Raw genomic sequence first — 111,571 nt, 5'->3', positions numbered from 1 at the left:
GCACGACGGGCAAGGTGGTCCTGATTCCGTAGGCCTGCGAACGGCGAGGCGGGCCAGGCGGGCGGCGAGGTGCGCCTGACCCCGTGGACCCACGCGGTGGACCCACGCATGGGGAACGGCGGCGACGGAGACCTACGAGTCGAGAACCGCGGCGACACCCTCGATCTCGACGAGCTGATCGTGGTAACCGAGCACCGTGACCCCCATCAGCGTGCTGGGCACGTCGTGGTCACCGAAGGCGTCCCGCACGACCTCCCAGGCGGTCACCAGATCCTCCTGCCGCGAGGACGCCACAAGGACCCGCGTACTGATGACGTCGTCCAACGACGCCCCGGCGGCGGCGAGGGCCACCCGCATGTTCTCGACGGCCTTCGCCGCCTGCCCCGCGTAGTCGCCGACCGCCGCCGTCGACCCGTCCTCGTTCAACGGACAGGCCCCGGCGAGAAACACGAGCCGGGCCTCGGCGGGCGCGGTCGCCGCGTACGCGTACTCGGCGACATCGGACAGGACACTGGAGCGGATCAAGGTAATGGCACGGCCCACGGTCGTCACGTTCCCCTCTGACCTTCCGACCTTCTGGTCGTCACGGAAAGCGACCATCCTGCCAGCGCCCCCGAGGCCCTCGCCTCCCCTTATTCACCGCCGCTGCTCACTGCGGCCGTTCACCCCCGCCGTTCACCGCCGCCGTTCACCGCCGCCGTTCACCCCCGCGCACCCAGCTCCGCCAGCGCCTCGTCCGTCAGCCGGTACACCGTCCACTCGTCCTGCGGCCTCGCCCCCAGCGACTCGTAGAAGTCGATCGACGGGGTGTTCCAGTTCAGGACCGACCACTCCAGGCGCTCGTACCCCCGCTCCACACAGATCCGCGCCAACTCCCGCAGCAGCGCCTTCCCGTGCCCGCCGCCCCGGCTCGTCGGCCGCACGTACAGGTCCTCCAGGTAGATCCCGTGCACCCCGCGCCACGTCGAGAAGTTCAGGAACCACAGCGCGAAGCCCACCACCTCGCCCTCGTCCGTCTCCGCGATGTGAGCGAACGCCGCCGGGCGTTCCCCGAACAACGCCTCGCGCAGCTGCTCCTCCGTCGCGCGGGCCTCCTCCAGCGCCTTCTCGTACGCGGCGAGCTCACGGACCATCGCGTGGATCACAGGGACATCGGCAGGTGTGGCGGTACGAATCATGCGCCCAGCCTGCACCGGATCAGCCCGCGCGGGCCAGCAGCGTCCGAGCGATGAGCACCTGCTCCTCGTCCAGCGAGGGCTCCCCGTCCTCCACGTCCCACAACCCGTTCTGCAGCACCCGCCCGAACGTCCACGCCGCCGCCCGGCCCCGGTCGAGACCCAGCACCTCCGTCAGCAGATCGAAACGCCACAGCGTCTCCGCCGGATCCGGATCGAACGCGCTCGTCAACGCCGGCAGCAGATCGAACCCCGGATCCCCCGCCAACGGCTTCGGATCGATCGCCAGCCACGGCTCCCGCTCCCCCGCCAGGATGTTGTCGACGTGCAGATCCCAGTGGAGCAGCCGATCCCCCGGCTCCCCCGCCACCTCCCGCACCGCCGCCGCACAGTCCCGCAGCAGCCGCGCGTCCGACTCCCCAAGCTGCCCCGCCGCCTCCGGTACGGCCTCCAGCATCGCTGCCGCGATGTCCCCCAGCCCCCGCAGCCCCTCCGGCGCCGGGGCCGCCACGAGCTGCGCCAGCAGATCCGCCAGGATCCGCGTCGCCTCCCGCGTGTCCTCCAGCGCCGACAGATGCCGGCCCTCGTCCAGTCGCTCAAGCAACAGCGTCCCCGTCGCGGGATCATCCGCCAGCAGACGTACGGATCCCCTGCCGTCCCACACTCGCAGCCCGACCGCCTCGCCCGCACTCTCCTCGTCCAGGAGCTGCATCTTCAGCGCCGCGCGCACACCGTCCGCGCCCCGCGTCACGGGCAGCACGAGCGACGCCATCCCGTACATCGAAGGCCCGGTCACCCGCAGCCCCCACCGGTCCAGAAACTCCTCCGCCCGCGCAGGCAGAGCCGCGACGAACGCCTGCCCCGCCGCGCCGTTGAACTTCGTCTGCGACGCCACCAACTCCGCCGGAATCTCGATCACATGGCGACGCTATACACCCACCACCCGCCGCACACCTGAAAAAACGGCCGCCTCACATCCCCGCCGGCGCCTCACGCACCCTCTGGCGGAACTCCGTGAACCTCCCCGCCTCCACCGAGGCCCGCAACGCGTTCGCCGACCGGACCGAAGCCGTCCCACCGTTCCGCGCGCCCAGGAACGACGCGACGACATACTCGATCCGCACCTTCCCCGCGGCCGCCGCCTCCATCAGCGCCACGCCCCCGCTCGTCTCGAACCTGGCGCAGTAGCCACAGCGCGGATCCAGATACACCATCGCCGTGTGCGGTGCCTTCGCGTCGCCGACGACGATCTCCGGGCCTTCCACCACCGTCATGAGCCGGGAAGCCGCAGGTGGGATCGGCGCCGACGAAGACTCCACCGGCGACGAACAACCCGCCCCCGCAAGCCCCACGACACCGACCGCCGGCAACGCCACGACAGCACGAACAGACCTGCGTACCGGCATGGAAAAAGCCCTTTCGGAACAACGAAATCCGCACCTCCGGACCCAGGCCGCACCCCCACCCCGACCAGCCCGCCGAAAGACCCGGATCCGAAGGCCGAAGGCCCCCGCCCATCCAGTACCCTCCCGCCCATGGTCAGCAGGAGCAGCACGGTCAACGGCGGCATCTCGTTCTGGTACGCCCAAGAAGGCACCCCCGCCCCCCGCGAGCCTCTGCCCGGGGACGCCACCGCCGACGTCTGCATCGTCGGCGGCGGATACACCGGCCTGTGGACGGCGTACTACCTCAAGAAGGCCGTCCCCTTCCTCAACATCACCGTCCTCGAAGCCAAGTTCTGCGGCTACGGAGCATCCGGACGCAACGGCGGCTGGCTCTACAACGGCATCGCGGGCCGTGACCGCTATGCCAAGATCCACGGCCACGAAGCAGCCGTCCGCCTCCAGCAGGCCATGAACGCCACCGTCGACGAAGTCATCGGCGTCTGCGAAACCGAGAAGATCGACGCCGACGTCCACCGCGGCGGCGTCCTCGAAGTCGCCCACTCCCCTGCCCAGCTCGCGCGCCTCAAGGACTTCCACTCCGTCGAACTCGCCTTCGGCGAGACGGACCGCGAGCTCTACGGCGCCCGCGAAACCGCCGACCGCATCCGCGTCACCGGCGCCGTCGGCTCGAGTTGGACCCCCCACGGAGCCCGCCTCCACCCGGTGAAGCTGGTCAAGGGCCTCGCGGCAGCCGTCGAAGCACTCGGCGTCACGATCCACGAATCGACCCCTGTCACCGAGATCAAGCCGAAGCACGCCACCACTCCGTACGGCACCGTCCGTGCGCCGTACATCCTCCGGTGCACCGAAGGGTTCACCGCCTCCCTCACCGGCCAGCGCCGCACCTGGCTCCCTATGAACTCGTCCATGATCGCCACCGAGCCCCTCACCGACGCCCAATGGGAAAGCATCGGCTGGAACGGCCTCGAAACCCTCGGCGACATGGCCCACGCCTACATGTACGCCCAACGCACCGCCGACGGCCGCATCGCCCTCGGCGGCCGCGGCGTCCCCTACCGCTACGGCTCCAAGACCGACAACGACGGCCGCACCCAGCCCCAGACGATCGAGGCCCTCCGCGAGATCCTCATCCGCTTCTTCCCCTCCCTGGCCGGCCTCGGCATCGCCCACGCCTGGTCCGGTGTCCTCGGCGTCCCCCGCGACTGGTGCGCCACCGTCACCCTCGACCGCTCCACCGGCCTCGGCTGGGCCGGCGGCTACGTCGGCTCAGGCGTCACCACGACGAACCTCGCCGCCCGCACCCTCCGCGACCTGATCCAACAGGACTCCGGCCAGTCCGGCCCCACGGACCTGACGACCCTCCCCTGGGTCAACCACAAGGTCCGCAAATGGGAACCGGAACCCCTCCGCTGGCTCGGCGTCCAGGCGATGTACGCGGCCTACCGAACGGCCGACCACCAGGAATCCACGACCCACACAGCGGACACGTCCCGCATCGCGACGATCGCCGACCGCCTCTCCGGCCGCTGAGCCCGACCACTACGAAGGACCCCGGGCACGCCCGGGGTCCTTCCGCTCTGGAGCCCCCTGTCGGGTTCGAACCGACGACCCTGCTTCACAAGTCCTGGCAGGGGCAGGACGGGTGGTGCCGGACGGTGTTGATCCGTCCGGCACCGCCTGATCAGACGGGCCGAGCAAGGCCGCCCGATCCGAACGGAACCGGACCGTGCCGGACCGTCCGCTCACGCATCGCTCACGCATCGCTCACGCACGAACGGCAGTTCAACCGACTCGTCGCCCACGCCCCCGCCGAGAACAGCGGTCAGTGAACGGAATTGCGTCCCCGTCGTTTGGCTGACGGCAGATCACGTGACTTCGCCGAGGAACCCATCGAGTACGTGCCGTAGGACGTCCGGCCGATCCAGATGAACGTCGTGTCCCGTCCCCGGGACGCTCAGGGCCACTGCCTCCGGCCGTCGCCGGAGCATCTCGTCGATCTCCCCAGGCGAGATGATGCCGGACTGGCCGAGGATGGCCAGGGTCGGACAGGTCACGTTCGACCACTCGTTCCAGAAGGACCGCTGGGCGATCTCCGCGAGCGACTCGACCATCACATCGCGGTCGAAGCGGGGCCACCAGCCGCCGTCGCGTTCCATCAGGCCGGCCGCCCAGCCCTCGCCGACCGGACCGCCGCCGAGGAATTCGACGGCGGCTTCCCGTGACGTGAACGGTCTGGGCCAGGAATCGAGCCATCCCGAGATCTCTGCCTGCACGTCACGGTTCGGCCCGCCCGGCCCAGCCTCCACCAGGACCAGCGCTCGGAAGAGCCCAGAGTGCGCGGCAGCGGCGAGCATGGCCGTGTGGCCGCCCAGCGACTGGCCCACCAGGACGGGTTGCCGGAGGCCGAGCTGTTCGAGTACGGCAACGACATCCGCGACGTACGCCGCCCGGGACACGTCCTGCGGGCGGCGCTCCCCGGCGCCATGGCCGCGCTGGTCGACGGCGATGACCCGGTAGCGGGGGCTCAGGTCTCGGGCGACGGTGTCCCATTCGCCCGCGTGGCCGGCCAGTCCGTGCAGCAGGACGACAGGTGGTCCTGATCCGCCCCAGTCACGGCAGGAAATGCGGACGCCTTCACGGACGACGGTGCGCTCTGACCAGGTCATACAAGGTCCTTCAGGCGGTGGGTCGGGCCGGGGGCGTGTCGCGTCCGGGGCGATACGCGCGGGCAGGCCGAACAGCGGGAACAGGCGCTCGGTGTCGCGGAAGGCGTTGATACCGGTGATGTGGTGACCGGAGAACTCGATGACCTGGAGTGCCCAGGGTTCGTAGCCCGTCCCGTCGGGGCTGGGCCGGTACTGGCCGAAGGCGGGGGTGCCATTCGCCGTGGTCGGGATCAGGCGGGAACCGCGGCAGCCGACTGCGGGTCCGGTCAGCCACGCCTGGATGTCGGGGATCCCGCGCATCCACTTCGCGTACGGGGGCAGGCACAGCGTGGCGTCGACGTGGAGCAGCATGTTCAGCTCCTCCATGTCGTAGCGGGAGAAAGCCATGGCATACCGCTCCGCCAGCATCCGGCGGACGGCGTCCACCGGCCGGGTACCAGGGTCGTCGAAGGGGCCGCGATGTGCGGCGAGCGTGGTACGGGCCCGCTGCAGAGCGCTGTTGACGGAGGCGACGGTCGAGCCGTGCAGCTCGGCGACTTCGCGGGCCGAGAAGCTCAGCACGTCCCGGAGGATCAGCGTGGCTCGCTGCTTGGGCGGCAGGTGCTGGAGCGCGGCGACGAACGCCAGCCGTACCGATTCGCCCGCCGTCGCCGTCTCCTCGGGGTTTCCGCCGGGGCAGGGCCCGACCCATACGGTGTCGTCCTCCGGGGCTCCTGGGGAGGAGGCTCCGGACGAAGGCGCCGAGAGGTCCATTGGCAGAGCCCGCCGCCTGCCTGCGGCCAGGGCGTCAAGACACACGTTGGTGGCGATGCGGTAGACCCACGACCGCAACGACGAACGCCCCGCGAACCGCTCGACGTTCCGCCAGGCCCGGATCATCGTCTCCTGCACGGCGTCCTCGGCCTCGGCGTGTGCGCCGAGCATCCGGTAGCAGTACCCGGTCAGTTCTCCCCGATACTCCTCAAGCCGGTCCGTCGCCCCTGGCGCCACGGTGTCCTGCATGCTGCCCCCCTCTGGCCTCGTGAGGTCGACTCCCTCGCCAAGGCTGCGGTAACGATACGCACGACGAAGGAGCAGATCACCGACCTCGCCCTCCGCTCACAGGCGGATGGCACCCCGGCTTCGTTCACGAGCGGATGACGGGAATCGAACCCGCGCTACAGCTTGGGAATCACCCGGTACTTGGGTCTGCTTGGCACGCCCATCTCAGCGATCCTCGGCAAGGGGAAGCCCCGAGGGGTGTGTGATCCGGCGCACATCGCCGGGAGCGATGACTTCGCTTCGCATCGCCGGTCATAAGGGCGACACCAGCCAAACGACAAAGGCTCCGCCATGACCGACATGCTCACCGCTCCCCGCCAGGCCGTCTCCGCCGCGCCCGCGACGCGATCGGCGGCGCGGTGGTCCGTGGCCGGTGGCGTGGCGGCGGGGCCGCTGTTCCTTGCGGCCGGGCTCGCCCAGGGATTCGCACGGGTCGGCTTCGACTTCACGCGGAATGCGATCAGTCAGCTCGCCCTCGGTGAGACGGGCTGGATCCAGATGGCGAGCTTCGTGCTCACCGGCGCCCTGCTGGTCGCCGGCGCGGTCGGCCTGCGGCGGGCGCTGCGCGGGACGTGGGGCCCGGCCCTGGTCGGGGTCTTCGGGTTCTCCTTCTGGATCGCGGGCGCCTTGCCGGCCGATGCCGGTGCGGGTTTCCCGGCCGGAGCACCCGAGACGACGGTGATGAGCGGGCACGGCGCCGTCCACATGTTCGGCGGGATGGTCGGCTACCTCGCCCTGTGCGCCGCGTTTCTCGTCCTGGCCCGTCCGCTGGCCGCCCGGGGCCTGCGGGGCTGGGCCGTCGCTTCCCGCGTCGTCCCCGTGGTCGTCCTCGCCGGTTTCATGGCCTCGGCCGCCTCGGTCCTGGCGTTCACCGCCGGCGCGGGCCTCGGTCTGCTGTGGCTGAGCGCGGTGACGGCCCGCCTGGCCGGCGCCCCGGCCGACCGCTAGCCGATCGCCGAGTGGAAGGACCTCATCCACGCACATGGAGCCGGTGAACTGGCTCAAGTCCGAGCACGGTCTCGGCCACGACCACGCCCTCGTCGCCCATACCCTCGCCGAGGAGCGGCGTCGCACCCCGTGTCGTGATGGAGATCCTCGGGGACATCCAGATCAGGCTGACCATGGACGTCTACACACACGTAGTCCAGGACTCACAGCGCGAGGCCATCAGCCACATGGACCGGCTACTCACCCGAAAGCGGCCCGACCGTCCTTAACCACCGCCGTTGATGTCACCCGTAGATGTCTAACCACCGCCGTTGATGTCACCCGTAGATGTCAAAGACCCCCAACCATGATCGGTTGGGGGTCTTCGCCCATGAGCCCCCTGTCGGGTTCGAACCGACGACCCCCGCTTTACAAGAGCGGTGCTCTGGCCAGCTGAGCTAAGGAGGCAGCGAGTGCAGTGTAACCAACCCCCGACCCGCCCAGGTCGGAAATCTCACCGGCTCGGGAGTACTGACAGATCCGAAATCGCCAGGTAGCGTCACCCGGAGTTCACTCCGGTGGACTAGACCCATCCTTCCTTCCACTCGGATCGTCCGGCACGTTCCTGCCGGTGAAGGGATACATCACCATGGCTTCTGTCACTTTCGACAAGGCGACCCGGCTCTACCCGGGGTCCGACAAGCCCGCCGTCGACCAGCTCGAGATCGAGATCGAGGACGGCGAGTTCCTCGTTCTCGTCGGCCCGTCCGGCTGCGGCAAGTCCACCTCCCTCCGGATGCTCGCCGGTCTCGAGGACGTCAACGGCGGTTCCATCCGGATCGGTGACCGTGACGTCACGCACCTGCCGCCGAAGGACCGGGACATCGCGATGGTGTTCCAGAACTACGCGCTGTACCCGCACATGACCGTCGCCGACAACATGGGCTTCGCGCTCAAGATCGCCGGGGTCAACAAGAGCGAGATCCGCGCCAAGGTCGAAGAGGCCGCGAAGATCCTCGACCTCACGCCGTACCTGGACCGGAAGCCGAAGGCGCTCTCCGGTGGTCAGCGGCAGCGTGTCGCGATGGGGCGCGCGATCGTGCGTGAGCCGCAGGTGTTCCTCATGGACGAGCCGCTGTCGAACCTCGACGCCAAGCTCCGCGTCTCCACCCGTACGCAGATCGCCAGCCTGCAGCGCCGGCTCGGCATCACCACGGTGTACGTCACCCACGACCAGGTCGAGGCCCTCACCATGGGCGACCGGGTCGCCGTGCTGAAGGACGGTCTGCTCCAGCAGGTCGACTCGCCGCGGAACATGTACGACCGTCCCGCCAACCTCTTCGTCGCCGGCTTCATCGGCTCCCCGGCCATGAACCTGGTCGAGGTGCCGATCACCGAGGGCGGTGTGAAGTTCGGCAACAGCGTCGTCCCGGTCTCCCGTGACGCGCTCTCCGCCGCCTCCGCCAACGGCGACACGACCGTCACGGTCGGCATCCGCCCCGAGCACTTCGATGTCTCGGGTGCCACCAGCAAGGAGGGCCTGGCCGTCTCCGTGAACGTCGTCGAGGAGCTCGGCGCCGACGGTTACGTCTACGGCTCCGCCCGCGTCGGCAGCGAGGACAAGGACCTGGTCGTCCGCGTCGGCGGCCGTGCCGTGCCGGAGAAGGGCTCCACGCTGCACGTCGTGCCGCGCCCGGACGAGCTGCACGTGTTCTCCACCTCGACGGGTGAGCGCCTCTCCGGCTGATCCGGTCTCTCCGGCTGATCCGGTCTCTCCGGCTGATCCGGTCTCTCCGGCTGATCCGGTCTCTCCGGCTGATCCGGTCTCTCGAGCTGATCCAGCCGGTCCGACTCGTCCAGCCGGTCCTCGTCCGTGCCGTTCGGCCCTGTTCCCGCTTGCGGGGCAGGGCCGTTCGCGTACAGGACCGGCGGGTCACGGCGTGTCGACAAATACCCCGGCAGACCCGTCAATTCGGGCACTGGCGTCAACACGGAATTCGAAAAGGCGCGTCGAACCATCCCTCGCGAGAGTGACTAAATGTCGCCATATCACTACCGGCCGCTACGCTCGCCTCCGTGACGCACACTGCCCGCCGTATCGGCCGCTCTCTCGCTCTCGTCCTGCCCGTCGTCCTGGTGCTCTCCGGGACGCTCGCGGTGTCCGCCGTTCCGTGGGCCGGTCAGGCCTCCGGGACCCAGATGCTCACCGCGTCCTCCGAGGACGTCTCCGTCCCCGCCAAGTCCCGTGCTCCGCAGGATATTCTGCGCGACCGCCTGCTCGCAGAGCTTCAGGAGAAGGACCCCGGCACGGCGTTGACGCACCTCCAGCGCGAGGTCGAGAACAGCCCGTCCCTCGCCAAGCACTGCATGTCCATCGCCCGCGCCCTCGGGAAGGCGGCCGTGCGGTACTACGGCCCCACCCGCGCCCAGTCCTACTCCCGCCCGGTCTGCGACACCTCGTTCGCGACCGGCGTGATGTACGCGAGCTGAGTCGCGAACCCACCCCGCGACGCTGAACGGCTGCCTCACGAGGTGCGCATATCGTTCCCGGTATGAACACCTCTCCGACGCAGGCCGTGGTTCTGGCGGGCGGCCAGGGCTCGCGCCTGCGCCCCTACACCGACGACCGCCCCAAGCCGATGGTCGAGATCCCGGGCACCGGGACCCCGATCATCGGCCATCAGCTGTCCTGGCTCGCCGCCGAGGGCGTGACGGATGCCGTCGTGTCCTGCGGCCATCTCGCCGAGGTGCTCCAGGAGTGGCTGGAGAGCGCCGATCTGCCGCTCCGTGTGACGACCGTCGTCGAGACGGAGCCGCTGGGCCGTGGCGGCGGCCTCAAGTACGCCGCCGCGCATCTGCCTGAGCCCGGACAGCCCTGGTACGCCACGAACGGCGACATCTGGACCCGCTTCTCCCTGCGCGAGATGGCCGAGTTCCACGCTGAGCGGGACGCCACCGCCACGCTCGCCCTCGCCCGCCCCCGGATCCCGTGGGGGGCCGTGGAGACGGACACGTTCGGGCACATCACCGACTTCATCGAGTCGCCGCCGTCGCCGTTCCTCATCAACGCCGGCGTGTACGTCTTCTCCCCCGAGTTCACGGGGCTGCTCCCCGATCGGGGCGACCACGAGCGCACCACGTTCCCCCGGCTGGCCCGTGAGCGCCGCCTGGCGGGCTTCCCGCTGCCCCAGGGGGCCTACTGGCGGGCGATCGACACCGCGAAGGACCTGACCGAGGCGGCGAAGGAGCTGGCGGCTCAGGGGGTGTGACAGCGGTTCCGTACGTACGGGATACGGACGGGATACGGACGGGATACGGGCGGGATGCGTACGGGAAGGGCGGCACCACTCGGAAGTGGTGCCGCCCTTGTCGTGGTCGGGTAGGTCGGTACGGAGCCGGGTCGAGCCGAGTCGAGCGGGGGCGTCAGCCCAGGAGGCCGCCGATCGGGTTCCGATTGCCGCCCGAGGTGGAGCCGCTCGTGGGGTCGGTGGTGCCGGTGCCGCCGCCGCTGCCCGTGCCGCCCGAGCTGCTCGGGCCCGAGCTGGTGGACGGCGGGGCCGCGGGCCTGGACTGGCTCGGGGTGCTGTCGGTGCCGCGGGTGGCGGTCGGGCGGCTCTCCGAGATCCGGCCGGTCTCCCGTACGGTCTCGCTCGGCTCGGCCTTCTCCTCCTCCTCGCTCTCGCCGCTCGCGCCGGCCGTCGCGGACGGCTTGGGGCGGGTGGAGGCGGACTGGGAGGGGCTGCGCTCGCCGGACTCCTGCGGGAGGGACCGGCCGGGGAGGTGGTTGATCGGGTCGTCGTTGGGGCCGGGCACGGTGACCATCTCGGTGGACCGTACGGCGCCGCCGAGCATGGAGCCGAGGAGGAGCGTGAGGCCGACGACGACGGAGGCGACGAGGGCGCCGCGGCGCAGGACACGACGGCGGAGGTCCCAGAGTTCGGAGCGGGGTCCGAGGGTGCGCCAGGCTTCGCCTGCGAGGCGTCCGTCGATGGAGTAAACAGGGGCGCCGGCGATGATCAGCGGGGACCAGGCGGCGAGGAAGATGATGTCGGCGGAGTCGTAGACGGGGACGCTCTTCCAGCTGACGGTGAGGAGGAGCGCGGCGGAGAGCATGGCGCCGATGACGGCGGCGACGCGCTGCCAGAGTCCGAAGACGGTGAGGACACCGACGACGACCTGGAGGAAGGCGACGGTGAGTCCGGCGCCGACGGGGTGCTGGAGGGCGAAGTCGCGGAGGGGTTCGGCGAGGGCCCACGGGTTGAGCGAGTTGAGCCACTTGACCATGGAGCCGCGTTCGCCGCCGTCGAAGTAGACGGGGTCGCAGAGCTTGCCCATGCCGGCGTAGATGGAGATGAAGCCGAGGAAGACACGGAGCGGGAGGAGTACGACGCCGAGGTTCATCCGACGCCCGGGGTAGTAGGCGTGGCGGACCGGGTCCGCGCCGTGGCGGTGCGGGCGGTTGCGGTACTCGTCGTCGGCGTCCCGGTCGTCCCGGTCGTCCCCGTAGGCCACCTCGTACGGACCGTCGTGCGGCCCGTCGTGCGGCCCGTCGTGCGAGGTGCCGCCGTACGCCCCGTCGTAGGCGCCTTCGGCGCGCCGCATGGGCGGCAGGAGCGGGGCGGACTCGGCGGGGACGACAGGGGTGGGCATGGTGTCGTCGATGCGCGGGATGGCCTGCGTGATGCCCGCGTCGAGGGGTCCCGGGGGCTCCAGCGTGGAGACCGAGGACTCCCGTACGGCCTGGAGCAGTCCGGTGGCGCCGGGGTCGCCGGGCGCGGACTTTCCGGTCCACACGACGGGCCGCCGGCGCCCGGCGGCCGCGCCCGCACTCGCTCCGGCGAGGGCCGAACCGCGGAAGGCGGCGGCGAACTTCGGCTGCTGGGCCGGCGCGAGCCGCACACGGAAGCTGGCGTGGTTCACGATGACCTGCGCGGGGTCGGAATCCACTTTGACCATGCTCAGCGCGGGCTGATCGTCGAACCCCGGCCGGGGCGTTCTGGTGTCCACACTCATCTAACCGAGTGACGCGGGATTAGGACACTGCCTTGACGGGCGGGAAATGTCCGAGGCCCGTCAAGATCAACGGTGCCCACGGGACATCCGGGGCGCCTGATCGGCGGCCGGGGCGCGACTTCGGCATGAGTGTGCGGCTCAATCCGTCACGCGCGGTGCGCCCGCGCATGAGCCAGGCAACTCTCGTACGACGGCAGCGCATTGTCGGCCGTGAGCTGTGCCAGGCTCGGTGCCTGACTGTCCCGCGGTGACAGCTCGGGGGCCAGGTGGGCCGGCCATTCGATTCCCACTGCGGAGTCGAAGGGGTCGAGGGTGTGCTCTTTGTGGGGTGCGTAGGCCTCAGAGCACATGTACATAACGGTTGCTTCATCCGTCAAAGCGATGAACGCGTGCCCCATCCCCTCGGAGAGATACAGCGAGCGGTTGTTCCGGGCACTCAGCTCGTGTGCCGTCCACGAGCCGAACGTCGGCGATCCCACGCGCAGGTCGACTGCCACGTCGAGGATCGCGCCGTTCGGGCACGAGACGAACTTGGCCTGCCCCGGTGGCACGTCGGCGAAGTGGACGCCGCGGAGCGCCCCGCGCCGGGAGACGGAGACGTTGGCCTGGGCGAGGCGGAGGGGATGTCCCACAGCCGCGGTGAACGTGTCCTGCCTGAAGGCTTCATGGAACGTTCCTCGGCTGTCCGATCGCACGTCGGGTGTGCACAACCAGACTCCGTCAATGGAGGTTCGCCGCATCGGGTCATCTTCCGTCTAGAGGCCCAGTGTGGGCCAGGCCGCGTGAAGAGCCGCCCGCCAGTGCCGCATCGGCGGCAGCCCCGCCTGCACCCACCGGCCGTGGCCGAGTGTGGACCGCGCAGGACGGAGTGCCGCCCGTCCGAGCTCCGTTGAGCTGATGGGCCGTACGTGTTCGGGATCGCGTCCGAGGAGAGCGACGACTTCCCGTGCGAGGCCGTACCAGGTGGTCTCACCACGGTTCGTCGCATGAAGCACACCCGGGACGGCAGGGCGGTCGAGGAGCGCGGCGATGCGTACGGCCACGTCCCATGTCCAGGTGGGCTGTCCGAACTGGTCGCTGACGACTTCGATCGTCGACGGGCGGCGACCGGTTTCGCGGGCGTGGACGAGCCGGGCGATCGTGGCCGCGAAGTGGGCGCCGCCGGAGCCGTACAGCCAGGCGGTGCGTACGACCGTGCCCGTGTCCGGGAGAAGCTCCAATACGGCTCTCTCACCGGCCAGTTTGGTCCTGCCGTAGGCGGTGCGCGGAGCAGCCGGGGCGTCCTCCGAGTACGGAGTGTCGCTGTCCCCCGCGAAGACGTAGTCGGTGGAGACGTGCATCAGGCGGGCGCCGCTCTCGGCGCATGCGGCGGCGAGGTGACGGGCGCCGTCGCCGTTGATCCGCAGGGCTCTCGCCTCATCCGTCTCTGCCGCATCGACGTCCACAAAGGCGGCGCAGTTGACGACCGCGTCCGGTGCGTGGGTCCGGAATGCCTCGTTCACAGCATCGCGGCGGGTGATGTCGAGCCGACCGCGGTTCAAAGGGACGGCTCGGTGCCCGGCGGCCTTCAGTGCTGTCGTGACGTCCTGCCCGAGCATTCCACTCGCGCCGGTGACCAGCACGTTCCTCATCGTCGGCGGGGCATCCACCACGACTCGTTCTCTTGGTACCAGCGCACTGTCTCGGTGAGCCCCTTCTGCAGGTCCCCGAGCGGCACGTATCCCAGCTCGTCGCGGGCCCGCGACCAGTCCACCGAATACCGGGCGTCATGGCCCTTGCGGTCCGCGACGCGACGTACCCGATCCGACGGCGCCGCGCATGCCTCCAGCAGCAGGGCGGTCAACTCCCTGTTGGTCAGCTCGACCCCGCTGCCGAGGTTGTACACACGGCCGGCGCGCCCCCGTGTCCGAACGAGTTCGATGCCCCGGCAGTGGTCGTCGACGTGGAGCCACTCGCGGACCTGGCTGCCGTCTCCGTACAGCGGCACGGTCAGCCCGTTCAGGAGACGGGTGATAAAGAGTGGGACGATCTTCTCGGGGAACTGGCGCGGCCCGTAGTTGTTGGAGCAGCGGGTGATCCGGACGTCGAGACCGTGGGTGCGGTGGTGGGCGAGCGCCAGAAGGTCCGAGGACGCCTTGGAGGCGGAGTACGGCGTCGTGGGGGCTAGGGGGGCCTCTTCCGTCCAGCATCCGGAGCCGATGGAACCGTAGACCTCGTCGGTGGAGACATGGACGAAGGTCTCGACGCCGTGCTGGACCGCTGTCTCCAGCAGGGTCTGAGTGCCGAGGACGTTCGTGGTGACGAACGGGGTGCCGGACCGGTTGGAGCGATCCACATGGGACTCGGCCGCGAAGTGGACGATCTCGTCGTGCCGGGCGGCCAGCGACCCCATCAGCTTGGCGTCGCAGACGTCGCCTCGCACGAACGTGAGGCGGGGATCATTGCCCAGTGCGGCCAGGTTCTGCCGGTTCCCGGCATACGTGAGGCTGTCCACGACGGTGATCTCGATGCCTCTGGGCCCGTCGGGGCCGAGAAGCATCCGGGTGTACGTCGATCCGATGAACCCGGCACCGCCGGTGATCAGTATCCGTGTGCCCATGCCGCCCCCGCTGGAATCTAGGCGTGCACGCTACACCCATCGCCGGTCCGCCGCGACGGGATGTCACGGCGAACCGGCGAGGGGAGCGGGACGATCGGGGCCAGCCCTGGTCCAGCGAGGTTCAGCCCTGGCGGCGGCGGGCGACCTCGTAGAGGACGATGCCCGCGGCGACGCCCGCGTTCAGGGATTCGGCGCCGCCCGGCATCGAGATGCGGACGCGGTAGTCGCAGGTCTCGCCGACGAGGCGGCCGAGGCCCTTGCCCTCGCTGCCGATGACGATGACGACCGGGCCGTCGAGCGCCTCCAGGTCCTCGACCGTGTGCTCGCCGTCGGCGGCGAGGCCGACGACCGTGAGGCCCTCCTTCTGGAAGCCCTCCAGCGCCCGGGTCAGGTTGGTGACGCGGGAGACCGGGGTACGGGCGGCGGTGCCGGCCGAGGACTTCCAGGCGCCGGCGGTCATGCCGGCCGCGCGGCGCTCGGGGACGACGACGCCGTGGCCGCCGAAGGCGGAGACGGAGCGGACGATCGCGCCGAGGTTGCGGGGGTCGGTGACGCCGTCGAGGGCGACGATCAGCGGGTCCTCGTGGGCGTCGTAGGCGGCCGCGGTGAGGTCCTCGGGGTGCGCGTACTCGTAGGGCGGGACCTGGAGGACGAGGCCCTGGTGGTTCAGGCCGTTCGTCATCCGGTCGAGCTCCTGGCGCGGGGCCTCCATCAGGTTGATGTTGCCGCGGTCGCCGGCGAGCTTGAGGACGTCGCGGACGCGCTCGTCGTTGTCGATGAACTGCTGGACGTAGAGCGTGGTCGCGGGGACGCCGTCGCGCAGCGCCTCGAAGACCGGGTTACGGCCGACGACCATCTCCGAGGTGCCCTTGGGGCCGCCGCGGCGCGGGGCGGGCCGGCGGGCGGCGGCGTGCTTGGCCTGGGCGTTGGCGATGCGGTTCTTCTTGTGACCCTTGCGGGCGGAGGCGGGCGGCGTGGGGCCCTTGCCCTCGAGGCCCTTGCGCCGCTGGCCACCGCTGCCGACCGTCGCGCCCTTCTTGTTGGACGTGCGGCGGTTTCTGCGCTGGCTGTTCCCGGCCATGACTACCTAATCCTCGGTGTTGCGTACATAGGTCTGTAGGTGAAGTGTGCCGCCCGACTCCCCGAGCGGCACATCATCAGCGGTTGCCCAGCGTCCAGCGGGGGCCGTCGGGGCTGTCCTCGATGGCGAGGCCGGACTGACCGAGCTGGTCGCGGATCGCGTCCGCGGTCGCCCAGTCCTTGCGCTCGCGGGCCGACTCGCGCTGCTGGAGAACGAGCCGTACGAGGGTGTCGACGACGCCGTGGAGCTCCTCGCCGCGGTCGGTCTCCTCGGCCCAGTGCGGGTCGAGGGGGTCCAGACCGAGGACTCCGAGCATGGCCCGGACCTCGGCCAGGCGGGCGATGGCCTCGTCCTTGTCATCGGCCGCGAGGGCGCTGTTGCCCTGGCGGACGGTGGTGTGGATGATCGCGAGCGCCTGCGGGACGCCCAGGTCGTCGTCCATGGCCTCGGCGAAGGCGAGCGGCACCTCGGGGGCGGGCGGGACGGTCTTGCCCGCCTTCTCGGTGACGCGCTGGACGAAGCCCTCGATCCGCGCGAACGCGGACTCGGCCTCGCGCAGGGACTCCTCGCTGTACTCGATCATCGAACGGTAGTGCGGGGTGCCCAGGTAGTAGCGCAGGACGATCGGGCGCCAGTTCTTGACCATCTCGGAGACGAGCACCGAGTTGCCGAGCGACTTGGACATCTTCTCGCCGCTCATGGTGACCCAGGCGTTGTGCACCCAGTACGAGGCGAAGTCGTCTCCGAAGGCCTTGGCCTGGGCGATCTCGTTCTCGTGGTGGGGGAAGATCAGGTCGAGCCCGCCGCCGTGGATGTCGAAGGCGGAGCCGAGGTACTTGTGGGCCATGGCCGAGCACTCCAGGTGCCAGCCGGGCCGGCCGCGGCCCCACGGGGTCTCCCAGTCCGGCTCGCCGGGCTTGGTGGCCTTCCACATGGCGAAGTCGCGCGGGTCGCGCTTGCCGGTGATGCCTTCCTCGGTGGGCTGGCGCAGGTCGTCGATGTCCTGGTTGGACAGGGCGAGGTAGCCGGGGAAGGAGCGGACGTCGAAGTAGACGCTGCCGTCGGCCTCGTAGGCGTGTCCGCGCTCGATGAGTCCGCGCATCATCTCGACCATCTCGGTGACGTGGCCGGTGGCGCGGGGCTCGTACGTGGGCGGGAGGCAACCGAGCGCGTCGTAACCGGAGTTGAAGGCGCGCTCGTTCTCATAGCCGATGGACCACCAGGGGCGCCCCTGGTCGGCGGCCTTGGCGATGATCTTGTCGTCGATGTCGGTGACGTTGCGGATGAACGTGACGTCGTAGCCGCGGTACTCGAACCAGCGGCGCATGATGTCGAAGTTCAGCCCCGAACGGATGTGGCCGATGTGCGGGGCGGCCTGGACGGTGGCGCCACAGAGGTAGATCGAGACGCAGCCCGGTGTGAGCGGGGTGAAGTCACGGATCTGCCGGGCGCTGGTGTCGTACAGGCGAATAGTCACCACTCCAGGGTAGTGGGCGTGTGGTAGTGCCCCGCGACCGATCGCGGGTCGCGGAGCGGGATTTTTCCGGCGGTGCGTCAGGCGGGGCGGCACGGCGGCCCGATCCGGTGGGCCGGGCGGCGCGGTGCGGCGGGCCGGGGCGGTGGGCCGGGTTGGTGCCGGGCTGGGCGGCCGGGGCGGCGCGGTGCGGCAGGTCGGTGCGGTGGGCCGGGTTGGTGCGGGGCGACGGGCCGGGCGGTCTGCGGCCGGGGCGACGCGGTACGGCGGGTTGGTGCGGGGCGACGGGCGGGGCGGTACGGCAGGTCGGTGCGGGGCGACGGGCGGGGCGGTACGGCAGGTCGGTGCGGGGCGACGGGCGGGGCGGTACGGCAGGTCGGTGCGGTGCGTCGGGCTGCGCGGTCGGGTGCGATGGGGCGGGCGGTGCGCCGGGCAGCACAGGCCGCCCGGCAGCGCGGGCCGACGGGCAAGCGGCATCGCGGCGCCGTCCGGTGCGCCAGGAGGCGCGGCGCCGTCCCGTACGGCCTGACGTACGGCACCCGCGGCGCCGGCCGGCGCGTCAGGCCGGGCGGTAGACCAGCGCGGTCGCGAGTGCCGCCAGGCCTTCGGCGCGGCCGGTGAGGCCGAGGCCGTCCGTCGTCGTGCCGGAGACGGAGACGGGGGCGCCCACCGCCTCGCTCAGCGCCTTCTGCGCCTCGTCGCGCCGCTTGCCGACCTTGGGGCGGACGCCGATGACCTGGACGGCGACGTTGCCGATCTCGTACCCCTCGGCGCGGACGATGCGGGCGGCCTCGGCGAGGAGAGTGACGCCGGCAGCGCCGGACCACTCGGGGCGGGAGGTGCCGAAGTGGGCGCCGAGGTCGCCGATGCCGGCGGCGGAGAACAGCGCGTCGCAGGCGGCGTGGGCGGCGACGTCTCCGTCGGAGTGCCCGGCGAGCCCGTACTCCTCGTCCTCCCAGAGGAGGCCCGCGCACCACAGCTCGCGACCCTTCTCGAATGCGTGGACGTCGGTGCCGATACCGGTCCGGGGGATCAGGGGGAGGCTGCTAGAAGCCATCGTTGGCCCTCCTGCGGGCGAGTACGGCCTCGGCCAGTACGAGATCGAGCGGACGGGTCACCTTGAACGCCTCCTCGTGACCGGGGACGACCACGACGGGCGCGCCGAGCCGCTCGACCATGCCGGCGTCGTCGGTGGCACCGTCACCGGTGAGGGCGACTGTCGCGTGCGCGTTGACGAGGGTCTCGTAGTCGAAGCCCTGCGGGGTCTGGACGGCGCGGAGCCGGGAGCGTTCGGGGGTGGCGACGACGCTCTCGGGGTCGCCCTTGGTCTCCGCGGGTTCGACCTCCTTGACCGTGTCGGCGACCGGGAGCGCGGGGACGACGGCGACGGCCCCGTCCCGTACGGCCTCGATGACCGCGTCGACGGTGTCGACGGGGACGAGCGGGCGGGCCGCGTCGTGGACGAGGACCGTGGAGATGCCCTCGGGCAGCGCTTCGAGGCCGAGGCGTACGGATTCCTGGCGGGTGTCACCGCCGGGGACGACGAGGTAGTCGGTCCGCTCGGGCAGGGCGTGCGCGTCGAGGAGGTTCTTGACCTCGGCCGCGCCGTCGGAGGGGGCGACCACGACGACGAGGGAGACGGCGCGTGAGGCGGCCATCGCCCGGACGGCGTGGATGAGCATGGGGGTGCCGTTCAGCGCGCGGAGCGCCTTGGGGGCGCCCGGGCCGAGCCGTACGCCCCGGCCCGCCGCGGGGATCACAGCGGCGGTGCGCACGGGACGCGTTTCGTCTGTCATCGGTTGCACTCCGGCAGGTTTGTTTCCTCGGCCGACATGGGTATGGCCTTGGGGGTCCCCCCGGACGAAGTCTGGGGGAGTGCTGGACGCGACGCCTTGACCGGGCCCTTTCCGTGACGACGGTCGGGGCGTACCGCGCGGCACAGGGGATGTGGCACAGGAGGACGCGAGGGGGGCGGTTGTAGCAGCGCCGTGGACGGCCGGATCGCGAGGCGACGGACGTCGGGCGATGGAATGTCGGTACGGCGGTGATCATCGAGCGACCGGATGTCGGTGCTGCGGCGATCGTCGGTACGGCGGCCATGGACGCGGTGAACGGTTCGCAAGGACGCGAACATGCCGCAGCGCCCGGCGACAGTGCTGTGAGTTTCACAGCACGTCAACGGGCACCGCGGCATCGCTTCATTCAGGACGCGAGGACCTCGTCGAGGAGAGCCTCGGCCTTGTCCTCGTTCGTGTTCTCCGCGAGGGCCAGCTCGCTCACCAGGATCTGCCGAGCCTTGGCGAGCATGCGCTTCTCACCTGCGGACAGCCCGCGCTCGCGCTCCCGGCGCCACAGGTCGCGAACTACTTCGGCGACCTTGATGACATCGCCGGAGGCGAGCTTCTCGAGATTTGCCTTGTAGCGGCGCGACCAGTTGGTCGGCTCTTCGGCGTACGGCGCACGCAGCACCTCGAAGACCCGGTCCAGCCCGTCCTGACCGACCACATCGCGAACACCGACGAACTCCGCATTGTCCGCCGGCACACGAACCGTCAGGTCGCCCTGGGCGACCTTGAGCACCAAGTAGGTCTTGTCCACGCCTTTGATCTGGCGAGTTTCGATGGCCTCGATCAGCGCGGCCCCGTGATGGGGATAGACCACGGTGTCGCCAACCTTGAACGTCATGTGACAGGTACCCCTTCCGTGGCTATCCAGGGTAACACGGATACGGCTTCTTCTGAATGGCGTTTTCGCAGGTCAGGGCATATCTCGGGGCTTGACAACAGCGACGCGAACGTGCTGCGGAGGGCTTGCGGAAGGCGGTATTCGCAGGTCGGAGCGGCTGCACGGACGGAGAGAAACGCGCACGTTACACCCGCCCGGAGGGCTCCGAAGGGGGAACGATGTCCTGTTTTGACCGGTTCGCGTCGCCCCTCTCCATGTACTCCGTTCGAGGATCGGTCACCCGTACGGATGCTTCCGGCTTCGAATCCCGAATTGATCACCCGGGCACCGCGGCGGGGTTTTTCCGCGAGGCGGGCGGAGGAATGCGCGGACTCCCGTCGAATTGATCAAGGCGGTTATGTGAACGGCGCGCCAATGGGTCGCGATCCGGCCATCACGGAGGGCTCGTGCATGGCACACGGAGCGCACCCGGAGGGCCCGGGGACGCGAAGGGGGCGGGTCGGGTGCGGGACGGAGAGTGCGGCTCGGTAACCTAAGCGCGCTGACGCACCTTTAGCTCTTCCTTAGCCGGTTGATCCTGCTCGACCCCAGCCGGCCGCCCTTAGCCCGTCCGTACGTCCTAGGAGATGCCGCCGCCGTGAGCCGCAGCCTTCGACGCGGCGCCCTCGCCGCCACCGCCATCGTGATCTCGATCGCCTCGCTGTCCGCCTGTGGCGCCGGCAACAACGCACAGACGCTCGGAGTCAAGCCGGACAACGCCGCCGTCACCGTGGACGACGTCAAGATCCAGAACGCGCTCGTCATCACCCAGCCCGACGCCACCGTGCAGGGCCCCGCCGTCGTCTCGGCCACGGTCTTCAACAACGGCAGCACCCAGCAGACCCTCGACGCGATCACCCTGCCGGGCACGCGCGCCACGGTGGTCCTGAAGCCCGCCGAGGGCTCCGGCCCGGTCACCGTCCCCGCGGGCGGCTCGGTCGTCATCGGCGGCAAGGGCAACGCCACCGCCACGATCGAGGACGGCCGACTGGCCGCGAAGAACGGCGACGCGCAGGAGGTCGTCTTCAAGCTCAGCAAGACCGGCGACGTGGGCCTGGAGGCGTTCGTCGTCCCGGCGACCAGCTACTTCAAGGACTTCGGCCCGACCGAGATCCCGAAGCCGCCGGCCGCCTCGCCGACGGCGACCCCGACCGCGACCTCGACGGCGGGCCACGGCGCCGAGGACGGCTCCACGGCCACCCCGTCGGGCGAGGCGAGCCACTCGTCTGCCAGCCACTGACGTACGGCGCACGGCTCACAGCTCAGCGCACGAAAGGGGCGCCCCACCGGATCACTCCGGCGGGGCGCCCCTTCGTCCGCGTACGACCGTCGCCGTAAGGCCCTGGGCATACGGCCTTATGGGCACTGCTCCATGCCGTACGGGCTCTGCGCGCACGGTTCACGACCTGCGGCTCACGGACTCTGCGCGCACGGTTTACGCCCTGCGGCTCACGGACTCTGTCGCAGGCTTACGGCCCGCGCCTCACGGGTTCTGCGCGCACGGCTTACGGCCTACGGCTCGAACTTGTAGCCCAGGCCCCGGACCGTCACCAGGTAGCGCGGCGCGCCCGGGTCGGGTTCGATCTTCGCCCGGAGTCGCTTGACGTGGACGTCGAGGGTCTTGGTGTCGCCGACGTAGTCCGCGCCCCAGACCCGGTCGATCAGCTGCATACGGGTCAGGACACGGCCCGCGTTGCGCAGCAGCATCTCCAGGAGGTCGAACTCCTTCAGCGGGAGGTCGACCTTGCCGCCGGAGACCGTGACGACGTGGCGGTCCACGTCCATGCGGACCGGGCCGGCCTCCAGGGCGGCGGGGGTGACCTCCTCCGGCTCGCCGCGGCGGCGCAGGACCGCGCGGATGCGGGCGACCAGCTCCCGCGAGGAGAAGGGCTTCGTCACATAGTCGTCGGCTCCTATCTCCAGGCCGACGACCTTGTCGATCTCGCTGTCCTTGGCGGTCACCATGATGACCGGGACGTTCGAGCGGCCGCGCAGCTGGCGGCACACCTCGGTGCCGGGCAGCCCGGGCAGCATCAGGTCGAGGAGGACGAGATCCGCTCCGTTGCGCTCGAACTCGTCGAGACCGTCGGGCCCGGTCGCGGCGACCGCGACCTCGAAGCCTTCCTTGCGGAGCATGTACGACAGGGCGTCGCTGAAGGATTCCTCATCCTCGACGACGAGCACTCGGGTCACGGAAGGACCTCCGGGGCAGGGAGCGGTTCGGTCATGAGATCGGGGGTGGTGGAGGCGGGCGGGCGGCGGTCCCGAACGGCGCCCGCCTCGGGCAGCCGCAGGGTGAAGGTGGAGCCCTGGCCTTCGGTGCTCCAGACGGTGACCTCCCCGCCGTGCGAGGCGGCCACGTGCTTGACGATGGCCAGGCCGAGCCCCGTACCTCCGGTGGCGCGGGAGCGGGCCGGGTCGACGCGGTAGAAGCGTTCGAAGACCCGCTCGCGGTCCTTCTCGGAGATGCCGATGCCCTGGTCGGTCACCGCTATCTCGATGAGGTCGCCGCCGGGGGCCGCCACGCGGCGGGCGGCGATGCCCACCCGCGTACGGGCCGGGGAGTAGTTGACCGCGTTCTCGACGAGATTGCCGAGGGCCGCGGCGAGCTGGCCGCGGCTGCCCCAGACGTGCAGGTCGGCGGTGCCTCCGGAGACCATGGTGATCTGCTTGGTGGAGGCGGTGTGCCGGGAGCGGTCGATGGCCTCGGCGACCAGCTCGTCCACCCGTACGGGCTCGGAGTCCTCCAGCGGGTCGTCGTTCTGCACCCGCGAGAGGTCGATGAGTTCCTGTACGAGATTGGTGAGCCGGGTCGCCTCTATCTGCATACGGCCGGCGAAGCGGGTGACCGCCTCGGGGTCGTCCGAGGCGTCCATGACGGCCTCGGAGAGCAGCGAGAGCGCACCTGTCGGAGTCTTGAGCTCATGACTCACGTTGGCGACGAAGTCGCGCCGTACCGCTTCGATACGGCGGGCCTCCGTCAGGTCCTCGACCAGGAGCAGCACCAGGCGGGAGCCGAGCGGTGCAACGCGGGCGGAGACGGCGAGGGCCTCGCCGCGTCCGGTGCCGCGCCGGGGCAGGTCGAGCTCGACCTGCCGTATCTCTCCGTCACGGCGGGTGTCGCGGGCCATGTTGAGCATGGGCTCGACGGCCAGTTTTCCGCCGCGGACCAGGCCGAGGGCGTACGCCGCCGAGCTGGCCTTCACCACGGAGTCGCTCTCGTCGAGAACGACCGCGGAGGAGCGCAGCACCGACAGCACGGTGTCGACGCCGGGCGGGAGCACGGCGTCCGTGTGCAGGGAGGTCCGGGTGGGTCGCGCCTGGTCGCGCTCGCTCCAGCGGAACGCCAGCATGGCGATCACGCCGGTGCACACCCCGGCGATCGCAGCCAATGCGGCGACCGCCGCGTTCACGTCCATGGCATCCAGGTTATGCGGGGTCGCGGACACTCTCCCAGCCGTCCGAGTGGCTGCTCGAACAGTCGTCGCCCAGAGTTCACCGAGGGGACGGTGCCGGTTCATTTGAACCGTTGAGGACGGTGGCCTGCGTCGCCCAGAGTTCACCGAGGAGAAAGAGGTCATTCACTTGAGGTGGACGCTCCTGACTTGTCGGGGGCCGAACGTGGGAGCGTGGGGGTCCGAAGCCCCACCCGGACCCCGGACGCTTGTGAGAGAGGGACATCGATGCGTGACGCGTACCACGAGGAACTTGACTCGATCGGCGAGGGCCTGGTCGAGATGGCCCGCCTTGTCGGGTCGGCGATCGGGCGCGCCACGACGGCGATGCTCGACGCGGATCTGAAGCTCGCGGAGAGCGTGATCGCGGCGGACCAGAAGGTCGACGACCTTCAGCACGACCTGGAGGCCCGGGCGATAGCGCTGCTCGCGCGGCAGCAGCCGGTGGCGACGGACCTGCGGATCGTGGTGACCTCGCTGCGGATGAGCGCGGACCTGGAGCGGTCGGGCGACCTGGCGCAGCACGTGGCGAAGCTGGCGCGGCTACGCTTCCCCGCCACGGCGGTGCCGCGTGATCTGCACGCGACGATCCTGGAGATGGGTCAGCTGGCGCAGCGCCTGATGGCGAAGGCGGCGGAGGTCATCATCACGAAGGACGTCGACCTGGCGCTCCAGCTGGAGCAGGACGACGACGAGATGGACCTGCTGCACCGGACGCTGTTCCAGCACCTGATGGACGACCGCTGGAAGCACGGCATCGAGACGGCGGTCGACGTGACGCTGCTGGGCCGTTACTACGAGCGGTTCGCGGACCACGCGGTGTCGGTGGCGAAGCGCGTGGTCTACCTGGTGACGGGCGAGCACGCGGACGAACTCCAGCAGTCGGACGCCCCGGTCGAGGGCGCGTAGCCCTCGGGCGGGCGGCGGATCGGGTGTGGGTGCGTAGCCCTCGGGCGGGCGGCGGATCGGGTGTGGGTGCGTAGCCCTCGGGCGGGCGGCGGATCGGGTGTGGGTGCGGCTTCGGCGTCGGGCCGGGGCCGGCCGCTGGGCCGGGGCCGCCGCTCGCTGCTCGGCGCGCGGAGGCGGATCGGGGCCGACCGCTGGGCCGTAGCCGCCGCCTGTACTCGGTCGGCGCCGCCCGCTGCTCGGCGGGCGGGCGCTTCTTCGGCGGCCTCGGGTCGGGGCCGGCCGCTTGGCCGTGGACGCCGCTCGCTGCTCGGCGCGCGGAGGCGGATCGGGGCCGACCGCTGGGCCGTAGCCGCCGCCTGTACTCGGCTGGCGCCGCCCGCTGCTCGGCGGGCGGGCGTTGCTTCGGCGGGGGCGCCCTCGGGTCGGGGTCGGCCGCTGGACCGTGGACGCCGCCCGCTGCTCGGCGGGCGGAGGCGGATCGGGGCGGCGACGCCCTGCTCTCGGCGGCAGCCGACCCTGGACGGGCGGTACCCGCCGGCGGGTACTGACTGGCGACTTGCGCTGCTCGACGGCAGCCCGCCGGGGCCAAGCGCGCCTCGGCGGCGAGGCGGTGGGCATGGGCGCTGGGTGGAGTGGGGGGCGTCGGGGCGTGGGCCGCGCCGGGGAGGCGCTCGCACTCCTGTGCGCCGTTGATGCGCCCGGTGACGTGGGCATGGAATGAGGGGAGGCGACGTACGCCTTCGAGGAGGGACGCTATGCCTGAATCCGCCACCACCGACCCCCAGCAGGAGACGCCGCGCGACACGGTCTTCCTGCCCGTCCTCGGCGCCTGCGGGTGCGGCTCGGGCTGCGGCTGCGGCTGCCAGTCCGGTGGGCCGTGCCAGTGCGGGGGCTGCTCCGGCTAGGGCACGCGTACGACGAGACGGTCCCGCCCGGTCCTCCGGGCGGGACTTCGTCGTACGGGCCCGGGCGTCACACGTCGAGGACACCCACGGTCTGGCCCCCGGTGGTCTCGCCGGTCGTACGGAAGCCCTGCTTGAGGTAGAAGTCCCCTGGCCCGTCCTCGCCCGGCTCCCACGACACGTACATCAGGCTGCCGCCGCGCCGCCGTATCTCCTCGCGGACGGCCTCGACGGCGAAGCGCCCGTACCCCTTGCCCTGGTGGTCGGCGGCGATGTTGAGCCGCCAGAGTCCGCTGCGGTAGTCGTCGGGGTCCTTCTTGGGTGCCCACTGGATGTCCAGGAAGGCCATCAGAAACCCGACGAGCTCGTCCCCGTCGAAGATCAGCCGCGGCCAGGCGGGCTCACCGAAGGCGTACGCCTCCGCCAGCGAGGTCGCGACCGGCGCGACGTTCTTCTCCTGGTGCGGATGGACGCGCAGCGCGAGGGCGGCGTCGATGTTCTCGGGAGTGATCTTCTCGAGGCGGAGCGATGAAGGCATGGCCCGGAGGCTACCGACCGTCCGTGAGCCCCGCCCACGCATTTCTCCCGAGCTCCCGAGCTCCGACCACCGCCCCCGCGACGGCCTCTCCTGAGGCCGCTGCTCACCCGCTCCGACCGCACCCCCGACGAGGCCCTCCGGACAGCCACTGCCCCTGCCTGCCGAGAGACGGCAGGCAGGGGCGGCACCCTGAGGCACGTCAGCTGCGACGCTTGCCCGCCTTCCCGTCCCGCTCGGATTCCTTGCGCCTCTGGACGGTGTAGGAGGACCAGTCGCCCCGATGCCGATCACACCTCGACGCGCCGATCATGGCGAGTCGCCGGCATCGGGTGCCCTTCTGCGTCGTCGCTCCACACTTGGACTGCGTACGCGCCACGATTCCCACCCCCGGTCTCGACGAACGTGCGGACGAGCCCAGCGTCGCCATGCGCCCGCCCCGCAGGGAAGGCGCGCGCGCTTGCGAACGGGTGCACGGTGGCTTCCCGTGGATGCGTCGGGGCGCACGCCGCCGGTGCGCGGGCGGCACGTGCGGCAGCGGCCGTACCCGACAGCGCCCCACGGGCGGCCCCGGGGCAACGACAAACCCCCTACCCGCTGAGAACCAGCAGGTAGGGGGTTCCTTCGTACCTCAGGGTTACTTCTTGCCCTGGGTCTGGCGGGCCCGTCTTCCGCCCCTGGTCAGAGAAGTGCGCACCTCGACTGACCTGCGGTCGAGCGGTCGTTGTTGGTCGATGCTGGTGGTCAGTGGTCGTCGCCGGAGGGCCCAGAGAGGGCCCAGCGCAGGGCTCTCCGTTCCACTAGCGATAGCGGTACGGCCCGCTAACGTTAGCGACCCCGCTAGCAGGCCAACTCGTCCGTGAGCAGCGCGTTAGCGGTTAGCGCCCGGGCCCGTCGGCACCTCGTAACGGGCGTACGGCCGGGGATGGTCCCCGGCCGGCGGGCCGCTATCGCCTGTCAGAACGAGAGCGTCCCTCGTCCAGCCGGAGCCGGAGCCAGCGCGAAGGCGTGGAGGTCGTCACGGCTCCGGTTGCGCCCGATCGGGTAGGCGGGGCCGATCGCCTCGGTGTGCTTGCGGCTGTCCATCCAGCTTCCGGCTACGTTCGCGGGGGGCGGAGGCCAGAGGAGGCTGCGATGACTGATCATCCGAACATTGGGGTGTTTCGGCGGACCTTTGCCGCGTTCACGGCGGGCGACATGGTGGCGCTGGCGGAGCTGTTCCACCCCGATGTGGTGTGGCATACCCCCGGTCAGGGCCCGCTGGCCGGCGAGTATCACGGTCGTGAGGCGACGTTCGATGCGTTCCAAAAAGAATTCCAGCTCTCAGGGGGCACGTACCGCCCACAACTCCATGATGTGCTCGCCAACGACATGCACACGGTCGCCCTGCTCCACGCCACGGCCTCGCGTGAAGGCAAGGAGCTCGACATGGATTACGTGATCGTCTTCCACATCCGAGACGGAAGGATCACCGAGGGCTGGGACCTCTGGTCCGATCAGCAGGCATACGACGAGTTCTGGTCGTAGCGACACCCAACCCGTCACTCAACGTGCGGCTCCACAGCAGCTGAGCCAGAACCCATCTGCGGCACTTCTACGCCTCGGTGCTGCTGGACGCCGGAGAGAGCATCAAGGCTGTCAGCGAGTACCTGGGCCACTCCGACCCGGGGCTCACGCTGAAGGTCTACGCCCACCTGATGCCGAGCAGTCGGGACCGCGCACGGCAAGCGCTCGGCAGGGCCCTGAGGCCGGACGACTCCCCGCGCTGAGGGCCCAGCGTGGGCCCAGAGAGAGAAAATGCCCCTGCCCTGCACCGTACGCGCAGGTCAGGGGCATGATCACTAGTCTTACTTCTTCTTGCCCTGGTTCTTCACGGCCTCGATCGCCGCCGCCGCCGCGTCCGGGTCCAGGTACGTGCCGCCCGGCTTCAGGGGCTTGAAGTTCTCGTCGAGCTCGTACGCCAGCGGGATGCCCGTCGGGATGTTCAGGCCCGCGATGGCCTCGTCCGAGATGCCGTCCAGGTGCTTGACCAGCGCGCGCAGGCTGTTGCCGTGGGCCGCGATCAGGACCGTCTTGCCGTCCAGGAGGTCCGGGACGATGCCGTCGTACCAGTACGGCAGCATCCGGTCGACGACGTCCTTCAGGCACTCCGTCCGCGGGCGCAGCTCCGGGGGGATCGTCGCGTAGCGCGGGTCGTCGGACTGCGAGAACTCCGTGCCGTCCTCGAGCGGCGGCGGCGGGGTGTCGTACGAGCGGCGCCAGAGCATGAACTGCTCCTCGCCGAACTCCGCGAGCGTCTGCGCCTTGTCCTTGCCCTGGAGCGCACCGTAGTGGCGCTCGTTCAGGCGCCAGGAGCGGTGGACCGGGATCCAGTGGCGGTCGGCGGACTCCAGCGCCAGCTGCGCCGTGCGGATGGCGCGCTTCTGGAGGGAGGTGTGCAGTACGTCGGGCAGCAGGCCGGCGTCCTTCAGCAGCTCACCGCCGCGGACCGCCTCCTTCTCGCCCTTCTCGGTGAGGTTGACGTCCACCCAGCCGGTGAACAGATTCTTCGCGTTCCACTCGCTCTCGCCGTGGCGGAGGAGGATCAGCTTGTACGGTGCGTCGGCCATGCGCCCGAGCCTAATAGACGCCCGACGATTGACGCGCACCGTCAATTCGCTGGCGTCCGGCACATGAGATGCGTAAGTTACGAGGGCCGCTAGAGGGACTTACACACACGGGGGCCGGCCACACATGTCCATCGACTCGCTCAGACGATCAGCTCGCGCGACCGTCTCCGGTCTTCCCGGCGGCTTCTGGTGGCTCTGGCTCTCCACACTGGTCAATCGCACCGGCGCCTTCGTCCTCACCTTCCTGTCGCTGTACCTGACCCAGGAGCTGGGGCACTCGGCCTGGTTCGCCGGCCTCGTCGTCGCCCTCCACGGTCTCGGCGGTGTCGCCGGATCCCCGCTCGGCGGGACGCTCGCCGACAAGTGGGGCCGCCGTCCGACCATGGTCACCATGCACCTGGTGACGGCCTCCTGCGCCGCCGCCCTCTCCCTGGTCACCACCGCCTGGGGCGTCGCCGCCGTCGTGCTGCTGATGGGCGTCTCGATGCAGGCCGTGCGCCCCTCCATCCAGGCCACCATCGCCGACATGGTCCCCGAGCACGACCGCCGCCGGGCCTTCGCCCTCAACTACTGGGCTCTCAACCTCGGCTTCGCCGTCGCCGCCTTCGGTGGTGGCGCCGCGATCTTCCTCGGCTACCGCACTCTCTTCCTCGTCGAGGCCGTGGCCACCACCCTCTGCGCCCTGATCGTCTTCCTGCGGCTGCCCGAGACCCGCCCGGAGGCCCGCCGCGACCCCGCCGGCGAGGTCGTGGAGAAGGACCGCGTCAGCGTCCTCGACGTCCTGCGCGACGCACCCTTCCGCACCCTCGTCCTCCTCAACCTCCTCGTCTGCCTCGTCTTCACCGCCCCCTGGGTCGGTCTGCCCCTCACGGTGGCGGAAGCCGGCCTGAACCCCGGCGCGTACGGCCTGGTCATCGCCACCAACGGCGTCGTGATCGTCGGCTTCCAGCTGCTGGTCAACAGGGTCACCGACAAGCGCTCGCCGGCGATGCTGCTCACCGTCTCCTCGCTGCTCTTCGCGCTCGGCACGGGCGCGACCGCGCTGGCCGGCACACCGCTGGTGTTCGCCGCCACCGTGGTCGTGTGGACCATCGGCGAGATGGTCCACGTCCCCACCAACGCCGCCGCCACCGCCAAGCTCGCCCCCGAGCACGCGCGGGGCCGCTACCAGGGCGTCATGGGCATGTCCTGGGCCCTGTCCGGCTTCCTCGCCCCGATCCTCGCGGGCTGGGTCGTGGACGGCCCGGGCACCGACACCCTGTGGGTGGCCTGCGGCGTCATCGGCTGCATCGCCGCCATCGGCTACGCCACGCGGCTCCGCAAGGCCCTGGACGAGGAGCCCGCACCCGCCCCGGTGAAGGCCGAGACGACGACGAGGACCGACGAGCTCGGCGCCCTCGCCAAGGCCGACGAGCCCGTCGCCCTCGCCAAGGCCGACGAGCCCGTCGCCCCCACCAAGGCCGACCAGTCCGAGTCACTCGCCCTCGCGGAGAAGACCGACAGCGGCGCCCTCAACGCCTGAGCATCCGCTGCGCCTCGTACAGGTTCCGGGGGCGGACCGCCCCCGGAGCCCCGTACGCCTCCACGCGCGCGTGGAGCTCGCCCGCGAAGTCCGGTACGTCGATCTGGTCGAACTCGCGCACTTCGCTGATACCGACCGTCGCGCTGTACGGGGCGATCGTGTCGATCTTGACGAGGCCCGCCCGACCGTTCGTCACGGTCACGTTCCAGTGGGTGAAGCGGGCGCCGTACAGCGGCCCGGCCGAGGCGTCCCCGCCGTGCCGGCCGTTGTTCTCGACCGTGATCTCCGTCCGTACGTTGGCGAACGGCATCCCCCGGTGGGTGTCGAAGGTGCCCATCTCCATCACCCCGCGCGACCAGACGTTGTAGCTGGACAGCCCCTCCACGTTGATGCCGTGGAGCTGGGTGCCCGCCGGGGCGGGGACCGTACGGGCCGCGATACGGAAGTCCTCGACGAGGTTGTCGTGGGCCCCTTCCCGGCAGAAGTACGGGTGATGGGAGCCCCGCCCCTCGACCCGGGTGCGCCGCAGTGTGCAGGCGGAGGCGGCGACCAGCCCGAAGCCGTTGTCGACATGGCGTACGACGACGTCTTCGGCCCAGCAGTCGTACGCGCACTGGAAGGTGACGCCGTTGTAGCCCTTGTCGAGGAGGTGCGGGGACTGCGGGGTCTCGACGGCTTCCAGGGTCAGCCCCTCGACGCCCGCGTCGGTGAGCGGCTCGGCGAGGGTGGTCAGCCGCGGGTCCCACTCCGGGCGGACGTCCAGCGGGAGGGGGCGTTCCAGCGTCGCCTTCCGGCCCTGTACGGACATCACCCGGACCGGCCACTCGTACGGCACGTACGAGGTCAGTTTGGTCTTGTCGTCCCAGGAGTACGCCTCGGGGCCCGCGCCCCCGCCCGCCATGTGCTCCAGGAGCGTGTGGCCCGCGTCGTCGGCGAGGCGGAGCAGAACCAGCTGTCCCCGCCGGAGGACTGACGGGTCGTCGACGGTCACGGACCAGTCGCCGCGCCGGGCGGGGCGGACGGTGGTCAGGGTCCGCCACTCGTCGCGCTGGTTGCCGGTCCAGCCCTCGAAGGGCCAGGCCCGGGCGCGGATCGCGGCGACGAGGGAGGCGTGCCGGGCGTGCGGGGCGAGCCAGATGAGGCCGCCGGCCCAGGACCAGGAGGACTTGTCGCCGCCGTAGCGCGAGCCGTAGGGGCCGACGAGTTCGGTGAGGTGCTTCGTCGCGAGGAGTTTCGTACGGGCGGATCCGGCGCCGCGCAGCACCACACCGCTGTGGGCCACGCGGATGAAGTCGTCGATGCGGTACGTGCCGGGCGGGACGAGCACCGTGCCACCGCCGCGCTCCCCCGCCTCGGCGAGGGCCCGGTTGATGGCGGCCGCGGAATCGGTGGAGCCGTCGGGGGTGGCGCCGTAGGAGAGGACGTCGGCGACGACCGGCGGCCGGGTGGCGCCGCGGCGGGCGCCGGCGCGGCCGACGTAGGGGATCTGGGGGTGGGTGTACGGGGAGCGCGCGTACTCCTCCCAGAGGGGGGAGGTTCCCGTCGGCCGGAAGCCGGTCGTGGCGGCCACTCCCACCGCCACCGCACCGCCCACGAACTGCCTTCTGTTGATTCCCATGAGCCCCGCCTTTCACGGATGTGAACGACATTCAGATGTGCGACGGCGGCGAGCATGGCACGGCCAGGGCAGGGTGCGGAAGGGGTCGTGCGCCTACGGGCGTGCGCCGATGGGCACACCGAGGGAACAGCCGTCAGTTCGAGGGCTTCTGGGTCAGATTCGTGAACGCGTCGAGGTTCCGGGTCGACTCGCCGCGCGAGACCCGCCACTCGTACTCGCGCCGGATCGCGCTCGCGAAACCCAGCTCCAGAAGGGTGTTGAAGGAGCCGTCCGCCGCTTCGAGGACGGAGCCGAGGAGCCGGTCCAGCTCGTCCGGCGTGACGGCGGCGAGCGGGAGCTTGCCGGCCAGGTAGATGTCGCCGAGGCCGTCGACCGCGTAACTCACGCCGTACAGCTTGAGATTGCGCTCCAGGAGCCAGCGGTGCACGCCCGCCTCGTTCTCGTCGGGGTGGCGGATGACGAAGGCGTTCAGCGAGAGGGAGTGGCGGCCGACACGCAGCGAGAGCGTCGTGAACAACTTGCGCGTACCGGGGAGCTTCACCACGTACGAGCCCGGCTCGGGTGACTCCCACTCCAGTTCGGCGTCCTTGAAGGTGTCCTCGATGACCCGCCGCACGTCCTCAGCCATGGTGCGAGCGTACGCGACGGCGATGATCGTGCATCGCCGCCGTGTACACGTCCGCCGTTCCGGAGGCCGCCGTGTCCCAGCCGAAGGACCCCGCGTGCCGGGCCGCCGCCGCGCCCATCCGGGCGGACAGTGCCGGGTCGGCCACGAACCGGCCGAGCGCCCGGGCGTAGTCGGCCGGGTCGTGCCCCGGGACGAGGAAGCCGGTGACGCCGTCCCTTACCGCCACCGGGAGCCCGCCGACCGCGGCCGCGACGACCGGAGTACCGGCCGCCTGCGCCTCTATGGCGACGAGCCCGAAGGACTCGCTGTACGAGGGCATGACCAGCACCGACGCCGCCCGGAACCAGTCCGCGAGGCGGTCCTGGCCGACCGGCGGGTGGAAGCGGACGACGTCCGCGATGCCCAGACGCGCGGCGAGCTTCTGCAGCCCCTCCGGCTTGGCGAGACCGCTGCCGCTCGGCCCGCCGACGACCGGCACGAGCATCCGCGAACGCAGCGACGGGTCCTCCTCCAGGAGCCGGGCCGCCGCCCGCAGCAGGATGTCGGGCGCCTTCAGCGGCTGGATGCGGCCCGCGAAGACGGGGATGAAGGCGTCGGCGGGCAGCCCGAGGCGGGCCCGCGCGGCCGCCCGGCCGTCGGCCGGGCGGAAGTGGTCGAGGTTGACCCCCGGATGCACGACCGCGACCTTCCCCGGCTCCGCCTCGTAGAAGCGGACGAGCTCGTCGGCCTCCTCCGCGGTGTTGGCGATCAGCCGGTCGGCGGCGCGGACGATCTGGGTCTCGCCGATCACCCGGGCCGCGGGCTCGGGGGTGTCGCCCGCGGCGAGGGCCGCGTTCTTGACCTTGGCCATGGTGTGCATCGCGTGCACGAGCGGGACGCCCCACCGCTCGGCGGCCAGCCAACCGACGTGGCCGGAGAGCCAGTAGTGGGAGTGGACCAGGTCGTAGTGGCCGGGGCGGTGGCCCGCCCACGCCTGCATCACACCGTGCGTGAAGGCGCAGAGCTGGGCCGGGAGCTCCTCCTTGGCCAGCCCCTCGTACGGACCGGCGTCCACGTGCCGGACCAGGACGCCCGGCGCGAGCTCGACGACCGGGGCGAGACCGCCGGTCGTGGCCCTGGTGAAGATCTCGACCTCGATGTTGATCGCGGCCAGCCGCTTGGCCAGCTCCACGATGTAGACGTTCATGCCGCCGGCGTCGCCGGTACCCGGCTGGTGGAGGGGCGAGGTGTGGACGCTGAGCATGGCCACCCGGCGCGGGGTCCGGGGGCGTCCGGGGAGCCGGAGCCGGGGCGGCGTCGCCAGGGAGCCGGCGAGCCGGGACACGTACTGGCTCACGTCGACGGTCCTTCCGCTGAGTGGGGGCGTAGCGGGCACTGCGGGGGATTGCGGGAACTGCGGGGTACTGCGGGGTACTGCGGGGTACTGCGGGAGTACGGGACTGCGGGACTGCGGGGACTGCGGGGACTGCGGGCACGGCGAAACGGACGGCGCACAGCGCCCTCCAAGCCGCACAACACCGGAATGGCACCATCCATTTCCGTTTTGCCAATTCATTGCCGTGACGGCACGGCGTGGCGCACCGCTTACGCTCGTTCCATGCCCCCGCGCACGACCCGCCCCCAGAGCTCCGCCTGGGGACACCCCCATGTCGCCTCGCCCGCCCCGGCCCGTCCCGTCGGCACGGCGACCCGCGGGACCACCAACCCCAACCGGCTGCGCCGCATGGACCGCTGGATCGCCGCCGTCCACGGACCCGCCCTGCGCCGGTCCGCCGAGCCGCCCGTCGCCGTCGACCTGGGCTACGGGGCCGCCCCCTGGACCGCCGTCGAGCTGCTCACCCGCCTGCGCACCGCCGACCCGCGCACCGAGGTCGTCGGAATCGAGATCGAGCCGGCCAGGGTCGCCGCCGCCGAGCCCTACGAGCGCGAGGGCCTCACCTTCGTGCACGGCGGCTTCGAGGTCCCGGTGCCGGGCGAGGTCGCGCTGATCCGGGCCGCGAACGTGCTGCGCCAGTACGACGAGGGCGAGGTCGCCGCGGTGTGGGCGCGGCTGTGCGCCCGGCTCGCCCCCGGGGGGCTGCTGGTGGAGGGGACCTGCGACGAGATCGGGCGGCGCCATGTGTGGGTGGCGCTCGACCGGAGCGGGCCGCTGACGGTGACCTTCGCGACCCGGCTCGGCTCGCTGGAGCGGCCCTCCGACCTCGCGGAGCGGCTGCCGAAGGCACTCATCCACCGCAATGTGCCGGGCGAGCCGGTCCACGCGTTCCTCCGGGACTTCGACCGGGCGTGGGCTGCGGCCGCTCCGTACGCCTCGCTCGGCGCGCGGCAGCGCTGGATCCGGACCGTACGCGATCTGGCGGCGGACTGGCCGCTGACGGACGGACACCGGCGGTGGCGGCAGGGCGAGGTGACCGTGCGCTGGGAGGCGCTGGCGCCTCGCTGAGAGACCGTCTTCGCCCTGCGCCCCGGGACGGCGCGCGCATCGCAACCCAGGGGCAGCCCCGCGCATCGCAACCCAGGGCAGCCCCGCGCATCGCAGCCCCGGGACGGCCCGCGCGCGTACCGAGGACCGTCCCTGCACTCCCGGCATCACCCCCGGGACCACCCGCGCACCGCCCCTGGGACCGTCCCTGCACCACCCCGGGGACGACCCGCACACCAACTGCCGGTGAATTCACGGGACGTCGGGAACGCAACTCCCACATCACTCGTCCCCTGTGGGGGACAGTGACCCGACAGGGACCGGTATCCCCTGTTGCTTTCACGTTTCGCATGGCACCATCGCCAAGGTCACTGCGAAGTTACTGACGGTAAATCAGATCCGGGACACATCAGGACCGTCCGAGGGGGAGCTTGTGAACCGACGCCGCTGCGCCACCGCCGCGATCACCGTGGTCTGTGCCCTGACGGTGCTGGCCTCTCCCGCGCTGACCCTTCAGGCCTCCGCCGCCCCGCGACCGCCCGCGGCACCCTCGGCGCCGCTGCCACCCGCGCCGCCGAAGAAGACCCTCGAAGAGGTACGCAAGGAGATCGACGGTCTGTACCGGCAGGCCGCCGCCGCCACCGACGCGTACAACCTCGCCGAGGAGAAGGCCAAGGAGCAGTCCGCCGAGATCGTGGAACTGGCCAAGATGATCGTGGCCGGCCGCGAGAAGATCGACGCGCTCAAGGCGCAGGCGGGTGCGGCGGCCCGCGCCCAGTACCGCAACGGCGGACTGCCGGAGGGCGCCCAGTTCGTCCTGACCGACGATCCGCAGCTCTTCCTCGACAACGCGGGCCGGCTCCAGCAGGGCCAGAAGGCCACCAAGGACCTGCTCGGCGAAATGACCAGGACACAGGCCCAGTTGGATGTCTACGCCAAGGAGGCGGGCATCAACTGGACCAAGCTCGAGGCCAACCGCGTGAAGCAGGCCGAGGCGAAGAAGGACATCGACGACAAGATCGCCGCGGCCAAGAAGCTGGAGTCCGAGCTGGCCGCCGAGGAGCGGGCGCGACTGCTGCGGCTCGAGGAGCAGGAGCAGTACAAGGCGCAGACCGCCTGGTTGAGCACCGGCGTCCTCAAGGGCCTGAGCGCCAAGGCGACTCCGCAGGGCAAGCAGGCGGTGGAGTACGCGACGGCGCAGATCGGCAAGCCGTACGTCTGGGGTGCGGAGGGCCCGGGTTCGTTCGACTGCTCGGGGCTGACCCAGCGGGCCTGGGGGGTGGCCGGCCGGGCCATCCCGCGCACCTCGCAGGAGCAGTGGCGGCTGCTGCCGCGCGTGGACATCAAGGACATGCGGCCCGGCGACCTGATCGTCTACTACAAGGACGCGAGCCACATCGGGATGTACGTCGGCAACGGCGCGATCGTGCACGCCCCGAGGCCGGGGCGGAACGTGACGCTCGCGGGGGCGGGCTCGATGGAGATCCTGGGAGTCGTCCGCCCGGAGTGAGCTGTACCGGAGCAGATCCGCCGCCCGGAGCGAGACGTTCCCGAGCAGATCCGCCGCCCGGAGCGAGACGTTCCCGAGCGGATCCGCCGCCCGGAGTGGGACGTTCCGGAGCAGATCCGCCGCCCGGAGTGGGACGTTCCGAAGGAAGCCCGCCGCCCGGAGTGGGACGTTCCGGAGCGAGACCACCCGTAATGCGGTGTTCCGAAGCGGGACCGCCCGGAGTGAGACGTTCCGCACCCTCGACGGGCGCGGTCCCACCCTCCCCGGGCGTGATGTTCATCATGGCCTCGAAGGCAACAACCTCCCCATGCGCGGCATATGCCAAGGGCTTGTCGGTCCTCGTGGCGTGATCGCCATTCCGCTGCCCGCCGGGGTACCGCTATGGTCCCGGTCAGGCGGGACGTCGTTCGTCGCCCTGCCGCCCTCGGGGGGAGGGAAGGATTCAAGACCGATGCCCGTACCCGTACCGCGACAGAGAAACGACTCTGCTGCGGCAGGCGCTGTCACCGCTGCCGCGGCCGCCCCGGCCGCCACGGCCGCGACCGGCACCGATCTCACCCTCCTGGTCGTCGAGGACGACCCGGCGGGTGCCCTTGCCGTACCCGAACTGCTCGACGCCGACGGGACCCGCGTCCGTATCCGCACCGCCCGCAACCTCACCGAGGCCGAGCGGCTGCTCACCGACGACGTGCACTGCGTCCTGGTCGACCTGGCCCTGCCCGGCCCCCGCGCGGCCGGTGACGACCCCCTGGCGCCCCTGCGGCACGTCCTGCGGCTCGCGCCGCGCCACGCCGTCCTGGCCCTCGCGGCCTCGGCCGACGCGGCGCTGGCGGCGGAGGCCGTACGGGTCGGGGCCCAGGACCACCTCTTCCGCGAGGAGCTCGACGGCCGGCTGCTGAGCCGGGCCATCCGGTACGCGGTCGAGCGCAAGCGGGCCGACGCGGTGCAGGTGAAGCTGACCGAGTCGCGGCTGCGGGCCCAGGAGAACGCACGCCTTGAGCGCGGGCTGCTCCCCACCCCTCTCCTGGAGGGCTCCGAGCTGCGCTTCGCGGCCCGCTACCGGCCCGGTCGCTCGCGCGCCCTGCTCGGCGGGGACTTCTACGACACCGTCCGGACCCCCGACGGCACGGTCCACGCCATGATCGGCGACGTCTGCGGGCACGGCCCGGACGAGGCCGCGCTCGGCGTGGAGCTGCGTATCGCGTGGCGGGCGCTGACCTTCGCCGGCCTGTGCGGGGACGAGCTGCTCTCGACGATGCAGCAGGTCCTGGAGCACGAGCGGGAGAGCGAGGAGATCTTCGCGACGCTCTGCACGGTCGACATCGCCCCGGACGGGCGCCGCGCGGGCCTGTGCCTGGCCGGACACCCCTCCCCGCTGATCGCCCGGCAGGGCAAGGCGGCACGGCTGCTGCCGTACGAGGACGGCGGCCCGGCCCTCGGACTGCTGCCGCGCGCCCGCTGGCCGCGGCGCCAGGTGGAGCTGGGTGGGGCGTGGAGCCTGCTGATGTACACCGACGGCCTGATCGAGGGCCGCTCGGCGGGCCCGGGTTCGCCGCGGCTCGGCCAGGACGGGATGGTCGAGATGATCAACCGGCAGCTGGCGGAGGGCCTGCGGGGCGAGGAGCTCCTGGAGGCGGCGGTGACCGAGGTGCGCGCGCTGAACGGCGGGGAGCTGACGGACGACGTCGCGGTCCTGGCACTGGAGAGGGCCCGGGGATGACCCCCGGGCCCTTGGGTCCGCTCGCGCGTCCTCCAGCTCCACCGGCCTGTGCCGCCACGGGCCGCCCCGCGGCTCCACCGGGCCCGTGTCTCCACCAGCCTGTGGCTCCTACCGGCCTGTGTCTCTACCGGCCTGTGACTCCTACCGGCCTGTGTCTCTACCGGCCGCCGTTGTAGGGCCCGTACGGCCCGTCGCTGCTGGAGCCGCCGCGCCGGCCGCCTCCACCTCCGCCGGAGATCTGCTTGATCGCGGGCCGGACGTCGACCATGAAGACGATGGCGGCGATGAGGCCTGCGATCTGCAGGAAGAGCATGCCCAGAACCAGGTTCAGGACGAGGTTGATGCTGAGGATGATCAGCCAGAACTTCTTGGTCTGCTTGTCGGCCGCGCGATACGCGTCCTCGCGTGCCATGGCGGCGAAGACGAACGAGACGAGGGCGAAGCCGAGGAAGACCAGGTCGGTCACCAGTGAGAGACCGAGGTCGAATCCGTCGCGCAACATGTCTAACCGCCTAGTCGGTGAAGTGAGCGCCTCGCGGCCAAGGTACCCGGTACAACGCACCGGGCACCCTGATTGGTGCCCCGCCCCGCCCCGCCTTACTTCTCGGCGGCGACGGTCTTCTTGGCGACCGGCTTGCGGGCGGTGGTCTTGCGGGTGGACTTGGGCGCCTCGGCCTTGGCAGCAGGCTCCTCCGCCTTGGTCTCGGCCTTGGCCGCCGGCTTGGCCTCCGGCTCGGGCTCGACGACGACAGCGATCTCGGTGATCTCCTCGGCCATCTCACCGCGCCACGCCCTCACGGCCTCCTCGCCGTGCGCGGCGACCTCCTCGTACTTCTCGCGCGCCTTGACCGCGTACTCGGCGGCGACGCCGACGCCCCGAAGGGCCAGGTCCTGGGCGGTCTCGCCGAGCTTCTTCAGGTCGGTGTCGAGGCTGCCGACGACCTCGGCGAACTTCGACTGCACGGTGGCCTGGGCCTCCTTGGCCCGGTCGGCCACCTTGTCCTGCACGGCCTTGGGGTCGGTCTTGCGCACGGCGTCGATCCGCGCGGGCGCCTCGGCGGCGATCTGCTCGATCAGCCCCGGGACCTTCTTGGCCTGCTGGACGGCGAGGTCGGCGGTGCCGGCGGCGAAGTAGAGGGGGGTACGCAGTTCTTCGATGATGGCCATGGGTGTGGTCCTCCCGGATGTGTACGTACTAGCTCACGGTTCGTTCGGCATCGGGAGCGGCGTCGTCACCGTCGACGGTCTCGGCGGCGCTCTCAGCAGCGTTCTCGGCGGCGTTCTCCTTGCGGAAGGAGTCGTAGATCTGGAGCAGTACCTGCTTCTGCCGCTCGTTGATCGAGGGATCGGCGAGGATGACGGCGCGCGTCTCCAGCTCGTCCCGTTCCTTCTCGTCGAGAATCCCGGCCCGCACGTAGAGAGTCTCGGCGGAGATCCGCAGCGCCTTGGCGACCTGCTGGAGCACCTCGGCACTGGGCTTGCGCAGTCCCCGCTCGATCTGACTCAGATACGGATTGGACACCCCGGCGGCCTCCGCGAGCTGCCGCAACGAGAGCTGCGCGGTGCGCCGCTGCTCGCGGAGGTACTCGCCAAGATTGCCGACGTTGAGTGATGCCATGCCCCGACGATGCCATCGCCTGCTAACTATTGCAAGCACCTGCTTGCAAGAGTGTCGCGGCTCACCGGCGTCACGGACACAGCCGCCCCAGGAGCCCCGGGACGCGTTCGACGCATGGGTCGCCGCCTTCCGGCCCGAGGCGGGCGGGGGAGCCCCGCCGCCCTGATCCACCGCTCGCGGGCTGTCGGCCGCAGGTGGGCCGCCTACGGGAGGATCGAGTCCACGTACCCGCCGTCCACCCGCAACGCACCACCGGTGGTGGCGGAAGCCTGGTCGGAGGCGAGGTAGACCACCATGTTGGCGATCTCCTCAGGTTCGATCAGGCGCTGGATCAGCGACTGCGGGCGGTACTCGCGCATGAACGCGCGCTGCGCCGCGTCCCACGGCAGGTCGCGGTCGACCAGCTCGTACACGAACTCCTCCACGCCACCGGTGTGGGTGGGCCCGGCGATCACCGAGTTGACCGTGACCCCGGTGCCGGCCGCCTGCTTGGCGAAGCCGCGCGTGACGGACAGCAGCGCCGTCTTGGACATGCCGTAGTGGATCATCTCGGCCGGGACGACCACCGCCGAGTCGCTGGCGATGTTCTGGATCCGGCCCCATCCGCGCTCGCTCATACCGGGCAGGTACTGACGGATCAGCCGCACCGCGGCCAGCACGTTCACCTCGAAGTAGCGGCGCCATTCGTCGTCGCTGATCTCCAGCGGGTCGGCGGGGCCGAAGATGCCGAGGCTGTTCACCAGGATGTCCACCTGGGGCAGCGCGTCGGCCGCGTGGCGCGCGCCCTCCTCGGTGGTGATGTCGGCGACGACCGCGACGGGCTCCGCGCCGGGCGCGTCACGACGGATGTCGGCGACGGTCCTCTCCACCCGTTCCTCCGTCCGGCCGTTGACTCCGACCCGCGCCCCGGCCCGGGCCAGGCCGGTGGCGATGGCGGCGCCGATGCCCTGGGTGGAGCCGGTGACCAGCGCGGTACGTCCTGTCAGATCGATGCGCATGAGCAGACCTGTCCTTACAGCTCTCGTGCGGGTGTGCGGGGGTCGTGATCAGTTCCCCTACCCGGTCCGCGCCCGCCGCAACGGGACTTCCCCCCTCCCGCCCTTCGGACGGCCCCGGAAAACGGACGCCTCCGGAAGACGTGCGACGATCAAGGCGTGGAGCGGTGGCCGCCGCCGAACTTCCCGAGAATGGGCCCGATGGACGACGACGAGGTACGCGCGCGTTTCGACGGTCGTGCCCGCGTCGAGTTGATCCTGGGCGATGTCACGGCCTCGAGAAGGCGCCGGATCGAGGAGATCGCCCACGCGCTCGGCTACCGGCCGCTCGCCGTCCACAACCTCGGCTACGGCCGCGTCCGACTCGACCACGCACGTGACGAGGACCCGCGCGCACGCCGCCGCGCCGAACTGACCGTCGCCCGGCTGCGCGCCGGCGGTCCGCTGCTGCCGGCGGTCGAGCCGCCTCCGCCCCCGCCATGTGCCACGCCTCCCCCGCCGCCCTCGGCGCCCTCGCAGACCCGGCCCCGGCAGCCCGGCCGCCCCTGGTCGGCGCCGCCCCCGCCACCGCCCGTCGCGGCTCCGCCCGGACCGCGGATTCCACCCCCGCCGCCCTTCCCGCCGCCTCCGCCGCCCGCGCCTCCGGCCAACTGACGGTCCTTCGCGGAGACATGGGCCCACGCGGCCACGCCGGCTCCTCCTCGAACCCCTGCCGCCACGACGGGGCGAAGGCGACGGCGAAGGCCAAGGCGATGGCCGGATGTGACAGAGAGCCGTCATTGCGGTCATCGGGCGGCCTCGCCACGATGGACGCATGTCCCCCGCATCCCCCGCACACCGCGTCGTCATCGCGGTCTTCCCCGACGTCGACCTGCTCGACGTCACCGGCCCGGCCGAGGTCTTCGCCCTGGCCAACCGGGAGACCGGCGGCCGGGCGGGTTACGCGGTCCGGCTGGCGGGTCCCGGCGCCGAACCGGTCGTCACCTCGGCCGGGGTGCGCCTGGTGCCGGACCTGACCTTCGCCGAGGTGGGGGCCGCGGTGGACACGCTGCTGGTGCCCGGTGCGGTGGACCTGGGCCCGGACGGTCCGGTGGCCCGGGTCGACGACACCGTCGTGGAGTGGGTGAAGGCCACCGCTCCGCACGCACGGCGCATCGCCTCGGTGTGCGTGGGTGCGCATCTGCTCGCGGCCGCCGGGCTGCTCGACGGGCGGCGGGCGACCACGCACTGGTCGACCGCGGCACAACTCGCCGCCGAGCACCCGCGGGTGAGGGTCGACGCCGATCCGATCTTCGTCCGCTCCGGCCGGGTGTGGACCGGGGCGGGCATCAGCACCTGCATGGACCTGGCGCTCGCCCTGGTCGCCGAGGACCACGGCGAGGAGTTGGCGCTGGCCGTGGCCCGACAGCTGGTGATGTACCTCAGGCGGCAGGGCGGCCAGAGCCAGTTCAGCGTGCCGCTGAGCCGACCGGTGGCGGCCCGCAGGGACATCGACGAGCTGCGCGTGTTCATCACTGAGCACCTCGACGGCGATCTGTCGGCGCCCGCACTGGCCGAGCGCATGTGCCTGAGCGAGCGTCACTTCGCCCGCGTCTTCCGCCAGGAGACGGGCACCAGCCCTGCCTCCTACGTGGAAGCGGCCCGGGTCGAGGCGGCCCGGCGCCTGCTGGAGACCACCGACCAGCAGCTGGAACAGATCGCGTCGGCGGTCGGGATGGGCTCGGTGGAGACGCTGCATCGCGCGTTCCGCAAGCAGATCAGCACCACCCCGGCCGCCTACCGCCGCCGCTTCCGCACCACTGCCTGACCCGCACCACTTCCCGACCCGCGCCGCCGCCGCTTCCGCACCACTTCCCGACCCGCACCACCGCCGCTTCCGCACCACTTCCCGACCCGCACCACCGCCGCTTCCGCACCACTTCCCGACCCGCACCACTTCCGGACCGCACCACTGCCTGACCCGCACCACCGCCGCTTCCGCACCACTTCCCGACCCGCACCACTTCCGGACCGCACCGCTCCCCGACCCGCACCACCTCCTGACCCACACCACTTCCCGACCCAAACCTCTTCCGAACCGGCGAGCCGCCGCGACCGCGGCCTCGCCATGCCGCCACGCCTGATTCCCTCCCGAAAGGAACCTCTCCTCCATGAACGCCTCCGCGACCCTCCGCAGCGTGATCGGCCTCGACAACACGCTGCCCCGCCTCGGCGACACCACCCTGATCATGATCGACTTCCAGAACACCTACCGCTCCGGCGTCATGGCCCTCGAAGGCGCCGAGCCCGCCCTGGCCGCAGGGGCCCGCCTGCTCGCCGCCGCCCGCTCGGCGGGCACGCCGGTGGTCCACGTCGTCAACGACGGCGGCGAGGGCACCCCGTACGACATCCGTGCCGAGATCGGCGCGATCAGCCCCGAGGTGGCGCCGGCCGAGGGCGAGGCCGTCGTCGTCAAGCAGGTCCCCAACGCCTTCCACGCCACCGACCTGGAGAAGACGCTGCGTGACCTGGGCGCCGGACCCGACCTGGTCCTCGCCGGGTTCATGACCCACATGTGCGTCACCTTCACCGCACAGGGCGCCTTCAACCTCGGCTACCGGCCCACCGTCGTCGCCGAGGCGACCGCCACCCGCTCCCTGCCCGCGCCCGACGGCGGCACGGTGCCCGCCGCCACGCTCCAGACGAGCAGCCTGACCACCATCGCCGACCTCTTCGGCCTCGTGGCACCCACCGTCGACCACCTCACCGGCGCAGCGTGACGCGGAGCGCAGCAGGGAGCACCTCCACGGAGCGCGCACTCGCCTCGACGCGAGGGTCGTCCCTTTTCCGATAATCCGCTACGGATCGACCTTCGCTACCCTGGCGACCATGACCGCCATGGCGCCCACCCGCACCGAACCCGACCTCTCCTTCCTCCTCGACCACACCAGCCACGTCCTGCGTACGCAGATGAGCGCGGAGCTCGGGGAGATCGGGCTTACCCCCCGGATGCACTGCGTCCTCGTCCACGCCCTCGAGGAGGAGCGGACACAGGCGCAGCTCGCCGAGATCGGCGACATGGACAAGACCACGATGGTGGTGACCGTCGACGCGCTGGAGAAGGCCGGGCTGGCCGAGCGCAGGCCGTCCAGCACCGACCGGCGGGCACGGATCATCGCGGTGACCGAGGAAGGGGCGAAAGTCGCCGCGAAGAGTCAGAAGATCGTCGACGGGGTGCACGAGAGCGCCCTCACCTCCCTGCCCGACGACGAGCGCGAGGTGCTACTACGAGCACTGAACCGCCTGGTCACAGGGCATCTGGCAACACCCGCCGAGAGCTCCAGGCCGGCCCGTCGGGCGCGCCAGAAGGGGTAGCGGACACCAGCCGGAACAGCGACCACCCGACTCTCGATCCGTAGAAGATAGTCTGCAACAAAACTATCTGCTACGGTCTCTCCTGTTGGACCCGACGACAGGAGAGACCGCCATGCCTGCCACCTCAGCCCCCGCGGCGACAGCCGTCCCCTCGCGCTCCCGCTGGCTCGCCCTCGGCGTCCTGGCCACGGGGATGCTGATGACGATCCTCGACGGCAGCATCGTCACCGTCGCCATGCCGGCCATCCAGAGCGACCTCGGCTTCACCCCGGTCGGACTCAGCTGGGTCGTCAACGCCTACCTCATCGCCTTCGGCTCGCTGCTCCTGCTCGCCGGCCGCCTGGGCGACCTGATCGGCCGCAAGCGGATGTTCCTCGCGGGTACGGGACTGTTCACCGCCGCCTCACTCCTCGCCGGCGTCGCCACCTCCCCCGGCGTCCTCATCGCAGCCCGTTTCCTCCAGGGCGTCGGCAGCGCGATGGCCTCCGCCGTCAGCCTCGGCATCCTCGTCACGCTCTTCACCGCGCCGCGCGAACGGGCCAAGGCCATCGCCGTGTTCAGCTTCACCGGCGCGGCGGGAGCCTCGATCGGCCAGGTCCTCGGCGGCGTCCTCACCGAGGCGCTCACCTGGAACTGGATCTTCTTCATCAACCTCCCCATCGGCATCGCGGCGCTTCTCGTCGCCCTCCCCGCGCTACCGGGCGACCGCGGGCCCGGCGTGAAGGCCGGAAGCGGCGCGGACGTCCCCGGCGCGCTGCTCGTCACCACCGGCCTGATGCTCGGGATCTACGCGGTCGTCAAGATCGAGGAGTACGGCGCCGCTTCGGCCCACACCCTCGGCCTGGGTGCCTTCTCCCTCGCCCTCCTCGGCGGCTTCCTCGTCCGCCAGACCAGGACCGCGAACCCCCTGCTGCCACTGCGGATCTTCCGCTCACGCAGCGTCTCGGGCGCCAACCTGGTCCAGATGCTGATGGTCGCCGCGCTCTTCTCCTTCCAGATCCTCGTCGCGCTCTACATGCAGAAGGTCCTCGGTTACGGCGCGGCCAAGACCGGTCTCGCGATGCTGCCGGCCGCGGCCGTCATCGGCGCCGTGTCCCTCGGCGTCTCCGCCCGGCTGATCGCCCGCTTCGGCGAGCGCACCATCCTGCTCACCGGCCTCGCCCTCCTCGTCGGCGTCCTCGGACTGCTGACCCGGGTGCCCGTGAACGCCTCGTACGTCACCGACCTGCTGCCCGTGATGCTGCTGGCCGCCGGCTTCGGCCTCGCGTTCCCCGCCCTCACCTCGCTCGGCATGTCGGGCGCGAAGGAGGAGGACGCGGGCCTCGCCTCCGGCCTGTTCAACACCACCCAGCAGATCGGCATGGCGCTCGGCATCGCGGTGCTCTCCACCCTGGCCGCCTCCCGCACCGAGTCCCTCACCGCGGCGGGCCGCCCCGCCGCCGAGGCCCTGACCAGCGGCTACCACCTGGCCTTCGGGGTCGGTGCCGCCCTCGTCCTCGCCGCCTTCGCGGTCGCGCTCACCGTCCTGCGGCAGCCGAACCGCGGAGAGACGAAGAGCCGGGAGACGCGGGCCCAGGAACCGGAGACGCGGGAGCCGAAGACGCGGGAGCGTGAGACGCGGGAGCCGGAGACGCAGGAGCCGAAGACGCAGGAGCCGAAGACGCAGGAGCCGAAGACGCAGGAGCCGAAGACGCGGGAGCGGGAGACGCGGGAGCGGGAGACGCGGGAGCGGGAGACGCGGGAGCGGGAGACGCGGGAGCGGGTCGCAGAGCCCGCCTCGTGAGGGCCACCCCCGCCAGCACGACCGCCATCCCGGCCACCACCCGTACCGTCAGCGGTTCGTCGAGCACGAGGGCCCCGAGCGTCACCGACACCACCGGCAGCAGATAGCCGACGGTCGCGGCGCTCGTCGGGCCCTCGTCCGCGATCATCCGGTAGTTGAGGTGGAAGGTGAGACCGGTGGCGAAGATCCCCAGGACGACGACCGCGAGCACCCCCGTCCACGTCAACCGGGCCTCGCCACCGGAGGCCAGGGCGGGCACGCTCAACGCCGTCGCCGTCAGCAGCTGCGCGGCGGAGAGCGCCAGCGGCGCGGTGCCCCGGTCGGTGAGCCGGCGGGCCATGTACGCGAAGGCCACCGCGTAACTCGCCGAGGCCGCGAGCAGGGCGAGCGCGCCGAGGCTCATCAGACCGCCGTCGCCGCTCCACGGGGCGAAGATCAGCAGCACACCGCCGAAGCCGAGGACCAGACCGCAGACCCGCGCCGCGGACAGCGGGCGCTCCGTACCGAGAGCCAGGCCGATGAGCAGGGACCACAGTGGGGTGGTGGCGTTGAGGACGCCCGCGGTACCGCTGTCCACGGTCTGCTCGCCCACGCCGAACAGGAAGAACGGCAGGGCGTTGCAGAAGAAGGCCGCGACGACAAGCCGCCCCCAGGTCCCCCGGTCCCGGGGCAGCCGCTGCCGCGCCGCGTACGCGAGGGCGAGGAGCACGCCCGCGCCGAGCAGACACCGTACGAAGGTGATCCACCCCGGGGTGAGGCCGTGGTCGAGGGCCAGTTTGATCCACAGGAAGCCGGAGCCCCAGAGCAGGGCCAGGACTGCCATCCGTATCGCCGATGTCATGGCCTCCACGGTCCTCGCCACGACTCGACAGGACAAGCGAAGAATCATGCATCCAGCGTTAAGCTGTGCTACATGCTGGATGTGAGACGTATGCAGGTGCTTCGGGCGGTGGTGTCCAGCGGTTCCGTCACCGCCGCCGCGGCGAACCTCGGCTACACCCCCTCCGCCGTGAGCCAGCAGATCGCGGTCCTGGAGAAGGAGGCCGGCATCGCCCTGCTCGAACGCTTCGGCCGGGGAGTCCGCCCGACCGCGGCGGGGCGGCTGCTCACCGAGCACGCGGCCGTGATCGGCCGGCAGGTCGCGGAGGCGGAGACGGCCCTCGCCGATCTGCGGGCAGGCCGCACCGGGCAGATCGTGGTGCGCTACTTCGCCACGGCGGGCGCCGATCTCGTCGCCCCCGCCCTGGCCCGGTTCCGGGACGAACACCCGGGTGTGCGGGTCGACTTGCGGCTGGTCGGCGAGTCCGCGACGGACGAGGAGGAGCAGGCGGACCTCACCCTCGCCGTACGGCCCCGGGGCACGGCCGGCGAGGGGGTCGGGCTCGTCCATCTCCTCGACGATCCGTACCGCGTCGTGCTGCCCAAGGGCCACCCGCTCGCCGACCGCCGGACCGTCGAGCTGGCGGAGCTCGCCGACGAGCCCTGGGTCGGCAGCGAGCGGCCGGGCCCGTGCCTCGACGCCGTCCTGGCGGCGTGCGCGGCGGCCGGGTTCACCCCGGACATCGCGGTGGAGTGCGAGGAGTACGCCACCGCGCAGGGCTTCGTCGCGGCCGGTCTCGGCATCAGCCTGGTGCCCCTGCTGGGCCTGGGCAGCCGCCATCCGCAGGTGGTCGTCCGCCGGGTGCGCGGCCCGGAGCCGGTCCGCTCGATCCACGCGGCGGTACGGGAATCCTCCCTGGCCCTGCCTGCGGTACGCGATCTCCTGGCAGCGCTTCGGAGCGACCGACCCGGCCGGTGACGGCGCTCCGGAGCGACTCACCGGCCCGACGACGGCGCTCCGAAGCGACCGATCGACCGACGGCAGCACTCCCCGAGCGACCGATCCACCCAACCGCAGCACCCCCCGAGCGACCGATCGGCCCGGTGACGGCCCCCCGAGCGACCGATCGACCCAACCGCAGCACTCCCCAAGCGACCGATCGGCCCGGTGACGGCCCCCCGAGCGACCGATCCACCCAACCGCAGCACCCCCCGAGCGACCGATCGGCCCGATGACGCCCTCCCGAGCGACCGATCGACCCAACCGCAGCACTCCCCAAGCGACCGATCGGCCCGATGACGCCCTCCCGAGCGACCGATCGACCCCACCGCAGCACTCCCCGAGCGACCGATCGGCCCGGTGACGGCCCTTCAGGAGACGTGACCGCCCGGTCACCGCACCTCAGAGAGCCTGAGCCCCCGCCAGGCAGGCGGGCAGCGGCTCGCCGTGGACGATGTCCAGCCGGGAGACGGCCCGGGTGAGCACGACATAGAGCCGGTGCAGGCCCCGCTCCTCGGCCGCCACGATCGCGGCGGGCTCGGCGACGACGACGTGGTCGTACTCGAGCCCCTTCGCCGTCGTCGCCGGCAGCACGGACAGCCGCGAGCCCCCGGCCCCCTCCAGCACCCCCTCCAACGCCCGCGCCAGCGGCCCGACCTGGTCCTCCGCCGCGATCACGCCCACCGAGCCCTCCTTCGCCAGCGCCGCGCGGACCGCGCCGACGACGCCCGCGGCCACGTCCGCGACCCGGGCGACCGTCACCTCCCCGTCCGCGCGCAGCGACCGCCCGGCCGGCACGTCCGTCCCCAACTCCGGCAGCAGCCGGTTGGCGAGCTCGACGATCGCGGCCGGGACCCGATAGCCGGTGGTCAGCGGCACGATCTCGGCCTCCGGCTTGCCCAGATGGGCCAGTTGCTCGCGCCAGTCGCGCGCCGCCCACGGGGTGGTCCCCTGAGCCAGGTCGCCGAGCACGGTCAGCGAACCGAAGACCGCGCGGCGGGCGACCGCCCGACACTGCATCGGGGACAGGTCCTGGGCCTCGTCGACGACGACATGGCCGTAGCCCTCGGGGCGGGCGATCAGCCCGGCCACTTCGTCGAGCAGGACGAGGTCGGCGGCGCTCCACTTCGCCGAGCGGGGGGAGCGGGGCGGTTTCGTCCAGCGGATCGCGTCCCGTTCGGGCTCGGACAGCGCCTCGTCGCGCGGATCGGTCAGGACCTCGGTGAGCACCTCCTGGGGTGTCGTCCTCGGCCAGCAGGCGTCCACGAACGCCGAGACCGGCCGGGCCCGTTCGATCCTCCTCACCCAGGTATTGCCCAGGGGGCCGGCGCGCCGTTCCGCCGCGAGCTGGAGGACGCGCACGACCCGGGCGCGGACGCGTTCGCGGCCGGTGGCGTAGGGCGGGGCCTCCTCCCGTACCGCCGTGACGATCTCCGCGAGCTCCTCCGGCCCGATGCGCAGCCGGAGCGGGCCGTCGGCGAGGGTCAGCTCCCCTTCGGGGACGGCCACGCGCGCGTACAGGGCCCGGCGCAGCACCCCGGCCATGCGGAGGTCGTGCTTGACCCGCGCCGCCGTCTCGCCGTCCGTCGCACGCACTTCGTGGAGGGCGATCTCCTCGTCGACGGTCGACTGCCGGATCCCGGTCTCGCCGAGGGCGGGCAGCACCTCGGAGATGTAGGAGAGGAACGTGCGGTTGGGGCCGAGGACGAGGAGGCCGGAGCGGCGGACGCGCTGTGGGTGGGTGTAGAGGAGGTACGCGGCCCGGTGCAGGCCGACGGCGGTCTTGCCGGTGCCCGGCGCGCCCTGCACGCACACGGAGGCGGTGGGCTCGGACCGTACGAGATCGTCCTGTTCGGGCTGGATGGTGGCGGCGATGTCCCGCATCGGACCGACGCGGGGCCGCTCGATCTCCCCGGACACCAGGGGGCTGAGTCCCGGATCCTCGCCGGCGGCGAGGTACTCGTCCTCCAGGCCGGTCAGATCGGCCGAGTCGCCCAGGCTGTACGGGGCCCAGCCGAACCGGCGCCTCCGGACCAGGCCCTGCGGGTCGTGGGATCCGGCCTGGTAGTAGGCGCGGGAGACGGGGGCGCGCCAGTCGACGACGAGCGGCGGGGCGGCCGGGTGCTCGGCGATCCGGCGGCGGCCGATGTGGTGGGTCTGGCCGTCCTCGCGGTCGAGGCGGCCGAAGAAGAGGGGGCCGGGCGGCTGCTCGCCGAACTCCTTGGCCTGGGTGCGCAGGTGGTAGCCGAGCGCCTCGGCGTCGGCGCCGGAGGCGGCGGCGTTCTCGCCGATGACGACCTGTTCGGCCACGTCCTCGGCCATCCGGGCCAGGGCTGCGTGGCAGGCGTCGTGGTGGGTCCGTTCCTGGAGGAGTTCATGGTCGAGAGACGTCATGCGCCCACCCTAGGCGAATAACGTTACCGAGTTAAATTTCTTATCGAGTCACAGGTAGCAGGGTCACCCGTACGCGAGACCGTCCCGCAGCGCACGGAAGGCCCCTTCGGCAGCCGCCACCGCATCCGGATGCACGGCGTCCGCGCTCTCCCCCGCCGCGATCCGGCGCACGTTGTCCTCCGCCAGGATCCGCAGGACGGCCACGATCTGACCGGCCGCGAGCCGCGCCTCCAGGCCGGGACCACCGCCGCCGGGACCACCGCCGTCGAGCGCTTCCGCGAGGGCCGCCTCCGACCGGCTCTGGTACGCGTGGAGCCGCGCGACCAGCGCCGGAGTGCCGTACAGCAGGCGCTGGAAGGCGAGGACGGCCGGGTGGTCACAGAGCCCGGTCACCGGCTCGTGCCGCTCCAGACCGGCGAGGACGTGCGCCCGCAGCGCGTCGAGCGGCGCGACCCCCTCGCCACGCCCGGCCACCACCCGGGCCGCCTCGTCCTCGTGGTCCGCGAACCGGTAGAGCGCGAGGTCCTCCTTGCTCGGGAAGTACCGGAAGAGCGTCGGCTTGGAGACCTCGGCCGCGGCCGCGACCTCGGCGACCGAGACGGCGTCGAAGCCCTTCTCCAGGAAGAGCGTGATGGCGGCCTCCGAGATGGCCTGCCGGGTCCGCTCCTTCTTCCGCTCCCGAAGCCCGGTCACTTCCCGCCCTCCCTCTCCACCAGCAGCGCGACCCCGTCGAGGATCCGCTCCAGACCGAAGCGGAACTCGTAGTCCGGCTCGTCGGGCTCGTCCATCACGCCCGAGTCGAGCATCCGCGCCACCGCCGGATAGCGGGCCGGATCGGCGAGGCGCCGAAGGGTGTGGCCGTAACGGGCGAGCACCTCCTCGGGACCCTGCCCGCTCGCGCTGATGACGGCGGCGAGGTCGGCCATCATCAGTGCCTCGTTGCGCACGAATCCGCCGACCAGCATGATCACCGAGATCTTGGCGCCCTCGTCGAGGCCGGTGCCCTCCAGGGCCTCCATCGCCCGTTCCCACCAGGCGACCGTGTTCGGCGTGGCCGGCGGGCCGGAGAGCGGGACGCGGAGCATCCAGAGGTTGCGGTGGTAGACCTCGCGGATCGCCCAGGACCAGTGCTCGATCCCCTCACGCCAGCCGGTGCCGGCCGGAAGGGGCTCGGGCGGGGCACCCGTGGCCACGTCCTGCATCAGGACGTACAGCTCGCTCTTGGCGCCGACGTACCGGTAGAGGGACATGGTCGAGACGCCGAGCTCCTTGGCGATCCGCCCCATGGAGACCGCGTCGAGCCCTTCCGCCGCGGCGATGCCGGTGGCCGTGGCCACGATCCGGTCGAGGGTGAGCCCGGGCTTGGGGCCCTTGGAGGGGCGCTCACGCAGCCCCCAGGCGGCCTCGATGCTCGCGGGCAGGAAGCCCCCGCCGCCCTCGCCCTTGTCGTCCGCCACCACAGCCGCCCTTCATCCGCTTGACGACCATCCTAGTAATGCGTAACCCTTACACAGTAACGCGTAAGGCATACGCAGTACTGATCGGGGCCTGCGCCCCACCGATCCCAGGGGGAACCGCCATGCCATCCGCCATCGAAGCCACCGGCCTGCGCAAGGCCTACGGAGACCTCACGGTCCTCGACTCCCTCGACCTCGATGTCGAACAGGGCACCGTCTTCGCCCTGCTCGGCCCCAACGGCGCCGGGAAGACCACCACCGTGCGCATCCTCGCCACCCTCACCGCACCCGACGCCGGGCACGCGCGCGTGGCGGGGCACGACATCGTCACCGGACGCTCCCGGGTCCGCCGCGCCATCAGCCTCACCGGCCAGTTCGCCGCTGTCGACGAGACCCAGACCGGTGCCGAGAACCTGCGCATGATGGCCCGCCTCTCGGGCCTCTCCCGCGCGGCCGCCGACCGGCGCGCCGCCGAACTCCTGGAGCGCTTCGGCCTCACCGCCGCCGGCGGGCGCCTCGCCCGGACGTACTCGGGAGGCATGCGGCGCCGCCTCGACCTCGCGGCCGGGCTCGTCCGCGACTCCGAGGACACCGCGGTGATCTTCCTCGACGAACCGACCACCGGCCTCGACCCGCGCAGCCGCAAGGAGCTCTGGCAGGTGGTCCGGGAGCTCTCCGACAGCGGGACCACCGTCTTCCTCACCACCCAGTACCTGGAGGAGGCCGACCGGCTCGCCGACCGCATCGCCGTCATGGACTCCGGCCGGATCGTCGCCGAGGGCAGCGCCGACGTACTCAAGTCACGCGTCGCCGGCCACCGCCTCGACCTCGTCCTGCGCGACCACGACACCTACCTCCGGCTCGCGGACCTGGCGAGCCGCCACTCCCCCGACGCGCCCGCCCCCAGCCACCACTCCCCCGACACGCTCACCCTGGCCCTCCCGACCGACGGCAGCGCCGCCCAGGTACGGACCCTCCTCGACGCGCTCGACCCGGACCGCACGGACATCGTCCGCTTCTCGCTCCACACCGCGACCCTCGACGACGTCTTCCTCGCCCTGACCGACAAGGAGCCCGCCCATGTCTGACGTCCTCACGGTGACCGGCACCCTGACCGGCCGGGGCATCCGCATCAGCCGCCGCAACATCGACGCCGTCATCACCTCGATGATGCTGCCGATCATGCTGATGCTGATCTTCGTCTACTTCTTCGGCGGAGCCATCGACACCGGAACCCAGTACGTGACGTACGTCGTGCCCGGCGTCCTCATCCTCTGCTCCGGCTTCGGTTCCGCCGGCACCGCCGTGGCCGTCAGCGAGGACATGAAGGGCGGCATCATCGACCGGTTCCGCTCGCTCGACATCGGCGGTACGCCGATCCTCGCCGGCCATGTCGGCGCCAGCGTGGCCCGCAACCTCATCGCCACCGCGCTCGTCCTCGGCGCCGCCTTCGCCATCGGCTTCCGCCCCTCGGCCACACCACTCGGCTGGCTCGCCGCGATCGGCCTGCTCGTCGCCTTCATCACGGCGATCTCCTGGCTGTCCGCGGCCGTCGGGCTGCTCACCCGCACCCCCGAGGCGGCGGGCGGAGTCACCTTCTTCATGATGTTCCTGCCCTACCCGAGCAGCGCGTTCGTCCCGATCGAGACCATGCCCGGCTGGTTGCACGGCTTCGCCGAACACCAGCCGGTGACCCCGGTCATCGAGTCGCTGCGCGGACTGCTGCTCGACCAGCCGGTCGGCAACACCCCGTGGATCGCGCTGGGTTGGTGCGCCGCCCTGCTCGCCTTCGCGGTCGCCGCGTCCGGAGCGCTCTTCCGACGCCGGACGGCATGACCGCCGCCCGGCCGGAGACCGACGGTCAGAAGATGTCCGGGCACCAGGGCCGGCGGGAGGTCCGCAACAGGGCGTCCGCGCGGGCCGCTGCCCCCGGCGTGACCTCCTCGACCCGGCCGAGAGCGGCGAGCCGTACCACCGACTCGTCACCGAGCGACAGCGTGCCCAACTCGGCGATGTCGAGGGCGAGATCGGCCGAGGCGGTGGACGGCGCGCATGTGGCGCCCTCCGGGGAGGCGTCCAGACGGTAGCGGCCGCCCGCCAGACCGGCCGCGTCCCGCAGCTCGAGGACCAGACTGCCGGAGGCTCCGTACGTACGGCCCTCCAGGACCTTCGCCACATCCAGCACCCGGACCCAGAGCATGTCGGCCTGCGTGGTGATGTGGGCGGCCCGCGGGTCGGGCAGCAGCAGCGGGAGGAGGTCGTCGGGGGCGCGGTGGCCGGACTTGACCGTGGTGACCCAGTCGATCGAGCAGAGATAGCGCCACAGCGCCCGCTCGGCCGCCGGTGTGACGGCGATCAGGTCCTTGACCTTGGCCGTGTTGAGGGGCTGCTTGGCATCGCCCCAGGTGTCGTCGCAGGTGTAGGCGGCGAAGCCCTGGGGCTCACCGTCCTCGTCACGGAAGACGACGTAGAACGGCTCGGTCCAGGGAGAGTTGTGGAACGCGAGACCCGTCTCCACGTCCCAGCGCCGGCTGTCGCGCTCGACCATCCCGGCCCGGACGCCGGCCAGCCGGCGGTGCAGCCCGGGGCCGATCTTGCGGATCTCCTCGCCGTCGGCGAACTCGATCCGTCCACCGCCCTCGGGCCGCCCGGTGCGGCGCGGGTCGAGACCGGCGCGGCGGACGTCCACGGTCCACTCGGCCGTCCAGGTCGCCGGACCGAAGCCGTACCGGCCGTAGATCGGGTACTCGGCGGCGATGAGCGTGGCGACGGCGTCGCCCCGCTCCTTCGCGGCGGCGAGATCGACCGTCATCATCCGGCTGAGCAGCCCCTGCCGGCGATGCGTCGCGGAGACGGTGACACCGCTGACGGCGTCGGCGACGAGCGAGCCGCCGCCGACGGCGCTCAACTCCTGTGTGAACGAACGGAAGGTGGCGACCACGCGGCCGCCGTCGAAGACGCCGAGGACCCGGGAGAGATCGGAGTGCGGCAGCCGGTCGGCGACCTCCTCGTCCGTCACCACCGGCGGCCGGAGAAATCCGGTGTTGACGGCCCGGAGCCAGTCGGGGTACTCGGACTCGACGACAGGACGCGCCTCAAGGGTCATCCTCCGAGGCTATGCCGGTCCCACCGTCACCCGCACCCGGGTTTTCCGGCGGCCACGGCACGTGCGCCCCGGGGTTCCCGACGCCCACCACCGGACGCCTCCGCCCCGGGATCCCGGACGCCCACCACCGGACACCCGCATTCGGGATCCCCGACGACCACCACCGCACGCGCGCCCTCGGGATCACCGACGACCGCCACCGGACACCCGCACTCGGCGACCCCCGACAACCACCACCGCACGCCCGCCCTCGGGATCCCCGACGACCGCCACCGCACGCCCACACTCGGGATCCCCGACGACCACCACCGGACACCCGCCCTCGGCGACCGCGCACACACCGGGGATCTACCGACGGGCCCGTCCCGCGCCGCGGCCACCGTCCGCCCGCACCGCCTCAGATGAGCAGGTCGTCCACCTGCGCCTCGCCCTCGCGGTAGCGGCGGGCGATCTCCGCGCTGCAGTCGTCGGCCGTCCGCTGCAGCTGCTGCCGCTGCCGCGAGACCTGCTGCTCGTACCCCGCGAGCCGTCCCATCGCCGTGTGCAGCTCGTCGTCCGTCCGGGCGCCGAGGTCCGACAGCTCGACCTCCGAGAGCATCTCCGTCGCGAGCCGCCGGTACTCCTCGCTGCGGGGCGTCGACAGCGTCACATGCCGCGCCGAGGTCCGCAGCCGCGACGGCGCGTCCGCCAGGATCTCCGAGAGCCGGTCCAGGATCGGCGCCTCCGGATCCGTGCGCCGGGCCAGCTCGGCCCGCAGGATGTCGATCCGGCCCTGCAGCATCCGCCGTACATAGCTGAGATCGGCCTCGTCCCCCTGGGCGTCACGGCGCAGGGTGCGCAGCTCCGGCAGCCGTAGGGCGGTGAGATCGGGTGTCGGCTGTTCCGGCAGGGCGGGCTCGGCCCTCCGCTGCACGGGTGGTCGTACGGCCGCGCCGACCCGGGTCAGTTGTACGGGACCGGAAGGCGTCTGCCCGGCGCCAGGTGCACTCATGTGAATCGTCCCCTCGACCGGTGCGGAGCCGCACCGCCTGACACGCATGGTGCCACTCCCGCACGTGTGTGTGCAGGCGCTCTGCACCCGTTCAGCCCCAGATGCGTCGGTCTGTAGGTTGGTCCGTATGCGAGCAGTGGTACAGAGAGTCGACGGCGCGAGCGTCGTCGTCGCAGGGGAGACCGTCGGCGAGATCGTCGGCGAAGGACTGTGTGTGCTGGTGGGAGTCACCCATGAGGACACCCCGGAGAAGGCGGCCCAGCTCGCCAGAAAGCTGTGGTCCGTCCGGATGCTGGAGGGAGAGAAATCCTGTTCGGACGTGAATGCGCCCTTGTTGGTGATTTCTCAGTTCACCCTCTACGGGGACGCCCGCAAGGGCCGCCGGCCCACCTGGAATGCCGCGGCCCCCGGGCACGTCGCCGAGCCCCTCGTCGACGAGGTGGTGGCGCATCTGCGCGCACTGGGCGCGCGCGTGGAAACGGGCCGGTTCGGAGCGGCGATGCGCGTCTCGCTCACGAATCACGGCCCGTTCACGGTGCTCGTGGAGGTGTAGGGGGCTACGGCTCGACGACGGTCTCCTGCGCGGCGGCCGTGTCACCGGCCATCAGCTCCGCGTCCACCGGCACGTTCCGCTTCACCATCGCCAGCGCGATCGGCCCCAGCTCGTGGTGGCGGGCGGAAGTGGTGATGAAGCCGAGCTGCCGGCCCTCCCCGCCGTCCGCCGCGAGGCGGATCGGGGTGCCGTGGCCCGGCAGGTGGACCTCGCTGCCGTCCAGGTGCAGGAAGACCAGCCGCCGCGGCGGCTTCCCCAGGTTGTGGACACGGGCGACGGTCTCCTGCCCGCGGTAGCAGCCCTTCTGCAGATGCACCGCGCTGCCGATCCAGCCCAGCTCGTGCGGAATGGTCCGGTGGTCGGTCTCGAAGCCGAGCCGCGGCCGGTGCGCCTCGATCCGCAGCGCCTCGTACGCGAGGATGCCGGCCGCCGGCCCGTGGGAGGCCGCGAAGGACTCCAGTTCGGCGCGGGGCAGGAACACATCGCGGCCGTGCGCGGTCTCCTGTACGACCGCACCGTCCGGCACCTCGGCGATGGAGCCGGCCGGCAGGTGGACGACGGCGAACTCGCCCGTACGGTCGACCACCTCGACGCGGTAGAAGAACTTCATCGACTCCAGATAGGCGATGAGCTCGTCCTGGGTGCCGGGCTCGACATGCGCCCAGACCGTCTCGCCGTCGTCGACGAGGTAGAGGGCGTGCTCGATGTGGCCGTTGGCGGAGAGGATCAGCGCCTCGGTGGCCCGGCCCGCCGGCAGCTCGCTGACGTGCTGGGTGAGCAGCAGGTGGAGCCAGCTCAAGCGGTCGTCGCCGGTGACCGTGACGACACCGCGGTGCGAGAGATCGACGAAGCCGTCGCCCGCGGCGAGGGCGCGCTGCTCACGGAACAGATCCCCGTAGTGTGCGGCGACGCCTTCGTCACGGCCTTCGGCGGGGACGGCGCCGGGCAGGGACAGCAGAGGGCTCTTCATGGGGAAAAGCCTACGACTCGGCGGCGGCGTCCTTCTCGGCGCAGTCCTGACACCGGCCGAAGATCGCGAAATGCTTCATGTCCGTCTCGAAGCCGAAGGTCTCGCGCAGCTTCCGGGTGAACTCCGCCGCCACGTCGACGTCCGCCTCGATGACGTTCGTACAGTCCCGGCAGACCAGGTGCAGATGGTGATGGCGATCGGCGAGGTGGTAGGTCGGTGCCCCGTGCCCGAGATGGGCGTGGGAGACGAGCCCGAGCTCCTCCAGGAGCTCGAGGGTCCGGTACACGGTGGAGATGTTCACACCGGACGCGGTCTTGCGGACCTCACCGAGGATGTCGTCGGGGGTCGCGTGCTCCAGCGTGTCCACGGCCTCCAGGACAAGCTGGCGCTGGGGCGTCAGCCGATAGCCGCGCTGCCGCAGGTCGCTTTTCCAGTCGGTGCTCACCACGCCCCCAGTTTGGCATCCTCCTCCCTTGAACGGGGAGGTCCTTCTCAGGCCGCGTGCGGCCTAGTCGGTGGTTGACGCTTCACAGACCGGGTGTCCCCGAGGTCTCCACGTCCTGACACCGCCTGCCCGGCGGCGTGATCGATGTTGCGCCCCGCGTGGTGTCCGCGTTGGCCTCGAACCCGCAGTCAGGGTTCTTGCAGACGAAGCGGGCCTGGTTCTCCCGGCTTCCAGGGGTGATGAAGCCGCAGGCGGAGCAGCGTCGGGAGGTGTTCGGGGCGGGGACCCTGACCACGAGGCCGCCACGGTCGGCGGTCTTGTACTCCAGCATGGTCACGGTCCTGCCCCACGCTTGCTCGGTGATCGCCCGGTTCAGCCCGGCCTTCTGCCGGACATTCCGCCCGGGGGCTTCCGCAGTTCTTCTGGCGGACTTGACCATGCTGGTGATGGCCAGGTCCTCCACCCCGACGCGCGAGAACGTCTCGGCGATGTCGGTGGTGGTCTTGTGCTGCCAGTCGACCGCTCGGCGCTTGGCTGTCGCGCGGAGCCTGGCGATCTGGTCGTGCGTACGGGTGAGGCGACGCGAGCTCTTCTCACCGGGGTTACGGGCGCTGCGGCTGCGGTGCTTGGTCTTCTCCAGCCGGCGCAGTCGTTCAGCTTCGCCCCTGGTGAGCCAGGGACCGTGGTCACGGAACGTGCCGTCGGACAGGGCGAGGGCGCGGATGATGCCCCGGTCGATACCCACCGTCGGCCCGGCATGCGGCTCAGGTTCGGGTGCTTCGCTCTGGACGCGAAAGACGACGTGCCAGCCGTCGGCCTCCTTCACCAGCCGTGCCCCGGTCACCCGGTTCTCGCCGTCGGCATGCTTGCCTACCGGGAGATCCTTGGTCCATCGGAAGCGGACGTGCCCGATCTTGGGCACCCACATACGCCCCCACCGCCTGTTCATCCTGGCGATCTGGAGGTCACGGCCCTGCGGGATGTCGATGGCCATGCGGGAGCGGAAGCGGCCCTTGAAATTCGGGGCCTGGGCGCGGCCACCCCAGCAGTTCTTCCACGCCTGGAAGTACGTCTTCAGCACGGCCTGCGCCGCCTGCGCCGGCAGGACGCCGAGCCATGGAAGATCCTTGCGACCCTGTCGAATCGCCTCGTCGGCGGCGGCCAGGGTCCGGCGCTCCTTGGGAAGCATCGTCCACCAGTCATGAACAAGATTCCACACGGCGCGGGCCGCATGACCCTGCTCCTCAGCCGCCATTGCCTGGGCGGGGGTGAGCGAGAGCCGGCCCTTGTGACCACGCTGTCGCTTCAACACCCTCCCGAATCCCGCCCACTGACCCATGCCGATGAGGCAACAGCCGAGAAACACCCCGATCACCGACAAACTCGAAGATATACGGTCACCTTAGACACGGGGGCTGAATGACAGGGATTCCTCCCATACTGGCCGCAATTCGCACGTTCACGCGAATTCCTGTCGCCAGTTGCGACGTGAAGTGATCACCGCTACTCCCTGGCCCGCCGTAAGTCCTAAATGTTGAAACACTGCCGAAAGATAGCGTGCGCCGTGCGCACGAATTCGAGACGGAGCGTAATGCTCCGCGCCTCATCTGACCGAGCCTGGGACAATGGTGCAGGTCTTGAGATGGCCAGTGCCCCCGCCTCAAGGCGGGGGCACTGGCCAGAATCATCGGTAGAAGGGCCCAACGGAGTGGACCTCAGGAACCTCCCGGCCGGGCCAGGAGAGCACGTCACTTGAAGAAGGCGATGCCGTCGTCCGGCATGTCGGGGAGGTTGCGCGCCATCTCGGCGACCTCTTCCGGCGTGACGACCTTCTTCAGGTGCGCCGACATGTACGGGCGGAGCGGCACCTCGGGGGTGGCCTTCTCGCCCACCCACATCAGGTCGCCCTTGACGTAGCCGTAGAGCCGCTTGCCGCCGCTGTACGGGCCGGAGGCCGCGGTGCGGGCCACGGCGTCCGTCACCAGGTCGATCTGCGGCTTCTTGTCGGCGAGCTCGCCGTACCAGATCTCCACGATGCCCTGGTCGCGGACCATGACGGTCTCGACCTTGCGGTCCTTGTCGATCCGCCAGTAGCCGCTCTCGCTCTCCAGCGGGCGGACCTGGTTGCCGTCGTTGTCCAGGACCCAGGAGTGCGAGTGGTACTCGAGGAAGTCACGGCCGTCGTGGCTGAACGTCACGGACTGGCCGAAGTTGCACTTCTCGGCGCCGGGGAAGTCGGCCACGCCGGCGCCTTCCCACGTTCCGAGGAGGAACGCGAGCGGGACGAGGTCCGGGTTGAGGTCGGACGGGATCTCGATCATGAGCAGCTCTGTCGATCTGTAGAGGTGATTACCGCTGGCCCTGGTACAGCTTCTTCACGGCCAGACCGGTGAACGCGAGCACGGCGACACAGACCAGGGCCAGGAGGACTTCGAAGAAGATGATCACAGGTGCTCCTCGAATGAGCGGTGAAGGCAGAACGGGCCGGACCCCAGCTTAGTCTGCGGGGGACCGGCCCTCTCTGTGAGGTGGGTCTAGCGCGATCAGCCCAGGAGCTGGTTCTGGAGGGTGACGGTCTGCTGGAACGGGACCTCCGCGGCCTTCCCCTTGCGGGTGTGCGTGACCAGCGCCAGTGTGTCGCCCGCCTGGATGTAGGCCCAACGGGTCTGATCGGCGTTCTGCGGCGCTTCGACGAAGGTGTAGAGAGCGGTGTACGACACGTGGACCGCGCTCGCGAACTCGGTCTCCATCTTGATGCCCTCGACCCCGAGGAGGGGGCTGTCGACCGAGCCGGCCCGTACGGCGTCGTCCTTGAACGCCTCCGCGAAGGCCACCGAGTTGAACTGGAGCAGGTGAATCCGGGTCGTCGTGCCGTCGGGCATGGTCCAGCCGCGGGCCGCGATATGCCGCAGCGCGGACTCGGTCAGCGCTTCCCTCAGCTCGGCGCGGTCTTCCTCGCGGTACGTGGACAGGTACTGGTCCACGGTGGCCCAGCCGCCGTTCAGCTTCGGGTCCTGGGTGGCGCCCGCCGGGGCCGGCAGCAGGAGTTTGCGCAGGTCGGCGTGGTGGATCTCGCCCGCGTTGCCCACGGTGAAGGGGCGCGGGGCGTCGGCCGGGAGGGCCGGAAGGCTGAGCTTCGGGTACTCCCATCGGCCGTCGCTCTCGGTCGCGAGACCCGGCACCTCGTGGCGCTCCATGGAGGCGATCCCGAACGCGGTCCCGGCCCCGAGCCCACCGCACACGAGCACGGCGGCGGTCCAGCGGGCGACGGCCCACAGAACGCGACGCGAAGGCTTACGGACGCGCGGGGCCTGCTGGTCCTGCCCGACCGGCTGGACCTCGGGCCCAGCGACCGGAACGGGCTGGGCCGACGGGGCATCCGCGGCGACGGACGCCTCGGGCTCGACCGCGGTCTCGACCTGCGCCTCCGGGGCGACGGACGCCTCCGGCTCGACCGGGGTCTCCTCGGCGTCCGGCGCCTCCGGGGCGACCGGGGTCTCCGGGGCGACCGGCGCCTCCGGGGCGACCGGGGTCTCCCGGGCGGCCGGCGCCTCCGGCTCGACCGCGGACGCGTCCGGCTCGGACTTCACGTCCGTCTCCGGCTTCGTCTCCGTCTGCTCGGTCATACGTACTCCCCCGGGGACTTGATGTGGTCGAGCTGCTTCTTCACCAGCTCCGCCACCGCGGACCTGTCGAACGGCTTGGACCCATCGGCGGCGACCGTGACGAGCACGTCGGCGTCGTACGCCATGCAGACCATCCCGTCCATCTGCACGGCCTGCTCCTCCTTGTCCAGCCCCTTCTCCTCTGGGTACATGAAGCAGGCGGAGTTCTTGTGCCCGTCGATCTTCGGCCCCTTGGGGAACTTCAGAAGGTCGGCCGAAAGCTTTCTCCGGAGCTCGTAGGCCCCACGGATCGCCTTCTTGTCCTTCATCCGCGTGATGTGCACCGTGAACGCGGTGCCCTGATCCGGCCAGGCGTAGGAGCGGAAGGCGATCCCCTGAATGCCCAGGCGGTCGACCTCCTTCTCGAATTCACGGCGCTTCTTGCCGGAGAGACCCTTGCCCTCCTCCTTCAGGAGCGCCGCGGCCTCCTTCCCGCTCAGCTCGCCGTCGTTGCCGTACCCCTCGATGTCGGGGCCGAGTTCGTACCCGTCCGGGACCGGCAGCAGCATCTTGCTGAGTGGCGTCGACGCCTTGCCGCGGACGGCGTCGAGCGCCGGGTCCTTCTGCGCCTTCGACGTGTCCTGCTCCCACACCACCGTCGGCGCGGAGCGGTCCGCGTCGCGGACCGTAACGCTGGTGTACGCGACGCCACCGCCGACCGCTCCGAGGACGAGCACGGCGGGCAGCACGATCGTCAGGAGCTTGCGCCCCCGACCGGACCTGCCCCGCGCCTCCGGCGGGTCGACGGGAACGGTCGCGGCGAACACGTCGTCCGGGTCGATCACGGTGTTCTGGTGCTCGCTCACAGGCGCCCCAACTGTCGCTCGGCTACCGAGGCGATCTCCTTCTTCGAGATCTTCTTGGTGTCGAAAATGAAGATCTCGACCGCGATGTCACCGCGGTACAGATATGCCCTGGCCTCATAGAGGTCCAGGTAGCCGGCCTCCTTCTCCACCGGGAACACGTAGTAGTGGCCGTTGGCCGAGCCCTTGACCGGATCGCCCGTGTTCTGGGCGTACTTCTCCTCGGGCATGTAGTCCATCTGGCCCTCTGCGTACTCCTGAGCGCCGAGAACATCGCTGGGGCGGTACTGGACGAGCCGGATCTCGGTGGTCTTGTACTCGCCCGTCCGCCACGACGTGGTCGCGACGCGCCGGATCCTGTTGTCCAGCTGGAAGCCCAGCGCCCAGCCGGGTTCCTCGAACCCCAATGCGAACTCGGCCGGGTCCATCCAGCCGTCCTCGTCGTGGAAGTCCGTCTTCTTCGCACCCGCCGGCTTCGGCAGCAGCAGCTTGCGCAGATCGCCGTCCGTCTTGACCTTGCGGTCCTCGGCGGCCGTGAGCGGTACCGGCTTCTGGTCCCTCGGGAGCGGCTTCGGGTAGGCGAGGTCCAACTGGCTGAGAGCGGGCAGCGGCGTCGGCTCCCGCTCGGCCTGGATGCCGTACCCCACCGCCGTACCGCCGACGATGCCGAGGACGGCGGCGACGGCGATCAGCGCGATGGTCCGGCCGATCCGACGACGGCGCGGCGGCTCGACGTCGGAGGCCGACACCGCGTCCGAGGCCGACACCGGGACCGGCTCGGCGTCCGGGGCCGACGGCTCGTCCGCGTCCGGGTCCCCGACCGGGGGCGCGGCCGGGGCCGGAGGCGCGTCCGCGAGCGGCGTCGGTGCCGGCTCCGGTGCTGTTCCGGCGTTTTCCGTTGATTCTGTGGCTTCCAAAAGGGGGTCCCCCCACGAGACCTGAAGCGCAGATTCCGTAACCCGCGCACCCAACTGACCCCCGACGGGTGCATGGGGTTGCAGTGGTCCGCATTACAGTTCGGTATATGGCGAAGAAGCTCGTGATCAAGGTGACCGCCGGGGCCGACGCCCCCGAACGCTGCTCCCAGGCCTTCACCGTGGCCGCGGTGGCCGTGGCGAGCGGTGTCGAGGTCTCGCTCTGGCTGACGGGCGAGTCGTCGTGGTTCGCGCTCCCGGGGCGCGCGGCCGAGTTCGAGCTGCCGCACGCCGCGCCGCTGCCGGACCTGATCGACTCGATCCTGGCGGCCGGGCGGATCACGCTCTGCACGCAGTGCGCGGCTCGCCGCGAGATCACGGAGAAGGACGTCCTGGAGGGCGTACGGATCGCCGGCGCGCAGGTCTTCGTCCAGGAGGCCATGGCGGACGGCACGCAGGCGCTCGTCTACTGAGTCGGGCCCCCGGAATCACGGCCTGGCAGGCGCCACGCGCTCACCGGTCGTCGTGGCGCTTCTTGCCGTCGAGCTCGTCCCACCACTCGTCGGACTGCGGGTCCCCGGACGGGTCGTCCCACCAGCGGTCCTCGGGCCCCCGCCGATTCGCGACCATCGCGGCGATCGGCGGGATGATCATGGCGACCACGCACATCCCGATGGCGACCGGCATCGAGAACAGCCGCACGACGGCCCACGCCCCGACGAAGAGCACCACACAGATGCCCATCATCCAGAAGTAGGTGTGGCGCCGCCGCGCGTACATACCTTCAGATTACGACCGGACGTCGGCCCCTGACAGCTCGGCCGGAGCCGCACCGCCGTCCCGCTCGCGCACGGGGGCGGGAGCCGCCTCCGCCGCGGCGGCGTCCTTCAGGCCGGAGCCCTTCGCCGTCTTCCGCCCCAGCCAGACCAGCAGCAGGGCGAGCGTGCCGGCGAGCGCGGGCCAGTAGAAGTACCGGAAGTCACCGGCGGGCACCGTCGGCAGGTAGCCGGCGATGTACACGGCCGAGCTGATCCCGAGGACACGGACCGGCATCGCGTACTGCCCGCGGCCCGGCCGGAAGGTCAGCGTGAGGGCGACGACCAGCCAGAACCAGCCCGCGAAGAGCATCGGGAGGTCCTTGCCCATGCCCAGGACGTAGTACTTGAGGATCTTCGTGCGCCGCTCGTCCGGCTCCCCGATCCCGGGCGCGTTCGCGATGGTTCCGTCCTGGTACGTGTACCGGCCCTGGAACAGCACCTTCGAGAAGACCTGGAGGCGGTACTCGGCGTACTCGGGCAGATGGCCCGGGATCTCGCTGATCCACATGTCGGTCAGCTCGTCCGCGTGCCGGCCCAGCTCGGTCAGGCCCAGCGAGGTGTCGCGCGGGTAGCAGCGCCAGTACGCGTCGGACAGGTTGCGCTCGGGCTTGCACCGCTCGGTCGTGGTGACCATGGCCTGCTGGAAGTCCGGCGTCGTCGCCGCCTTTCCGGCCGCCGCCCGCACCTCCTCGACGGTCAGGACGTGGACCAGGTCGTCGAGCAGGATCTGCGAGAACTGGCGGGTTTCCAGCGGCTTCGCGACGGCCGAGACGACTCCGCTCGACACGGCGGCGGCGGCGATCAGGGCTCCGGCCGAGATCAGCCACTTGCGCCGGCCGGGCGTGGGCCACAGGGAGCGTACGAGCAGGTAGAAGACCGGGATGCCGGCCAGCAGGGCGTTCTTGCGGGCCAGGATCGCGTAGGCGATGAGGATCGCGCCGAGGGCCAGCAGCACCCAGCGCGTGACGGTGCGTTCGGCCGGCAGATCACGGGCGACGAAGGCGATCGCGCAGGCGGCGAGGAGGGCGAACGCCATCTGGACGTCCTTCCACACCACACCGGTGAAGGTGATGATGTGCGGGGCCAGTCCGATGGCGAGGATCGCGAGGGAGCCGACTCGGCTGCCGGTGCGCGCCCAGACCCGCCAGGCGATGACCCACAGCGCCGCCCACAGGACGGCGGACTGGAGGGCGGCCATGGCGCCGGGGCTGCCGGTCACGTCGATGAGCGCCCGCCACAGCAGGGCCATCACGGGCGGGTGCCAGTCCGTCACGGGTGCCTTGCCCAGCGCCTGCTGGAGCTGGTCGACACTGTCGAGACTCAGGTAGCCGGGGGAGAACAGCATGGCCGTGCCCCAGCCGCAGAACGCGGCGATGGCGGCGAGACCCCAGGGCCAGAGCGGACGATCCGACAGATTTGACCACATCCGTGAGATCGGTCGCACGGGTCGCTCAGGTGTCATGAGGCCGGAGCCTAACAGCACAGCGTCAACACGCCGCACGCACCGAACACCCATCGGGTGAACACGGAAGAGGCGCCGTGACCCGGCTCCACCAGGCCCTTCGAGACTTACGCCGCCTGGAACACATAGCGCCGGTAGACGACGAACCGGACCAGCGTGGCCACGGCCCAGCCGAAGAGCCGGGTGATGTTGTCGGTCAGCGCCGAGTCGAATCCCAGCGCCCGCGACAGATAGACCGGGGCGGCCGTGATCACGATCCCGGCGAGGTTCACGAGGACGAACACGACGACCTCGCGCGACGACGTCTCCGAACGCTGGTCGCGGTAGGTCCAGTGGCGGTTGCCTATCCAGCCGACCACCATCGCCGCGGCCGTGGCGACCACCGATGCGAGGACCGGCATGGACGCCATGGGCCCGTCGCCCACCCCGGGAAGGCCGAAGACGAGCAGGTTGAAGCCGCCGGCGTCCACGACGAAGGCGACGGCCCCGACGACCCCGAACTTGGCGACTTCCCGCCACAGACCGCGGATGACGTCACGCAGGCGGAGGCGGAGGGACAGTTGATCGGACATGAAAAAGAGACTAGCCGCAGGGTATTCTCACGTGACTCCACCCATGACCACTCGTGGTCTCTGGATGCCCCCCAACGCCTCGTGGGGATTCCACAAGTCTAAAGGATCAACAGATGAGACCCACGATCGCCTGCGTCGTCCCCTGCTACAACGAGGAGGCGGCCATCGGCAAGGTGGTCCGTGATCTCCGGGCAGCGCTGCCCGAGGCCGAGATATACGTCTACGACAACGCCTCGACCGACCGCACGGTGGAAGTCGCCCTCGAGGCCGGCGCGATCGTCCGGCACGAGAAGCGCAAGGGCAAGGGCAACGTCATCCGTCGCGCCTTCGCCGACGTCGACGCGGACGCGCTGCTCATCATCGACGGCGACGACACCTACGACGCGTCGCGCGCCCGCGATCTGGTCGACCTGCTCTTCGAGGGCCCCTACGACCACGTCGTCGGCGCCCGTCGCGAGACGGTCGAGGGTGCGTACCGTCCGGGTCACGCGGTCGGCAACAAGATGCTGACGGGCGCCGTCCGTACGCTCTTCGGCAATGACGTCACCGACATGCTGAGCGGCTACCGCGTCTTCTCGCGCCGCTACATCAAGTCGTTCCCGGCCCTGTCGCACGAGTTCGAGACCGAGACCGAGATGACGGTCCACGCGCTGAACCTGCGGCTCCCCACGGCGGAACTGCCCGTCGACTTCAAGGACCGCCCGGCCGGCAGCGAGAGCAAGCTGCGCACCTACCGGGACGGCTGGCGCATCCTCAAGATGATCCTCGGCCTGGCCCGCCGTCAGCGTCCCTCGCTCTTCCACAGCGTGCTCGCCGGTCTGCTCGCCCTGGTCTCCCTGGGCCTCGGCACGCCGGTCATCGTCGACTACATCAACACGGGCGAGGTGCCGCGCTTCCCCACGGCCATCCTCGCCGCGGCGATCATGACCATCGCGGTACTCGTGCTGCTGGTGGGCTACATCCTCGAGTCGTTCATGCACCTGCGCCAGGAGCAGTCCCGCCTCGCCCACCTCGCGTACCCGGCGCCGAGCCGCTCCCCCAAGGGCCTCGACCTGGACAAGACGCCGCGTGAGCAGGCGGACACGCTGGCCCGCTCGTAGTTCTCCGTGACATACGGAACAGCCCCCGCCGGGTACGCCCGGCGGGGGCTGTTCCGTTCGGCACGAAGGGCCGCACCTGATTGTTCGGTGGCGTCCAACCCCCGGTAGGTGCGGCCCTTCGGCCTGTTCGGTGTCGCGGCGTCACACCGCGATGGCGACCTCCGCGAGACCACCCTGCTGCGCCACGACCTGGCGGTCGGCGGTGCCGCCGGGAACCAGGGCGCGAACGGTCCAGGTGCCCTCGGCCGCGTAGAAGCGGAACTGGCCGGTGGCGGAGGTCGGGACCTCCGCGGTGAACTCGCCGGTCGAGTCCAGGAGGCGGACGTAACCGGTGACGGGCTGGCCGTCCTTGGTCACGAAGCCCTGGATGGTGGTCTCACCGGGCTTGATCGTCGAGGCGTCGGGGCCGCCGGGCTGCGCACCACACATGTCTTCTGTCCTTACGGTCGGGGAGGTCCGGGGAGGGGTCCGGAGACTTACTTGTTGGCGCCGAGCTCGATCGGCACACCGACGAGGGAGCCGTACTCGGTCCACGAGCCGTCGTAGTTCTTGACGTTCTCGACACCGAGCAGCTCGTGCAGCACGAACCAGGTCAGCGCGGAACGCTCACCGATACGGCAGTAGGCGATGGTGTCCTTCGCCAGGTCGACCTGCTCGTCCTCGTAGAGGGCCTTGAGCTCGTCATCCGACTTGAAGGTGCCGTCGTCGTTGGCGTTCTTCGACCACGGGATGTTGCGGGCGCTCGGCACGTGGCCGGGGCGCTGCGACTGCTCCTGCGGGAGGTGGGCCGGGGCGAGCAGCTTGCCGGAGAACTCGTCGGGCGACCGCACGTCGACCAGGTTCTGGGCGCCGATCGCGGACACGACGTCGTCGCGGAAGGCGCGGATCGAGGTGTCCTGGGCCTTGGCCTTGTAGTCGGTGGCCGGGCGGGCCGGCACCTCGGCGACGAGGTCGCGGGAGTCGAGCTCCCACTTCTTGCGGCCGCCGTCGAGGAGCTTGACGTCCTGGTGACCGTAGAGCTTGAAGTACCAGTAGGCGTAGGAGGCGAACCAGTTGTTGTTGCCGCCGTAGAGGACGACCGTGGTGTCGTTCGCGATGCCCTTGGCCGAGAGGAGCTTCTCGAAGCCCTCCTGGTCGATGAAGTCGCGGCGGACCGGGTCCTGCAGGTCCTTGGTCCAGTCGATCCGGATCGCGTTGCGGATGTGGTTCTTCTCGTACGCCGAGGTGTCCTCGTCGACCTCGACGATCGCGACCTGCGGGTTGTCGAGGTTCGCCTCGACCCAGTCGGCGTCTACCAGGACGTCGCTGCGGCTCATGCTGTTTCTCCTCCGGGGCAGTGTTCGGCGGTGTGGCGCAAGGTGGTGCGGGTACGCGTCATCGCGTGTACGAGATCGCGCACGGCTACACGGGGTGGCCCCGACGGTTCGTCGAAGGGCCTGAGGAATACGGGAATCGGGCGTCCCGCTCAGACGGAGCGACAGAGCATGGCGGCGACGCGGCACAGGTCTACTGCCCGCCGCTTCGTGAGTTCCGCCTGTCGCTTCATGCCCACGATCGTAGGGACGGACAGGCGGCCGTGTCACCGGTGTGTCGTATTTTGAGACGCGATCGTCCGAGATGCGAGACGTGATCACGTGGAAACGGGTCGCGGCCCCGGTCCGGACCGGGCTGTCCCGGTTCTGCTTCTACGGATCGGACGGGACCGTCTCACCATGTGGAGAAGGGGCATTCGAGGGGGCGGATCAGCCCGCCAGCACGACGTCCTTGCCGGTCACGGCGACGGCCAGGCCGTCCTCGCGGGCCTCGACCTTCTCCAGCTTCATGCCCGCCGGCAGTCCGCCGATCTCCCGGTCGAAGTCGGTGCGCTTGCGGACGAGGCCCTCCAGGCCGGGAATGCCGGCACCGGGCACCTTGTCGGCCCGTACCCGGATCGTGTCCCCGTCGACCAGCGTCACCGTCGAGACGACGCTCTTGGTGACCGTACGGCCCAGGATCTCGACCCCGCCCGTGACCTTCAGCTTGCCGTTGCCGCCGTAGGCGACCTTCACCTCACGCTCGGAGGCCGCCGCGAGGTCCTCGTACGAGATCAGCGCGGTCCCGCTGACGGTGCCCGCGCGGGCGCTCGTGTAGTCGCCGTTCAGCGTCACGTCGTGGAAGGCGGCGGACAACTCGCCGATCCGGATCTTCCGGCCGCCGGCCGTGGCCTCGACGCCGGTCAGCTTCACGTCGACCTCGTCGAGACGCTGGTCCATGACCTGGGTCAGGAACGGGAAGCCCTTGATGTCGACGTCGGTCGACCCGGAGCGGGCCGGGCCGAGCCGGACCCGGTCGGCGGCCTCCGACTCCGCGTAATTGACCGCGAGGCGGTCGATCCCGACGAAGATCCCGCCGAGCACGACGGCCACGATCAGCAGTACGCGCAGTGCTCGCACGAGCTGTCCCCCCAAGAAAGTCTCCGGCCCCCCGACACGAAGATCGACGTGTCGGAGGGCCGGATGGTTCCCGCGGGCTCGTGAGAAGCGCTACGCAAGCGCGCGGCCCAGCAGATAGACGGCGGGCGCGGCGGCCGTCAGCGGCAGGGCGACCCCCGCGGTCATATGGACGAAGCGGGACGGGTAGTCGTAGCTCGCGGCCCGCAGCCCGACCAGCGCGCACACCCCGGCGCCCACGCCGAGCAGCGCCCCGAAGGCGCCCAGGCCGGTGAACCCGCCGGCCGCGATCCCGGCGCCCGCGGCGGCGAGGAGCGCAACGACGACGGAGGCCGCTCCCGGCAGCGGGAGTGCCCGGGCGAGGACGGCGGCGGCGACCGCGACCCCGCCGACGACCACCGCGTCGGGGGCGGCACCGAGGTGCCCGGTGGCCACGATGGTCAGTGCGGCCGAGGCGACGGTCGCCATCAGGCCGTACATGCGCTCGTCGGGGTCGGCGTGGCTGCGCAGCTGGAGGACGAGGGTGAGCAGCACCCAGACCCCGAGGGTGCCCATGATCGCGGCGGGGGCGTGCTCCCGGCCGACGGCGAGCAGCGCGACATCGGCGGTCAGACCGCCGGCGAAGGCGAGGGCGATGCCCTGCCGGGCCGGCCACATGCCGTTGAGCCGGAACCAGCCGGCGGCGGTGACGGCCTGGAGCAGGACGAGCGGCACGAGCAGCGCGTACGGCCCGACGGCCGCGCCGGCGGCGAGCAGGAGGCCGAGGACGGCGGTGAGGGCGGCCGACTGCATCCCCGGCTCGATGATCGGCGAACGGCCCTCGGCCCTGGCGCGCTGGGCGTCGGTGATCCGCGCGTTGCCACCGGTGGTGGGGGTGGAGTACTCGGGCGCGGCGGCGGCGGGCGCGGCGGCCGGATCCGCGTGGGCGACCGGCGTCTCGGGCGGCAGCGTGTGTGCGGCGGGCCGCGGAGGCAGGTACGTGTCCGCGGCGACGGGCTGGACCACCGGCTGGTACTGGGTGTCCCAGGTCTGGCCCTCCCACGTCTGCGTGACGTGGGGGTCCTGGTACTGGTGTCCGTGCTGCTGCTGACCGTACGGCGTGCCTTGCTGGTCGTACTGCTGACCCTGCTGCCCGTACGGCGTGCCTTGCTGCCCGTACGGCCGGCCCTGCTGCTGCCCGTACTGCTGCTGGCCCGCGTACGGGTCGTAGCCCGGGTCGTACGGCTGCTGCTGATCGCTGCTCATGCTGTGCGGTTCACCCTCCTGCGAACGGCGGGAGCACCTCGACCGTGCCGCCCTCGGCAAGCCGTACCGTCTCATGGGCACGGGTCCCGACGGGGTCACCGTCGACGAGGAACGAACACCGCTGGAGTACCCGGACGAGCTCGCCCGGGTGCTTCTCGCGGGCCGTCTCCAGCGCCTCGGCCAGGGTCCCGGCGGTGTACGGCTCCTCGGCGACACCGGCGGCGGCCTTGGCCGCGGCCCAGTAGCGGATAGTTCCCGCTGCCATAGCGGCGCTCCCTTCGTTCGTGTGCGCGCCGCTGTCCATGATGGGCTATCGGCGGGTGAGCCAGTCCCCCAGTCGGCCGAGCAGCTCCTCGTCCGCCGCGTTCTCGGCGTGTCCCATGCCACGCTCCAGCCACAGCTCGCACCCGCCGGCCTCCGCCAGCATCCGCGGGTGGTCGACGGGGAAGTACGGGTCGCGGTCGCCGTGCACGATCAGCAGCGGGGTCGGGGCGATCATCGGGACCGCTTCCACGGGCGACAGCGGTACGGGATCCCAGTCACGGTTGTCGATCCGGGTGCCGAACCCGTAGCGGCCGACCAGCCGGCCCATCGGGCGGGTGATCACCCAGTGGACCCGTCGCATCGGGGGCGTACCCCGGTAGTACCACCGGGCGGGCGCGCTGACGGCGGCGACCGCGTCGCTGTGCCCGCCGGTGTCCCGCTCCAGGGCGGCGTGGCGCAGGACGATCGAGCCGCCCATGGAGAAGCCGACGGTCACCACGCGCGCGTGGCCGCGCTCCCGGGCCCAGCGCACCGCGGCCGCGAGATCGAGGACCTCCCGGTCGCCGACCGTGGAGCGACCACCCGAACGGCCGTGCCCCCGGAAGGAGAACGTGACGACCGCCGCGTGCCCGGCCAGCGCCTTGGCCGCACGGCGGACGGCGGGCCGGTCGGCCGACCCGGTGAAGCCGTGGGCCAGGACGACGGCCGTATCGGTGACACCCCGCGTATACGGTTCGTAAACAGCCTCGATACGGACACCGTCATCGGTGAGCAAAGTGGCACGCTGGGAGCCGGATGTGGTCCAGGAAACATCCACGATGTGAAATCGGCCCTCAGCCTCGGAAGTCATGTGGGCTATTCTGCTTGCCAGAGGATCCGGGCAACGCAGCCCCCGGGTCCTTTTGTGTTTACCGACCGTTGTTACGACCGGATGAACAAAAGCTCTCAGGGCGCGAGAGCCAGCAGTGATGCGTACGAAGCAGTGCCGTAGTCCTCGCAGGGACCGAGGAGGAACCGACGTCATGGACGAGCGAACGAAGCACGACCGGCAAGGCACAGAGGCATGGGGGCACCCCCTGCCTGAGCGAAGCCGAGAGCTTGGGGGAGGGACCCGATGAGCTCACTGCTGCTCCTCACCAACGCACTCCAGCCGTCGACCGAGGTGCTTCCCGCACTCGGCCTGCTCCTGCACAACGTGCGGGTGGCTCCCGCCGAAGGCCCCGCCCTTGTGGACACCCCCGGGGCGGACGTCATCCTGATCGACGGACGGCGCGACCTCCCGCAGGTGCGCAGCCTCTGTCAGCTGCTCCGCTCCACCGGGCCCGGCTGCCCGCTGATCCTCGTCGTCACGGAAGGCGGCCTCGCGGCCGTCACCGCCGACTGGGGCATCGACGACGTCCTCCTGGACACCGCGGGACCGGCCGAGGTCGAGGCCCGGCTGCGGCTCGCGATGGGCCGCCAGCAGATCGTCTCCGACGACTCCCCGATGGAGATCCGCAACGGCGACCTCTCGGTGGACGAGGCGACGTACAGCGCCAAGCTCAAGGGCCGGGTCCTGGACCTGACCTTCAAGGAGTTCGAACTCCTGAAGTACCTCGCGCAGCACCCGGGCCGGGTCTTCACCCGCGCCCAGCTCCTCCAGGAGGTATGGGGGTACGACTACTTCGGCGGCACCCGAACGGTGGATGTCCACGTACGGCGTCTGCGGGCCAAGCTCGGCCCCGAGCACGAGTCGCTGATCGGCACCGTCCGCAACGTCGGCTACCGCTTCGTCACCCCGGAAAAGGTGGAGCGTGCGGCCGAGGAGGCACGGGCGAAGGAGGAGGCCCGGGTCAAGGGCGCCGCGCGTGATGTCACCCCGGCGGAGGACCGGAACGTGGCGGAAGCCACAGTGCGACCTGCCGGTAGGTAGGTCACCCCGCGTAGACTGCCGCGCGTGGCCAAGGTGACGCGGGATGACGTAGCGCGACTGGCGGGTACTTCGACCGCGGTCGTGAGTTACGTCATCAACAACGGACCCCGGCCGGTTGCCCCGGCCACGCGCGAGCGTGTCCTCGCCGCCATCAAGGAGCTGGGCTACCGGCCCGACCGGGTGGCCCAGGCGATGGCGTCCCGCCGCACGGACCTCATAGGCATGATCGTCCCGGACGCGCGGCAGCCGTTCTTCGCGGAGATGGCGCACGCCGTCGAACAGGCCGCCGCCGAGCGCGGGAAGATGGTCCTGGTCGGCAATTCGGACTACCGCGACGAGCGCGAGGTGCACTACCTGCGCGCCTTCCTCGGGATGCGGGTCTCCGGACTGATCCTGGTCAGCCAGGGCATGAGCGAGCGGGCCGCGAGCGAGATCGAGGCCTGGGACGCCCGGGTCGTGCTGCTGCACGAGCGGCCCGAGGCGCTGGACGACGTCGCCGTCGTCACCGACGACATCGGCGGCGCCCAGCTCGCGACCCGTCACCTCCTGGAGCACGGGCACCCGTACGTGGCCTGCCTCGGCGGCATCCCGAACACCCCGGCGGTCGGCGACCCGGTCGCGGACCACGAGGAGGGCTGGCGGCGGGCCATGCTGGAGGCCGGCCGCTCGATCGAGGGCCGGCTCTTCGAGGCTCCGTACAACCGCTACGACGCCTACCAGGTCGCCCTGAAGATCCTTTCCGGCCCGGACAGGCCGCCGGCCATCTTCTGCTCCACCGACGACCAGGCCTTCGGTGTGCTGCGCGCCGCGCGCGAGCTGCGCATCGACGTGCCGACGGAGCTGGCGGTAGCGGGCTTCGACGACGTGAAGGAGGCGGCCCTCACGGATCCGCCGCTCACGACGATCTCCTCCGACCGCCCGGCGATGGCCCGGGCCGCGGTGGATCTGGTCCTGGACGACTCGCTGCGGGTGGCCGGTTCGAAGCGCGAGCGGGTGAAGCAGTTCCCCTCCGCCCTGATCGTCCGCCGCTCCTGCGGCTGCCACGGCTGATCCCCCCTCCCCCGGACCGCTCGCCTTTATATGGGGCATACGGGGTTCTGTCGGGCTTCTCAGGCCGCCCTCAGGAAGCTCTCATGAACGGCTCCGAGAGTCTTCTCCATGACGGACTACCAGCAGCCGCAGCAGCCGTACTACCCACCGCAGCCCCCGCGGCCCCCGTACGACCCGACGCAGCCGGTCACGACGGAGCCGGGCACCACGATCTGGCCGGCCGGCGGCCATGTGCCGCCCCCGGTCGGACCTCCCGCCGCCGGTCCCGCCCACGCCGCCCCCGAGCCGCGCCGCCGTGCCAAGCGGGGCGTCGGGCTCCTCGCGGCCGTGGCGATCGCCGCGGCCGCCGTCGGTGGCGGCACCGCGACGCTGGTCCAGCAGCTCACCGCGGACGACACCGCCCGGGCGTCCGGCGTGAGCGGGACGAACGTCTCCGCGAGCAGCAAGGGCACGGTCGCCGGCGTCGCCGAGGCCGTCTCCCCGTCGATCGTGGAGATCTCCGCGACCTCCACGTCCGGCAAGTCCACCGGCTCCGGCGTGATCATCACCGGTGACGGCGAGATCGTCACCAACAACCACGTCATCTCCGGCGCCTCCGAGATCAGCGTGCAGCTGTCCAACGGCAAGTCGTACGCGGCCAAGGTCGTCGGCACGGACCCCGACAAGGATCTGGCACTGATCAAACTGGAGGGCGCGTCCGGGCTGAAGGCGGCCACGCTCGGCGACTCCGACGACGTCAAGGTCGGTGACCAGGTCGTGGCGATCGGCTCCCCCGAGGGTCTGACCGGCACGGTCACCAGCGGAATCGTCTCCGCGCTCGACCGCGATGTGACCGTGGCCAAGGACGAGGGCCGGGACCAGCAGCAGCAACAGCAGTACGACCCGCGGCAGGGCTGGCCCTTCGAGTTCGGCGGTCAGCAGTTCAATGGCGACACCGGCTCGTCGAAGACGACGTACAAGGCCATCCAGACCGATGCCTCGCTCAACCCGGGGAATTCCGGCGGCGCGCTGATCAATATGAACGGCGAGATCATCGGGATCAATTCGGCCATGTATTCGCCGAGTGCGTCGAGCGGTTCTTCGGCCGGCAGCGTCGGCCTCGGATTCGCCATCCCGGTGAACACTCTCAAGGCCGACCTGGACAACCTCCGGTCCGGCGACGGCACCTGAACGCGTGCGAGGCTGGCCCCATGACTGGCCCGGTGAATGAAGGCGACCGCATCCTCATCGTCGACGACGAGCCCGCCGTGCGGGAGGCGCTGCGGCGCAGTCTCGCCTTCGAGGGGTACGGGACCGAGGAGGCCGTCGACGGCGTCGACGCGCTCGCCCGGATGGAGTCGTACGCCCCCGATCTCGTCGTGCTCGACGTGCAGATGCCCCGGATGGACGGGCTGACGGCGGCGCGCCGCATCCGGGCGGCCGGCTCGACCGTACCGATCCTGATGCTCACGGCGCGGGACACGGTCGGCGACCGGGTGACGGGGCTCGACGCGGGCGCCGACGACTATCTGGTGAAGCCGTTCGAGCTGGACGAGCTGTTCGCCCGGATCCGTGCCCTGCTGCGTCGCAGCTCGTACGCGAGCTCCGTGGAGGCGCAGCCCGAGGGCGATGTGCTGAGCTTCGGCGATCTGCGGATGGACCTGGCGACCCGCGAGGTGACGCGGGCCGGGCGGCCGGTGGAGCTGACGCGGACGGAGTTCACGCTCCTGGAGATGTTCCTGGCGCATCCGCGCCAGGTGCTGACGCGCGAGCAGATCCTGAAGGCGGTGTGGGGCTTCGACTTCGAGCCGAGCTCGAACTCCCTGGACGTGTACGTGATGTATCTGCGGAGGAAGACGGAGGCCGGCGGCGAGCCGCGCCTGGTGCACACGGTGCGGGGCGTGGGGTACGTCCTGCGCGGCGGAGGCCCGGAGTGAGAGGTCCCCTGGCATGGTTCCGGTCGCGGCCGCTGCGGTCCCGGCTGGCGCTCCTGACGGCGACGGCGGTCGCGGTGGCGGTCGCGGCGGTGTCGCTGGCCTGCTGGTTCGTGACGCGGGCGCAGTTGGAGGCGGAGCTGGACTCCTCGCTGCGCGACACCAGGCTCTCGGACGACCAGGCGCGGATGCTGCTGGGCTCCTGCGCCCCGGGTGCGCGGGACCGCCCGGTGCCGGCCGGGCCCGCGCAGACCCTGCAGATCGTCACCGTCACCGGTGACCTCTGCACGCTCGGCACCTCCCCGATCCCCGCCCAGGCCGGGGACCTCGCGGTCGCGCGGGGCGAGCGGCCGTTCGCCCTGCACACCACGAACGCCGAGAACGGCACGGAGATGCGGGTCTACTCGTATCCCGTGTCGATCGCCAACCAGCCGGTCGCCGTCTCGGTCGCCCGTCCGCTGTACGAGATCGACCGTTCGATGTCCACGCTCGCCTGGGTGCTGCTGCTGGTCTCCGGGATCGGTGTCGTGGGCGCCGGGGCGGCCGGGCTGTGGGTGGCGCGCACCGGTCTCGAGCCGGTGGACCGGCTGACGGGCGCCGTCGAGCATGTGGCCGCGACCGAGGATCTGACGGTGCGCATCCCGGTCGAGGGCGAGGACGAGATCGCCCGTCTCTCGCGCTCCTTCAACGCGATGACGGCCGCGCTCGCCGTCTCCCGGGACCGTCAGGCGCAGCTGATCGCGGACGCGGGCCACGAGCTGCGCACCCCGCTGACCTCGCTGCGCACCAACATCGAGCTGCTCGCCCGCAGCGAGCAGACCGGCCGCGCCCTGCCGCCCGAGGACCGTCGGGCGCTGATGGCCTCGGTGAAAGCGCAGATGACGGAGCTGGCGGCGCTGATCGGCGACCTTCAGGAGCTGGCCCGGCCGGACGCGGTGCAGCCGGGTCCACTGGAGGTCGTACCGCTCCACACGATCCTGCGCTCGGCCCTCGCCCGGGCGCGGCTGCGGGGCCCCGAGCTGACCTTCGTCACGGACCTGGCGCCCTGGTACGTCCGGGCGGAGCCGGCGGGGCTGGAGCGCGCGCTGGTGAACGTCCTGGACAACGCGGTGAAGTTCTCGCCGCCCCGGGGCACGGTGGAGGTGACCCTGATGCGGGGCGAGCTGACCGTCCGCGACCACGGGCCGGGGGTCGCGCCGGAGGAACTCCCCCATGTCTTCGACCGCTTCTGGCGCTCCCCCTCGGCCCGCAGCCTGCCCGGCTCGGGTCTGGGCCTGTCGATCGTGGCCCGCACGGTCCAGCAGGCGGGCGGCACGGTGACCCTGGCGGCGGCGGAGGGCGGCGGCACGGCGGCGACGCTCCACCTGCCGGGCGCGCCGACCCCGCCGCCGTCAGTTGTGGCGGATGAGGGACTCGACCAGGCCTGAGCGGGTGTTCGGGTAGTCCAGGACCGTGATGCCGAGGCCCTTCCAGGTGGTGGCCGTGCCGTCCAGGAAGCCGTGGACGCGGGGGTTGAGGTTGTCGGAGTTCCAGCGTGGCGGCAGGGACGCGGACGTGCTGACGAAGTTGATGGAGAGCTTGCCCGGCTGCTCGACGGCCTTGCGGAAGTGGGCCTCGATCTTGGGGTACTTGGCGTTCGGCAGGGCGTTCCAGTCGTCCTGGATCGCGATGGCCCCACCGTCCCACCACTTGAGGCCGGGCAGGCCGCCGTTGTCGGCGATGAGGACGACCTTGCCGCGGGCCTCGCCCAGGGTGGGAACCGTGTCGCCGATGCGGAACAGCGAGCGCCAGCCGCGGTTGTTCAGGTAGTCGTCGAAGATGGCGCGGAAGGTGGCGTCGGAGTCCGAGGAGTACTCCTGCTTGACCCGCATCAGCACGGTCTCGGAGGGGTGCGCGGCCAGGAAGTCGCGGCAGGCGATGAGGACGTCGCCGAACATCATGTTCTGGTACGAGGCGCCGTGGTGGATGGCGAAGGAGCCGCCGGTGACCCGGCAGCGTATGTCGAGGAACCTGATTCCGGAGGCGAGCTGCTGCGCGATGGTGGTGTTCTGGCACTCGGACCAGGGGCCGCCGAAGCGGGCGCCGGAGTCGTGGGTGCCGGGGATGGTGAGCTTCTGGAGCGGGGTGGGGTCGCCGTGGCCGGCCATCCAGTCCTGGGTCGTGGCCGCCCGCGCGGACGGGGCGCCGACCAGGAGGACGGCACCCGCTGCCGCGGCTCCCGCGAGAAAGCTTCTTCGGTCCATGCGCGGGAGTATGACGTGTACGCGTCAGCTAGACCAGAGGGCCGCGTGCGTGAAAAAGAGGAGGGCGGTGGACCGTCGAACGATCCACCGCCCCCTCGGAGGTGCGGAGTTACTTCACGACCGTGATCCGGCCCGTCGCCGGCGGGGCCAGCGGGGTGCTCGCGGTGGAGTGGGCTGCCAGGTAGGCGGTGAACAGGTCCAGGTCGGACGCGCCGACCAGCTTGTTCTTGTGCTCCTTCAGGACGGCGAAGCCGTCACCGCCACCGGCCAGGAACTCGTTCATCGCGACCCGGTAGGTCTTCGACGGGTCGATCGCCTCGCCGTTCAGCTTCACCGAGGACGTCACGATCCGGTCGGCGCCGGTCTTCGTCATGTCCAGGGTGTAGGTGAAGCCCTTCGAGACCTGGAGGATCTTCGGGGTCGCCTGGTTGGCGCCGCTGACCTGCTGCTGGAGCGTGGTGATGAGCTGGGCGCCGGTCAGGTCGACCGCCGTCATCATGTTGGTGAACGGCTGCACGGTGTACGCCTCGCCGTAGGTCACCACTCCGTCGCCCTCGGCACCGGACGCCTTGTGGACCAGCGGCGCGCGGACGCCGCCCGGGTTCATCAGCGCCAGCTGCGCGCCGCCCTTGTCGGCCGGAGCCATGCCCTCGAGCTGCGCGTCGGCGATCAGGTTGCCCAGCGGCTTCTCGGGCGCGTCGGCGGGGTTGTCGACGTCGCCGGAGATGTAGCCGACGGGACGGCTCGCGATCGGCGCGGCGAGCGCGTTCCAGCGGGTGATCAGCCGGGTCATGTCCGCGGCCTTCGGCACGTCACGGGTGACGACGTGGTTCGCGGAGGCGACGGCCGTACGGACGATGTCCTTGGAACGACGGTCGTAGGTGAGCGTCGTGTCGGTGTAGAGCTTGCCGAACGAGGCCGCCGAGGTGACCGTGCGCGGCTTGCCCGCCGGGTCCGGGATCGTGCACGCGTACGCCTGGTGGGTGTGGCCCGTGACCAGCGCGTCGACCTGCGGGCTGACGTTCTTCGCGATGTCGACGATCGGGCCGGAGATGCCGTCACCGGGGCCGGGGCTGTCGCAGTTGTAGTTGTACGAGCCCGAGGCCGGCGCGCCGCCCTCGTGCAGCAGGGCGACGATCGACTTGACGCCCTTGCGCTCCAGCACCTTGGTGTACTTGTTGATCGTCTCGATCTCGTCGCCGAACTTCAGGCCCTTGATGCCCTCGGCGGAGACGATGTTCGCCGTGCCCTCCAGGGTCACGCCGATGAAGCCGATCTTGACGCCGTTGCGCTCCCAGATGAAGTACGGGTCGAGCAGCGGCTTGCCGCTCTTCTCGTTCGTCACGTTGGCCGCGAGGTACGGGAAGTTCGCGCCCCGGAACCGCTTGCCCTCCTCGAAACAGCCGGCGGTCGGGTGACAGCCGCCGTTCTGGATCCGGGCCAGCTCCTTGGCGCCCTCGTCGAACTCGTGGTTGCCGACCGAGCTGACGTCGAGCTTCAGCCGGTTGAGCGCCTCGATGGTCGGCTCGTCGTGGAAGAGCCCGGAGACCAGCGGGGAGGCGCCGATCATGTCGCCGGCGGCGGCGGTGACGGAGTACCGGTTGCCCTCGCGGGCCTGCCGCAGGTGCGTGGCCAGGTACTCGACGCCACCGGCGTCGATGGTCTTCGTGGTGCCGTCCGGGTTGGTGTGGGTGAGCCGCCCGGCCGAGCCGGTCGGCGGCTCCAGGTTGCCGTGCAGGTCGTTGAAGGAGAGCAGTTGGACGTCCACATAGCGCCCGTGGTTGCCCCCGCCCTTGGTCCCCGAGGCGCCCGCGGGCAGCGCGGCGACGAGCGCGCCGACGGTGGCGAGCCCCGCGCCCACGGCGAGAATCCGCCGCGCCGTCCTCTTCTTCTTCGGTGTCGCTGACATCGCTCCCCTGTCCCCTCGCCCCTTTTGCGGCGCTGTTCGACTGCTGCTGTGCCAGCGCAGCCTAGAGTCAACGCGCGTAGCGCAACAGGGGGTACCGGGTTACAACTGAGTTGATTCCGTAGGCTCAGGACATGACTCCTGACCCGGCGCCGGCCCTTGAACCCGGACGGCAGATCCTCACCCTCGACGAGCTCTCCCCCGAACAGGTCCAGGACGTCCTCGACCTGCTGGAGGCGGCCGACCGCACCGACGGAGTGCACGCCGTGTCCGAGCAGGGGCGGCTCTATCTGCGGCACGGCAGGCGCGAGGGCGTACGGCACTTCCTGCTCACCGTCGGATCGCACCTCTACGGCTACGCCCAGCTGGAGGACACCGATCCCGTGGAGGCCCCGGCCGCCGAGCTGGTCGTGCACCCCTCGCACCGCGGCCGCGGACACGGGCGGGCACTGGGCGCGGCACTGCTGGCCGCCTCGGGCAAGCGGCTGCGGGTCTGGGCGCACGGCGGGAAATCGGCGGCCCGGCACCTGGCCCAGGTTCTCGGCCTGACCCTCTTCCGCGAACTGCGCCAGCTGCGCCGCCCGTTGGTGCCGCTCGACATCCCCGAGCCGGTGCTGCCCGAGGGCGTCACCGTCCGTACCTTCGTGCCCGGCCAGGACGACACGGCCTGGCTCGCCGTGAACGCGGCCGCCTTCGCCCACCACCCCGAGCAGGGCTCGCTCACCCAGCGGGACCTGGACGACCGTATGGCCGAGCCGTGGTTCGACCCGAAGGGCTTCTTCCTCGCGGAGAAGGACGGGCGCCTGATCGGCTTCCACTGGACGAAGACGCACGCCGAGGAGCAGCTCGGCGAGGTGTACGTGATCGGGATCCTGCCGGAGGCCCAGGGCAGCGGCCTCGGCAAGGCGCTCACGGCGATCGGGCTGCGGCACCTGGCGGCCCAGGCACTGCCGACGGCGATGCTGTACGTGGACGCGGACAACACGGCGGCGGTGACGGTCTACGAGCGGCTCGGCTTCGCCACGCACGAGGTGGACCTGATGTACCGCACGGAGTCCTGAACACGCCGTGAGAAGGGGGCGGTTGACACCGCCCCCTTCTTTGCACCACCCTTTCACTACTTGATTAGTGAAAGGGTGGTGAAGGGGAACGTGCTCGAATACCGGATCGACCGGCGCAGCGGAGTCGCCACCTACCTCCAGATCGTCCAGCAGACCAAACAGGCCCTGCGCATGGGCCTCCTGGAGCCCGGCGACCGGCTACCCACCGCACGCGAGGTCGTCGAAGCCACAGCCATCAACCCGAACACGGTCCTCAAGGCCTATCGCGAGCTGGAGCGCGAAGGACTCGTCGAGGCCCGCCGCGGACTCGGCACCTTCGTCCGCGCGACGCTCGGAACCGGCCCCGCCGACTCGCCCCTGCGGGGCGAACTCGCCGACTGGGCACGCCGGGCGCGGGAGTCCGGCCTGGAGCGCGAGGACGTGGCCGCGCTCTTCACTTCCGTACTGAAGGAATCTTTCGAGGGGGACAAGGCATGACCGGCGGAACGGCCCTGAGCACCGAGGGCCTCGGCAAGCGGTACGACAAAAGGGGGCGCGGCTGGGCCCTGAGGGACTGCTCCTTCAGCCTCCCCGCCGGCCGCATCTGTGCCGTCGTCGGCCCCAACGGCGCCGGCAAGTCCACCCTCCTCGCCCTCACCGCGGGACTCCTGCGGCCCACCGAGGGCTCCGTCAAGGCCCCCGCCCGCGAGCAGCTCGCGTACGTCGCCCAGGACAAGCCGCTCTACCCGCAGCTCACGATCGACGAGACGCTGCGGATGGGCCGCGAGCTCAACCCCGACCGCTGGGACCGAGCCGTCGCCGAGCGGATCACCGCCGGCCTCGACCCCGCCGCGCGCGTCCGCAGCCTCTCCGGCGGCCAGCGCACCCGCGTCGCCCTCGCCCTCGCGCTCGGCAAGCGGCCGGAACTGCTGCTCCTGGACGAGCCGATGGCCGACCTCGACCCGCTCGCCCGGCACGAGCTCATGGGCGTCCTGATGGCCGACGCCGCGGACCGCGGCACGACGGTCGTCATGTCCTCGCACATCCTCGGCGAGCTGGAGGGCGCATGCGACCACCTCCTCCTCGTCGACGGCGGCGAGATCCGCCTCGACGGCGCCATCGACGACCTCCTCGCCGCACACGCCCTGCTCCGAGGCCCGATCGCCGACCTCGCCCCGCACCGGGTGATCGAATCCCGCACGACGGGACGCCAACTCACCGCGCTCATCCGGCGGGAGGGTCCGGTCGAAGGGCCCTGGGAGGCGACGGCCCCGTCCCTCGAAGACCTCCTCCTCGCCCACCTCCGCGTCTCCCGCACCACCCCCGAAGGAGCCTCCGCATGAGCGCCGTCACGTTGAAGGGCACCCACTGGGTGACGGTCCGCCAGCACCGGCGGGCCCTGTGGGTGGCGGGGGCCGCGACGGCCCTGTCCCTCGCCGTCCTCGCCGGGCTGCGGCTGTGGGACGCCTCCACCTCGGACACGTACGTGGAGGACGGCTACAGCATCCCCGCCGACGACAACCGCGGCTTCGGCATCCTGCGCCTGGCCATGGAGTACGCCGGCACTTGCATGGTCCTCCTGCCCCTCGTCGTCGGGGCCTTCGTCGCGGGCCCGCTGATCGCCCGCGAGCTGGAGAGCGGCACGTACCGGCTCGCGCTCACCCAGTCCGTCACCCCGACGCAGTGGCTCCGCGCGAAGATCCTCACCGCGGCCGCCGCAGCGCTCGTGGTCACCCTCGCCCTCATGGCGATCTACCGGATCGGCTGGGGCCGGGTCGCGGGCACCTATCAGCTGAACTGGTCGGACCGCGGCCCGTACGAGGCGACCGGAACCGTCCTCGTCGCGTACGTGCTGCTCGCCGTCGCCGTGGGCGCGCTCCTCGGGCAGCTGATCCGGCGCACACTCGTCGCCATGGCCGCGACCGGCCTGTTCACCGGCCTGGTCCTCGCCGTACTCGGCGCGCTGCGCTGGGACTTCCTGCCGGTACGGACCGATACCGGGCCGATCAGCTCGCAGTCGGGGCCCCTCCCCGTCCCCGCGGACGGACTGATGATGGACATGGGCCTGCTCACCGCGGACGGGGGCCGCATCGCCGAATGGTCCTGCTACGACCCGCAGAGCGCCGACACCTGCTACGCCAGCAAGGGCATCACCGGCCAGTACGTCGACTACCACCCCTACTCCCACGTCTGGCCCACCCAGCTCATCGAGACCGGCATCGTCCTCGCCCTCGCCGCCCTCGCCCTCTTCGCCGCCTTCCGCGTCCTGCGCGCCCGGCACCCGTAACGTAAGGATCGAGCCACCGAAATCAGGTCGGCGGGGCCCTGAAGGGCCCCGCCCCCGATGCCCGCCCACGTCGCCCACGAGGGAACCCACCGCTCCGCCCGGCCTACGACGCCCCCGGCACAGGTTGCCCACGGTCGCCCGCACGTCATGTCGTCGTTACCGGCCATTCAGACGCGCTTGCGACGCTCACGCAATGAAGCCCGCCGTGCCTCCTCTCGCCAAGGGGCTCCCCAAAGGGAGACTTCCCTCGCCCACGGCCCGCTCCGACGCGCCCGACCACCCCTTCGCGCGGAAGAATGGGGCCATGAGCCAGCAGCCCGCCGAGGTCCCGGTCCAATCCACCGCCAAGCCGTCCAAGCGGACGTCCAAGCAGGCGTCCAAGCAGACGCCTCCGCACAAAGGCGAGCCGACCACGCAGCCGTCCGTCGGATCCATAGCCGCGCACCGCCCCCACACGGTCAGCACCGGCCCCGCGACGGACCTCGAGCCCGATCTGGACGCCGATCCCGACGCATACGAGGACGAAGGCGCCGAGGGCGAACTCCCCCAGGGACGCTTCCTCGACCGCGAGCGCAGTTGGCTCGCGTTCAACGAAAGGGTCCTCGAACTGGCCGAGGACCCCACCACGCCCCTCCTCGAACGGGCTAATTTCCTCGCCATCTTCGCGTCGAACCTCGACGAGTTCTTCATGGTGCGCGTCGCCGGCCTCAAGCGCCGCATCGCCACCGGCGTCGCCACGCGCTCCGCCTCCGGGCTGCAGCCCCGCGAGGTGCTCGACCTGATCTGGACCCGCTCGCGCGAACTCATGGCCCGGCACGCCGCCTGCTACCAGCAGGACGTCGCCCCGGCCCTCGCCGACGAGGGCATCCACCTGATCCGCTGGCCCGAGCTCACGGAGAAGGAGCAGGCGCGCCTCTTCACCCTGTTCCGGCAGCAGATCTTCCCGGTCCTCACCCCGCTGGCCGTCGACCCCGCGCACCCCTTCCCGTACATCTCCGGCCTGTCCCTGAACCTGGCCGTGGTCGTACGCAATCCGGTCAGCGGCCACCGGCACTTCGCCCGCGTCAAGGTGCCCCCGCTGCTCTCCCGCTTCCTGGAGGCCTCCCCGCAGCGCTACGTCCCGCTGGAGGACGTCATCGCGGCGCACCTGGAGGAGCTCTTCCCCGGCATGGAGGTGCTGGCCCACCACATGTTCCGGGTGACCCGGAACGAGGACCTGGAGGTCGAGGAGGACGACGCCGAGAACCTGCTCCAGGCCCTGGAGAAGGAGCTGCTGCGCCGCCGCTTCGGACCGCCGGTCCGCCTCGAGGTCGAGGAATCGATCGACCCGTACGTCCTCGACCTGCTCGTCCGCGAGCTGAAGGTCTCCGACGCCGAGGTCTACCCGCTGCCCGGCCCGCTGGACCTCACCGGCCTCTTCGGCATCGCCGGGCTCGACCGGCCCGAGCTGAAGTACCCCAAGTTCATCGCCGGCACCCACCGGGACCTCGCCGAGGTCGAATCGGCCTCCGCGCCCGACATCTTCATGGCACTGCGCGAGCGGGACGTACTGCTGCACCACCCGTACGACTCCTTCTCCACCTCCGTCCAGGCCTTCCTGGAGCAGGCGGCCGCCGACCCGGACGTCCTGGCGATCAAGCAGACGCTGTACCGGACCTCCGGCAAGTCCCCCATCGTCGACGCCCTGATCGACGCCGCCGAGAGCGGCAAGCAGGTCCTCGTCCTCGTCGAGATCAAGGCCCGCTTCGACGAGCAGGCCAACATCAAGTGGGCGCGCAAGCTGGAGGAGGCCGGCTGCCATGTCGTCTACGGCCTCGTCGGCCTGAAGACCCACTGCAAGCTGTCGCTCGTCGTCCGACAGGAGGGCGAGGTGCTGCGCCGCTACTCCCACGTCGGCACCGGCAACTACCACCCCAAGACGGCCCGGCTCTACGAGGACCTCGGCCTGCTCACCGCCGACCCGCAGGTCGGCGCCGACCTCTCCGACCTGTTCAACCGGCTCTCCGGCTACTCCCGCCGCGAGACCTACCGCCGGCTGCTCACCGCCCCGAAGTCCCTGCGCGACGGACTGGTCTCCCGGATCCACAAGGAGATCGCCCACCACCGCGCGGGCCGGCCCGCCTACGTCCGGATCAAGGTCAACTCGATGGTCGACGAGGCGATCATCGACGCCTGCTACCGGGCCTCGCAGGCGGGCGTCCCGGTCGACATCTGGGTCCGCGGCATCTGCGCGATCCGCCCCGGCGTCTCCGGCCTCTCCGAGAACATCCGGGTCCGCTCGATCCTCGGCCGCTTCCTGGAGCACTCCCGGATCTTCGCCTTCGGCAACGGCGGCGAGCCCGAGGTCTGGCTGGGCAGCGCCGACATGATGCACCGCAACCTGGACCGCCGCATCGAGGCCCTGGTCCGGGTCTCCGACCCGGCCCACCGGGCGGCCCTGTCCCGGCTCCTGGAGACCGGGATGTCCGACACCACCTCTTCCTGGCACCTCGGCCCGGACGGGAACTGGACGCGGCACGCGACCGACCCGGAGGGCCAGCCGCTGCGGCACGTCCAGGAGATGCTCATCGACGCGCGGAGGCGCCGGCGTGCACAACCCTGACCACCCTTCCGTCTCCACGGGCGTCACGGCGGGAGAGGTCCTCTCCCCCTACCTCCAGGCGCGGGCCGGAGACTTCCTGCGCGGACTGCGCCTGCACACCGAGAGCGGAGCGGACACGGCGGGCTCGGAGGAGGCCGCCCGGTCCCTCCGGGCGGCCGCCCGCCGCATCAGCGGGACCTTGCACACCTTCCGGCCGCTCCTCGACGCCGCCTGGGCCGACCAGCTGCGCACGGAGCTCGCCTGGCTGTCGGGAACGCTCGCCCTGGAGCACGCCTGCACCTCCCGGCTCGTCCGGCTGGTGGACGCGTTGTCCCGCCTGTCGAGCGGCGGCGGACCGGTGCCCGCCGCCCGCGGCGTCACCGAAGGCCCGGGGCTCACGGTCGGCGCCGCCCGCGCGGGCGCCCTGCTCGAACGCCAGCTCACCCTGACCCGTACGCGCGCCCACTCCGCGGCCCTCCAGGCGCTGGGCTCCTCCCGCTTCCACGCGGTCGCGGACGCCGTCGCACTCCTCGCCTCCGAGGTACCGCTGGGGCCCGCGGGGGCGGCCCCGGCCATCGAGGTCCTCGACGCGCCGGCCGCGGTCGTCGAGCGGCGGCTCACGGAGGCCGTGGGCGGACTGCCGCTGGCCCGCGCGGCCCACCCGTACAACGCGGACGCCCTCGCGCTCGCGGCCGGCGAGGCCCAGGACGCGCCCTGGCACCAGACCCGGCTCCTGCTGCGCCTCCACCGGTACGCCTGCGAGGTCCTGCACGGCACCGACCCGGACCCGGTCCTCTACGAGTCCGGCCGGGCCCTCGACCGGCACCGCGACGCCTCCGAGGCCGCCACCGCGGCGGCCACGGCAGCCCGCACCCCCCGGATCGCCCCGGCCACCGCGTACGCCCTCGGCGTCCTCCACGCGGACCAGCGCCACGAGGTCGAGGCCGCCAGGTTCGCCTTCCAACGCGCCTGGCAACGCACGACGGCGCCGGTCCCGTGATCCTCGCGGCGGGGTGCGTCCTGTGGCGCCCCGCTCCGTCGGGCCAGGGCATCGAAATCGCCCTGGTCCATCGGCCCAAGTACGGAGACTGGTCGCATCCGAAGGGAAAACTGAAGCGCGGCGAGACCGTCGAGGAGTGCGCGGTCCGAGAGGTACGGGAGGAAACCGGCCACTCCTGCGCCCTGGGCCCCCGCCTCCCCACGGCCCGTTACCTGGCGAACGGCCGCCCGAAGGAGGTCACGTACTGGTCGGCCCGCGCCCTCGGGGGCAGTTTCACGCCGAGCACGGAGGTGGACCGCATGGCCTGGCTCTCCCCCGAGGATGCCCGGGCCCGATTGACGCAGCCACGGGACAGAGACCTCCTGGACACGTTCCTTTCGTGCTGATTGTGGGCATTCGGTCCTCTGGGGCGGGACGGGCTGGGACAACGGACGGCGCCCTTGCCCGCGCCGCTGCTTCGGGCCCCGGCGCCCGCGGCCCCCACACCCGTACGAACGCCGACACCGCCGCCCTCCGAAGGGCCCCGCACCGCGCCTTCCGGCACGGTTCACTTCCCGTTCACTCTCCCCCGTCGGCCGCTTCACCTGATCTGCCTAATTTCGGCCGTACAAGGTGCACAAGCGCAGCGACGCACCCACAACCCCGACACACGCCGCCGTACACGTTCAGGACACCCGGTCCGCGGCAGGCGGCTTCTGGAAGGAACACCCGAAAGTGAAGCTTTCGCGCATGAACGGGCTTCGCGCCTCCGCGATCGGTGCCCTCGTCGTCTCCGGCGCCCTCGTCCTCTCGGCGTGTGGCTCGGACAACAACAGCGGTACCCCGGCGAACGGCGACAAGACCTCCGCCGCTGCGTCGAACATCAAGTGCGACGGCGCCAAGGGCCAGCTCCTCGCCGCGGGTTCCTCCGCGCAGAAGAACGCCATGGACCTGTGGGTCAAGAACTTCCAGGCCGCCTGCTCGGGCGTCGAGGTCAACTACCAGGCCATCGGCTCCGGCGGCGGTATCACCAAGTTCAACCAGGGCCAGGTCGCCTTCGCGGGCTCCGACTCCGCCCTGAAGGAGGAAGAGGTCGCCGAGTCGGCGAAGATCTGCAAGACCGGCAAGGGTGTCAACCTGCCGATGGTCGGTGGCCCGATCGCCATCGGTTACAAGCTGGAGGGCGTGGACAACCTGGTCCTGGACGCCCCCACCATCGCCAAGATCTTCAACACCGACATCAAGAAGTGGAACGACCCGGCGATCGCCAAGCTGAACCCGGGCGCCAAGCTGCCGGACAGCAACATCCAGGCCTTCCACCGCTCCGACGAGTCGGGCACCACCCAGAACCTGGGCAAGTACCTCTCCACCGCCGCCCCGGCCGAGTGGAAGCACGACCCGAAGTCGAAGTCGTGGCCCGCCCCGGGTGGCCAGGCCGCCAACGGCTCCTCCGGTGTCGCCACCGCGGTCAAGGACGCCGAGGGCTCCATCGGCTACTTCGAGCTCTCCTACGCGACCGCCAACAAGATCTCCACGGTCTCCGTGAACACCGGTGCCGCCGCTCCGGTCGCCGCGACCACGGAGAACGCCTCGAAGGCCATCGCCGCCGCCAAGGTCAAGGGCACCGGCAGCGACATGGCCCTCTCCCTCGACTACGCGACCAAGGCCGAGGGCGCCTACCCGCTCGTCCTCGTCACGTACCAGATCGCCTGCGACAAGGGCAACAAGGCGGAGAACCTGCCGACCCTGAAGGCGTTCCTGAACTACGCGATCAGCGAGGACGGCCAGAAGGTCCTGTCCGACGCCGGTTACGCCCCGATGCCGGCCGAGATCGCGACCAAGGTCCGCGAGATCGTCCCCACCCTGTCCTGATCCCCGGCCGGAGCCGGTCCGTCAGCCACACCGACGGACCGGTCCCGGCATCCGGTGCACCGCCGCCAGGAGCCCGTACATCCGTACGACTCCGCAGACCGGAGAGTCAGAATGGTTACGACAGCCACACCACCCATAGAAAAGGGCCGACGCGCCAAGGGCGCGGCCCGCCCCGGAGACCGAATCTTCCTCGGTCTGTCCCGCGGATCCGGCATCACCCTCCTGGTGATCATGGCCGCGATCGCGGGCTTCCTCACCTACCGCGCCGTCCTCGCGATCTCCCAGGACTCCACGAACTTCTTCACCACCTTCGAGTGGAACCCGGCCGGCAGCCCGCCCGTCTTCGGCATCGCCGTCCTGGCGTTCGGCACGGTCGTCTCGTCGATCATCGCCATGGTCATCGCCGTGCCGGTCGCGATCGGCATCGCGCTGTTCATCTCGCACTACGCCCCGCGCAAGCTGGCCAAGCCGCTCGCGTACGTGGTCGACCTTCTCGCCGCCGTCCCCAGCATCATCTACGGCCTCTGGGGCGCGATCTTCCTGGTCCCGTACCTGGGCGGCCTCAACAAGTGGCTCGACGAGTACTTCGGCTGGACCTACATCTTCGACAAGGCCAGCGACGGCGTCGCCCGCAACATGTTCACCGTGGGCATCCTGCTGGCGATCATGATCCTGCCGATCATCACCAACGTGACCCGCGAGGTCTTCCTCCAGGTCCCGAAGATGCACGAAGAGGCCGCCCTCGCCCTCGGCGCCACCCGCTGGGAGGTCATCCGGATGTCGGTGCTGCCCTTCGGCCGCTCCGGCATCATCTCCGCCTCGATGCTGGGCCTCGGCCGCGCGCTCGGCGAGACGATGGCCGTGGCCGTCGTGCTCTCGCCCAGCTTCGTCCTCTCGGGCCACCTGCTCGACCCGGGCGGCGGCACCTTCGCCCAGAACATCGCCGCGAAGTTCAACGAGGCCAACGAGTTCGGCCGTGACGCGCTGATCGCCTCCGGCCTGATCCTCTTCGTCATCACCCTGCTGGTCAACGGCGCGGCCCGGTGGATCATCGCCCGCCGCAAGGAGTACTCGGGGGCCAACGCATGAGCCACGCCATACAGGACCGCCCGCCCGTGAAGAGCGTGGTCACGCACGACCCGCTCAAGCACGCCCGGCTCCCCCGCTGGACCCCGTTCGCCATCGCCATCGGATCGATCGCCGCCGCTGTCGGCCTCGGTCTCGCGGCCGGCTGGCACAGCCGCATCCAGTGGGGCCTGATCGCCGCACTGTTCTTCGTCCTCGCGACGTACGGGATCACCTCCAAGGTCGAGGGCTCCCGCCAGGCCAAGGACCGGGTCGCGACCAGCCTCGTCTGGGTCTGCTTCATCCTGGCCGTGGTCCCGCTGCTCTCCCTCGCCTGGGTCACCATCAGCAAGGGCCTGGAAGTCCTCGACCCGTACTTCCTCGGCCACTCGATGAACGGTGTCCTCGACGCCGAGGCCGGTGGCGGTGTCTACCACGCGCTGCTCGGCACGATCGAGCAGGTCGGCATCGCGACCCTGATCGCCGCGCCGATCGGTCTGCTGACCGCGGTCTACCTCGTCGAGTACGGCGGCGGGAAGCTCGCCCAGGCCGTCACCTTCTTCGTCGACGTCATGACGGGCATCCCGTCGATCGTCGCGGGCCTCTTCGTCCTCGCCACCTGGAATCTGATGCTGGGCTTCGGGCCCTCCGGATTCGCCGGCGCGATGGCCCTCGCGATCCTGATGATGCCGGTCGTGGTCCGCTCCACCGAGGAGATGCTCAAGCTCGTCCCGAACGAGCTGCGCGAGGCCTCCCTCGCGCTCGGCATCCCGAAGTGGCGCACGATCCTGAAGGTGGTCCTGCCCACCGCGATCGGCGGCATCACCACGGGCGTCATGCTCGCGGTCGCCCGCATCACCGGTGAGACGGCCCCGGTCCTGCTCCTTGTGTTCGGTACGAAGCTCATCAACCCGAACCCCTTCGAAGGCGCCCAGTCCTCCCTGCCGCTCTACGTGTACGAGCAGTACGCGGTCGGCACCGACGCAGCCGTGGCCCGTGCCTGGGCCGCAGCGCTCGTCCTGATCGCCTTCGTCATGATCCTCAACCTGGTGGCCCGCGGCATCGCCCGCTGGAAGGCCCCGAAGACCGGCCGCTGACCGCGGTCACTCTGGAAGTGAATTGATATGGCCAAGCGAATCGACGTCAGCGGCCTCTCCGCCTACTACGGCGCCCACAAGGCGATCGACGACATCTCCATGACCGTCGAGCCCCGCTCGGTGACGGCCTTCATCGGCCCCTCCGGCTGCGGCAAGTCCACGTTCCTGCGCACCCTGAACCGGATGCACGAGGTCACCCCCGGTGGCCGGGTCGAGGGCAAGGTGATGCTGGACGACGAGAACCTGTACGGCTCCCACGTCGACCCGGTCGCGGTGCGCCGCACGGTCGGCATGGTGTTCCAGCGCCCGAACCCGTTCCCGACGATGTCGATCTTCGACAATGTGGCGGCGGGCCTGCGGCTGAACGGCTCGTACAAGAAGTCCCAGCTCAACGACATCGTCGAGCGCTCTCTCAAGGGCGCGAACCTCTGGAACGAGGTCAAGGACCGCCTGAACAAGCCGGGCTCCGGCCTCTCCGGTGGTCAGCAGCAGCGTCTGTGCATCGCCCGCGCGATCGCGGTCGAGCCGGACGTCCTGCTGATGGACGAGCCCTGCTCGGCCCTGGACCCGATCTCGACGCTGGCGATCGAGGACCTGATCGGCGAGCTGAAGGAGCGCTTCACGATCGTCATCGTGACGCACAACATGCAGCAGGCCGCCCGCGTCTCGGACCGCACGGCGTTCTTCAACCTCTCGGCCGTGGGCCAGCCCGGCAAGCTGATCGAGCTGGACGACACCGAGCGCATCTTCTCCAACCCGAGCGTCCAGGCGACCGAGGACTACATCTCCGGCCGCTTCGGATAGCCCCCAGACCATGCGGCTCCGCCGCGTGGCGTCCTGCGGTGCTGCATGGCGGTGCCACCGCAGACGAAAGGGCCCGGCTCCCCTACAGGGAAGCCGGGCCCGACCATTTTCGTGACCTGGTTGTGGGCAACTGTTCCACGGGGCTGGGGGTCCCCCCGGACGGAGTCTGGGGGAGGGTGGGCACAACCCCGGGGGCCGATGCCCCATTCAGGCCCGCCCACCCCAAGGGCCGTCACGCGTCACCCGAAGAGCAGCTGCACCACGTAGAAGCTCGCCGCCGCCACCAGCGCCGCCGCCGGCATCGTGATACTGCATCCCCCGGGGGATAACCCCCGGACCCCCAGCAGCACCCCGGCGTGCCGGCCCGTCAGCCGAAGAACAGCTGCACCACGTAGAAGCTCGCCGCCGCCACCAGCGCCGCCGCCGGCATCGTGATGAACCAGCCCAGGATGATGTTCTTCGCGACACCCCACCGCACCGCGTTCACCCGCTTCGTCGCGCCCACGCCCATGATCGCGGAAGTGATGACGTGCGTCGTGGAGATCGGCGCGTGGAAGAGGAACGCCGAGCCGAACATGATCGACGCGCCCGTCGTCTCCGCCGCGAACCCCTGCGGAGGGTCCAGCTCGATGATCTTCCGGCCGAGCGTCCGCATGATCCGCCAGCCACCCGCGTACGTACCCAGCGAGAGCATCACGGCGCACGCGATCTTCACCCACACCGGGATGTCGTCGCCCGACTGCTGCACATCCGCGATGACCAGGGCCATCACCACGATGCCCATCGTCTTCTGCGCGTCCTGCAGACCGTGGCCGAGCGCCATGCCCGCCGCGGACACCGTCTGCGCGATACGGAAACCGCGCTTCGCCTTGTGCGGGTTGGCCTTGCGGAACATCCACATGATCGCGCACATGACCAGGTAACCGGCGATCAGGCCGACCACCGGCGAGATGAACATCGGGATGACGACCTTGTCGAGCACGCCGCCCCAGATGACCTCCGTACCGCCGGCCAGCGCCGCGCCCACCATGCCGCCGAACAGCGCGTGCGAGGAGGAGGACGGCAGACCGAAGTACCAGGTCACCAGGTTCCAGATGATCGCGCCAACCAGCGCGGCGAAGAGGATGCCCATCCCCTTGTCGCCGTGCGGCGTCTCGATCAGGCCCTCACTGACGGTCTTCGCGACCCCGCTGCCGAGGAACGCGCCGGCGAGGTTCATCACCGCCGCCATCGCCAGCGCCGCCCGCGGGGTCAGCGCCCGGGTCGACACGGAGGTGGCGATGGCATTGGCCGAGTCGTGGAAGCCGTTCGTATACGTGAAGCCGAGCGCGACACCGATGGTCACGATCAGCGCAAAGGTGTCCACGAAGCCTCAGGACTCCTTGACCGCGATGGTCTCCACCGTGTTCGCCACATGCTCGAAGGCGTCGGCCGCCTCTTCCAGCACATCCACGATCTGCTTGAGCTTCAGCACCTCGATGGCGTCGTACTTGCCGTTGAAGAGCTGGGCGAGCAGCTTGCGGTGGATCTGGTCGGCCTGGTTCTCGAGCCGGTTGACCTCGATCCAGTACTCGGTGAGGTTGGACATCGTCCGCAGGTTCGGCATCGCCTCGGCGGTCAGCACGGCCGCGCGGGAGAGCACCTCGATCTGCTGCTCGACACCCTTGGGGAGCTCTTCGACGTTGTAGAGGACGACCAGGTCGACGGCCTCCTCCATGAAGTCCATGATGTCGTCGAGGGACGAAGCGAGGGAGTAGATGTCCTCGCGGTCGAACGGCGTGATGAAGGAGGAGTTCAGCTGGTGGAAGATCGCGTGGGTGGCGTCGTCACCGGCGTGTTCCGCTGCCCGCATCCGCTCTGCGATCTCGGCCCGGGCGGACATGTCCGCTCCGAGCAGTTCCATCAGGAGCTTCGAGCCCGTGACGATGTTGTCCGCGGACGCGGCGAACATGTCGTAGAAGCTCGTCTCCCTGGGGGTCAGACGAAATCGCACGTGGGGTCCTCGGGGTGCTGGGTTGGGTCAGGCTGATGCTAGGCGCATCATCCGGCCACGGCTAACCGGCGTCCCTTCAGTGTCGCCCATCAGGCACAGTGATCTGCACGGGCCCCCGCCCGGATCGGCGGGGATCGGTACCATATACCCACGAGGGGTATACACACCCTTTCTGGACAACGGGAGGACGCGATGACGACCACCGAGGCAGCCGAGGTCACCCCCGAGCCCGTCGGGGCCGCGGAACCCACCGACCACGACCACGGCGTGCACGGCTACCACAAGCAGAAGGACGAGCACCTCAAGCGGCTGCGCCGCATCGAGGGCCAGATCCGCGGTCTGCAGCGGATGGTCGACGAGGACACGTACTGCATCGACATACTCACTCAGGTCTCGGCCTCCACGAAGGCCCTGCAGTCCTTCGCGCTCCAGCTCCTGGAGGAGCACCTGCGCCACTGCGTCGCCGACGCGGCGATGAAGGGCGGCGACGAGATCGATGCCAAGGTGGAGGAGGCCACGAAGGCCATCGCCCGGATGATGCGTACCTGAGAGCCCGGGGCAGGCACCGGCCCGCCCCGGCCGATCAGCAGCAGTCCGCTCGCTCCGTCGCGACCCTCAGCACCTCGTCGATACGGTCCGCGCTGAGCCGCTCCCCGTCCGCGGCCGATGCCGCGATGATCAGTTCACCGCACAGCTCGATCTCGGCGAGAGCGACGCAGTCCTGGTCAGTGGGCACTGTCGCGGTACTGGGCGGAGCCACGCGCATTCACCTCTTCCTGCCGGCGTCGGTCTCCCAGCGTAGGGAGCGCGCCACACACCGCGCATGACACGTCCGGACCATTTGGCAATGGCCTGCACGCGACCCCCTGCTACACCTCGATCCTCCCGGCGTAGATGTCCTTCCGGTCCGGCAGCCGTACGTCGACGGCGGCACCGAACCCGTAGAGCAGCGTCGTCGACGCGACGGCGACCGTGCGCCCCTGGTTGGCGAAGCTGAACTGGTGGCGCACCTTGCGTAGCCGGCCCTGGTGGTCGAGGTACGCGTCGAAGGGCACGGTGTCCTTGGCAAACCCTTTCGCCGCCGCGGCGAGCGCCCCGCGCACCTGCGGCGAGGCGACCCGGGCGGCCACGGCGATGTCCGTGACCCCGCGGTAGTGGCTGACTTTCACCCCTGCCAGGTCGACCTCGCCGACATAGGTCACCTTCTGCGCGCCGCGCAGCAGCTCGGCGGCGGCAGCCGGGTCGGTGGCCCCGCCGGTGACGAGGTTGCCGTCGTCGAGGGTGGTCGTGTCCACCCGCACCCACTTGTCGGCGGGGACGCCGGCGCCGCGGTTCTTCATGTAGAGGGCACCGGGCGCGAGCAGCTCGGTGATGGGCCGGTGCTCGGAGGCTCCGGCGGCGTCCTTGGGCAGTACGACCTGGAGGCGGCCCGTGCGACGGCGGAAGTCGTACCCGCCCTCGCCCCTGATGGTGACCCGGGTCCCGCCGGTCGCCATCTCCATGCTGGTGCTCGCCTTGGAGGTGCCGGCCCGGGTGAGGACGTCGGCCGCGCCACGTACGGTCTTCGTCGGATCGCCGCTCGGCTTGGAGTCCTCGGGGGCGGAGCACCCGCCCGTGGCCACCGCGCCGACAAGGGCCGCCGCGACGGCGAGGGAGCCGCCCCCACGTCCGTACCGCTGCACCACCATCGCCTGCCAACCCCCAACGCCGTACCGCTGCTTGTCCGGGACCCGCCCGACCCGCCTAACGACGGTCCCGGGCCACCCGTCACGCGCAGTACGGTGGATCCGTGCATCAGCAGGCCCCGCATCACACGACCACGACGGAACGCGGCTCCTTCGCGATAGCCCGGTGCAGCTGTGGCTGGTCGGGCCCGGCGCGAAGATCGCGGGAGAAGGCCCGGTCGGACGGGGAGACGCACACGGATGCGGCGAGCCGGCACACGGCATAGCCGCGCCGCCCGGAACTCACCCTCCCGGGTCGCAGGACCCGGAACTCACCGTCCCGGGTCGCAGGGCTTGGAACTCACCGTCCCGGGTCGCAGGGCTTGGAACTCACCGTCCCGGGCCGCAACACTTGATCTCGCCGTCCCGGGCCGCGCCTCCTGATCGCGCTGTCCCGGACCACAGGACCCGGAACCAATCGGTCCCGGACCGCAGGACCCCGGACCGACGGCCTACGCGGCCAGGTCGTTCTCGCCCGATCCGATGCGCGGCTCGGGGATGTCGAGCGCCTCGGGCTGCGGGCAGCGCTTCGCGGCGTTCCGGGAGCGGACCAGCCAGGCGCCGTGCCGGGAGCGGGCGACGGCGGAGACGACCGGGGTCAGCAGGGCGCCGGCGAGAGGCGCGAGGAGCAGGGTCACCGCCGTGCCGAGGGCGAAGCCGCCGATGACGTCGGTCGGGTAGTGCACGCCCATGTAGACGCGGCAGAAGCCTTCGGCGAAGGCGAGCGCGATGGCGGCGAGGCCGAACTTCCGGTGCGCGACGAAGATCCCCACGCCGATCGCCATCGCCATGGTGGAGTGGTCGCTGACGAAGGAGAAGTCGGTCTTGCCGTCGACGAGGACCTCGAGGCCCTGATGGTCGTTGAACGGCCGCGGCCGCTCGACGAAGCCCCGGATGGGGATGTTGATCAGCAGCGCGACACCCGCGGCGAGCGGCGCCCAGACGAGCCCCGTGACGGCGGACACGGAGTCGGTCAGCGTGCCGCGCCGGCGGACGCTCCACCAGCACCAGAGCGCGACGAGGACGAGGCCGAGCATGATCCCGTACTCGCCTACGAACTCCATGACACGGTCGAACCACGGCGGAGCGTCCCGCGCCAGCCCGTTGATGTCTCTGAGCAGGCTGACATCGGGGTTCGAACCATCCGATGCGAGTTCAGCCATGTGCTGCGGCCCCTTGCCTTGTCACGTGAGTCGACCGTGGGCGGTCGTATCAGGGAACGAACCGCCTGAGGCGTGCGTTCCGCTCTTCCTCGACGATCACCACGACGTTACCGAAGAGTGACACGTCATCGCAGCTCAGGGCCTGTGCTTTACGGAGAGTTCCGGCCATGTCCGACAGTTCGTCAGGTCTGCGGCAGGTGCGTCGGCAGCGCCGCCGCGCCCTCCTTGGTGACCCGCGTCGCCCCGAAGTAGTCGGGTGTGTCCATCTTGGTGAAACGGATCACGGCCCCGGTGCGCGGGGCGTCGATCATGTAGCCGCCGCCCACGTAGATACCGACGTGCCTGATGGCGCGGGAGTTCGTCAGATCGTCGGAGAAGAAGACGAGGTCGCCGGGGAGCAGTTCGGCACGGGACGGATGCGGCCCGGCGTTGTACTGGTCGTTCGCGACACGCGGCAGCTCGACGCCGACGGTCCGGTACGCGGCCTGCGTCAGCCCGGAGCAATCGAATCGGCCATTCTGCGCGGCCGTTCCCGTACCGCCCCAGAGGTAGGGCGTGCCGAGCTTCTGCTGCGCGAAGTTGATCGCCCCGGCGGCCTGCCGCGAGGGTTCGACCCGGCCGAGGGGACGCGCGAAGCTCTTCTCCAGGGAGCGGATGATCCGCACGTAGTTCTGCGTCTCGCTGATGCGCGGCACCCCGCCGGACTTTATGACCCGGTACGCCCCCGCGTTGTACGCGGCGAGCATGTTGTTCGTCGCGTCTCCGGGCACGTTCTTCACATAGCCGGCGAGTTCACAGTCGTACGAGGCGGCGGACGGGATCGCGTCGGCGGGGTCCCAGACGTCCCGGTCGCCGTCCTTGTCGCCGTCGATGCCGTGACCGGCCCAGGTGCCGGGGATGAACTGCGCGATGCCCATGGCGTTGGCGGGCGAGACGACCCGCGGGTTCCAGCCGCTCTCCTGGTAGAGCTGCGCGGCGAGCAGGGCGGGATTGATGGCCGGGCAGAGATTCCCCCACTTCTGCACCAGCCCCTGGTACGCGGCCGGTACGGCGCCCTTGGCGAGCCCGACGGTGCCGTTCTTGGCGTCGCCCGCACCACCGATGAGCCCGGCAGCGGCGGAGTACGTACCGACGACGAGCAGCGCGACGAAGCTGAGACACGCCCCGAAGACGCCACCGGCCACCAGCCACGCCCTGCCGGCCTTGCCCGCCCTACGCACCGTCAACCACCCCTGGTGTCTCGGCAGTCCACCGACCGGCAATTCTAGGTGGGCGGGCCGCCCGTCGGGGGGTGAGCTGTTACCCGTTTCGGACAAAGTCCTGCAACCCCGGCCGACTTCCGGGACGTCTCTCGTCGCGCCGCACAACAGGATTCGGCCACAGGGGGACGATCATGAGCCACACGAGATCAGCACGGACGGCCCATCTGACACGCGTGACACGCCTGGCCGTCGCGAGCCTGGCCGCGACGCTGGCGGCGGGGCTGCTCGTCGGCTGCGGTCCGGACGACGGCAGTGGCGACGGCGCGCCGGGAGCCCCGAGCCCTACGGGCAGCGCGTCACCGTCCGGAAGTGCGTCTCCCACGGCCACCGCTACGCCGTCCCGCAGCGCGTCCCCCTCCCGCAGCGCTACGCCGTCCCGCAGCGCATCTCCTTCGCGACCCGCGGCCGCCGCCCTGACGTGCGATCAACTCCGCCACGCACAGGTACAGACCGCCCTCGTGAAGCTCCCCGACCATCCGCAGCCCTCGATGCGGCTGACCGACGGTCACTGGGAGGGCGAGGACGGCGTCCAGGTCGACCTCCAGCCCCAGTGCGCGACCGGCCAGATCGTGGGAGACGCCGCGGCCGACGCGGTGGGCGTCGTGAAGATCACCACGCCGGGCACGGGCCGCTTCTACACCCTCGTCGTATGGCGGAACGACCACGGCACCCCGGTCCCGTTCGCCACCGAGTCCCTCGGCGACCGCACCCCGGTCGTCTCCCTCGCGGTGACCCGTCCGGCCGTGACGGTGGTCTACCGCACCCGCCGTGAAGGCGAGCCCCTGGCCGTCACCACCCTGACCCGCACGGCGGTCTACCGTGTGGCCGGGGCGGGCCTGTACGAGGTCAGCCACGTCGACACGCCGTACGCAGGGGGCTGACGGGCTCTGCCGGGCGTCAGGCGCGGGGGACCCCGGACCTTGCACCGAAACGCCCGGCACCGCCGCCCCCACCAGGGGCGTCGGTTGAGTACCCGTACTCAACCGCCCCGGATCTGCGCGCCGTAACGTCGCGTCCATGACGCCGAGCACCACTCCCGCACCAGCATCCGCAGCAGCCCCACGGAGCCTCTTCCGGGCCCTGGTGCTCGTGGCGCTCGCCGCCGTCACCTGCGTCACCGCCACCGCGTGCTCCGTACTGCCCGGCAGGGACTACCCGACCGTCGACCCCACCACCGTCATCACACGGGTGCAGGCGCGGTCCCAGTGGGCCTACGACGCGATGGGCCTGCCGGCCACGACCCCCGTGACGGGTGGCCGGGTCTCCACCGCGCACACCTGCTACGAACGGTGGGCCATCGACCGGGTGGACCTCGACGTCGCCTCGTTCGCGTTCGACTGGTCCGTGCCCGCCGTCCAGGCCGACCGGGCCCGCGCCGCCGACCAGCGGCTGCGCGAGGCGTTCACCAAGGCCGGCTGGAAGCTCACGTACGACCGCCACCGCCAGAGCAAGGGCTCCCTGTCCCTCGGCTTCCGCTTCGAGGACCCGGCCACGGGCGACAAGTTCGACCTCGCCTGGCACGACACGACGGAGACGCTCTTCTTCAACTCGTACACGACCTGTGCGCAACTGCCCGAGGCGTACCTCTCCGGCTCCTGGCACAGCGCGGAGTGGAACCCACGCACCAGCGCCTGACCAGGGCCCGCCACCACCCCAAGAGTGCAACAACGACAGTCATTGCCCGGAGTCACCCTCCGTGATACACAGAGTGACCATACGCTTCTTCGCATAGAAACCGGCCACACCGTCGCAGGTCAAGACGGTCGGATCGGTCATCTGTGCGGGGATCGGGTAAAGAGAGCCGTCAAGCCGTCACACGCGGGCGGTTTCATCAGCGAAGATAGGGCGATGACCCATGCCATCAGGCAGGGGCGACGAACTACCCAACAGGGGCGGTGAGTTACATGTACCTGGCGGCCGAAGAAGGCGACATCACCACCATCATCGGTGGAATCGCCCCGAACTGGGGGCCTTTCGGGAGCCTGGGCAATGAAGCCAAGGTGATGATCGAGGTCGTGATGGCCGTGGCCATCCTGCTCTGCCTCGGCATCGCCATCTGGGGTGCGGCGAAGCAGCGCATCGGCGCGACAGCCCTCAGGGACACGTTCAGCGCCGAGCAGGGCAAGGGCCTGATCGTGGCCGGTCTGACCGGGGTCTTCATCATCGGGTCACTGGGGACGCTGTTCACGATCGTGTACGGGATGGCCGTCTAACCACCGAGGTCGGTTGCTTTCCTGATGTCCAGTCACCACACGGTTGAGAGGGCGTGCTTGCCATGAGCCTCGGCGACGACAACGACGGCTTCGGCGGCTCGGGCCAGACCCGCACGCGGCTCCCCGAGGGCGGCACCGGCGACGTCTACGGCGGCGCCCGCCGCCCACCGGCCCGCAACTCCCGCTCGCTCATCACGGTCGTGGGCGTGGTGGTCCTGCTGATCGCCGCGATCGCCTTCGCCAACAGAGGCAACGGCGACGACACGGAGACGACGGGCTCCACCCCGAACAAGGCAGCCGGCTCGAACGCCCCGACAGAGGCGACGGGCGTCCGCCCGGTGACGGGCAAGAACGGCCAGATCCCGACGGGCTTCGCCCGGGACGAGCAGGGGGCGCAGAGCGCGGCGTCGAACTATGCGGTGGCGCTGGGGTCGGACGGGATGTTCAAGCGGGACACCCGTCACCAGCTCGTCGACACCATCTACACCCCCGAAGCCGCCGCACAGCTCAAGGGCCGTCAGGACACGGCGTACTCGGCCGACTTCCTCAAGAGGATGGGCCTCGACGCCGACGGCAACGCGCCGCACGGCAGCACCTTCGTCTCCCGCACGATCCCGGTGGGCACCAAGGTGGAGAGCTTCAGCGGGAACTCCGCCAAGGTCTCCGTCTGGTACACCGGCCTGATCGGCATGTCGGGCACCGGCTCCACCGACCCCGTACGCACCACGTGGAAGACCTGGACCTTCGACCTCACCTGGACGGACAACGACTGGAAGGTCACGGCCGACACCGAGAAGGACGGCCCCGCGCCCGTCCCCGGCGACGTCGCGGCGTCCAGCGCCGAAGACATCAGCAAGGCCGTCGCGGAATTCGGAGGGTTCACTTATGCCCGGTAATCCCGGCGCTCGAACCGGTTCCCTCGCCAGGGCCCGCTCCCTCACCACCCTGGTGGTGGGTCTGCAGACCACGGCCTTCCTCTTCGCCGCCCGCGCGACGGCCGCGCCCACACCGACCCCCACACCGTCCTCCACCGGCGCCGACGAGTGCCGCTACCTCAGCGGCCACGCGAAGCGCTACTGCGAGCAGGGAGAGAGCAGCGGTTCGGGCGGCACCAGCAGCCCACCCGACCCCACCGCCGCCCTGGACCCCCTCTCCTCCCTCGCCCGCGGCTGCGCCGACGCCGCCGTCGCCATCGTCGACAAGCTCTCCCAGGCCGTCAAAGAGACCGCCGACGTCGACTTCACCAACCTCGAGTTCCTCGGCCGCTACGCCGTCGTCTTCGCCGCCGCCACCGTCCTCACCCTCCTCCTCTGGCTCCTCGCCGTCGCCAAGCGCGCCATCCGCGGCGTCCCCCTCACCACCGCCATCTCCGAGGCCATCGGCTTCCTCTGGCTGACCGTCCTCGCCTCCGCCTTCACCCCGCTGATCCTCTACACCGTCGTCAACGCCACCGACGCCGTCACCGAGGTCATCGCCTCCGGCACCGGCCAGCAGACCGACGTCTTCTTCGGCAGCTTCAAGGAAGCGCTCCAGAAGGGCGACAGCATCGGCGGCGGGCCCATCATGCTGATCATCGTCTCGCTGGTCAGCATCCTCGCCGCCGGCGTCCTCTATCTCGAACTGTTCCTGCGCGCCGTCCTGCTCTACGTCGGCGCCCTCCTCGGCGTCGTCGTCTACTCCGGACTCGTCGACAAGAACATGTGGGGTCACGTCCGCCGCTGGGCCGGGATCATGATCGCGGTGATCCTCGTCAAGCCGGTCATCGTCATCGTCCTCGGCCTCGCCGGAGCGCTCTCCTCCGGGACCGGGCCCGACTCGTTCTCCGCCGTCGTCTCCGGGCTCGCGATCATCCTGCTCGCCATCTTCGCCTCCGGGATGATCTACCGCTTCGTCCCCGGCTTCGGCGACGAGATCGTCGCCTCCCGCAACAACCGCCTCCACCGCGCCGGCGAGAACGCCGCCGCCGCCGTGATCTCCTCCCCCGCCTCCCTCGTCTCCCAGGGCATCAAGACCCACAGCGCCCGTGGCGACGGCGGAGGCAACAACTCCAACGGCTCCAACAACGCCCCGCGCCCCGCCAACCCCCTCTCGGGCGGCGTCGCCGCCCACAGCAGCCGCGGGGGCTCGGCCGGGGGCGGCGGCGGATCTGTCCCCTCCGCCGCACCCCCGCCGCGTAGCAGCAGCCCGACATCGGGCACCCCGCACAGCAACCGCAACAACACAGGAAGCACTGGAGGTGGAGGGCGTTGACGACCCAGTCCCAGCCGGTCACGCCCCGCCGTACGTATCTCATCGGCCGGGCCCGGCCGAACGCGATCGTCGGCAAGAACCGCGAAACCGGCGAGATCGCCCTGATCATCGCCGGTGCGTTCCTCGGCATGATGAGCGGACTCCTCGTCCCCGTCCTCACCCTGCGGATCGTGCTGCTCACCGGCTTTCCGCTGCTGGCACTGGCCGCCGTGTACGTCCCGTACAAGCACCGCACCTTCTACAAGTGGTTTGAGATCAACCGCAGCTACAAGCGGAGCCTGAAGCGCGGCACCGCCTACCGCTCCGCCGCCGCCGAAGCCGGCACCCGGCTCGACGGCCGCGAGGTCGAGGTCGGCCCGCCGCCCGGCATCGGCCGGATCAGCTGGCTCTCCGCCCCCTTCGGCCCCGACGAGATCGCCGTCCTCCTCCACGCCGACCGCCGCACCGTCACCGCCGCCATCGAGATCGAGGGCCCCGGCGTCGGCCTGCGCGACAGCGAGGACCAGGAAGCGCTGGTGGACCGTTTCGGCACGCTCCTGAAGCACGTCGCCAACGGGGACGGCTTCGTCACCCGCCTCCAGATGCTCGCCCGCACCCTCCCCGCCGACCCCGACGCCCACGCCAAGGACGTCGGCCAGCGCGGCGACCCGAACGCCCCGGCCTGGCTCCAGGAGTCGTACGAACAGCTCCAGTCGATGGTCTCCACCTCCAGCGAGCAGCACCGCGCCTACCTCGTGGCCTGTATGCACTACACCCGCGAACTCGCCGCCGAGGCCAACGCGATGGCCCGCGCCGCCCGCCACACCTCCGGCGCCCGCAAGCTCGACCGCGACGGCGGTCTCGCCGTCGTCATGGCCCGCGAGCTCACCGACATCTGCGCCCGCCTCGCCGAGGCCGACATCCGCGTACGACAGCCCCTCGGCCAGTCCCGGCTCGCCTCCCTCGTGCACTCCATGTACGACCCGGACCACCCCATGGACCACATCCAGGCCATGACGAAACGAAACGCTTGGCCCGCCGAACTCGACGCCATGGAGCCCACCTACCTCCAGGCCAAGACCCGCGAGTCCTCCACCCGCGCCCCCTGGTGCCACGCCACCGCCTGGGTGAAGGAGTGGCCGATGACCCCCGTCGGCGTCAACTTCCTCGCCCCGCTCCTCGTCCACACCCCGGACGTGATCCGTACGGTCGCCGTGACCATGGACCTCGAACCCACCGAGGTCGCCATCGAGCGGATGCTCACCGAGAAGACCAACGACGAGGCCGAGGCCTCCCGACAGGCCAAGATGAACCGCACGGTCGACCCGCGGGACATCGCCGCGCACGGCCGTCTCGACCAGCGCGGCGAAGACCTCGCCAGCGGCGCCGCGGGCGTCAACCTCGTCGGGTACATCACCGTGTCGTCGCGTTCGCCCGAGGCCCTGGCCAGGGACAAGCGCACGATCAGGGCCTCCGCGGGCAAGTCGTACCTGAAGCTGGAGTGGTGCGACCGCGAGCACCACCGGGCCTTTGTGAACACGCTGCCGTTCGCGACCGGCATCCGCCGCTAAAGGGGCCAGACTGATGCGAGATCCACTCTCCGCCCTCACCGAAGCCTTCACGTCCTTCGTCTTCGGCAAGGTGGAGACGACACGTCTGCCCGTCCGTACCTCGACCGGCCAGGCCCAGGCCGTCTATCTGCCCACCGCCGCCCCCGGCCTCGGCGACTCCGGTGTGATCATCGGCCGCGAGGTCTACAGCGGCAAGGGCTATATCTACGACCCGTTCCAGCTGTACGGCCAGCAGCTCCCGGCCCCCCACTGGCTGGTCCTCGGCGAGTCCGGCAACGGCAAGTCCGCGCTGGAGAAGACGTACGTCCTACGGCAGCTGCGGTTCCGCGACCGCCAGGTCGTCGTCCTCGACGCCCAGGGCGAGGACGGCGTCGGCGAATGGAACCTCATCGCGCAGGAGCTGGGAATAACTCCCATCCGCCTCGACCCGATGGTCGCCGTCGACGCCGGCATCCGGCTCAACCCGCTCGACCCGTCGATCACCACGACCGGGCAGCTCGCCCTGCTCCGTACGATCATCGAGGTCGCGATGGGCCACGGCCTGGACGAGCGCTCCGGCTTCGCGCTCAAGGTCGCCCACGCGTACGTCAACGCACACATCACCGACCGCCAGCCCATCCTCACCGACATCGTCGAGCAACTCCGCCACCCGGAAGCGGAGTCGGCCGAGGCGATGAACGTCGACATAGACGATGTACGCGCCTGGGGTCTGGACGTCGCGCTCGTCCTGGACCGGCTGGTCGACGGCGACCTGCGCGGCATGTTCGACGGCCCGACGACCGTCGGCATCGACCTGGACGCGCCGCTCATCGTCTTCGACCTGTCCCACATCGACCGCAACTCCATCGCCATGCCGATCCTCATGGCGATCGTCGGCGTCTGGCTGGAGCACACCTGGATCCGCCCCGACCGGAAGAAGCGCATCTTCCTGGTCGAGGAGGCCTGGCACATCATCAACAGCCCCTTCGTGGCCCAGCTGTTCCAGCGCCTGCTGAAGTTCGGCCGTCGGCTCGGCCTGTCCTTCGTCGCGGTCGTCCACCACCTCTCGGACGTCGTCGACGGCGCGGCGGCCCGGGAAGCCGCGGCCATCCTCAAGATGGCCTCGACCAGGACCATTTATGCCCAGAAAGCCGACGAGGCGAGGGCGACGGGACGGGTGCTCGGCCTGCCACGGTGGGCGGTCGAGATCATCCCGACGCTCACCCCCGGCATCGCCGTGTGGGACGTCAACGGCAATGTGCAGGTGGTCAAACACCTCATCACCGAGAAGGAACGGCCGCTCGTCTACACCGACCGCGCCATGACGGAGTCGTCCGTGGACCACGCCGTCGACCCGTCCATCGACCCGGAACTGGAATGGGAGACGGAACAGCGCGCCGCCCTCATCGAGCAGCAGCTGAACGACCCCTCGCAGTCGACGGTGGCATGAGATGTCGAAGGACCGTCAGGACCGGCAGCAAGGGGGCATCCCCGACGGGCTCGTGGTCGGCCTCGTCGGCTTCGTCCTCGGGCTGACCGTGCTCGTATGGACGGCGACCGGCCTGGCCGCCCTGCTCTCGAAGGGCGCCTGGCCGGCCACGGTCACCTTCACCAGAACGCCGATGGCCGTACGCGCCCTGATCGGCAACCCACAGGACCTGCCGGGCGCATGGCCCGACACCCCGGCGGGCGAGCTGTCGGGGTACGGGCTGTTCTGGGGACTGCTCATCGGCGAACTGATGGTGCTCGTGGTCCTCACGGTGTTCGCGGTGGGGACGCTGGCACGGTGGAGAGCGGTACGGGCGGGCAGACGGGCCACATACGGCACGGCGCCGGCGTTCGCGGCCCAGGCCCAGGCCCCAGCCCCGTCCCAGGCCCCGGCCCCGGAGGCTCAACCGGTCACGCAACCGGTCGTACAGCCGGTGTCCGAGCCGGTCGCCACCGCGGCGGAGACCCTCGTACAGCCCACCCTCCCACCGACAACCCCCGCGACGGCCCCCGCCCCACAGTCGGTCGCCCCGGCCCCCGTGCCCCAGACCGTCGTCCCTTCGCCCCGTACCCCACGCCTCCTCTACGGCACCCCCGCCACCCGTCGCCCCGCAGCGCTCCAAGCCGTCCAGGACGCCGAGGGCCCCGTCCTCGTGGTCACCTCCGACCCCACCGTCTGGGCCGACACCAAGGACGCCCGCGGCAAGCTCGGCCCCGTCCTGGTCTACGACCCCGGCCACCTCTGCGACACGCCCGCCCGCCTCCACTGGTCCCCGTCCTCCGGCTGCGAGGACCCGGCCACGGCCCAGGAGCGGGCGGTCGCGCTGCTCGCCCCCGTACGCCCGCCGTCCCGTCTGGACGCCGCGGTCGCCGACACCGCGGAAACGCTCCTGCGCTGCTGGCTGCACGCCGCGACCCTCGACGACCGCCCCTTCAAGCAGGTCCACCGCTGGGCCCAGGGCACGGGAGCCCACGAGCCCGTACAGATCCTCCGTACACACCTCAAGGCAGCCTCCGGCCACGCCGGACTCCTGGAGTCCGCGCTCACCGCTCATCCGGAACGACGCGAGATCGCCCAGGAGCTGACCGCCCGCGCCCTCTCCGCGCTCTCCTCGATCCACATCAGGGACGCCTGCACCCCGAACCGAACGGATTCGCTGGCGCTGGAATCATTCGCCGCTGAAGGGGGCACCCTCTATGTGGTCGGTGAAACCATCGAGGACCCGCGCACCCGCCCCGGCGCGATGCCCCTGCTCACCGCCCTCACCGCAAGCGTGGTCGAGCACGGCCGCCGCATGGCCGCACGGTCATCCGACGGTCGGCTCGACCCACCAATGACGCTCGTCCTCGACGACGTCGCCGCCGTGGCTCCCCTTCCCCGGCTCCCGGAGCTGCTGGCAAGCGGCCAGGACCAGGGCCTGCCGACCCTGGTCCTGCTCCGCTCCCAGGAACAGGCCCGCGCCCGCTGGCCGGAGCCCCTGCTCCAGGCCTAGGGGGCCGAGCCGCGCCGTCAGGCGGTACGGACCGATCACCGCCGGGTCTCCCGGCTGCAACTCCTGCACGATTCCCCCGAGTCCGCTGGAGTCACCAGCTTCTCAGGAGCACGACCGCCGGAGCCAGGCCCCGGCGTCAAACCCCCGGAGCCGACCCGGAGCCGACCCCGGCACCGAACCCTCGGCGCTACGCCGTCGGCCGCAGGATCTCGTACTCCAGCTCGTGCGCGGAGTCGTCGCCCGGCACCCCCACCCGGTCGCCCGTCGCCTCGAACCCGAACCGGCGGTAGAAGGCGGCGGCCCGCGCGTTGTCCTCGTGCACATACAGCCGCTCGCGCCGCACCGCCGGCTCCGGCAGCGACCAGGACCACTCCACACCCGCCCGGAACAGCGCCTCGGTCACACCCGTACCGCGGGCCTCCGGCCGTACGTACACACCCACGATGTGCGTCTGGTCGACCTTCGCCGCCTCGCCGAACCGCACCTCGTCCGACGGTCGCTCCACCAGGACCGAGATCGTTCCCACCCAGCTGCCGTCCGGCGCCTCGGCCACGAACTGACGGGCGCTCGTCCCGCTCTCGGACGCGCCCTCCGCCCGCTCCTGCCAGAACGAGTCGGGCCGCGCGGCCGCGGCCTCGTGGGTGTCCAGGAAGGCGATCTTCGCCACCGGGTCCTGGAGAGCGGAGAGTCGGATCTCCCGGGTCTGCTCCCATTCGTCGGCGCGGATGACACGTATCAAGTAGTCCATGACCGTGATCCTCGCCGCCGTACACCGCCCCCGACAAGCTCTTTCTCCCCGTCGTACCCCGGTACTACGTCACAGGCCCGGCTCCCGCCCACGGTCGGACGATCCGCCGCCGTCCGCTCCGTAGCGTCGTGGACATGATCCGAGCAGAAGAACTCACCAAGCGGTACGGCGCCAGGACCGTCGTCCAGGACCTCAGCTTCACCGTCCGCCCCGGCACCGTCACCGGCTTCCTCGGCCCCAACGGCGCCGGCAAGTCCACCACCATGCGCATGCTCCTCGGCCTGGACGCACCCACCCGCGGCCGCTCCACCATCGGCGGCCGCGCCTACGCCGGCCACACCGCACCCCTCACCCAGGTCGGCGCGCTCCTCGAAGCCCGCTCGATCCACCCCGGCCGCTCCGCCTTCCACCACCTCATGGCGCTCGCCCACACCCACGGCATCCCGCGCTCCCGCGTCGAGCACGTCCTCGGCCTCAGCGGCCTCACCGAGGTAGCCAGCCGCCGCGTCAAGGGCTTCTCGCTCGGCATGGGCCAGCGCCTCGGCATCGCAGCCGCCCTCCTCGGCGACCCCGAGACGGTCGTCCTCGACGAGCCGGTCAACGGCCTCGACCCCGAGGGCGTGCTGTGGATCCGTACGCTCCTCAAGTCCCTCGCCGCCGAGGGACGCACGGTCCTGGTCTCCTCCCACCTGATGAGCGAGATGGCGCTGACCGCCGACCACCTGATCGTCATCGGCAAGGGCCGGCTGCTCGCGGACACCACCGTCGACGCGCTCGTACGGGAGTCGGGCGGCGCCTCGGTCAAGGTCGTCACCCCCGACCCGGACCGCCTCAGCACCCTCCTCCCCACGGCACACGTCGTCACGGAGGCCGCCGACACCCTCCGCGTCACCGGCGTCGAAGCCGCGGACATCGGCCGCGCGGCCGCCGCCCACGGCGTACCGCTCTACGAACTCACCCCGCAGACCGCCTCGCTGGAGCAGGCGTTCATGGACCTCACCCACGACTCGGTCGAATACCAGGGAGCCGCAGCATGAGCACGACGACCGCGCACACGTACCGCGTCACCCCCACCCGCGTCCTGCGCTCCGAATGGCACAAGCTGTGGACGGTCCGCTCGACCTGGATCACCGTCCTCGCCTCGGTCGCGTTCCTCCTCGGCGTCGGCATCCTCATGGGCGCCACCTACACCTCCGACGGCGGCGACTCCGACGTCGACACGGTCATCCTCAGCCTCTACGGCTCCCAGCTCGGCGGGATCTGCCTCGCCGTCCTCGGCATCCTCGTCACGGCCGGCGAGTACTCCACCGGCCTGATCAGAGCCTCGATGACCGCCGTTCCACGCCGTACACCGGTCCTCTGGGCAAAGGCCACGGTCTTCACGACCGTCGTCTTCACCGTCTCCTTCGTGGCCGCCCTGATCACCTTCCTCACCGCGCAGATCTTCCTCTCCGACACCGACCAGGCGGCCTCACTCACCGACGACGGAGTCCTGGCCGCCGTCGCGGGCAACGCGGCCGGCGTCACCCTGCTCAGCCTCATCGCCCTCGGCCTCGGCGCCGCGCTGCGCTCGGTGCCGGGCGGCATCGGGGCCTTCGTCGGCGGCGTCCTGATCCTCCCCGAGGTCCTCGGAATGCTCCCGTACGACGCCGTCGAGACCGCCCTCACGTACTTCCCCACCCAGGCCGCCGGCGCCCTCGGCTCCGCCGACCCCATGCCGAACGCGGCCTCCCCCGGCGGCGCGCTGCTCGCCCTGTGCCTGTGGGCCGCGGCAACCCTGATCGTCCCGGCGCTGTTGCTCAAGCGCCGAGACGTATGAGGATGAGCGGATGATCACGGAGAAGCGGCCCGGCACCGAGGAGGAACCCCTCAACGGTGTCGGGACCGAGGAGGAACCCCTCAGCCGGTACCTCCAGCGGCAGACCCAACGCATACGGGCCTTCGACGCCCGCCGCCCCTGGGTCTGGGACGCACTGCTCGCCGCCTTCTGGACGGGAGCCGCCCTGACCGACGCGGCGGGCGGCTGGCGGAACATCGCCCGCGACCCGTCCGTACCGGCCTGGCTGGTCCTCGCCCTGAGCCTGGCCCTCTCCGTCCCGCTGCTGTGGCGCCGCCGCCGGCCCATGACCGTCCTCGCCGTGATGGCCTGCGCGTCCCTCCTCAGCAACTGGACCGGCGCGTTCCTCCAGGCCGGCTTCCTCCAGGCCGTCGTCGTCTTCCACATCGCTCTACGGCTGCCCCTGCGCACCCTGCTCTGGCCGCTCATCGTGATCACGTCACCCCTGGTGGTGGGCGCGATCCGCTTCCCGAAAGACAGCTGGGACCAGCAGATCGTCCCCACCCTGTGGGCGTACGCGATGGTCGCCCTCCTCGGCATCGCGGTCCGCTCCCGCCAGGACTACACGGCCGCCCTCGTCGACAAGGCCCGACGCCTCGAGGTCGAACGCGACCAGCAGGCCCAACTGGCGGCGGCAGCCGAACGCACGCGGATCGCCCGCGAGATGCACGACATCATCGGCCACAACCTCTCGGTCATCACCGGACTCGCGGACGGCGGCAAGTACGCGGCCGCGAAGAACCCGGAACGCGCCGCCGAGGCCCTCGACGCCATCAGCACGACCAGCCGCCAGGCCCTCGCGGAACTCCGGCGGCTCCTGCGCGGAGAGGCGGTACGCGATCCGCAGCCCACGCTGGACGACCTGGAGGCGCTGATCGCCGGCGTACGGACGGCGGGCCTGCCGGTACGACTGGAGATCCTGGGCGACCCCCAACCCCTGGCGACCGGTGCGCAGCTGACGGTCTACCGAGTCATCCAGGAAGCCCTGACGAACACCCTCAAGCACGCGGGAACGAAGGCCGAGGCGACAGTCCTCCTCTCGTACGGCCAGGAGGAGTTGACGGCCGAGGTCACGGACACCGGCGGTCCCGCAAGGGGGATCATCGGAACGGGCCAGGGAGTTACGGGTATGCGCGAGCGCGCCGCCCTCTACGACGGCACACTCGAAGCGGATCCGCTGCCGCCCGGCGGCTGGCGCGTACGACTCCGACTCCCGCTGGAGGATTCCCGCTCGTGACGACGGTGCTGATCGCGGACGACCAGGCGATGCAACGCTTCGGCTTCCGCATGTTGTTGGAGAGCCAGGACGACATGACGGTCGTCGGCGAGGCCCCGAACGGCACCGAGGCGATCCGCCTGGTGGAGCGGTACCACCCCGATGTCGTCCTGATGGACATCCGGATGCCGGGCCTCGACGGCATCGAGGCCACACGCCGGATCGTCGCAGCCGGCGGCCGCACCCGCGTCCTGATCGTCACGACGTTCGACCTCGACGAGTACGCCTACGACGGCCTGCGCGCCGGTGCCAGCGGCTTCCTGGTCAAGGACGCCCAGCCCGAGGAGCTCCTGTCGGGCATCCGCGCGGTGGCCGCCGGCGACGCGGTGGTGGCCCCCGGCCTCACGCGCCGCCTCCTCGACGCCTACATCCACCACCTCCCGACCACTCCGGGCACACCCCGCGAGGACCCCCGCCTCTCGGCCCTCACGGACCGGGAGCGCGAGATCCTCACGGTCATCGCCCAGGGCTGGACGAACACGGAGATCGCCGAACGCCTCCACCTCGCGGAATCGACGGTAAAGACCCATGTGAGCCGCATCCTGTCGAAAACGGGCGCGAGGGACCGCGTCCAGGCGGTCATCCTGGCGTACGACACCCAACTGGTGACGCCAGGTCAGTGATAAGGGTTCAACGGCTTCAGGTCGAGATCGAACCCGAAGGGCCCGGGAATACGGATCGACTCCCCGAACTTCCGGTCGGTACGGGTGTGGTACCTGTCGTGGTTCGGCTCGGAGAACAGCGTGACTGTGGAATCACGGGCATCGACGATCAGGTACAGCGGAATCTGCATGACCGCGTAGTCGGCGAGCTTGGCCACCCAGTCGTTCTCGGGGTTGGAGGGCGGGACGATCTCGACGGCGATGAGAGCGAGATCCGCTACCGCGGTGTTCCCTTCGCTCTCCATGACCTCGTCGGGCAGGTAGCTGAGGTCCGGGTTCCGGAGCTTCGCCGCGTACGGTTTGGGGGCGATCCGCTGAGCTTCTTCGAGGAGGGGGAGGTGCTGCGGGTCGATCGTCACGGTGTCTTCCAGAGGGATGGCCGGACCAGAGTACCCAAACGCAGAAAAGCCCCGCACCATAAGGTGCGGGGCTTTCCCACAATGATTGTTCGGCGGCGTCCTACTCTCCCACAGGGTCCCCCCTGCAGTACC

Annotated in this window: 111 protein-coding genes, 1 tRNA gene and 6 pseudogenes (1 of these 118 cut by a window edge); 57 read left to right on the top strand and 61 right to left on the bottom strand. The window is 70.8% G+C overall.

The genetic code is table 11. From position 1 onward, the window contains the following. Positions 1–32, top strand: the 3' portion of a protein-coding gene (locus tag ACZ561_RS32165; protein WP_471001757.1) for a zinc-binding dehydrogenase. It extends 967 nt beyond the left edge of the window; the window shows 32 of its 999 coding nt (coding positions 968–999); its start codon lies off the left edge, out of view; its stop codon occupies positions 30–32. Between the two features lie 100 nt (positions 33–132). Here the strand turns inward: ACZ561_RS32165 and ACZ561_RS32160 are convergent, their stop codons facing one another. The 4 genes from ACZ561_RS32160 to ACZ561_RS32145 form a co-directional block, all read right to left on the bottom strand. After that, positions 133–543 carry a RidA family protein gene (locus tag ACZ561_RS32160; RefSeq protein ID WP_471001753.1) on the bottom strand — a complete coding sequence of 137 codons (411 nt, stop codon included), beginning with the start codon at positions 541–543 and terminating at the stop codon, positions 133–135. 158 nt (positions 544–701) lie between these two features. Then, entirely contained in the window at positions 702–1,178 is a 477-nt protein-coding gene (locus ACZ561_RS32155; protein ID WP_471001750.1) for a GNAT family N-acetyltransferase, read from the bottom strand. Positions 1,179–1,197: 19 nt separating this feature from the next. Continuing rightward, positions 1,198–2,094, bottom strand: a complete 897-nt coding sequence (locus tag ACZ561_RS32150; RefSeq protein WP_471001747.1) for an aminoglycoside phosphotransferase family protein — start codon at positions 2,092–2,094, stop codon at positions 1,198–1,200. 52 nt (positions 2,095–2,146) lie between these two features. Then, the gene (locus ACZ561_RS32145; RefSeq protein ID WP_471001744.1) at positions 2,147–2,581 is read right to left on the bottom strand and encodes a DsbA family protein; all 435 of its coding nucleotides are present in this window, start codon (positions 2,579–2,581) and stop codon (positions 2,147–2,149) included. A 129-nt stretch (positions 2,582–2,710) separates the two neighbouring features. Here ACZ561_RS32145 and ACZ561_RS32140 point away from each other — a divergent pair, with 129 nt between their 5' ends. Next, positions 2,711–4,111 carry an NAD(P)/FAD-dependent oxidoreductase gene (locus tag ACZ561_RS32140; RefSeq protein ID WP_471001741.1) on the top strand — a complete coding sequence of 467 codons (1,401 nt, stop codon included), beginning with the start codon at positions 2,711–2,713 and terminating at the stop codon, positions 4,109–4,111. Positions 4,112–4,446: 335 nt separating this feature from the next. Here ACZ561_RS32140 and ACZ561_RS32135 read toward each other — a convergent pair whose 3' ends face one another. Beyond that, positions 4,447–5,247 carry an alpha/beta fold hydrolase gene (locus ACZ561_RS32135; RefSeq protein ID WP_471002076.1) on the bottom strand — a complete coding sequence of 267 codons (801 nt, stop codon included), beginning with the start codon at positions 5,245–5,247 and terminating at the stop codon, positions 4,447–4,449. A gap of 39 nt (positions 5,248–5,286) precedes the next feature. Continuing rightward, positions 5,287–6,249, bottom strand: a pseudogene (locus tag ACZ561_RS32130) (sigma-70 family RNA polymerase sigma factor); the annotation flags it as partial. Between the two features lie 330 nt (positions 6,250–6,579). Here ACZ561_RS32130 and ACZ561_RS32125 point away from each other — a divergent pair. From ACZ561_RS32125 to ACZ561_RS32115, 3 genes and pseudogenes are all read left to right on the top strand, one after another. Continuing rightward, positions 6,580–7,236 carry a DUF998 domain-containing protein gene (locus ACZ561_RS32125; RefSeq protein WP_471001738.1) on the top strand — a complete coding sequence of 219 codons (657 nt, stop codon included), beginning with the start codon at positions 6,580–6,582 and terminating at the stop codon, positions 7,234–7,236. Next, a pseudogene (locus tag ACZ561_RS32120) lies at positions 7,237–7,351 on the top strand (DUF4287 domain-containing protein); the annotation flags it as partial. Then, positions 7,350–7,505: pseudogene (locus tag ACZ561_RS32115) on the top strand (site-specific integrase); the annotation flags it as partial. The pseudogenes ACZ561_RS32120 and ACZ561_RS32115, both read left to right, overlap by 2 nt. A gap of 104 nt (positions 7,506–7,609) precedes the next feature. On the opposite strand, the gene ACZ561_RS32110 reads toward ACZ561_RS32115, so the two are convergent. Further along, positions 7,610–7,683, bottom strand: a tRNA-Thr gene (locus tag ACZ561_RS32110). Positions 7,684–7,864: 181 nt separating this feature from the next. Between ACZ561_RS32110 and ACZ561_RS32105 the strand changes: the two genes are divergently transcribed. The 3 genes from ACZ561_RS32105 to ACZ561_RS32095 all read left to right on the top strand — a co-directional run bounded on the left by ACZ561_RS32105 (position 7,865) and on the right by ACZ561_RS32095 (position 10,484). Then, positions 7,865–8,962, top strand: a complete 1,098-nt coding sequence (locus tag ACZ561_RS32105; protein ID WP_471001735.1) for an ABC transporter ATP-binding protein — start codon at positions 7,865–7,867, stop codon at positions 8,960–8,962. A gap of 329 nt (positions 8,963–9,291) precedes the next feature. After that, entirely contained in the window at positions 9,292–9,705 is a 414-nt protein-coding gene (locus tag ACZ561_RS32100) for a hypothetical protein (protein ID WP_329117893.1), read from the top strand. 62 nt (positions 9,706–9,767) lie between these two features. Further along, a complete protein-coding gene (locus ACZ561_RS32095) occupies positions 9,768–10,484 on the top strand; it encodes a nucleotidyltransferase family protein (RefSeq protein WP_376433214.1) in 717 nt (238 codons plus the stop codon). A 154-nt stretch (positions 10,485–10,638) separates the two neighbouring features. Here the strand turns inward: ACZ561_RS32095 and ACZ561_RS32090 are convergent, their stop codons facing one another. The 9 genes from ACZ561_RS32090 to ACZ561_RS32050 all read right to left on the bottom strand — a co-directional run bounded on the left by ACZ561_RS32090 (position 10,639) and on the right by ACZ561_RS32050 (position 20,067). Next, positions 10,639–12,228 carry a DoxX family protein gene (locus ACZ561_RS32090; RefSeq protein ID WP_471001731.1) on the bottom strand — a complete coding sequence of 530 codons (1,590 nt, stop codon included), beginning with the start codon at positions 12,226–12,228 and terminating at the stop codon, positions 10,639–10,641. 146 nt (positions 12,229–12,374) lie between these two features. Beyond that, the gene (gene rfbC / locus ACZ561_RS32085) at positions 12,375–12,968 is read right to left on the bottom strand and encodes a dTDP-4-dehydrorhamnose 3,5-epimerase (RefSeq protein ID WP_471001728.1); all 594 of its coding nucleotides are present in this window, start codon (positions 12,966–12,968) and stop codon (positions 12,375–12,377) included. A 15-nt stretch (positions 12,969–12,983) separates the two neighbouring features. Next, on the bottom strand, positions 12,984–13,859 hold the full coding sequence (gene rfbD / locus ACZ561_RS32080) for a dTDP-4-dehydrorhamnose reductase (RefSeq protein WP_471001725.1): 876 nt from the start codon (positions 13,857–13,859) through the stop codon (positions 12,984–12,986). After that, the gene (rfbB, locus tag ACZ561_RS32075) at positions 13,856–14,827 is read right to left on the bottom strand and encodes a dTDP-glucose 4,6-dehydratase (protein WP_471001721.1); all 972 of its coding nucleotides are present in this window, start codon (positions 14,825–14,827) and stop codon (positions 13,856–13,858) included. Before rfbB ends, rfbD begins: the two co-directional genes overlap by 4 nt. Before the next feature lie 121 nt (positions 14,828–14,948). Beyond that, positions 14,949–15,908 carry a 23S rRNA (guanosine(2251)-2'-O)-methyltransferase RlmB gene (rlmB, locus tag ACZ561_RS32070; protein WP_362366517.1) on the bottom strand — a complete coding sequence of 320 codons (960 nt, stop codon included), beginning with the start codon at positions 15,906–15,908 and terminating at the stop codon, positions 14,949–14,951. Between the two features lie 76 nt (positions 15,909–15,984). Then, positions 15,985–17,385, bottom strand: coding sequence for a cysteine--tRNA ligase (gene cysS, locus ACZ561_RS32065; RefSeq protein ID WP_471001718.1), 1,401 nt, complete (start codon positions 17,383–17,385; stop codon positions 15,985–15,987). A gap of 556 nt (positions 17,386–17,941) precedes the next feature. Then, a complete protein-coding gene (gene ispF / locus ACZ561_RS32060; RefSeq protein WP_471001715.1) occupies positions 17,942–18,439 on the bottom strand; it encodes a 2-C-methyl-D-erythritol 2,4-cyclodiphosphate synthase in 498 nt (165 codons plus the stop codon). After that, entirely contained in the window at positions 18,429–19,178 is a 750-nt protein-coding gene (ispD, locus tag ACZ561_RS32055; protein ID WP_471001712.1) for a 2-C-methyl-D-erythritol 4-phosphate cytidylyltransferase, read from the bottom strand. The genes ispF and ispD overlap by 11 nt, the downstream gene beginning before the upstream one ends. A gap of 406 nt (positions 19,179–19,584) precedes the next feature. Further along, positions 19,585–20,067: a CarD family transcriptional regulator gene (locus tag ACZ561_RS32050; protein ID WP_003953493.1), complete on the bottom strand. Its 483-nt coding sequence runs from the start codon at positions 20,065–20,067 to the stop codon at positions 19,585–19,587. Positions 20,068–20,704: 637 nt separating this feature from the next. Between ACZ561_RS32050 and ACZ561_RS32045 the strand changes: the two genes are divergently transcribed. After that, entirely contained in the window at positions 20,705–21,346 is a 642-nt protein-coding gene (locus tag ACZ561_RS32045) for a DUF461 domain-containing protein (protein ID WP_471001709.1), read from the top strand. 272 nt (positions 21,347–21,618) lie between these two features. Here ACZ561_RS32045 and phoP read toward each other — a convergent pair whose 3' ends face one another. Together phoP and phoR are read right to left on the bottom strand one after the other, a co-directional pair. After that, entirely contained in the window at positions 21,619–22,290 is a 672-nt protein-coding gene (gene phoP, locus ACZ561_RS32040; protein WP_465270246.1) for a response regulator transcription factor, read from the bottom strand. 5 nt (positions 22,291–22,295) lie between these two features. Further along, positions 22,296–23,525 carry a two-component system sensor histidine kinase PhoR gene (phoR, locus tag ACZ561_RS32035; protein WP_376433197.1) on the bottom strand — a complete coding sequence of 410 codons (1,230 nt, stop codon included), beginning with the start codon at positions 23,523–23,525 and terminating at the stop codon, positions 22,296–22,298. 264 nt (positions 23,526–23,789) lie between these two features. On the opposite strand from phoR, the gene phoU reads away from it, so the two are divergent. Continuing rightward, positions 23,790–24,470, top strand: coding sequence for a phosphate signaling complex protein PhoU (phoU, locus tag ACZ561_RS32030; protein ID WP_361436928.1), 681 nt, complete (start codon positions 23,790–23,792; stop codon positions 24,468–24,470). 755 nt (positions 24,471–25,225) lie between these two features. Then, positions 25,226–25,375 (top strand): hypothetical protein, encoded by a 150-nt coding sequence (locus ACZ561_RS32025; RefSeq protein WP_362366540.1) that lies wholly within the window; start codon positions 25,226–25,228, stop codon positions 25,373–25,375. 67 nt (positions 25,376–25,442) lie between these two features. On the opposite strand, the gene ACZ561_RS32020 is transcribed toward ACZ561_RS32025, so the two are convergent. Together ACZ561_RS32020 and ACZ561_RS32015 are read right to left on the bottom strand one after the other, a co-directional pair. After that, positions 25,443–25,910 (bottom strand): GNAT family N-acetyltransferase, encoded by a 468-nt coding sequence (locus ACZ561_RS32020; protein WP_471001705.1) that lies wholly within the window; start codon positions 25,908–25,910, stop codon positions 25,443–25,445. Between the two features lie 954 nt (positions 25,911–26,864). Continuing rightward, on the bottom strand, positions 26,865–26,993 hold the full coding sequence (locus tag ACZ561_RS32015) for a hypothetical protein (protein ID WP_471001702.1): 129 nt from the start codon (positions 26,991–26,993) through the stop codon (positions 26,865–26,867). Between the two features lie 48 nt (positions 26,994–27,041). Here ACZ561_RS32015 and ACZ561_RS32010 point away from each other — a divergent pair, with 48 nt between their 5' ends. Together ACZ561_RS32010 and ACZ561_RS32005 are read left to right on the top strand one after the other, a co-directional pair. Further along, the gene (locus tag ACZ561_RS32010) at positions 27,042–27,434 is read left to right on the top strand and encodes a nuclear transport factor 2 family protein (RefSeq protein ID WP_471001699.1); all 393 of its coding nucleotides are present in this window, start codon (positions 27,042–27,044) and stop codon (positions 27,432–27,434) included. Positions 27,435–27,487: 53 nt separating this feature from the next. After that, a pseudogene (locus tag ACZ561_RS32005) lies at positions 27,488–27,676 on the top strand (site-specific integrase); the annotation flags it as partial. Between the two features lie 78 nt (positions 27,677–27,754). Here ACZ561_RS32005 and ACZ561_RS32000 read toward each other — a convergent pair. Next, complete coding sequence (locus ACZ561_RS32000; protein WP_471001696.1) at positions 27,755–28,516, bottom strand: phosphoglyceromutase; 762 nt, start codon at positions 28,514–28,516, stop codon at positions 27,755–27,757. A gap of 124 nt (positions 28,517–28,640) precedes the next feature. Here ACZ561_RS32000 and ACZ561_RS31995 point away from each other — a divergent pair, with 124 nt between their 5' ends. Beyond that, positions 28,641–30,038 carry an MDR family MFS transporter gene (locus tag ACZ561_RS31995; RefSeq protein ID WP_471001694.1) on the top strand — a complete coding sequence of 466 codons (1,398 nt, stop codon included), beginning with the start codon at positions 28,641–28,643 and terminating at the stop codon, positions 30,036–30,038. Here ACZ561_RS31995 and ACZ561_RS31990 read toward each other — a convergent pair. From ACZ561_RS31990 to mshA, 3 genes are all read right to left on the bottom strand, one after another. Then, on the bottom strand, positions 30,028–31,656 hold the full coding sequence (locus ACZ561_RS31990) for a glycosyl hydrolase family 28-related protein (RefSeq protein WP_471001691.1): 1,629 nt from the start codon (positions 31,654–31,656) through the stop codon (positions 30,028–30,030). The genes ACZ561_RS31995 and ACZ561_RS31990 overlap by 11 nt on opposite strands. 133 nt (positions 31,657–31,789) lie before the next feature. Continuing rightward, complete coding sequence (locus tag ACZ561_RS31985; protein WP_471001688.1) at positions 31,790–32,284, bottom strand: type III secretion system chaperone family protein; 495 nt, start codon at positions 32,282–32,284, stop codon at positions 31,790–31,792. Beyond that, positions 32,277–33,620, bottom strand: a complete 1,344-nt coding sequence (gene mshA, locus ACZ561_RS31980; RefSeq protein WP_471001686.1) for a D-inositol-3-phosphate glycosyltransferase — start codon at positions 33,618–33,620, stop codon at positions 32,277–32,279. Before mshA ends, ACZ561_RS31985 begins: the two co-directional genes overlap by 8 nt. Before the next feature lie 387 nt (positions 33,621–34,007). Here mshA and ACZ561_RS31975 point away from each other — a divergent pair, with 387 nt between their 5' ends. The 3 genes from ACZ561_RS31975 to ACZ561_RS31965 all read left to right on the top strand — a co-directional run bounded on the left by ACZ561_RS31975 (position 34,008) and on the right by ACZ561_RS31965 (position 37,936). Next, positions 34,008–34,727 carry a class I SAM-dependent methyltransferase gene (locus ACZ561_RS31975; protein ID WP_471002072.1) on the top strand — a complete coding sequence of 240 codons (720 nt, stop codon included), beginning with the start codon at positions 34,008–34,010 and terminating at the stop codon, positions 34,725–34,727. 412 nt (positions 34,728–35,139) lie between these two features. Further along, entirely contained in the window at positions 35,140–36,216 is a 1,077-nt protein-coding gene (locus tag ACZ561_RS31970) for a C40 family peptidase (protein WP_471001683.1), read from the top strand. A 451-nt stretch (positions 36,217–36,667) separates the two neighbouring features. Further along, positions 36,668–37,936: a PP2C family protein-serine/threonine phosphatase gene (locus ACZ561_RS31965; RefSeq protein WP_471001680.1), complete on the top strand. Its 1,269-nt coding sequence runs from the start codon at positions 36,668–36,670 to the stop codon at positions 37,934–37,936. Between the two features lie 157 nt (positions 37,937–38,093). Here ACZ561_RS31965 and ACZ561_RS31960 read toward each other — a convergent pair whose 3' ends face one another. The 4 genes from ACZ561_RS31960 to ACZ561_RS31945 all read right to left on the bottom strand — a co-directional run bounded on the left by ACZ561_RS31960 (position 38,094) and on the right by ACZ561_RS31945 (position 40,552). Next, a complete protein-coding gene (locus ACZ561_RS31960; protein ID WP_376433172.1) occupies positions 38,094–38,438 on the bottom strand; it encodes a DUF2516 family protein in 345 nt (114 codons plus the stop codon). 95 nt (positions 38,439–38,533) lie between these two features. After that, a complete protein-coding gene (locus ACZ561_RS31955; protein ID WP_471001677.1) occupies positions 38,534–39,103 on the bottom strand; it encodes a hypothetical protein in 570 nt (189 codons plus the stop codon). A 28-nt stretch (positions 39,104–39,131) separates the two neighbouring features. Continuing rightward, the gene (locus ACZ561_RS31950) at positions 39,132–39,554 is read right to left on the bottom strand and encodes a helix-turn-helix domain-containing protein (protein WP_376433168.1); all 423 of its coding nucleotides are present in this window, start codon (positions 39,552–39,554) and stop codon (positions 39,132–39,134) included. Positions 39,555–39,757: 203 nt separating this feature from the next. Then, positions 39,758–40,552, bottom strand: coding sequence for an SDR family NAD(P)-dependent oxidoreductase (locus tag ACZ561_RS31945; RefSeq protein WP_471001674.1), 795 nt, complete (start codon positions 40,550–40,552; stop codon positions 39,758–39,760). A gap of 198 nt (positions 40,553–40,750) precedes the next feature. Here ACZ561_RS31945 and ACZ561_RS31940 point away from each other — a divergent pair, with 198 nt between their 5' ends. The 5 genes from ACZ561_RS31940 (at position 40,751) to ACZ561_RS31920 (ending at position 45,686) form a co-directional block, all read left to right on the top strand. Then, on the top strand, positions 40,751–41,203 hold the full coding sequence (locus tag ACZ561_RS31940; protein WP_471001671.1) for a hypothetical protein: 453 nt from the start codon (positions 40,751–40,753) through the stop codon (positions 41,201–41,203). Between the two features lie 160 nt (positions 41,204–41,363). Beyond that, positions 41,364–42,356 (top strand): GlxA family transcriptional regulator, encoded by a 993-nt coding sequence (locus tag ACZ561_RS31935; protein ID WP_471001668.1) that lies wholly within the window; start codon positions 41,364–41,366, stop codon positions 42,354–42,356. Positions 42,357–42,699: 343 nt separating this feature from the next. After that, positions 42,700–43,308 (top strand): isochorismatase family protein, encoded by a 609-nt coding sequence (locus ACZ561_RS31930; RefSeq protein WP_471001665.1) that lies wholly within the window; start codon positions 42,700–42,702, stop codon positions 43,306–43,308. Between the two features lie 109 nt (positions 43,309–43,417). Beyond that, on the top strand, positions 43,418–43,903 hold the full coding sequence (locus ACZ561_RS31925; RefSeq protein WP_471001662.1) for a MarR family winged helix-turn-helix transcriptional regulator: 486 nt from the start codon (positions 43,418–43,420) through the stop codon (positions 43,901–43,903). 112 nt (positions 43,904–44,015) lie between these two features. Then, on the top strand, positions 44,016–45,686 hold the full coding sequence (locus ACZ561_RS31920; RefSeq protein WP_471001659.1) for an MFS transporter: 1,671 nt from the start codon (positions 44,016–44,018) through the stop codon (positions 45,684–45,686). Between the two features lie 55 nt (positions 45,687–45,741). Here ACZ561_RS31920 and ACZ561_RS31915 read toward each other — a convergent pair. Then, positions 45,742–46,509: pseudogene (locus tag ACZ561_RS31915) on the bottom strand (DMT family transporter); the annotation flags it as partial. A 90-nt stretch (positions 46,510–46,599) separates the two neighbouring features. On the opposite strand from ACZ561_RS31915, the gene ACZ561_RS31910 reads away from it, so the two are divergent. Next, positions 46,600–47,484 (top strand): LysR family transcriptional regulator, encoded by an 885-nt coding sequence (locus ACZ561_RS31910; RefSeq protein ID WP_471001656.1) that lies wholly within the window; start codon positions 46,600–46,602, stop codon positions 47,482–47,484. Between the two features lie 423 nt (positions 47,485–47,907). On the opposite strand, the gene ACZ561_RS31905 is transcribed toward ACZ561_RS31910, so the two are convergent. The 3 genes from ACZ561_RS31905 to ACZ561_RS31895 form a co-directional block, all read right to left on the bottom strand. Beyond that, entirely contained in the window at positions 47,908–49,899 is a 1,992-nt protein-coding gene (locus ACZ561_RS31905) for a HelD family protein (RefSeq protein ID WP_471001654.1), read from the bottom strand. Positions 49,900–49,962: 63 nt separating this feature from the next. Continuing rightward, positions 49,963–50,592, bottom strand: a complete 630-nt coding sequence (locus tag ACZ561_RS31900; RefSeq protein ID WP_471001651.1) for a TetR/AcrR family transcriptional regulator — start codon at positions 50,590–50,592, stop codon at positions 49,963–49,965. Next, positions 50,589–51,356, bottom strand: coding sequence for a TetR/AcrR family transcriptional regulator (locus tag ACZ561_RS31895; protein ID WP_471001648.1), 768 nt, complete (start codon positions 51,354–51,356; stop codon positions 50,589–50,591). The genes ACZ561_RS31900 and ACZ561_RS31895 overlap by 4 nt, the downstream gene beginning before the upstream one ends. 122 nt (positions 51,357–51,478) lie before the next feature. Here ACZ561_RS31895 and ACZ561_RS31890 point away from each other — a divergent pair, with 122 nt between their 5' ends. After that, positions 51,479–52,444, top strand: coding sequence for an ATP-binding cassette domain-containing protein (locus ACZ561_RS31890; protein WP_471001645.1), 966 nt, complete (start codon positions 51,479–51,481; stop codon positions 52,442–52,444). After that, positions 52,437–53,192, top strand: a complete 756-nt coding sequence (locus tag ACZ561_RS31885) for an ABC transporter permease (RefSeq protein WP_471001642.1) — start codon at positions 52,437–52,439, stop codon at positions 53,190–53,192. The genes ACZ561_RS31890 and ACZ561_RS31885 overlap by 8 nt, the downstream gene beginning before the upstream one ends. Before the next feature lie 25 nt (positions 53,193–53,217). Here the strand turns inward: ACZ561_RS31885 and ACZ561_RS31880 are convergent, their stop codons facing one another. Next, positions 53,218–54,462, bottom strand: a complete 1,245-nt coding sequence (locus tag ACZ561_RS31880; protein ID WP_471001639.1) for a GNAT family N-acetyltransferase — start codon at positions 54,460–54,462, stop codon at positions 53,218–53,220. 397 nt (positions 54,463–54,859) lie between these two features. Continuing rightward, on the bottom strand, positions 54,860–55,453 hold the full coding sequence (locus ACZ561_RS31875; protein WP_471001636.1) for an RsiG family protein: 594 nt from the start codon (positions 55,451–55,453) through the stop codon (positions 54,860–54,862). 127 nt (positions 55,454–55,580) lie between these two features. Here ACZ561_RS31875 and dtd point away from each other — a divergent pair, with 127 nt between their 5' ends. After that, complete coding sequence (gene dtd, locus ACZ561_RS31870) at positions 55,581–56,006, top strand: D-aminoacyl-tRNA deacylase (protein ID WP_471001633.1); 426 nt, start codon at positions 55,581–55,583, stop codon at positions 56,004–56,006. Between the two features lie 4 nt (positions 56,007–56,010). Here dtd and ygfZ read toward each other — a convergent pair whose 3' ends face one another. The 7 genes and pseudogenes from ygfZ to ACZ561_RS31835 all read right to left on the bottom strand — a co-directional run bounded on the left by ygfZ (position 56,011) and on the right by ACZ561_RS31835 (position 62,806). Then, positions 56,011–56,976 (bottom strand): CAF17-like 4Fe-4S cluster assembly/insertion protein YgfZ, encoded by a 966-nt coding sequence (ygfZ, locus tag ACZ561_RS31865; protein WP_471001630.1) that lies wholly within the window; start codon positions 56,974–56,976, stop codon positions 56,011–56,013. A gap of 10 nt (positions 56,977–56,986) precedes the next feature. Then, a complete protein-coding gene (locus ACZ561_RS31860) occupies positions 56,987–57,424 on the bottom strand; it encodes a Fur family transcriptional regulator (RefSeq protein ID WP_471001627.1) in 438 nt (145 codons plus the stop codon). Between the two features lie 44 nt (positions 57,425–57,468). After that, positions 57,469–58,676, bottom strand: a pseudogene (locus tag ACZ561_RS31855) (RNA-guided endonuclease InsQ/TnpB family protein). A gap of 493 nt (positions 58,677–59,169) precedes the next feature. Next, positions 59,170–59,742, bottom strand: a complete 573-nt coding sequence (locus ACZ561_RS31850) for a heme-binding beta-barrel domain-containing protein (protein ID WP_329117972.1) — start codon at positions 59,740–59,742, stop codon at positions 59,170–59,172. Between the two features lie 222 nt (positions 59,743–59,964). Then, positions 59,965–61,047 (bottom strand): hypothetical protein, encoded by a 1,083-nt coding sequence (locus tag ACZ561_RS31845; RefSeq protein WP_471001623.1) that lies wholly within the window; start codon positions 61,045–61,047, stop codon positions 59,965–59,967. Continuing rightward, positions 61,044–61,892, bottom strand: coding sequence for a hypothetical protein (locus ACZ561_RS31840; RefSeq protein WP_471001620.1), 849 nt, complete (start codon positions 61,890–61,892; stop codon positions 61,044–61,046). Before ACZ561_RS31840 ends, ACZ561_RS31845 begins: the two co-directional genes overlap by 4 nt. Beyond that, positions 61,889–62,806, bottom strand: a complete 918-nt coding sequence (locus ACZ561_RS31835) for a hypothetical protein (RefSeq protein ID WP_471001617.1) — start codon at positions 62,804–62,806, stop codon at positions 61,889–61,891. The genes ACZ561_RS31840 and ACZ561_RS31835 overlap by 4 nt, the downstream gene beginning before the upstream one ends. 107 nt (positions 62,807–62,913) lie before the next feature. On the opposite strand from ACZ561_RS31835, the gene ACZ561_RS31830 reads away from it, so the two are divergent. Further along, positions 62,914–63,276, top strand: a complete 363-nt coding sequence (locus ACZ561_RS31830; RefSeq protein ID WP_345278900.1) for a DsrE family protein — start codon at positions 62,914–62,916, stop codon at positions 63,274–63,276. Between the two features lie 40 nt (positions 63,277–63,316). Here ACZ561_RS31830 and ACZ561_RS31825 read toward each other — a convergent pair whose 3' ends face one another. The 3 genes from ACZ561_RS31825 to ACZ561_RS31815 all read right to left on the bottom strand — a co-directional run bounded on the left by ACZ561_RS31825 (position 63,317) and on the right by ACZ561_RS31815 (position 65,655). Continuing rightward, positions 63,317–63,583: a DUF3099 domain-containing protein gene (locus tag ACZ561_RS31825; protein WP_376433126.1), complete on the bottom strand. Its 267-nt coding sequence runs from the start codon at positions 63,581–63,583 to the stop codon at positions 63,317–63,319. A 9-nt stretch (positions 63,584–63,592) separates the two neighbouring features. Next, positions 63,593–65,047, bottom strand: a complete 1,455-nt coding sequence (locus ACZ561_RS31820; protein ID WP_471001612.1) for a hypothetical protein — start codon at positions 65,045–65,047, stop codon at positions 63,593–63,595. 143 nt (positions 65,048–65,190) lie between these two features. Next, complete coding sequence (locus ACZ561_RS31815) at positions 65,191–65,655, bottom strand: GtrA family protein (protein ID WP_376433122.1); 465 nt, start codon at positions 65,653–65,655, stop codon at positions 65,191–65,193. 113 nt (positions 65,656–65,768) lie between these two features. On the opposite strand from ACZ561_RS31815, the gene ACZ561_RS31810 reads away from it, so the two are divergent. After that, positions 65,769–66,755: a glycosyltransferase gene (locus tag ACZ561_RS31810; RefSeq protein WP_471001609.1), complete on the top strand. Its 987-nt coding sequence runs from the start codon at positions 65,769–65,771 to the stop codon at positions 66,753–66,755. Positions 66,756–66,896: 141 nt separating this feature from the next. Here ACZ561_RS31810 and ACZ561_RS31805 read toward each other — a convergent pair whose 3' ends face one another. The 7 genes from ACZ561_RS31805 to ACZ561_RS31775 all read right to left on the bottom strand — a co-directional run bounded on the left by ACZ561_RS31805 (position 66,897) and on the right by ACZ561_RS31775 (position 71,543). Next, positions 66,897–67,184 (bottom strand): DUF1416 domain-containing protein, encoded by a 288-nt coding sequence (locus ACZ561_RS31805; RefSeq protein ID WP_073819964.1) that lies wholly within the window; start codon positions 67,182–67,184, stop codon positions 66,897–66,899. 47 nt (positions 67,185–67,231) lie between these two features. Beyond that, on the bottom strand, positions 67,232–68,071 hold the full coding sequence (locus ACZ561_RS31800; RefSeq protein ID WP_471001606.1) for a sulfurtransferase: 840 nt from the start codon (positions 68,069–68,071) through the stop codon (positions 67,232–67,234). A 149-nt stretch (positions 68,072–68,220) separates the two neighbouring features. After that, entirely contained in the window at positions 68,221–68,301 is an 81-nt protein-coding gene (locus ACZ561_RS31795) for an Ms5788A family Cys-rich leader peptide (RefSeq protein WP_352021666.1), read from the bottom strand. Positions 68,302–68,497: 196 nt separating this feature from the next. Then, a complete protein-coding gene (locus ACZ561_RS31790) occupies positions 68,498–69,187 on the bottom strand; it encodes an LmeA family phospholipid-binding protein (protein WP_471001603.1) in 690 nt (229 codons plus the stop codon). A 90-nt stretch (positions 69,188–69,277) separates the two neighbouring features. Beyond that, positions 69,278–70,429 carry a hypothetical protein gene (locus ACZ561_RS31785; protein WP_471001600.1) on the bottom strand — a complete coding sequence of 384 codons (1,152 nt, stop codon included), beginning with the start codon at positions 70,427–70,429 and terminating at the stop codon, positions 69,278–69,280. Between the two features lie 10 nt (positions 70,430–70,439). Further along, the gene (locus tag ACZ561_RS31780) at positions 70,440–70,694 is read right to left on the bottom strand and encodes a MoaD/ThiS family protein (RefSeq protein WP_329117999.1); all 255 of its coding nucleotides are present in this window, start codon (positions 70,692–70,694) and stop codon (positions 70,440–70,442) included. Positions 70,695–70,739: 45 nt separating this feature from the next. After that, entirely contained in the window at positions 70,740–71,543 is an 804-nt protein-coding gene (locus ACZ561_RS31775) for an alpha/beta hydrolase (protein WP_471001597.1), read from the bottom strand. A gap of 264 nt (positions 71,544–71,807) precedes the next feature. On the opposite strand from ACZ561_RS31775, the gene ACZ561_RS31770 reads away from it, so the two are divergent. The 5 genes from ACZ561_RS31770 (at position 71,808) to ACZ561_RS31750 (ending at position 76,995) form a co-directional block, all read left to right on the top strand. Then, entirely contained in the window at positions 71,808–72,605 is a 798-nt protein-coding gene (locus ACZ561_RS31770; protein WP_376430370.1) for a response regulator transcription factor, read from the top strand. A gap of 24 nt (positions 72,606–72,629) precedes the next feature. Continuing rightward, positions 72,630–73,655: a LacI family DNA-binding transcriptional regulator gene (locus ACZ561_RS31765; protein ID WP_376430372.1), complete on the top strand. Its 1,026-nt coding sequence runs from the start codon at positions 72,630–72,632 to the stop codon at positions 73,653–73,655. A gap of 108 nt (positions 73,656–73,763) precedes the next feature. Next, entirely contained in the window at positions 73,764–74,825 is a 1,062-nt protein-coding gene (locus ACZ561_RS31760; protein ID WP_471001593.1) for a S1C family serine protease, read from the top strand. Positions 74,826–74,845: 20 nt separating this feature from the next. Further along, positions 74,846–75,571: a response regulator transcription factor gene (locus ACZ561_RS31755; protein WP_471001590.1), complete on the top strand. Its 726-nt coding sequence runs from the start codon at positions 74,846–74,848 to the stop codon at positions 75,569–75,571. Beyond that, on the top strand, positions 75,568–76,995 hold the full coding sequence (locus tag ACZ561_RS31750; protein WP_471001587.1) for a sensor histidine kinase: 1,428 nt from the start codon (positions 75,568–75,570) through the stop codon (positions 76,993–76,995). Before ACZ561_RS31755 ends, ACZ561_RS31750 begins: the two co-directional genes overlap by 4 nt. Here ACZ561_RS31750 and ACZ561_RS31745 read toward each other — a convergent pair. Together ACZ561_RS31745 and ACZ561_RS31740 are read right to left on the bottom strand one after the other, a co-directional pair. Then, positions 76,960–77,811 (bottom strand): phosphatidylinositol-specific phospholipase C, encoded by an 852-nt coding sequence (locus ACZ561_RS31745; protein ID WP_471001585.1) that lies wholly within the window; start codon positions 77,809–77,811, stop codon positions 76,960–76,962. The two genes, ACZ561_RS31750 and ACZ561_RS31745, sit on opposite strands and share 36 nt — an antisense overlap. A 109-nt stretch (positions 77,812–77,920) precedes the next feature. After that, positions 77,921–79,720, bottom strand: coding sequence for a bifunctional metallophosphatase/5'-nucleotidase (locus tag ACZ561_RS31740; protein WP_471001582.1), 1,800 nt, complete (start codon positions 79,718–79,720; stop codon positions 77,921–77,923). 131 nt (positions 79,721–79,851) lie between these two features. On the opposite strand from ACZ561_RS31740, the gene mshD reads away from it, so the two are divergent. The 11 genes from mshD to pstB all read left to right on the top strand — a co-directional run bounded on the left by mshD (position 79,852) and on the right by pstB (position 91,442). Beyond that, positions 79,852–80,778, top strand: coding sequence for a mycothiol synthase (gene mshD / locus ACZ561_RS31735; RefSeq protein WP_471001579.1), 927 nt, complete (start codon positions 79,852–79,854; stop codon positions 80,776–80,778). A 90-nt stretch (positions 80,779–80,868) separates the two neighbouring features. Then, positions 80,869–81,255, top strand: coding sequence for a GntR family transcriptional regulator (locus ACZ561_RS31730; RefSeq protein ID WP_471002068.1), 387 nt, complete (start codon positions 80,869–80,871; stop codon positions 81,253–81,255). Continuing rightward, complete coding sequence (locus tag ACZ561_RS31725; protein WP_471001576.1) at positions 81,252–82,100, top strand: ABC transporter ATP-binding protein; 849 nt, start codon at positions 81,252–81,254, stop codon at positions 82,098–82,100. Before ACZ561_RS31730 ends, ACZ561_RS31725 begins: the two co-directional genes overlap by 4 nt. Then, positions 82,097–83,044: an ABC transporter permease gene (locus tag ACZ561_RS31720; RefSeq protein WP_471001573.1), complete on the top strand. Its 948-nt coding sequence runs from the start codon at positions 82,097–82,099 to the stop codon at positions 83,042–83,044. Before ACZ561_RS31725 ends, ACZ561_RS31720 begins: the two co-directional genes overlap by 4 nt. Before the next feature lie 304 nt (positions 83,045–83,348). Next, positions 83,349–85,646: an RNA degradosome polyphosphate kinase gene (locus tag ACZ561_RS31715; protein ID WP_471001570.1), complete on the top strand. Its 2,298-nt coding sequence runs from the start codon at positions 83,349–83,351 to the stop codon at positions 85,644–85,646. Next, positions 85,633–86,625, top strand: a complete 993-nt coding sequence (locus tag ACZ561_RS31710; protein WP_471001567.1) for a CHAD domain-containing protein — start codon at positions 85,633–85,635, stop codon at positions 86,623–86,625. The genes ACZ561_RS31715 and ACZ561_RS31710 overlap by 14 nt, the downstream gene beginning before the upstream one ends. Beyond that, the gene (locus tag ACZ561_RS31705; protein WP_471001564.1) at positions 86,622–87,011 is read left to right on the top strand and encodes an NUDIX hydrolase; all 390 of its coding nucleotides are present in this window, start codon (positions 86,622–86,624) and stop codon (positions 87,009–87,011) included. Before ACZ561_RS31710 ends, ACZ561_RS31705 begins: the two co-directional genes overlap by 4 nt. Positions 87,012–87,339: 328 nt before the next feature. Then, a complete protein-coding gene (gene pstS, locus ACZ561_RS31700) occupies positions 87,340–88,476 on the top strand; it encodes a phosphate ABC transporter substrate-binding protein PstS (RefSeq protein ID WP_471001561.1) in 1,137 nt (378 codons plus the stop codon). 111 nt (positions 88,477–88,587) lie between these two features. Next, positions 88,588–89,565 (top strand): phosphate ABC transporter permease subunit PstC, encoded by a 978-nt coding sequence (pstC, locus tag ACZ561_RS31695; protein ID WP_471001558.1) that lies wholly within the window; start codon positions 88,588–88,590, stop codon positions 89,563–89,565. Continuing rightward, positions 89,562–90,638 (top strand): phosphate ABC transporter permease PstA, encoded by a 1,077-nt coding sequence (gene pstA, locus ACZ561_RS31690; RefSeq protein WP_471001555.1) that lies wholly within the window; start codon positions 89,562–89,564, stop codon positions 90,636–90,638. Before pstC ends, pstA begins: the two co-directional genes overlap by 4 nt. 27 nt (positions 90,639–90,665) lie before the next feature. Next, positions 90,666–91,442 (top strand): phosphate ABC transporter ATP-binding protein PstB, encoded by a 777-nt coding sequence (pstB, locus tag ACZ561_RS31685; protein WP_329118039.1) that lies wholly within the window; start codon positions 90,666–90,668, stop codon positions 91,440–91,442. Between the two features lie 367 nt (positions 91,443–91,809). On the opposite strand, the gene ACZ561_RS31680 is transcribed toward pstB, so the two are convergent. Together ACZ561_RS31680 and ACZ561_RS31675 are read right to left on the bottom strand one after the other, a co-directional pair. Further along, entirely contained in the window at positions 91,810–92,808 is a 999-nt protein-coding gene (locus tag ACZ561_RS31680; RefSeq protein WP_384516735.1) for an inorganic phosphate transporter, read from the bottom strand. 6 nt (positions 92,809–92,814) lie between these two features. Next, positions 92,815–93,435 (bottom strand): DUF47 domain-containing protein, encoded by a 621-nt coding sequence (locus tag ACZ561_RS31675; RefSeq protein ID WP_471001552.1) that lies wholly within the window; start codon positions 93,433–93,435, stop codon positions 92,815–92,817. 192 nt (positions 93,436–93,627) lie between these two features. Here ACZ561_RS31675 and ACZ561_RS31670 point away from each other — a divergent pair, with 192 nt between their 5' ends. Further along, the gene (locus tag ACZ561_RS31670; RefSeq protein ID WP_329118045.1) at positions 93,628–93,984 is read left to right on the top strand and encodes a metal-sensitive transcriptional regulator; all 357 of its coding nucleotides are present in this window, start codon (positions 93,628–93,630) and stop codon (positions 93,982–93,984) included. Between the two features lie 34 nt (positions 93,985–94,018). Here the strand turns inward: ACZ561_RS31670 and ACZ561_RS31665 are convergent, their stop codons facing one another. From ACZ561_RS31665 to ACZ561_RS31650, 4 genes are all read right to left on the bottom strand, one after another. Further along, a complete protein-coding gene (locus ACZ561_RS31665) occupies positions 94,019–94,201 on the bottom strand; it encodes a hypothetical protein (RefSeq protein WP_329118047.1) in 183 nt (60 codons plus the stop codon). A gap of 103 nt (positions 94,202–94,304) precedes the next feature. After that, the gene (locus ACZ561_RS31660) at positions 94,305–95,123 is read right to left on the bottom strand and encodes an SCO4651 family lipoprotein (RefSeq protein ID WP_471001549.1); all 819 of its coding nucleotides are present in this window, start codon (positions 95,121–95,123) and stop codon (positions 94,305–94,307) included. Between the two features lie 488 nt (positions 95,124–95,611). After that, positions 95,612–96,322: a phosphatase PAP2 family protein gene (locus ACZ561_RS31655; protein ID WP_376443536.1), complete on the bottom strand. Its 711-nt coding sequence runs from the start codon at positions 96,320–96,322 to the stop codon at positions 95,612–95,614. A gap of 182 nt (positions 96,323–96,504) precedes the next feature. Further along, positions 96,505–97,542 carry a C40 family peptidase gene (locus tag ACZ561_RS31650; protein ID WP_471002065.1) on the bottom strand — a complete coding sequence of 346 codons (1,038 nt, stop codon included), beginning with the start codon at positions 97,540–97,542 and terminating at the stop codon, positions 96,505–96,507. Positions 97,543–98,042: 500 nt separating this feature from the next. Here ACZ561_RS31650 and ACZ561_RS31645 point away from each other — a divergent pair, with 500 nt between their 5' ends. The 8 genes from ACZ561_RS31645 (at position 98,043) to ACZ561_RS31610 (ending at position 106,557) form a co-directional block, all read left to right on the top strand. Continuing rightward, on the top strand, positions 98,043–98,465 hold the full coding sequence (locus ACZ561_RS31645) for a hypothetical protein (RefSeq protein ID WP_471001546.1): 423 nt from the start codon (positions 98,043–98,045) through the stop codon (positions 98,463–98,465). 136 nt (positions 98,466–98,601) lie between these two features. After that, positions 98,602–99,219 carry a hypothetical protein gene (locus tag ACZ561_RS31640; protein ID WP_471001543.1) on the top strand — a complete coding sequence of 206 codons (618 nt, stop codon included), beginning with the start codon at positions 98,602–98,604 and terminating at the stop codon, positions 99,217–99,219. 269 nt (positions 99,220–99,488) lie between these two features. After that, entirely contained in the window at positions 99,489–99,797 is a 309-nt protein-coding gene (locus ACZ561_RS31635; RefSeq protein ID WP_260230621.1) for a hypothetical protein, read from the top strand. Between the two features lie 62 nt (positions 99,798–99,859). Beyond that, positions 99,860–100,693 (top strand): DUF8175 domain-containg protein, encoded by an 834-nt coding sequence (locus ACZ561_RS31630; RefSeq protein ID WP_471002062.1) that lies wholly within the window; start codon positions 99,860–99,862, stop codon positions 100,691–100,693. Next, positions 100,683–102,047, top strand: a complete 1,365-nt coding sequence (locus tag ACZ561_RS31625; protein ID WP_471001540.1) for a hypothetical protein — start codon at positions 100,683–100,685, stop codon at positions 102,045–102,047. Before ACZ561_RS31630 ends, ACZ561_RS31625 begins: the two co-directional genes overlap by 11 nt. Beyond that, positions 102,044–103,597, top strand: a complete 1,554-nt coding sequence (locus ACZ561_RS31620) for an SCO6880 family protein (RefSeq protein WP_376443549.1) — start codon at positions 102,044–102,046, stop codon at positions 103,595–103,597. The genes ACZ561_RS31625 and ACZ561_RS31620 overlap by 4 nt, the downstream gene beginning before the upstream one ends. A 13-nt stretch (positions 103,598–103,610) precedes the next feature. Continuing rightward, entirely contained in the window at positions 103,611–105,026 is a 1,416-nt protein-coding gene (locus ACZ561_RS31615; protein WP_471001536.1) for an ATP-binding protein, read from the top strand. A 1-nt stretch (position 105,027) separates the two neighbouring features. Further along, positions 105,028–106,557, top strand: a complete 1,530-nt coding sequence (locus ACZ561_RS31610) for a type IV secretory system conjugative DNA transfer family protein (protein ID WP_471001533.1) — start codon at positions 105,028–105,030, stop codon at positions 106,555–106,557. Between the two features lie 187 nt (positions 106,558–106,744). On the opposite strand, the gene ACZ561_RS31605 is transcribed toward ACZ561_RS31610, so the two are convergent. Then, positions 106,745–107,305: a GNAT family N-acetyltransferase gene (locus ACZ561_RS31605; protein WP_471001530.1), complete on the bottom strand. Its 561-nt coding sequence runs from the start codon at positions 107,303–107,305 to the stop codon at positions 106,745–106,747. A gap of 134 nt (positions 107,306–107,439) precedes the next feature. Here ACZ561_RS31605 and ACZ561_RS31600 point away from each other — a divergent pair, with 134 nt between their 5' ends. From ACZ561_RS31600 to ACZ561_RS31585, 4 genes are read left to right on the top strand one after another with little or no spacing between them, the layout of a single operon-like run. Further along, positions 107,440–108,342, top strand: a complete 903-nt coding sequence (locus tag ACZ561_RS31600; RefSeq protein WP_471001527.1) for an ATP-binding cassette domain-containing protein — start codon at positions 107,440–107,442, stop codon at positions 108,340–108,342. Continuing rightward, on the top strand, positions 108,339–109,124 hold the full coding sequence (locus tag ACZ561_RS31595; protein ID WP_471001524.1) for an ABC transporter permease: 786 nt from the start codon (positions 108,339–108,341) through the stop codon (positions 109,122–109,124). Before ACZ561_RS31600 ends, ACZ561_RS31595 begins: the two co-directional genes overlap by 4 nt. 10 nt (positions 109,125–109,134) lie before the next feature. Next, positions 109,135–110,379 (top strand): sensor histidine kinase, encoded by a 1,245-nt coding sequence (locus ACZ561_RS31590; RefSeq protein WP_471001521.1) that lies wholly within the window; start codon positions 109,135–109,137, stop codon positions 110,377–110,379. Then, a complete protein-coding gene (locus tag ACZ561_RS31585) occupies positions 110,376–111,041 on the top strand; it encodes a response regulator (RefSeq protein ID WP_471001518.1) in 666 nt (221 codons plus the stop codon). The genes ACZ561_RS31590 and ACZ561_RS31585 overlap by 4 nt, the downstream gene beginning before the upstream one ends. On the opposite strand, the gene ACZ561_RS31580 is transcribed toward ACZ561_RS31585, so the two are convergent. Continuing rightward, the gene (locus ACZ561_RS31580) at positions 111,035–111,439 is read right to left on the bottom strand and encodes a Uma2 family endonuclease (RefSeq protein WP_471001515.1); all 405 of its coding nucleotides are present in this window, start codon (positions 111,437–111,439) and stop codon (positions 111,035–111,037) included. The two genes, ACZ561_RS31585 and ACZ561_RS31580, sit on opposite strands and share 7 nt — an antisense overlap. Between the last annotated feature and the right edge of the window lie 132 nt (positions 111,440–111,571).

This window comes from Streptomyces sp. NPDC039609, assembly GCF_055596705.1.
The sequence above is the reverse complement of the archived record's forward strand: the minus strand, read 5'-3'. Positions and strand labels throughout refer to the sequence as shown.

Bases quoted from the DNA above. Each gene is read 5' to 3' on its own strand.
- ACZ561_RS32000 (WP_471001696.1), bottom strand. From the start codon at position 28,516: ATGGCCGACGCACCGTACAAGCTGATCCTCCTCCGCCACGGCGAGAGC.
- ACZ561_RS31740 (WP_471001582.1), bottom strand. From the start codon at position 79,720: ATGTCAGCGACACCGAAGAAGAAGAGGACGGCGCGGCGGATTCTCGCC.
- ACZ561_RS31670 (WP_329118045.1), top strand. From the start codon at position 93,628: ATGACGACCACCGAGGCAGCCGAGGTCACCCCCGAGCCCGTCGGGGCC.
- ACZ561_RS32050 (WP_003953493.1), bottom strand. From the start codon at position 20,067: ATGACGTTCAAGGTTGGCGACACCGTGGTCTATCCCCATCACGGGGCC.
- ACZ561_RS31760 (WP_471001593.1), top strand. From the start codon at position 73,764: ATGACGGACTACCAGCAGCCGCAGCAGCCGTACTACCCACCGCAGCCC.
- ACZ561_RS31985 (WP_471001688.1), bottom strand. From the start codon at position 32,284: ATGGCTGAGGACGTGCGGCGGGTCATCGAGGACACCTTCAAGGACGCC.
- ACZ561_RS31830 (WP_345278900.1), top strand. From the start codon at position 62,914: ATGGCGAAGAAGCTCGTGATCAAGGTGACCGCCGGGGCCGACGCCCCC.
- ACZ561_RS31595 (WP_471001524.1), top strand. From the start codon at position 108,339: ATGAGCACGACGACCGCGCACACGTACCGCGTCACCCCCACCCGCGTC.
- ACZ561_RS31990 (WP_471001691.1), bottom strand. From the start codon at position 31,656: ATGGGAATCAACAGAAGGCAGTTCGTGGGCGGTGCGGTGGCGGTGGGA.
- ACZ561_RS32135 (WP_471002076.1), bottom strand. From the start codon at position 5,247: ATGACCTGGTCAGAGCGCACCGTCGTCCGTGAAGGCGTCCGCATTTCC.
- ACZ561_RS31590 (WP_471001521.1), top strand. From the start codon at position 109,135: ATGATCACGGAGAAGCGGCCCGGCACCGAGGAGGAACCCCTCAACGGT.
- ACZ561_RS31815 (WP_376433122.1), bottom strand. From the start codon at position 65,655: ATGTCCGATCAACTGTCCCTCCGCCTCCGCCTGCGTGACGTCATCCGC.
- ACZ561_RS31850 (WP_329117972.1), bottom strand. From the start codon at position 59,742: ATGATCGAGATCCCGTCCGACCTCAACCCGGACCTCGTCCCGCTCGCG.
- phoR (WP_376433197.1), bottom strand. From the start codon at position 23,525: ATGGACGTGAACGCGGCGGTCGCCGCATTGGCTGCGATCGCCGGGGTG.
- ACZ561_RS31875 (WP_471001636.1), bottom strand. From the start codon at position 55,453: ATGAGTGCACCTGGCGCCGGGCAGACGCCTTCCGGTCCCGTACAACTG.
- ACZ561_RS31925 (WP_471001662.1), top strand. From the start codon at position 43,418: ATGACCGCCATGGCGCCCACCCGCACCGAACCCGACCTCTCCTTCCTC.
- ACZ561_RS32105 (WP_471001735.1), top strand. From the start codon at position 7,865: ATGGCTTCTGTCACTTTCGACAAGGCGACCCGGCTCTACCCGGGGTCC.
- ACZ561_RS31770 (WP_376430370.1), top strand. From the start codon at position 71,808: ATGAGCTCACTGCTGCTCCTCACCAACGCACTCCAGCCGTCGACCGAG.
- ACZ561_RS31810 (WP_471001609.1), top strand. From the start codon at position 65,769: ATGAGACCCACGATCGCCTGCGTCGTCCCCTGCTACAACGAGGAGGCG.
- ACZ561_RS32145 (WP_471001744.1), bottom strand. From the start codon at position 2,581: ATGCCGGTACGCAGGTCTGTTCGTGCTGTCGTGGCGTTGCCGGCGGTC.
- ACZ561_RS31605 (WP_471001530.1), bottom strand. From the start codon at position 107,305: ATGGACTACTTGATACGTGTCATCCGCGCCGACGAATGGGAGCAGACC.
- ACZ561_RS32015 (WP_471001702.1), bottom strand. From the start codon at position 26,993: ATGGACAGCCGCAAGCACACCGAGGCGATCGGCCCCGCCTACCCGATC.
- ACZ561_RS31795 (WP_352021666.1), bottom strand. From the start codon at position 68,301: ATGAAGCGACAGGCGGAACTCACGAAGCGGCGGGCAGTAGACCTGTGC.
- phoU (WP_361436928.1), top strand. From the start codon at position 23,790: ATGCGTGACGCGTACCACGAGGAACTTGACTCGATCGGCGAGGGCCTG.
- ACZ561_RS31610 (WP_471001533.1), top strand. From the start codon at position 105,028: ATGTCGAAGGACCGTCAGGACCGGCAGCAAGGGGGCATCCCCGACGGG.
- rlmB (WP_362366517.1), bottom strand. From the start codon at position 15,908: ATGGCCGGGAACAGCCAGCGCAGAAACCGCCGCACGTCCAACAAGAAG.
- ACZ561_RS32090 (WP_471001731.1), bottom strand. From the start codon at position 12,228: ATGAGTGTGGACACCAGAACGCCCCGGCCGGGGTTCGACGATCAGCCC.
- mshD (WP_471001579.1), top strand. From the start codon at position 79,852: ATGACTCCTGACCCGGCGCCGGCCCTTGAACCCGGACGGCAGATCCTC.
- pstA (WP_471001555.1), top strand. From the start codon at position 89,562: ATGAGCCACGCCATACAGGACCGCCCGCCCGTGAAGAGCGTGGTCACG.
- ACZ561_RS31800 (WP_471001606.1), bottom strand. From the start codon at position 68,071: ATGAGCCGCAGCGACGTCCTGGTAGACGCCGACTGGGTCGAGGCGAAC.
- ACZ561_RS32140 (WP_471001741.1), top strand. From the start codon at position 2,711: ATGGTCAGCAGGAGCAGCACGGTCAACGGCGGCATCTCGTTCTGGTAC.
- ACZ561_RS31930 (WP_471001665.1), top strand. From the start codon at position 42,700: ATGAACGCCTCCGCGACCCTCCGCAGCGTGATCGGCCTCGACAACACG.
- ACZ561_RS31820 (WP_471001612.1), bottom strand. From the start codon at position 65,047: ATGTGGTCAAATCTGTCGGATCGTCCGCTCTGGCCCTGGGGTCTCGCC.
- ACZ561_RS32020 (WP_471001705.1), bottom strand. From the start codon at position 25,910: ATGCCTTCATCGCTCCGCCTCGAGAAGATCACTCCCGAGAACATCGAC.
- ACZ561_RS31965 (WP_471001680.1), top strand. From the start codon at position 36,668: ATGCCCGTACCCGTACCGCGACAGAGAAACGACTCTGCTGCGGCAGGC.
- ispF (WP_471001715.1), bottom strand. From the start codon at position 18,439: ATGGCTTCTAGCAGCCTCCCCCTGATCCCCCGGACCGGTATCGGCACC.
- ACZ561_RS31755 (WP_471001590.1), top strand. From the start codon at position 74,846: ATGACTGGCCCGGTGAATGAAGGCGACCGCATCCTCATCGTCGACGAC.
- ACZ561_RS31910 (WP_471001656.1), top strand. From the start codon at position 46,600: ATGCTGGATGTGAGACGTATGCAGGTGCTTCGGGCGGTGGTGTCCAGC.
- rfbD (WP_471001725.1), bottom strand. From the start codon at position 13,859: ATGAGGAACGTGCTGGTCACCGGCGCGAGTGGAATGCTCGGGCAGGAC.
- ACZ561_RS31950 (WP_376433168.1), bottom strand. From the start codon at position 39,554: ATGGCATCACTCAACGTCGGCAATCTTGGCGAGTACCTCCGCGAGCAG.
- ACZ561_RS31905 (WP_471001654.1), bottom strand. From the start codon at position 49,899: ATGACGTCTCTCGACCATGAACTCCTCCAGGAACGGACCCACCACGAC.
- ACZ561_RS31940 (WP_471001671.1), top strand. From the start codon at position 40,751: ATGGACGACGACGAGGTACGCGCGCGTTTCGACGGTCGTGCCCGCGTC.
- ACZ561_RS31955 (WP_471001677.1), bottom strand. From the start codon at position 39,103: ATGGCCATCATCGAAGAACTGCGTACCCCCCTCTACTTCGCCGCCGGC.
- ACZ561_RS31845 (WP_471001623.1), bottom strand. From the start codon at position 61,047: ATGACCGAGCAGACGGAGACGAAGCCGGAGACGGACGTGAAGTCCGAG.
- ACZ561_RS31945 (WP_471001674.1), bottom strand. From the start codon at position 40,552: ATGCGCATCGATCTGACAGGACGTACCGCGCTGGTCACCGGCTCCACC.
- ACZ561_RS31630 (WP_471002062.1), top strand. From the start codon at position 99,860: ATGAGCCTCGGCGACGACAACGACGGCTTCGGCGGCTCGGGCCAGACC.
- ACZ561_RS32125 (WP_471001738.1), top strand. From the start codon at position 6,580: ATGACCGACATGCTCACCGCTCCCCGCCAGGCCGTCTCCGCCGCGCCC.
- ACZ561_RS31880 (WP_471001639.1), bottom strand. From the start codon at position 54,462: ATGACCCTTGAGGCGCGTCCTGTCGTCGAGTCCGAGTACCCCGACTGG.
- ACZ561_RS31640 (WP_471001543.1), top strand. From the start codon at position 98,602: ATGACGCCGAGCACCACTCCCGCACCAGCATCCGCAGCAGCCCCACGG.
- dtd (WP_471001633.1), top strand. From the start codon at position 55,581: ATGCGAGCAGTGGTACAGAGAGTCGACGGCGCGAGCGTCGTCGTCGCA.
- ACZ561_RS31920 (WP_471001659.1), top strand. From the start codon at position 44,016: ATGCCTGCCACCTCAGCCCCCGCGGCGACAGCCGTCCCCTCGCGCTCC.
- rfbC (WP_471001728.1), bottom strand. From the start codon at position 12,968: ATGCGGCGAACCTCCATTGACGGAGTCTGGTTGTGCACACCCGACGTG.
- pstC (WP_471001558.1), top strand. From the start codon at position 88,588: ATGGTTACGACAGCCACACCACCCATAGAAAAGGGCCGACGCGCCAAG.
- ACZ561_RS32025 (WP_362366540.1), top strand. From the start codon at position 25,226: ATGCCTGAATCCGCCACCACCGACCCCCAGCAGGAGACGCCGCGCGAC.
- ACZ561_RS31935 (WP_471001668.1), top strand. From the start codon at position 41,364: ATGTCCCCCGCATCCCCCGCACACCGCGTCGTCATCGCGGTCTTCCCC.
- ACZ561_RS31785 (WP_471001600.1), bottom strand. From the start codon at position 70,429: ATGAGCAGCGATCAGCAGCAGCCGTACGACCCGGGCTACGACCCGTAC.
- pstB (WP_329118039.1), top strand. From the start codon at position 90,666: ATGGCCAAGCGAATCGACGTCAGCGGCCTCTCCGCCTACTACGGCGCC.
- ygfZ (WP_471001630.1), bottom strand. From the start codon at position 56,976: ATGAAGAGCCCTCTGCTGTCCCTGCCCGGCGCCGTCCCCGCCGAAGGC.
- ACZ561_RS31960 (WP_376433172.1), bottom strand. From the start codon at position 38,438: ATGTTGCGCGACGGATTCGACCTCGGTCTCTCACTGGTGACCGACCTG.
- ACZ561_RS31890 (WP_471001645.1), top strand. From the start codon at position 51,479: ATGCCATCCGCCATCGAAGCCACCGGCCTGCGCAAGGCCTACGGAGAC.
- ACZ561_RS31805 (WP_073819964.1), bottom strand. From the start codon at position 67,184: ATGTGTGGTGCGCAGCCCGGCGGCCCCGACGCCTCGACGATCAAGCCC.
- ACZ561_RS31660 (WP_471001549.1), bottom strand. From the start codon at position 95,123: ATGGTGGTGCAGCGGTACGGACGTGGGGGCGGCTCCCTCGCCGTCGCG.
- ACZ561_RS31780 (WP_329117999.1), bottom strand. From the start codon at position 70,694: ATGGCAGCGGGAACTATCCGCTACTGGGCCGCGGCCAAGGCCGCCGCC.
- ispD (WP_471001712.1), bottom strand. From the start codon at position 19,178: ATGACAGACGAAACGCGTCCCGTGCGCACCGCCGCTGTGATCCCCGCG.
- ACZ561_RS31775 (WP_471001597.1), bottom strand. From the start codon at position 71,543: ATGACTTCCGAGGCTGAGGGCCGATTTCACATCGTGGATGTTTCCTGG.
- ACZ561_RS31715 (WP_471001570.1), top strand. From the start codon at position 83,349: ATGAGCCAGCAGCCCGCCGAGGTCCCGGTCCAATCCACCGCCAAGCCG.
- ACZ561_RS31600 (WP_471001527.1), top strand. From the start codon at position 107,440: ATGATCCGAGCAGAAGAACTCACCAAGCGGTACGGCGCCAGGACCGTC.
- ACZ561_RS31745 (WP_471001585.1), bottom strand. From the start codon at position 77,811: ATGGACCGAAGAAGCTTTCTCGCGGGAGCCGCGGCAGCGGGTGCCGTC.
- ACZ561_RS31725 (WP_471001576.1), top strand. From the start codon at position 81,252: ATGACCGGCGGAACGGCCCTGAGCACCGAGGGCCTCGGCAAGCGGTAC.
- ACZ561_RS31885 (WP_471001642.1), top strand. From the start codon at position 52,437: ATGTCTGACGTCCTCACGGTGACCGGCACCCTGACCGGCCGGGGCATC.
- ACZ561_RS31625 (WP_471001540.1), top strand. From the start codon at position 100,683: ATGCCCGGTAATCCCGGCGCTCGAACCGGTTCCCTCGCCAGGGCCCGC.
- rfbB (WP_471001721.1), bottom strand. From the start codon at position 14,827: ATGGGCACACGGATACTGATCACCGGCGGTGCCGGGTTCATCGGATCG.
- ACZ561_RS31825 (WP_376433126.1), bottom strand. From the start codon at position 63,583: ATGTACGCGCGGCGGCGCCACACCTACTTCTGGATGATGGGCATCTGT.
- ACZ561_RS31665 (WP_329118047.1), bottom strand. From the start codon at position 94,201: ATGCGCGTGGCTCCGCCCAGTACCGCGACAGTGCCCACTGACCAGGAC.
- ACZ561_RS31635 (WP_260230621.1), top strand. From the start codon at position 99,489: ATGTACCTGGCGGCCGAAGAAGGCGACATCACCACCATCATCGGTGGA.
- ACZ561_RS32155 (WP_471001750.1), bottom strand. From the start codon at position 1,178: ATGATTCGTACCGCCACACCTGCCGATGTCCCTGTGATCCACGCGATG.
- ACZ561_RS31975 (WP_471002072.1), top strand. From the start codon at position 34,008: ATGGACCGCTGGATCGCCGCCGTCCACGGACCCGCCCTGCGCCGGTCC.
- ACZ561_RS31615 (WP_471001536.1), top strand. From the start codon at position 103,611: ATGCGAGATCCACTCTCCGCCCTCACCGAAGCCTTCACGTCCTTCGTC.
- ACZ561_RS32010 (WP_471001699.1), top strand. From the start codon at position 27,042: ATGACTGATCATCCGAACATTGGGGTGTTTCGGCGGACCTTTGCCGCG.
- ACZ561_RS32095 (WP_376433214.1), top strand. From the start codon at position 9,768: ATGAACACCTCTCCGACGCAGGCCGTGGTTCTGGCGGGCGGCCAGGGC.
- ACZ561_RS31655 (WP_376443536.1), bottom strand. From the start codon at position 96,322: ATGGCTGAACTCGCATCGGATGGTTCGAACCCCGATGTCAGCCTGCTC.
- ACZ561_RS31720 (WP_471001573.1), top strand. From the start codon at position 82,097: ATGAGCGCCGTCACGTTGAAGGGCACCCACTGGGTGACGGTCCGCCAG.
- ACZ561_RS31995 (WP_471001694.1), top strand. From the start codon at position 28,641: ATGTCCATCGACTCGCTCAGACGATCAGCTCGCGCGACCGTCTCCGGT.